Origin of the sequence: Streptomyces sp. CA-106110 (assembly GCF_050936285.1) — a bacterium.
Classification (GTDB): Bacteria; Actinomycetota; Actinomycetes; order Streptomycetales; family Streptomycetaceae; genus Streptomyces.
In genome coordinates this window covers 11,247,256-11,360,606 of record NZ_JBNJNB010000001.1, presented here as the reverse complement: position 1 = coordinate 11,360,606, position 113,351 = coordinate 11,247,256, and the positions used below count along the sequence as shown (strand labels likewise).

At 68.0% G+C, this 113,351-nt stretch carries 97 protein-coding genes and 21 pseudogenes (2 of these 118 only partly in view); 64 read left to right on the top strand and 54 right to left on the bottom strand.

All coding sequences use genetic code 11. The features are described from left to right. A protein-coding gene (locus ACQEXA_RS52410) for an IS630 family transposase (RefSeq protein ID WP_432920584.1) crosses the window boundary here: on the top strand, positions 1–365 show its end. 673 nt of this gene lie to the left of the window's left edge; the window shows 365 of its 1,038 coding nt (coding positions 674–1,038); its start codon lies beyond the left edge, outside the window; it ends in the stop codon at positions 363–365. A 97-nt stretch (positions 366–462) separates the two neighbouring features. Here ACQEXA_RS52410 and ltrA (ACQEXA_RS52405) read toward each other — a convergent pair whose 3' ends face one another. Beyond that, positions 463–1,719, bottom strand: a complete 1,257-nt coding sequence (ltrA, locus tag ACQEXA_RS52405) for a group II intron reverse transcriptase/maturase (protein ID WP_433133584.1) — start codon at positions 1,717–1,719, stop codon at positions 463–465. Positions 1,720–2,602: 883 nt separating this feature from the next. Here ltrA (ACQEXA_RS52405) and ACQEXA_RS52400 point away from each other — a divergent pair. Both ACQEXA_RS52400 and ACQEXA_RS52395 read left to right on the top strand, forming a co-directional pair. Then, positions 2,603–3,058 carry a transposase domain-containing protein gene (locus ACQEXA_RS52400; RefSeq protein WP_432938804.1) on the top strand — a complete coding sequence of 152 codons (456 nt, stop codon included), beginning with the start codon at positions 2,603–2,605 and terminating at the stop codon, positions 3,056–3,058. After that, on the top strand, positions 2,949–4,130 hold the full coding sequence (locus ACQEXA_RS52395; RefSeq protein ID WP_433133582.1) for a transposase: 1,182 nt from the start codon (positions 2,949–2,951) through the stop codon (positions 4,128–4,130). The genes ACQEXA_RS52400 and ACQEXA_RS52395 overlap by 110 nt, the downstream gene beginning before the upstream one ends. A 471-nt stretch (positions 4,131–4,601) precedes the next feature. Here the strand turns inward: ACQEXA_RS52395 and ACQEXA_RS52390 are convergent, their stop codons facing one another. Continuing rightward, positions 4,602–6,806, bottom strand: a complete 2,205-nt coding sequence (locus ACQEXA_RS52390; RefSeq protein ID WP_433133580.1) for a glycoside hydrolase family 3 C-terminal domain-containing protein — start codon at positions 6,804–6,806, stop codon at positions 4,602–4,604. 890 nt (positions 6,807–7,696) lie between these two features. Here ACQEXA_RS52390 and ACQEXA_RS52385 point away from each other — a divergent pair. Then, positions 7,697–9,796 carry a glycoside hydrolase family 3 protein gene (locus ACQEXA_RS52385; RefSeq protein ID WP_433133578.1) on the top strand — a complete coding sequence of 700 codons (2,100 nt, stop codon included), beginning with the start codon at positions 7,697–7,699 and terminating at the stop codon, positions 9,794–9,796. Positions 9,797–9,914: 118 nt separating this feature from the next. On the opposite strand, the gene ACQEXA_RS52380 is transcribed toward ACQEXA_RS52385, so the two are convergent. Together ACQEXA_RS52380 and ACQEXA_RS52375 are read right to left on the bottom strand one after the other, a co-directional pair. Continuing rightward, positions 9,915–10,457 (bottom strand): TetR/AcrR family transcriptional regulator, encoded by a 543-nt coding sequence (locus tag ACQEXA_RS52380; protein ID WP_432922211.1) that lies wholly within the window; start codon positions 10,455–10,457, stop codon positions 9,915–9,917. A gap of 12 nt (positions 10,458–10,469) precedes the next feature. Continuing rightward, positions 10,470–11,051 (bottom strand): sugar O-acetyltransferase, encoded by a 582-nt coding sequence (locus ACQEXA_RS52375; protein ID WP_432922214.1) that lies wholly within the window; start codon positions 11,049–11,051, stop codon positions 10,470–10,472. A gap of 70 nt (positions 11,052–11,121) precedes the next feature. Between ACQEXA_RS52375 and ACQEXA_RS52370 the strand changes: the two are divergent. The 5 genes and pseudogenes from ACQEXA_RS52370 to ACQEXA_RS52350 form a co-directional block, all read left to right on the top strand. Then, a pseudogene (locus tag ACQEXA_RS52370) lies at positions 11,122–11,526 on the top strand (CoA-transferase); the annotation flags it as partial. A 555-nt stretch (positions 11,527–12,081) separates the two neighbouring features. Continuing rightward, positions 12,082–12,498, top strand: coding sequence for an IS5 family transposase (locus tag ACQEXA_RS52365; protein ID WP_432922217.1), 417 nt, complete (start codon positions 12,082–12,084; stop codon positions 12,496–12,498). Between the two features lie 86 nt (positions 12,499–12,584). Continuing rightward, positions 12,585–12,821, top strand: a pseudogene (locus ACQEXA_RS52360) (transposase); the annotation flags it as partial. Between the two features lie 77 nt (positions 12,822–12,898). Further along, the gene (locus ACQEXA_RS52355) at positions 12,899–13,933 is read left to right on the top strand and encodes an IS110 family transposase (protein WP_432920626.1); all 1,035 of its coding nucleotides are present in this window, start codon (positions 12,899–12,901) and stop codon (positions 13,931–13,933) included. 649 nt (positions 13,934–14,582) lie between these two features. Continuing rightward, positions 14,583–15,818 (top strand): IS701 family transposase, encoded by a 1,236-nt coding sequence (locus tag ACQEXA_RS52350; RefSeq protein WP_432937488.1) that lies wholly within the window; start codon positions 14,583–14,585, stop codon positions 15,816–15,818. A 304-nt stretch (positions 15,819–16,122) separates the two neighbouring features. Here ACQEXA_RS52350 and ACQEXA_RS52345 read toward each other — a convergent pair whose 3' ends face one another. Beyond that, complete coding sequence (locus ACQEXA_RS52345; protein WP_433133576.1) at positions 16,123–17,526, bottom strand: VCBS repeat-containing protein; 1,404 nt, start codon at positions 17,524–17,526, stop codon at positions 16,123–16,125. Between the two features lie 395 nt (positions 17,527–17,921). Further along, positions 17,922–18,120 (bottom strand): annotated as a pseudogene (locus tag ACQEXA_RS52340) (replication initiator); the annotation flags it as partial. A 481-nt stretch (positions 18,121–18,601) separates the two neighbouring features. On the opposite strand from ACQEXA_RS52340, the gene ACQEXA_RS52335 reads away from it, so the two are divergent. Continuing rightward, complete coding sequence (locus ACQEXA_RS52335; RefSeq protein ID WP_433133574.1) at positions 18,602–20,011, top strand: IS4 family transposase; 1,410 nt, start codon at positions 18,602–18,604, stop codon at positions 20,009–20,011. A gap of 73 nt (positions 20,012–20,084) precedes the next feature. On the opposite strand, the gene ACQEXA_RS52330 is transcribed toward ACQEXA_RS52335, so the two are convergent. Further along, a complete protein-coding gene (locus tag ACQEXA_RS52330; protein ID WP_432922260.1) occupies positions 20,085–20,579 on the bottom strand; it encodes a hypothetical protein in 495 nt (164 codons plus the stop codon). Between the two features lie 308 nt (positions 20,580–20,887). After that, entirely contained in the window at positions 20,888–21,100 is a 213-nt protein-coding gene (locus ACQEXA_RS52325) for a DUF4287 domain-containing protein (RefSeq protein WP_359401446.1), read from the bottom strand. Positions 21,101–22,000: 900 nt separating this feature from the next. On the opposite strand from ACQEXA_RS52325, the pseudogene ACQEXA_RS52320 reads away from it, so the two are divergent. Continuing rightward, positions 22,001–23,119 (top strand): annotated as a pseudogene (locus ACQEXA_RS52320) (IS630 family transposase). A 31-nt stretch (positions 23,120–23,150) separates the two neighbouring features. On the opposite strand, the gene ACQEXA_RS52315 reads toward ACQEXA_RS52320, so the two are convergent. Then, positions 23,151–23,951, bottom strand: coding sequence for an inositol monophosphatase family protein (locus ACQEXA_RS52315; RefSeq protein WP_432922250.1), 801 nt, complete (start codon positions 23,949–23,951; stop codon positions 23,151–23,153). Between the two features lie 274 nt (positions 23,952–24,225). On the opposite strand from ACQEXA_RS52315, the gene ACQEXA_RS52310 reads away from it, so the two are divergent. Then, positions 24,226–24,654, top strand: coding sequence for a VOC family protein (locus tag ACQEXA_RS52310; RefSeq protein WP_361006217.1), 429 nt, complete (start codon positions 24,226–24,228; stop codon positions 24,652–24,654). Between the two features lie 33 nt (positions 24,655–24,687). Here the strand turns inward: ACQEXA_RS52310 and ACQEXA_RS52305 are convergent, their stop codons facing one another. Beyond that, on the bottom strand, positions 24,688–25,461 hold the full coding sequence (locus ACQEXA_RS52305) for a hypothetical protein (protein ID WP_433133572.1): 774 nt from the start codon (positions 25,459–25,461) through the stop codon (positions 24,688–24,690). After that, entirely contained in the window at positions 25,442–26,053 is a 612-nt protein-coding gene (locus ACQEXA_RS52300; protein WP_432922241.1) for an RNA polymerase sigma factor, read from the bottom strand. The genes ACQEXA_RS52305 and ACQEXA_RS52300 overlap by 20 nt, the downstream gene beginning before the upstream one ends. 136 nt (positions 26,054–26,189) lie before the next feature. Between ACQEXA_RS52300 and ACQEXA_RS52295 the strand changes: the two genes are divergently transcribed. Further along, positions 26,190–26,720: a COG4315 family predicted lipoprotein gene (locus ACQEXA_RS52295; RefSeq protein WP_432922239.1), complete on the top strand. Its 531-nt coding sequence runs from the start codon at positions 26,190–26,192 to the stop codon at positions 26,718–26,720. Between the two features lie 106 nt (positions 26,721–26,826). On the opposite strand, the gene ACQEXA_RS52290 is transcribed toward ACQEXA_RS52295, so the two are convergent. Together ACQEXA_RS52290 and ACQEXA_RS52285 are read right to left on the bottom strand one after the other, a co-directional pair. Continuing rightward, positions 26,827–27,012: a hypothetical protein gene (locus ACQEXA_RS52290; protein WP_432922236.1), complete on the bottom strand. Its 186-nt coding sequence runs from the start codon at positions 27,010–27,012 to the stop codon at positions 26,827–26,829. A 566-nt stretch (positions 27,013–27,578) separates the two neighbouring features. After that, positions 27,579–27,728 (bottom strand): annotated as a pseudogene (locus ACQEXA_RS52285) (HU family DNA-binding protein); the annotation flags it as partial. A 294-nt stretch (positions 27,729–28,022) separates the two neighbouring features. On the opposite strand from ACQEXA_RS52285, the gene ACQEXA_RS52280 reads away from it, so the two are divergent. The 3 genes and pseudogenes from ACQEXA_RS52280 to ACQEXA_RS52270 all read left to right on the top strand — a co-directional run bounded on the left by ACQEXA_RS52280 (position 28,023) and on the right by ACQEXA_RS52270 (position 31,114). Further along, on the top strand, positions 28,023–28,544 hold the full coding sequence (locus ACQEXA_RS52280) for a hypothetical protein (RefSeq protein ID WP_433133570.1): 522 nt from the start codon (positions 28,023–28,025) through the stop codon (positions 28,542–28,544). Beyond that, positions 28,541–29,978 (top strand): annotated as a pseudogene (locus ACQEXA_RS52275) (IS701 family transposase). The gene ACQEXA_RS52280 and the pseudogene ACQEXA_RS52275 overlap by 4 nt, the downstream one beginning before the upstream one ends. A gap of 53 nt (positions 29,979–30,031) precedes the next feature. Further along, positions 30,032–31,114: an IS630 family transposase gene (locus ACQEXA_RS52270; RefSeq protein ID WP_433134801.1), complete on the top strand. Its 1,083-nt coding sequence runs from the start codon at positions 30,032–30,034 to the stop codon at positions 31,112–31,114. 128 nt (positions 31,115–31,242) lie between these two features. On the opposite strand, the gene ACQEXA_RS52265 is transcribed toward ACQEXA_RS52270, so the two are convergent. From ACQEXA_RS52265 to ACQEXA_RS52245, 5 genes are all read right to left on the bottom strand, one after another. Further along, positions 31,243–32,058 carry a class I SAM-dependent methyltransferase gene (locus ACQEXA_RS52265; protein WP_432938806.1) on the bottom strand — a complete coding sequence of 272 codons (816 nt, stop codon included), beginning with the start codon at positions 32,056–32,058 and terminating at the stop codon, positions 31,243–31,245. Positions 32,059–32,285: 227 nt separating this feature from the next. Next, positions 32,286–32,783, bottom strand: a complete 498-nt coding sequence (locus ACQEXA_RS52260; protein WP_433133568.1) for a hypothetical protein — start codon at positions 32,781–32,783, stop codon at positions 32,286–32,288. Between the two features lie 129 nt (positions 32,784–32,912). Continuing rightward, positions 32,913–34,352 carry an NF041680 family putative transposase gene (locus ACQEXA_RS52255; protein WP_432920289.1) on the bottom strand — a complete coding sequence of 480 codons (1,440 nt, stop codon included), beginning with the start codon at positions 34,350–34,352 and terminating at the stop codon, positions 32,913–32,915. Between the two features lie 146 nt (positions 34,353–34,498). Then, the gene (locus ACQEXA_RS52250; protein ID WP_433133566.1) at positions 34,499–34,654 is read right to left on the bottom strand and encodes a hypothetical protein; all 156 of its coding nucleotides are present in this window, start codon (positions 34,652–34,654) and stop codon (positions 34,499–34,501) included. A gap of 3 nt (positions 34,655–34,657) precedes the next feature. Further along, a complete protein-coding gene (locus tag ACQEXA_RS52245; RefSeq protein WP_433133564.1) occupies positions 34,658–35,299 on the bottom strand; it encodes an IS5 family transposase in 642 nt (213 codons plus the stop codon). 747 nt (positions 35,300–36,046) lie between these two features. Between ACQEXA_RS52245 and ACQEXA_RS52240 the strand changes: the two genes are divergently transcribed. Both ACQEXA_RS52240 and ACQEXA_RS52235 read left to right on the top strand, forming a co-directional pair. Continuing rightward, a complete protein-coding gene (locus ACQEXA_RS52240; RefSeq protein WP_432922281.1) occupies positions 36,047–36,601 on the top strand; it encodes a DUF1266 domain-containing protein in 555 nt (184 codons plus the stop codon). Between the two features lie 48 nt (positions 36,602–36,649). Continuing rightward, positions 36,650–36,961 (top strand): hypothetical protein, encoded by a 312-nt coding sequence (locus tag ACQEXA_RS52235; RefSeq protein WP_432922284.1) that lies wholly within the window; start codon positions 36,650–36,652, stop codon positions 36,959–36,961. Here the strand turns inward: ACQEXA_RS52235 and ACQEXA_RS52230 are convergent. Then, the gene (locus ACQEXA_RS52230; protein WP_433133562.1) at positions 36,943–37,293 is read right to left on the bottom strand and encodes a hypothetical protein; all 351 of its coding nucleotides are present in this window, start codon (positions 37,291–37,293) and stop codon (positions 36,943–36,945) included. The genes ACQEXA_RS52235 and ACQEXA_RS52230 overlap by 19 nt on opposite strands. 8 nt (positions 37,294–37,301) lie before the next feature. Between ACQEXA_RS52230 and tnpC the strand changes: the two genes are divergently transcribed. Further along, positions 37,302–38,750, top strand: coding sequence for an IS66 family transposase (gene tnpC / locus ACQEXA_RS52225; RefSeq protein WP_433133560.1), 1,449 nt, complete (start codon positions 37,302–37,304; stop codon positions 38,748–38,750). A 15-nt stretch (positions 38,751–38,765) separates the two neighbouring features. Here the strand turns inward: tnpC and ACQEXA_RS52220 are convergent. After that, a pseudogene (locus ACQEXA_RS52220) lies at positions 38,766–38,954 on the bottom strand (hypothetical protein); the annotation flags it as partial. A 231-nt stretch (positions 38,955–39,185) separates the two neighbouring features. Then, a pseudogene (locus ACQEXA_RS52215) lies at positions 39,186–39,592 on the bottom strand (DUF6417 family protein). 384 nt (positions 39,593–39,976) lie between these two features. Between ACQEXA_RS52215 and ACQEXA_RS52210 the strand changes: the two are divergent. Beyond that, positions 39,977–40,120: pseudogene (locus ACQEXA_RS52210) on the top strand (RNA-guided endonuclease TnpB family protein); the annotation flags it as partial. An 85-nt stretch (positions 40,121–40,205) separates the two neighbouring features. Here ACQEXA_RS52210 and ACQEXA_RS52205 read toward each other — a convergent pair. Both ACQEXA_RS52205 and ltrA (ACQEXA_RS52200) read right to left on the bottom strand, forming a co-directional pair. Beyond that, a complete protein-coding gene (locus ACQEXA_RS52205; protein ID WP_433128390.1) occupies positions 40,206–40,496 on the bottom strand; it encodes a group II intron maturase-specific domain-containing protein in 291 nt (96 codons plus the stop codon). Beyond that, complete coding sequence (gene ltrA / locus ACQEXA_RS52200) at positions 40,460–41,467, bottom strand: group II intron reverse transcriptase/maturase (protein WP_433133558.1); 1,008 nt, start codon at positions 41,465–41,467, stop codon at positions 40,460–40,462. The genes ACQEXA_RS52205 and ltrA (ACQEXA_RS52200) overlap by 37 nt, the downstream gene beginning before the upstream one ends. A 625-nt stretch (positions 41,468–42,092) precedes the next feature. Between ltrA (ACQEXA_RS52200) and ACQEXA_RS52195 the strand changes: the two genes are divergently transcribed. Both ACQEXA_RS52195 and ACQEXA_RS52190 read left to right on the top strand, forming a co-directional pair. After that, the gene (locus tag ACQEXA_RS52195) at positions 42,093–43,133 is read left to right on the top strand and encodes an RNA-guided endonuclease InsQ/TnpB family protein (protein ID WP_433134800.1); all 1,041 of its coding nucleotides are present in this window, start codon (positions 42,093–42,095) and stop codon (positions 43,131–43,133) included. A gap of 365 nt (positions 43,134–43,498) precedes the next feature. After that, complete coding sequence (locus ACQEXA_RS52190; RefSeq protein WP_433134799.1) at positions 43,499–43,804, top strand: NucA/NucB deoxyribonuclease domain-containing protein; 306 nt, start codon at positions 43,499–43,501, stop codon at positions 43,802–43,804. On the opposite strand, the gene ACQEXA_RS52185 is transcribed toward ACQEXA_RS52190, so the two are convergent. Further along, positions 43,801–43,965: a hypothetical protein gene (locus ACQEXA_RS52185; protein WP_432922310.1), complete on the bottom strand. Its 165-nt coding sequence runs from the start codon at positions 43,963–43,965 to the stop codon at positions 43,801–43,803. The genes ACQEXA_RS52190 and ACQEXA_RS52185 overlap by 4 nt on opposite strands. Positions 43,966–44,398: 433 nt before the next feature. On the opposite strand from ACQEXA_RS52185, the gene ACQEXA_RS52180 reads away from it, so the two are divergent. Then, the gene (locus tag ACQEXA_RS52180) at positions 44,399–45,040 is read left to right on the top strand and encodes a hypothetical protein (RefSeq protein ID WP_432922313.1); all 642 of its coding nucleotides are present in this window, start codon (positions 44,399–44,401) and stop codon (positions 45,038–45,040) included. A gap of 288 nt (positions 45,041–45,328) precedes the next feature. Here the strand turns inward: ACQEXA_RS52180 and ACQEXA_RS52175 are convergent, their stop codons facing one another. Then, a complete protein-coding gene (locus tag ACQEXA_RS52175) occupies positions 45,329–46,096 on the bottom strand; it encodes a hypothetical protein (protein WP_433133556.1) in 768 nt (255 codons plus the stop codon). 761 nt (positions 46,097–46,857) lie between these two features. After that, the gene (locus tag ACQEXA_RS52170) at positions 46,858–47,169 is read right to left on the bottom strand and encodes a hypothetical protein (RefSeq protein WP_433133554.1); all 312 of its coding nucleotides are present in this window, start codon (positions 47,167–47,169) and stop codon (positions 46,858–46,860) included. 154 nt (positions 47,170–47,323) lie between these two features. Between ACQEXA_RS52170 and ACQEXA_RS52165 the strand changes: the two are divergent. Continuing rightward, positions 47,324–47,614 (top strand): annotated as a pseudogene (locus tag ACQEXA_RS52165) (transposase); the annotation flags it as partial. An 82-nt stretch (positions 47,615–47,696) separates the two neighbouring features. Continuing rightward, a pseudogene (locus ACQEXA_RS52160) lies at positions 47,697–48,650 on the top strand (ISAzo13 family transposase); the annotation flags it as partial. A 96-nt stretch (positions 48,651–48,746) separates the two neighbouring features. Here the strand turns inward: ACQEXA_RS52160 and ACQEXA_RS52155 are convergent. Then, complete coding sequence (locus ACQEXA_RS52155; protein WP_433133552.1) at positions 48,747–49,301, bottom strand: group II intron maturase-specific domain-containing protein; 555 nt, start codon at positions 49,299–49,301, stop codon at positions 48,747–48,749. Here ACQEXA_RS52155 and ACQEXA_RS52150 point away from each other — a divergent pair. After that, positions 49,276–50,571, top strand: a complete 1,296-nt coding sequence (locus ACQEXA_RS52150; protein WP_433128038.1) for an ISAs1 family transposase — start codon at positions 49,276–49,278, stop codon at positions 50,569–50,571. The genes ACQEXA_RS52155 and ACQEXA_RS52150 overlap by 26 nt on opposite strands. Here ACQEXA_RS52150 and ltrA (ACQEXA_RS52145) read toward each other — a convergent pair whose 3' ends face one another. Continuing rightward, the gene (ltrA, locus tag ACQEXA_RS52145; protein ID WP_433133550.1) at positions 50,572–51,534 is read right to left on the bottom strand and encodes a group II intron reverse transcriptase/maturase; all 963 of its coding nucleotides are present in this window, start codon (positions 51,532–51,534) and stop codon (positions 50,572–50,574) included. A gap of 1,261 nt (positions 51,535–52,795) precedes the next feature. On the opposite strand from ltrA (ACQEXA_RS52145), the gene ACQEXA_RS52140 reads away from it, so the two are divergent. Next, positions 52,796–53,374, top strand: a complete 579-nt coding sequence (locus ACQEXA_RS52140; protein ID WP_432926038.1) for a reverse transcriptase domain-containing protein — start codon at positions 52,796–52,798, stop codon at positions 53,372–53,374. Positions 53,375–53,383: 9 nt separating this feature from the next. On the opposite strand, the gene ACQEXA_RS52135 is transcribed toward ACQEXA_RS52140, so the two are convergent. The 4 genes and pseudogenes from ACQEXA_RS52135 to ACQEXA_RS52120 all read right to left on the bottom strand — a co-directional run bounded on the left by ACQEXA_RS52135 (position 53,384) and on the right by ACQEXA_RS52120 (position 56,426). After that, a complete protein-coding gene (locus ACQEXA_RS52135) occupies positions 53,384–55,603 on the bottom strand; it encodes a recombinase family protein (protein ID WP_432920226.1) in 2,220 nt (739 codons plus the stop codon). Beyond that, positions 55,596–55,733 carry a hypothetical protein gene (locus ACQEXA_RS52130; RefSeq protein WP_433134827.1) on the bottom strand — a complete coding sequence of 46 codons (138 nt, stop codon included), beginning with the start codon at positions 55,731–55,733 and terminating at the stop codon, positions 55,596–55,598. Before ACQEXA_RS52130 ends, ACQEXA_RS52135 begins: the two co-directional genes overlap by 8 nt. Positions 55,734–55,896: 163 nt before the next feature. Then, positions 55,897–56,037, bottom strand: a pseudogene (locus tag ACQEXA_RS52125) (DUF5372 family protein); the annotation flags it as partial. An 11-nt stretch (positions 56,038–56,048) separates the two neighbouring features. Beyond that, complete coding sequence (locus tag ACQEXA_RS52120; protein ID WP_359412606.1) at positions 56,049–56,426, bottom strand: hypothetical protein; 378 nt, start codon at positions 56,424–56,426, stop codon at positions 56,049–56,051. 71 nt (positions 56,427–56,497) lie between these two features. Here ACQEXA_RS52120 and ACQEXA_RS52115 point away from each other — a divergent pair, with 71 nt between their 5' ends. The 3 genes and pseudogenes from ACQEXA_RS52115 to ACQEXA_RS52105 all read left to right on the top strand — a co-directional run. Beyond that, positions 56,498–57,352, top strand: a complete 855-nt coding sequence (locus ACQEXA_RS52115) for a group II intron maturase-specific domain-containing protein (RefSeq protein ID WP_433128467.1) — start codon at positions 56,498–56,500, stop codon at positions 57,350–57,352. A 121-nt stretch (positions 57,353–57,473) separates the two neighbouring features. Beyond that, positions 57,474–58,211, top strand: a pseudogene (locus tag ACQEXA_RS52110) (ISAzo13-like element transposase-related protein); the annotation flags it as partial. 7 nt (positions 58,212–58,218) lie between these two features. Then, positions 58,219–59,121 (top strand): annotated as a pseudogene (locus ACQEXA_RS52105) (IS3 family transposase); the annotation flags it as partial. A 706-nt stretch (positions 59,122–59,827) separates the two neighbouring features. Here the strand turns inward: ACQEXA_RS52105 and ACQEXA_RS52100 are convergent. Continuing rightward, complete coding sequence (locus ACQEXA_RS52100) at positions 59,828–60,862, bottom strand: IS630 family transposase (RefSeq protein ID WP_433129173.1); 1,035 nt, start codon at positions 60,860–60,862, stop codon at positions 59,828–59,830. A gap of 217 nt (positions 60,863–61,079) precedes the next feature. Between ACQEXA_RS52100 and ACQEXA_RS52095 the strand changes: the two genes are divergently transcribed. The 3 genes and pseudogenes from ACQEXA_RS52095 to ACQEXA_RS52085 all read left to right on the top strand — a co-directional run. Beyond that, positions 61,080–61,877, top strand: coding sequence for a DUF2716 domain-containing protein (locus ACQEXA_RS52095; protein ID WP_433133548.1), 798 nt, complete (start codon positions 61,080–61,082; stop codon positions 61,875–61,877). Between the two features lie 430 nt (positions 61,878–62,307). Next, positions 62,308–63,252, top strand: coding sequence for an aldo/keto reductase (locus ACQEXA_RS52090; RefSeq protein WP_433133546.1), 945 nt, complete (start codon positions 62,308–62,310; stop codon positions 63,250–63,252). A 34-nt stretch (positions 63,253–63,286) separates the two neighbouring features. Then, positions 63,287–63,535, top strand: a pseudogene (locus ACQEXA_RS52085) (MerR family transcriptional regulator); the annotation flags it as partial. Between the two features lie 145 nt (positions 63,536–63,680). Here ACQEXA_RS52085 and ACQEXA_RS52080 read toward each other — a convergent pair. Further along, positions 63,681–64,124, bottom strand: a complete 444-nt coding sequence (locus ACQEXA_RS52080) for a PaaI family thioesterase (protein WP_433133544.1) — start codon at positions 64,122–64,124, stop codon at positions 63,681–63,683. 76 nt (positions 64,125–64,200) lie between these two features. Here ACQEXA_RS52080 and ACQEXA_RS52075 point away from each other — a divergent pair, with 76 nt between their 5' ends. Beyond that, complete coding sequence (locus tag ACQEXA_RS52075; protein ID WP_361005157.1) at positions 64,201–64,341, top strand: hypothetical protein; 141 nt, start codon at positions 64,201–64,203, stop codon at positions 64,339–64,341. 313 nt (positions 64,342–64,654) lie between these two features. Here ACQEXA_RS52075 and ACQEXA_RS52070 read toward each other — a convergent pair whose 3' ends face one another. Then, positions 64,655–65,230 (bottom strand): TerD family protein, encoded by a 576-nt coding sequence (locus ACQEXA_RS52070; protein WP_361005133.1) that lies wholly within the window; start codon positions 65,228–65,230, stop codon positions 64,655–64,657. 155 nt (positions 65,231–65,385) lie between these two features. Between ACQEXA_RS52070 and ACQEXA_RS52065 the strand changes: the two genes are divergently transcribed. Beyond that, positions 65,386–65,817, top strand: coding sequence for a sec-independent translocase (locus tag ACQEXA_RS52065; RefSeq protein WP_432922346.1), 432 nt, complete (start codon positions 65,386–65,388; stop codon positions 65,815–65,817). A gap of 223 nt (positions 65,818–66,040) precedes the next feature. Here the strand turns inward: ACQEXA_RS52065 and tatA are convergent, their stop codons facing one another. Continuing rightward, positions 66,041–66,325 (bottom strand): Sec-independent protein translocase subunit TatA, encoded by a 285-nt coding sequence (gene tatA, locus ACQEXA_RS52060; protein ID WP_433134798.1) that lies wholly within the window; start codon positions 66,323–66,325, stop codon positions 66,041–66,043. 234 nt (positions 66,326–66,559) lie between these two features. Here tatA and ACQEXA_RS52055 point away from each other — a divergent pair, with 234 nt between their 5' ends. From ACQEXA_RS52055 to ACQEXA_RS52040, 4 genes and pseudogenes are all read left to right on the top strand, one after another. Then, entirely contained in the window at positions 66,560–66,946 is a 387-nt protein-coding gene (locus ACQEXA_RS52055; RefSeq protein ID WP_432922349.1) for a hypothetical protein, read from the top strand. Between the two features lie 309 nt (positions 66,947–67,255). Beyond that, positions 67,256–67,660: pseudogene (locus ACQEXA_RS52050) on the top strand (helix-turn-helix domain-containing protein); the annotation flags it as partial. Continuing rightward, on the top strand, positions 67,558–68,331 hold the full coding sequence (locus ACQEXA_RS52045; protein WP_432921848.1) for an IS630 family transposase: 774 nt from the start codon (positions 67,558–67,560) through the stop codon (positions 68,329–68,331). The pseudogene ACQEXA_RS52050 and the gene ACQEXA_RS52045, both read left to right, overlap by 103 nt. A 244-nt stretch (positions 68,332–68,575) precedes the next feature. Then, positions 68,576–70,276, top strand: a complete 1,701-nt coding sequence (locus ACQEXA_RS52040) for an LCP family protein (RefSeq protein WP_432922352.1) — start codon at positions 68,576–68,578, stop codon at positions 70,274–70,276. Between the two features lie 234 nt (positions 70,277–70,510). On the opposite strand, the gene ACQEXA_RS52035 is transcribed toward ACQEXA_RS52040, so the two are convergent. From ACQEXA_RS52035 to ACQEXA_RS52020, 4 genes are all read right to left on the bottom strand, one after another. After that, entirely contained in the window at positions 70,511–71,431 is a 921-nt protein-coding gene (locus tag ACQEXA_RS52035) for an undecaprenyl-diphosphate phosphatase (protein ID WP_432922355.1), read from the bottom strand. A gap of 99 nt (positions 71,432–71,530) precedes the next feature. Beyond that, positions 71,531–74,200, bottom strand: coding sequence for a magnesium-translocating P-type ATPase (mgtA, locus tag ACQEXA_RS52030; RefSeq protein ID WP_433133542.1), 2,670 nt, complete (start codon positions 74,198–74,200; stop codon positions 71,531–71,533). After that, positions 74,193–74,594: an ArsR/SmtB family transcription factor gene (locus ACQEXA_RS52025; RefSeq protein ID WP_432922361.1), complete on the bottom strand. Its 402-nt coding sequence runs from the start codon at positions 74,592–74,594 to the stop codon at positions 74,193–74,195. The genes mgtA and ACQEXA_RS52025 overlap by 8 nt, the downstream gene beginning before the upstream one ends. Positions 74,595–74,689: 95 nt before the next feature. Continuing rightward, the gene (locus tag ACQEXA_RS52020; protein WP_433133540.1) at positions 74,690–74,836 is read right to left on the bottom strand and encodes a hypothetical protein; all 147 of its coding nucleotides are present in this window, start codon (positions 74,834–74,836) and stop codon (positions 74,690–74,692) included. An 85-nt stretch (positions 74,837–74,921) separates the two neighbouring features. On the opposite strand from ACQEXA_RS52020, the gene ACQEXA_RS52015 reads away from it, so the two are divergent. The 5 genes and pseudogenes from ACQEXA_RS52015 (at position 74,922) to ftsW (ending at position 80,173) form a co-directional block, all read left to right on the top strand. Next, on the top strand, positions 74,922–75,188 hold the full coding sequence (locus ACQEXA_RS52015) for a GlsB/YeaQ/YmgE family stress response membrane protein (protein WP_432922367.1): 267 nt from the start codon (positions 74,922–74,924) through the stop codon (positions 75,186–75,188). Positions 75,189–75,578: 390 nt separating this feature from the next. Then, entirely contained in the window at positions 75,579–77,192 is a 1,614-nt protein-coding gene (locus ACQEXA_RS52010) for an LCP family protein (RefSeq protein ID WP_433133538.1), read from the top strand. Positions 77,193–77,354: 162 nt separating this feature from the next. Continuing rightward, positions 77,355–77,621, top strand: a complete 267-nt coding sequence (locus ACQEXA_RS52005; protein ID WP_432922375.1) for a hypothetical protein — start codon at positions 77,355–77,357, stop codon at positions 77,619–77,621. Between the two features lie 300 nt (positions 77,622–77,921). Further along, positions 77,922–78,730, top strand: a pseudogene (locus ACQEXA_RS52000) (FtsW/RodA/SpoVE family cell cycle protein); the annotation flags it as partial. A 234-nt stretch (positions 78,731–78,964) separates the two neighbouring features. Then, complete coding sequence (gene ftsW / locus ACQEXA_RS51995; RefSeq protein WP_433134797.1) at positions 78,965–80,173, top strand: putative lipid II flippase FtsW; 1,209 nt, start codon at positions 78,965–78,967, stop codon at positions 80,171–80,173. 149 nt (positions 80,174–80,322) lie between these two features. Here ftsW and rodA read toward each other — a convergent pair whose 3' ends face one another. Next, the gene (rodA, locus tag ACQEXA_RS51990) at positions 80,323–81,516 is read right to left on the bottom strand and encodes a rod shape-determining protein RodA (RefSeq protein ID WP_432922378.1); all 1,194 of its coding nucleotides are present in this window, start codon (positions 81,514–81,516) and stop codon (positions 80,323–80,325) included. 312 nt (positions 81,517–81,828) lie between these two features. On the opposite strand from rodA, the pseudogene ACQEXA_RS51985 reads away from it, so the two are divergent. After that, positions 81,829–82,057 (top strand): annotated as a pseudogene (locus tag ACQEXA_RS51985) (hypothetical protein); the annotation flags it as partial. A 237-nt stretch (positions 82,058–82,294) separates the two neighbouring features. On the opposite strand, the gene ACQEXA_RS51980 reads toward ACQEXA_RS51985, so the two are convergent. From ACQEXA_RS51980 to ACQEXA_RS51965, 4 genes are all read right to left on the bottom strand, one after another. Next, complete coding sequence (locus ACQEXA_RS51980; protein ID WP_433133536.1) at positions 82,295–82,924, bottom strand: hypothetical protein; 630 nt, start codon at positions 82,922–82,924, stop codon at positions 82,295–82,297. Between the two features lie 339 nt (positions 82,925–83,263). Continuing rightward, entirely contained in the window at positions 83,264–83,485 is a 222-nt protein-coding gene (locus tag ACQEXA_RS51975) for a hypothetical protein (RefSeq protein WP_432922384.1), read from the bottom strand. A 671-nt stretch (positions 83,486–84,156) separates the two neighbouring features. Beyond that, the gene (locus ACQEXA_RS51970; RefSeq protein WP_432920252.1) at positions 84,157–84,999 is read right to left on the bottom strand and encodes an IS5 family transposase; all 843 of its coding nucleotides are present in this window, start codon (positions 84,997–84,999) and stop codon (positions 84,157–84,159) included. Positions 85,000–85,545: 546 nt separating this feature from the next. Beyond that, positions 85,546–85,632, bottom strand: a complete 87-nt coding sequence (locus tag ACQEXA_RS51965) for a phosphotransferase (RefSeq protein ID WP_433134796.1) — start codon at positions 85,630–85,632, stop codon at positions 85,546–85,548. A gap of 99 nt (positions 85,633–85,731) precedes the next feature. Between ACQEXA_RS51965 and ACQEXA_RS51960 the strand changes: the two genes are divergently transcribed. After that, on the top strand, positions 85,732–85,920 hold the full coding sequence (locus tag ACQEXA_RS51960; protein WP_432940038.1) for a hypothetical protein: 189 nt from the start codon (positions 85,732–85,734) through the stop codon (positions 85,918–85,920). Positions 85,921–86,453: 533 nt separating this feature from the next. Next, positions 86,454–87,488, top strand: a complete 1,035-nt coding sequence (locus ACQEXA_RS51955; RefSeq protein ID WP_432923211.1) for an IS630 family transposase — start codon at positions 86,454–86,456, stop codon at positions 87,486–87,488. Between the two features lie 17 nt (positions 87,489–87,505). On the opposite strand, the gene ACQEXA_RS51950 is transcribed toward ACQEXA_RS51955, so the two are convergent. Beyond that, entirely contained in the window at positions 87,506–88,408 is a 903-nt protein-coding gene (locus tag ACQEXA_RS51950; RefSeq protein ID WP_433133534.1) for a LysR family transcriptional regulator, read from the bottom strand. A gap of 76 nt (positions 88,409–88,484) precedes the next feature. Between ACQEXA_RS51950 and ACQEXA_RS51945 the strand changes: the two genes are divergently transcribed. Beyond that, positions 88,485–89,561, top strand: coding sequence for a 1-aminocyclopropane-1-carboxylate deaminase/D-cysteine desulfhydrase (locus ACQEXA_RS51945; RefSeq protein WP_433133532.1), 1,077 nt, complete (start codon positions 88,485–88,487; stop codon positions 89,559–89,561). A gap of 323 nt (positions 89,562–89,884) precedes the next feature. Here ACQEXA_RS51945 and ACQEXA_RS51940 read toward each other — a convergent pair whose 3' ends face one another. Beyond that, positions 89,885–91,165, bottom strand: a complete 1,281-nt coding sequence (locus tag ACQEXA_RS51940; protein WP_432938879.1) for an IS256 family transposase — start codon at positions 91,163–91,165, stop codon at positions 89,885–89,887. 91 nt (positions 91,166–91,256) lie between these two features. On the opposite strand from ACQEXA_RS51940, the pseudogene ACQEXA_RS51935 reads away from it, so the two are divergent. After that, positions 91,257–91,415, top strand: a pseudogene (locus ACQEXA_RS51935) (transposase); the annotation flags it as partial. 93 nt (positions 91,416–91,508) lie between these two features. On the opposite strand, the gene ACQEXA_RS51930 reads toward ACQEXA_RS51935, so the two are convergent. Both ACQEXA_RS51930 and ACQEXA_RS51925 read right to left on the bottom strand, forming a co-directional pair. Next, positions 91,509–93,029: an ISKra4 family transposase gene (locus ACQEXA_RS51930; protein ID WP_433133530.1), complete on the bottom strand. Its 1,521-nt coding sequence runs from the start codon at positions 93,027–93,029 to the stop codon at positions 91,509–91,511. An 81-nt stretch (positions 93,030–93,110) separates the two neighbouring features. Then, the gene (locus ACQEXA_RS51925; protein WP_432930635.1) at positions 93,111–93,599 is read right to left on the bottom strand and encodes a hypothetical protein; all 489 of its coding nucleotides are present in this window, start codon (positions 93,597–93,599) and stop codon (positions 93,111–93,113) included. Between the two features lie 214 nt (positions 93,600–93,813). On the opposite strand from ACQEXA_RS51925, the gene ACQEXA_RS51920 reads away from it, so the two are divergent. The 3 genes from ACQEXA_RS51920 to ACQEXA_RS51910 all read left to right on the top strand — a co-directional run bounded on the left by ACQEXA_RS51920 (position 93,814) and on the right by ACQEXA_RS51910 (position 95,816). Beyond that, positions 93,814–94,230, top strand: coding sequence for a helix-turn-helix domain-containing protein (locus ACQEXA_RS51920; RefSeq protein WP_433134795.1), 417 nt, complete (start codon positions 93,814–93,816; stop codon positions 94,228–94,230). Next, positions 94,176–94,538 carry a transposase gene (locus ACQEXA_RS51915; RefSeq protein WP_433134839.1) on the top strand — a complete coding sequence of 121 codons (363 nt, stop codon included), beginning with the start codon at positions 94,176–94,178 and terminating at the stop codon, positions 94,536–94,538. Before ACQEXA_RS51920 ends, ACQEXA_RS51915 begins: the two co-directional genes overlap by 55 nt. Before the next feature lie 627 nt (positions 94,539–95,165). Further along, complete coding sequence (locus ACQEXA_RS51910; RefSeq protein ID WP_433133528.1) at positions 95,166–95,816, top strand: reverse transcriptase N-terminal domain-containing protein; 651 nt, start codon at positions 95,166–95,168, stop codon at positions 95,814–95,816. Positions 95,817–95,825: 9 nt separating this feature from the next. Here the strand turns inward: ACQEXA_RS51910 and ACQEXA_RS51905 are convergent, their stop codons facing one another. The 4 genes and pseudogenes from ACQEXA_RS51905 to ACQEXA_RS51890 form a co-directional block, all read right to left on the bottom strand. Next, positions 95,826–98,045, bottom strand: a complete 2,220-nt coding sequence (locus tag ACQEXA_RS51905; RefSeq protein WP_432920226.1) for a recombinase family protein — start codon at positions 98,043–98,045, stop codon at positions 95,826–95,828. After that, entirely contained in the window at positions 98,038–98,175 is a 138-nt protein-coding gene (locus tag ACQEXA_RS51900) for a hypothetical protein (RefSeq protein WP_433134827.1), read from the bottom strand. The genes ACQEXA_RS51905 and ACQEXA_RS51900 overlap by 8 nt, the downstream gene beginning before the upstream one ends. Positions 98,176–98,338: 163 nt before the next feature. After that, positions 98,339–98,479, bottom strand: a pseudogene (locus ACQEXA_RS51895) (DUF5372 family protein); the annotation flags it as partial. A gap of 11 nt (positions 98,480–98,490) precedes the next feature. After that, positions 98,491–98,868, bottom strand: a complete 378-nt coding sequence (locus ACQEXA_RS51890; RefSeq protein WP_359412606.1) for a hypothetical protein — start codon at positions 98,866–98,868, stop codon at positions 98,491–98,493. A 71-nt stretch (positions 98,869–98,939) separates the two neighbouring features. On the opposite strand from ACQEXA_RS51890, the gene ACQEXA_RS51885 reads away from it, so the two are divergent. Both ACQEXA_RS51885 and ACQEXA_RS51880 read left to right on the top strand, forming a co-directional pair. After that, on the top strand, positions 98,940–100,097 hold the full coding sequence (locus ACQEXA_RS51885; RefSeq protein ID WP_433133526.1) for a reverse transcriptase domain-containing protein: 1,158 nt from the start codon (positions 98,940–98,942) through the stop codon (positions 100,095–100,097). Between the two features lie 73 nt (positions 100,098–100,170). Beyond that, positions 100,171–100,626, top strand: a pseudogene (locus ACQEXA_RS51880) (IS30 family transposase); the annotation flags it as partial. Between the two features lie 126 nt (positions 100,627–100,752). On the opposite strand, the gene ACQEXA_RS51875 reads toward ACQEXA_RS51880, so the two are convergent. Continuing rightward, positions 100,753–101,586, bottom strand: coding sequence for a PIG-L family deacetylase (locus ACQEXA_RS51875; RefSeq protein WP_432922410.1), 834 nt, complete (start codon positions 101,584–101,586; stop codon positions 100,753–100,755). A gap of 621 nt (positions 101,587–102,207) precedes the next feature. On the opposite strand from ACQEXA_RS51875, the gene ACQEXA_RS51870 reads away from it, so the two are divergent. The 10 genes from ACQEXA_RS51870 to ACQEXA_RS51825 all read left to right on the top strand — a co-directional run. Further along, positions 102,208–103,119 (top strand): ABC transporter ATP-binding protein, encoded by a 912-nt coding sequence (locus ACQEXA_RS51870; RefSeq protein WP_433133524.1) that lies wholly within the window; start codon positions 102,208–102,210, stop codon positions 103,117–103,119. Beyond that, positions 103,116–103,880 carry an ABC transporter permease gene (locus tag ACQEXA_RS51865; RefSeq protein WP_433133522.1) on the top strand — a complete coding sequence of 255 codons (765 nt, stop codon included), beginning with the start codon at positions 103,116–103,118 and terminating at the stop codon, positions 103,878–103,880. The genes ACQEXA_RS51870 and ACQEXA_RS51865 overlap by 4 nt, the downstream gene beginning before the upstream one ends. 29 nt (positions 103,881–103,909) lie before the next feature. Beyond that, on the top strand, positions 103,910–105,214 hold the full coding sequence (locus tag ACQEXA_RS51860; protein WP_433133520.1) for a sensor histidine kinase: 1,305 nt from the start codon (positions 103,910–103,912) through the stop codon (positions 105,212–105,214). After that, the gene (locus ACQEXA_RS51855; protein ID WP_432922422.1) at positions 105,204–105,839 is read left to right on the top strand and encodes a response regulator; all 636 of its coding nucleotides are present in this window, start codon (positions 105,204–105,206) and stop codon (positions 105,837–105,839) included. The genes ACQEXA_RS51860 and ACQEXA_RS51855 overlap by 11 nt, the downstream gene beginning before the upstream one ends. A gap of 538 nt (positions 105,840–106,377) precedes the next feature. Next, positions 106,378–107,670, top strand: a complete 1,293-nt coding sequence (locus ACQEXA_RS51850; protein WP_433133518.1) for an ABC transporter substrate-binding protein — start codon at positions 106,378–106,380, stop codon at positions 107,668–107,670. Continuing rightward, a complete protein-coding gene (locus ACQEXA_RS51845; RefSeq protein WP_433133516.1) occupies positions 107,667–108,635 on the top strand; it encodes a carbohydrate ABC transporter permease in 969 nt (322 codons plus the stop codon). Before ACQEXA_RS51850 ends, ACQEXA_RS51845 begins: the two co-directional genes overlap by 4 nt. Beyond that, a complete protein-coding gene (locus ACQEXA_RS51840; RefSeq protein ID WP_432922431.1) occupies positions 108,632–109,453 on the top strand; it encodes a carbohydrate ABC transporter permease in 822 nt (273 codons plus the stop codon). The genes ACQEXA_RS51845 and ACQEXA_RS51840 overlap by 4 nt, the downstream gene beginning before the upstream one ends. An 11-nt stretch (positions 109,454–109,464) precedes the next feature. Further along, complete coding sequence (yicI, locus tag ACQEXA_RS51835) at positions 109,465–111,723, top strand: alpha-xylosidase (protein ID WP_433133514.1); 2,259 nt, start codon at positions 109,465–109,467, stop codon at positions 111,721–111,723. A gap of 31 nt (positions 111,724–111,754) precedes the next feature. Next, positions 111,755–112,765: a LacI family DNA-binding transcriptional regulator gene (locus ACQEXA_RS51830; RefSeq protein WP_432922436.1), complete on the top strand. Its 1,011-nt coding sequence runs from the start codon at positions 111,755–111,757 to the stop codon at positions 112,763–112,765. A 40-nt stretch (positions 112,766–112,805) separates the two neighbouring features. Next, positions 112,806–113,351: the start of a glycoside hydrolase family 3 C-terminal domain-containing protein gene (locus ACQEXA_RS51825; protein WP_433133512.1), read on the top strand. It continues 2,358 nt past the right edge of the window; the window shows 546 of its 2,904 coding nt (coding positions 1–546); the start codon lies at positions 112,806–112,808; its stop codon lies beyond the right edge, outside the window.

Sequence of the window (113,351 nt, the reverse complement as noted above, 5' to 3'; positions counted from 1 at the left end):
CCACCTTCGTCGCCTTCCTCCAACTGCTGCTGGCCGCCTACCCCGACACCCCGGCCGTCGCGGTGCTCTGCGACAACGACAGCATCCACCACGCGAAGGCGGTGACCGCCTACCTGGCCGACCAGCCCCGCCTGCGCCTGCTGTTCGGCGCCCGCTACAGCCCGCACGACAACCCGGTCGAGCGCATCTGGGCCGCGCTGAAGGCGTTCCTCGCCAACACCGCCGTCACCTGGCCGAGCCGCCTGCGCCAGGTCCACGCCTTCTTCCGACAACGCTCACCCACCCAGATGCTGACCACCGCCGCACCCTGGTCCTCACCCTGGCTGCCGAGGGATTACGCGCAGAACTTCAGGTCATCCGCTTAGCGCAGCATGAGGTCGAGTAGCCGGGGGGAATTTCACCCCCCGGCCCTCACAGATCCCGGCGTGACAGTCTCCCGTCACCGGGCTCTTGTCATCCTGATCACCAGAACGTGGGAACCCATGCCCAATGGGCGAAGAGCCTGGGGTACTGACGGGTGATACGCCGCCAGCACGCATGGGCCTTCTTGAAGGTCCGCAGCCGCTTGAACTTCTTGCGGATCCAGCGCATCAAGTAGGCGTTGATGCGCTCCAGGAGGGGAAGCAGCGCCGTCCGGTAGAACGCACCGAAGTACTGCATCCAGCCCCGAACGATCGGATTGATCGCCCGTGCGAGCTCGGCGAAGGTCCGGCCGATCTGTCGGTGAAGCCGCCATTGCCGCACTTCACCACTGATCTTCTTCGAGGATTCCTTGCTGATCGCCGGCAGGAACGAGGTGAACCTCTCCCCATTCCTGTCGATGGCCTTGCGAGCCCGGAAAGTGAACCCCAGGAAGGTGAACTCCGTCTGCCCGTACGGACGTCGGCGCTTATTACCATCCCGGCAGTACACGATCTTGGTCTTGTCGGGATGCAGCCGCAACCCAACTTCCCGCATCCTGTTCGCGATTGCCTCCCGTAGTTTCCGGGCCTGACCCTCGCTGACACAGTGCACAACACCGTCGTCTGCGTACCGTTCGAACGGTACGCCCGGATACTCCCGGGCCATCCACATGTCGAACGCATAATGCATGAACAGGTTAGCCAAAACAGGCGAAATCGCAGAACCCTGCGGGGTTCCGCGATCGCGCTGCTGCAAGGTCCCGTCAGGCAGTTGCAACGGCGCCTCAAGCCACCGCCGCACATACAGAACTACCCAGGGGAGATCCGTGTGGGCCCGAACCGCTTTGACGACAAGGTCCCAGGGCACGCTGTCAAAGAATTTCTGGATGTCCAGATCGATCACCCAGTCATACTTCCAACAGCGTTTCCGGCACGCCGCGACCGCATCCAACGCGGACCGCCCAGGACGGTAGCCGTAGGAGTCCTGATGGAAGATCGGTTCGACCTTCTCTTCAAGACGCCGGGCTACTACCGTTTGAGCGATTCGGTCAGCCACGGTGGGCACACCGAGCAAACGAACCCCACCACCATGCGACTTCGGGATCTCCACACCCTTCACCGGAGGCGGAAAGTAACTCCCCGAAGACAGACGATTCCAGATTCGATAGAGATTACCCTTCAGATCCTTCTCGAAGTCCTCGATGGAGCGCCCGTCCACCCCTGCCGCACCCTTGTTCGTCTTGACCTTCTCGTACGCCTCCTGAACCTCCCACTTCGAGATCTCAAACGGCTTGTCCGATGATTTCAACTGGTCCACCCAGCTCCTCCCGGAGAACTTCCGGTTGACCGAACGAACAATCAGTCACGGATGACCCGGCCCCTTCGCTCCCCCTTCATTACAAAGGGTTCCTCACTACTACGAGCCGGTCCGCCAGCACACCCCGCGTCGGTACTCAAACCCTCACGGTTCTTCCGCTTGGGCCGCTCCCTCTCGCCACCCGCATGACTCAAGCGGCACTATCAGGGCATGCCTTCTCACGTTCCATGCGAGAGCCGCAGATCAGGCTCACGTCGCCTCCGTGCCGGACACCGCCTGGCCAGTAGACGGGACTCCCGCCAGACTTATCCCGGAGCAACCACAAATCTCCGGTTCTGATGTCACCTGTTTTCTAACGACACTTCAGCAGCGATTCACTTGCGTTCGTCTTCCTGATCCCCACCTGACGGCTCTACCGCCGCCTTTTCCACATCGCTCACCACGACGGTCGTCAACCAACGCAGCATGTGGCGGTTTGGCACCATCCCCCGCAGGACGGAACCGAGGGGCCAAGTCCCTCATCTCTCGCACAGCACCGCATCGCGAAGCTCTCCTACCTGAACTCCCCTCTGCGTTCGTGACACACGTGGTTTAAATCCTCCCCCCGCAGGGCGAATTTGAAGGGCCAAACCTTCATCCTTCGTACAGCATCGCTACAAGAAGAGTTCCTACATGCTTCTTCCTTTCGCGTTCAGGACACAACAAGGCCGGGTAGTTAGCGTTGCCGCAGGTCACGTGAGGGGTGTTGACGGGTTTCTGATGTAGAGCAACGGAGCTCGTTGGTACAGGCAGTCGTCCAAGACAGCTTGTCCCGCAAGGAACTCCGTTGCCCTTTCATGGTGTCCTGCCGTCCGCGCTGACGACCATCACCCGTACGGTCACTGTGGCCGCGGGCAGGTTCACGCCCGGCCATCTGGGGGAGCTGACGGCGATCGTGCCGTTCGGGCTCGTCGACGCGCTCTTGTCGGAGACGAGGACCGTGCAGCGGCGGATGCGTGATCTGCCATCCCGGGTCGGGGCCTCCTCCCTACTCGCGACGTGCCTGTTCCCCAGGGTCGGCTACCGACTGGTCTGGGACAAGCTGGCCGCAGGTCTGTCCGGGCTGCCTGCCGGTCGTCTGTCCGAACAGGGCAGTCGTTGCGTGACCTGCGCCGGAGACTCGGTAGAGCGCCGATGCGGGCGTTGTTCGAAGCGCTGGCCGGACCGCTTGCCCACCCAGGGACGCCGGGATGCGGTTCGGCCCGTACCGAACGGTGTCGTTCGCCGACTGCAGTTCGCAGAAGATCCCCGACTCCGAGCGGAACCGTTCCTGGCTGGGGAGGACCGCCCACCATGGTGATCCGACGCTGGAGTTGATGACACTGGTCGAGACCGGCACCCGGGCCCTGATCGGCGCGGTGTTCGGCCCTACCGCCGAGGCGGAGACGAGCTATGTCGGCCGTCTGCTGCATCTGCTGAGGCCGGACATGCTCGTGCTGTGGGACAAGGGGTTCGACGGCAACGACTTCCTCGCCTCGGTGACCGCCACCCGTGCCCAGGTCCTGGGCCGGCTCCGCAACAACCGGCGCACCCCGGTCCTGTCCCGTCTCCTGGACGGCTCGTACCTGCCGGTGATCGGCACGGTGAGGGTACGGGTCATCGACGCGCAGATCACGGTGACCTGCGCGGACGGCACCGTCTTCACCAGGTCCTACCGGCTGGTCACGACCTTGACCGATGCCCGCCGCTACCCAGCGACCGCCCTGATCGACCTCTATCATCAGCGGTGGGAGCACGAATCGGCGTACTACGCTCTCCGTCACACGATCATGAACGGACGCCTGCTGCGCTCGGGCGACCCGGTCGGCACCGAGCAGGAGATGTGGGCGCTGCTGGGGCTCTACCAAGCACTACGGACGGTCATGGTCGACGCTGCCGAATCCGCCCCGGGCACCGATTCCGAACGCTGCGGGTTCACCATCGCCCTCCAGACCGCCCGTGACCAGGTCGTCCAGGCCGCCGACGTCATCCTCACGACCACCGAGCCGGTCGGCCTCATCAAACGCCGGGTGCTGGCCGCCCTGCTCCCGCCCCGGCGGATCCGGGTCATCACCCGCAAGGTCAAATCACCGGTCTCCCGCTACAGCGAGCGCCTCGACGACGGCAGGCCCGACACCAGCCGCACCGTCATCGACCTCGACGTCACCGTCCTCGGACTCGGACCCGAAGAACGTTCCCTGCCCGACGTCTCACGAGAGGACCGGCACACTCACCGCTCCCCACACAGCCGTCGGGAACGGGTCCTGGAACTCCCCCGGGCCGGCCCCGAACGCCGCTGGCCTGCCCGCGAACTCGCCCAGCACCTCGGCGACATCACCCTCGGCACCATGTACAGACAACTCTCCCGCTGGACCAAGGACGGCCACCCTTGAAACCACGGCCCCGGCATCTACACAGCCGCTACGCAAGAGCCGATCAGCTCCCTTGCGTGACCTGCGGGAACGCTGACTACCCGGCCTTGGGGGAGGTCCCCATCGCGGTGACGTCGGGGTGGTGCTGTCGCTGGAACCGATATGCATCCGCGGGTGGGGCCATCCGGTGATGTGCGGCCAGGTGTGGCGGCCCGAGCGGCGGCTTCCAGGGGGACCCGTTCTGCACCAATGACGGTGCCGGAGTCCCAGGGCCCCGACGTCTTGCGGTATCCGCGTCCGCAGGCGTACCGGATCGGCGGAGTCCGCGCCCTCCGATGCGTCCTGCATCGTCCGCCACATGGTGTGGCAGATCGGCGGCTGGCGTCCCCGCCTCGGCCTTGGACACACCAGTGTCGCTGGACCCGGCCCCCGAAGCGTCGAGCGCTCTGTGGCGGTCGGGTCCAGCGACGAAGGCGGTCCCTTGTGGGGGCACTATCCCTGGTGGCCCCTGGGTGTACGGATCGTGACCGTCTCGGTGAGCGGCAGGTGCGACGAGGAGTTGCCCACCTGGATGCGGTAGGTGCCGTCGGCGGTCTTCCACCGGCCGGCCGCGGTGTCCCACACGGAGAGCGGATGGTTCGACGCCACGGGGTCGATGGTCAGCTCGACCTGCTGCTTCTCCCCCGGCTCGAGCCGGACCTTCTGGAACGCCACGAGGCGCCGAGGCGGCTCTCCTGTGGCAGACGGCAGGCCGAGGTACACCTGGGCGACCTCGACGCCGGCCACCTTCCCGGTGTTCTCCACGACAAACCGGACCTTGACCGGCTTGGTTCCATCGGACGTCTTCGGGGTGACCACCAGCTTCGACATCGTGAAGTCGGTGTAGGAGAGCCCGAACCCGAACGGGAACGCCGGCTTGGCGTTGTTCGCGTCGTACCAGCGGTAGCCCATGTCCAGACGTTCGCTGTAGGTCGCCGTGAGATGGCCACTGCCGTCCGGGTCGGTCCCGGGCCACTGCTCCACGGTGGCGTTGGCGCCCTCCCGTTGCTGGGCGGGGAAGGTCATCGGCAGCTTGCCCGACGGGTTGGTGATCCCAAACAATAGATCGGCGACGATGTTGCCGTCCTCCTGCGCCGGGTACCACGCCTCCAGCAGCGCGGGCACCTTGTCCAGCCACGGCAGCAAGACCGGTCCGCCGTTCTTGAGCACAACGACCGTGCGGGGGTTGGCTGCGGCCACGGCGGAGACGAGCGCGTCCTGGTCGACCCCGTCGCTGGCCGGCAGGGAGAGGGTGGACCGGTCCACTCCCTCGCGGGAGATGTCACCCACCATGACCACGGCGACGTCCGACTTGGCGGCCAGGGCGGCGGCCGAGGCCGGGTCGGTCCCGTCGTTGTAGGTCACGGTCGCGTCCGAGCCCAGCTTGCCCAGGGCGTTCTCCAGTCCTTGCTTCGGCGTGACCGTGTACGGAGCGGTGACGACGATATTGTCCGAAGGTCCTTGTGAGTTGAACTTTGCACGCCCAGCGAAGGTCTGACTACCAATCAGGGCCACCGAATGCAGTGAATGCGCGTCCAGCGGCAGCGTCTTCCGCTCGTTCTTCAGCAGCACGCTGCCCTGCTCGCCCAGTTCACGGATCCGTCGCCCGTTGCTGGCGAAGTCGATGGGCTTCAGCGAGTTGACGGGGTGGTCGAACTGACCAAGCTTGAACATCACCTTGTAGCGGCGTTCGAGCATCCGGTCGATGTCGGCCGTCACGATGTCGCCCGTGTCCAGAGCTGCGTGGATCAGTTGGGGAGTGAACCAGCGCGGACTGGCGAACTCTAGATCCAGTCCGGCCTTGATGGCCGGGGCGGTGCTGTGCGTGGCGCCGCGGTCGGACATCACATAGCCGTCGAAGCCAAGGTCACCGCGGAGCCAGTCGCTCAGCAGCTGCTTGTCCTCGCATGCGTACACGCCGTTGAGGTGCGGGTAGGAGCACATGACCGACGCCAGGCCGGCGTCCCGGCTGGTCATCTCGAACGGCAGCAGGTACAGCTCGTGCATGGTGCGGTCGTCGACGACCGTGTCCATCTGAGTCCGCTGCGTCTCCTGCTCGTTCGCAGCGTAGTGCTTGGCGACCGACTGAACGCCGTGCGCCTGCACCGCGTTGACCTGGGCTACCGCCATCCGTCCGGCGAGGTACGGGTCCTCGCCGAAGTACTCGAAGTTGCGGCCCGCGTTGGCGATGCGTCCAAGATTGATACCGGGTGTCAGGAGCACGTTCTGGGCACTCGCCCGAGTCTCCTCACCAAGGATGTCGCCCCATTCGGCCGCGGCACCCGTGTCCCAGGACGAGGCCACGGACAGCGCGCTCGTCATGCCGGTCGAGGTCGGCGCCACCAGGCAGTCCCCGCCCCCGAACGGGCCGTTGGTCATCCGCAGCGTCGGGATCCTCAGCTCGGGAATCCCCTCGACATGGCGGCCGGACGGAGAGAAGTCGCAGCCGGGGATACCGGTGTTGGCAACCGGATTCATGGCGATCTGCTGGATCTTCTGATCAAGCGTCATCCGGTGGACAAGGAGGTCGGCACGTACCTCTGGCGCGAGCGCGGTGTTCATCCAGGGCAGCTCCGCGGCCGCAGACGTCGGCGACGCCAGACCGGCGACGACTGCGACACTGAGACCGACGCACAGCAGCCGCACTCTGCGCAACATGCGCGGTCCGAGGGATCCGGGGGGTCTTGGCACTCTGGTCCTCCAATGCTCTTGACGGTCTCACGCGCGAAGGGTGCAGGAGGGACACGGACTCGCGCCATGAGCTGTGCGCGCCATGCCGTCATGCGCGACGCGAGTAGGACGCCGGGTTGCGGACGATGGTGACTGCGACCGGGACACCGCGGCAACCGCTTGCCATTTGTTGCCGCCGGACAGAGGCACGCCGCTTACGGCAGCAGACTCCCTGTCAGATGTGTTCAGTGGCAGCTGGGTTCGCCGTTCGGTGGGCGGGCGGGAGAAGAAGCCGTCCAAGTGGCGGGCACCTCGGCACCCACCAGAGCAGCGTTCCGCTGCGGACCTCGCTGGTTCCGGCCTCGACCGTGCGGGCCCGGCTGGGCGAGTGCCGCCGCCGATGTCGAACAGCACCGCGGCCGGCTCTCCGGGGGGCGATGTCGTCCGGCGCACGGCACGCCGCCTCAACGCCTCTGGTCGAGATCTCCACACTCCCGAGGCCGACCACGTCGGCCCGGACGCGGTTCCCCCGGCCCATCAGTACGCCCGGGGTGGCGGCGCCAGCGAGGGCTTCCTTGGCGGACATGAAACAAGATTCATCGCCCCGCGCCTTGCCAGGGCCCTGCGAACGATTTCAGAATCGGCCACACGACGAGACAGCCGCCCCACCCCGCACCGACCCGTGGTGGCTCAGCTGGCTCAGACCCCGCGTCGGCGCCCTCCGCCGCAGCCCTAGATCCGCTGTGCCGAACCTGGGCTCTGCATCTCCCAGAAGCGGTCCGCCCTGCCCGGGGCCGCCGCATGCCGGGCCTCGGCCTCCGACGCTCCCCCGGTACCGACGACGGCTCCGTAAAGACGACGGCCAGAAGGAGATACCCATGCGCTCGTTTGGACCGTACGCAAGAAAGGTCACATTGTCCCTGCTCGTGTTCGCCCTGCCGTTGTCGGTGGGTCTCGGCACGAACGCCACGGCGATCGCGCCCTCACAAGTCCCCGGCGGCGACGGCCACGACCCGCAGATCGGGGCACGGACGAAGAACGTGCTGACCGTCCATGGGAAGCGGTTCAAGGACTCCAACGGCAACGGCCGACTGGATCGCTACGAGGACTGGCGGCTCCCGGCCGAGCAACGCGCGGCCGACCTGGTCGCCCGGATGACGTTGCAGGAGAAGGCCGGTCTGATGCTCACCGACTCGCTGTACATGGGGTCGAGCCGGTCCTGCCCGGCGGGTCCGGACAACGGACTGCTGTGCGAGACCGGCAACGGCAAGTCAGGGGCGGAGGCGACGTTCGGGACCACCAAGCGCATCCAGGACCTGGGCGAGCGCTACTTCATTATCCGCGACAACCCGACCGCGAAGGATCTGGCCACCTGGATCAACCGCATACAGAGGGTGGCGGAGAGTAGCCGGCTGGGCATCCCCGCGATGATGGTCTCCAACCCGCGCAATCACGTGAACCCCGACCAGGCCTTCGGCATCAGCGAGGCGACCGGCCAGTTCTCGACCTGGCCCGGCACGCTCGGCCTGGCCGCGACGGCGGACCCCGCGCTGGTGAAGGAGTTCGCGCAGATCGCCGCGAAGGAATGGGTCGCCTCCGGCATCCACAAGGGCTACATGTACCAGGCGGACGTCGCCACCGAACCACGCTGGACCCGCGTCAGCGGCACCTTCGGTGAGAGCCCACAACTGGTCGCGGAGATCACGAAGTCGCTGGTCGAAGGCTTCCAGGGTAAGACACTCGGCCCGGACAGCGTCTCGATGACCGTGAAGCACTTCCCCGGTGACGGCGCGGTGGACAAGGGCCTCGATCCGCACTTTGCATCGGGCCGGTTCGCGGCCTACCCCACCCCCGGAAGCCTGACCAAGTACCAGCTCCCCTCCTTCGAGGCTGCGATCAAGGCGGGTACGACCTCGATCATGAGCTACTACAACGCCCCCAGCAACGCGCTCAGCGTTCCGCAACTGAAGGGCGGTGCGCCGTTCGAGGAGGTGGGCGGCGCCTACAACAAGGCGATCATCGCCGACCTGCTGCGCAAACAGCTGGGATTCAAGGGCTACGTCAACACCGACAGCGGCATCATGACCACCACCCCGTGGGGCGTGGAGAACCTGACGGTCCCGCAGCGGTACGCCAAGGCCCTCAACGCCGGCAGCAACCTTTTCTCGGTGACCGGCGACCCGGCCCTGCTCGTCCAGGCGGTGACCTCCGGGCTGGCACCGGAGAGCAAGCTCACCGACTCGGCGCGGATGCTGCTGACCGAGCTCTTCCGGGTGGGCGCCTTCGAGGACCCCTACGTCGACCCCGACCGAGCCCAGGCCATCGCCACAGACCCGGCCTCCCAGACCAAGGCCGACGATGCGAACCGCAAGTCCGTCGTGCTGCTGCGCAACGACCGCGGCCTGCTGCCGCTGACCGATGGTAAGACGAGGAGCGGCAAGCTGTTCGTGGAGGTCGACACCAAGACGGGCGGCGCCGCCCAGACCGAGGCGCTGAAGGCGCTGATCCGCAGGACGGACCCGTCTGTGGTCCTCACCGACAACCTGAGCGAGGCGACGGACGCCCTGGTCTGGGCGAGGCCGAACACCTTCACCGTCTCCGACACGGAAGGCCAGTCCCTGGAGCTCAATGCCGACACCGGCATCGACGTGGCCCGGATCAAGGCCATCGAGGCCGCGGTGCCGACCGTCCTGGCGGTCAACCTCACCAACCCGTGGATCATCAAGGACATCGAGCCCGGAGCCGCGGCGGTGCTGGGCACCTTCGACGTGAAGTCCGAGGCACTGCTGGACGTCATCCGCGGCCGCTTCGCCCCCACCGGCAAACTGCCCATCACCCTGCCGGCCGACAAGCACGCGATCGCCATCAGCAAGCCCGACGTCCCTGGATACGACGAGGGCCCCGGATACGTCTACCGCGACCACAACGGCACGGCCTACGGCCTCGGCTACAGCGCGTCGTACCGCACGGTCCGCTGAGCCGACCACCGCACCGACGCCGCCCGCCCCGTCCGGCCCACAGATGAAGAGAGGGATACGTGAGGGCCCGTGGGGTGCGGTGTCAGGCCCGCTCCCCACGGGCTGTCGGGAGTGCCGGCTATGCGGCGGTGATGCGGGCGACGGCCCGTCGCGTCAGTTCACGGTCGTGAGGTGAGCCGTCCAGGGCGCGGTGCAGGGTCAGTCCCTCGATCAATGCGTCCAGTTGACGGGTGGTGTCTGCGTCGAAATGCTGTTCGAGCAGGTGACGACTGCGGCGCATCCACTGTTGGGTCAGCGCCCGGTATTCCGGGTGGCGAGCGGCGAGGGTGTAGAGCTCCTGGGCGAGGATGAGATCGCGGCGAGGCCCTTCAGAAAGGGTGTGAATCAAGTCGGTGACGGCTTCACAGGCCTGCTCGCGGCTGCCTGCCCGGCTGAGGTGTTGCTCGAAGACGGCCACGATGTGGTCGGCGAAGCGTGTGAAGGCTTGGCGTAGCAGGTCGCCGATGCCGGTGAAGTGGTAGGTCATCGACCCGAGGGGCACCTCGGCGCGGGTGGCGATCTTGCGGTGGGAGACGCCGGCGACTCCCTCGTCGGCGATCAGATCGAGTGTGGCGGCGAGGATCCGTTCGCGCCGCTGCGGGTCGATATGTCCGGTGGCCATTGCAGTTCCGGGCTAGAGGTTGCGCACAGAACGGGCGGGGTTGCCGACGGCGACGATGTTGGCGGGCACGTCCTTGGTGACCACTGCGCCGGCGCCGATGACGGCGTTGTCGCCGATAGTCACTCCGGGGCACACGATGACCCCGCCGCCAAGCCAGACGTTGTCCCCGATGGTGATGGGCCGCGCGGCTTCGAGCTTGTCGCGTCGGGGCCCTGGCTCTACGGGGTGGGTCGGAGTGAGGAGTTGAACGTTCGGGCCGATCTGGCAGTCCTCGCCGATGTTGATCTGAGCGACGTCCAGCGCCGTGAGGTTGTAATTGATGAAGGTACGGGCCCCGATGGTGATGTTGCTGCCGTAGTCGACGTAGAGCGGCGGCCGTACGTCGACGCCCTCGCCCACCGAGGCCAGGAGGTCGGACAGGATCGGCCTGGCCCCGTCGGCGTCCTCCATGTAGGCAGCCTGGTAGCGGGCGGCCAGTTGGATGGCGCGCTGCTGTCGCCTGGCGATCTCCGGGTCGTCGGCGATGTAGAGGTCGCCCGCGAGCATGCGCTCCACGTTGGTGCGCGGGTCGTCAGCGAAGTAGTCGGGCAGCATGTGTACGATCGTACACTCTCGAATGTGCGAACGTACACCCTTCCTGATCGCGACGTTCGAGCTTCTTCGATCCGCGACGCCCTTCGGGATGATCCGCGGCGGCAAGATCGACGCGGCCGTCCTCGGCGCGATGCAGGTCTCCGCCACAGGAGACATCGCCAATTGGATGATCCCCGGGAAGATGGTCAAGGGAATGGGCGGGGCGATGGACCTGGTGCACGGCGCGAACAAGGTCGTCGTCCTGATGGAACACGTGGCCCGGGACGGCAGCTACAAGGTCGTCGAGGAGTGTTCCCTGCCCCTCACCGGCAAGGGGGTCGTCCAGCGGATCATCACCGACCTGTGCGTCCTGGACGTCACCACCCAGGGCCTGCGCCTGGTCGAGCTCGCCCCGGACGTCACCGTCGAGCAAGTCAGGACCAAGACCGAACCCATGGTGCTCGAGGCGGGCGCCGGCGAGCTGAGCATCGTATGAGCCGTCGTACCAGGGGTCGGGACAGCGGTACGGGTGACTGCCATAGGAGGGATCCGGCGCGAAGAAGCACCGCCGGGTGACGGCGATGCCGGCGAGCGTCGACCCGCGACGACGGCCGACCCGGTCGTGCTCGCGCTGCTCTTGCCTCAAAAGGCCAGCTCTTAGCGGTGCCCCGACACCGTCGCCGACACGGTCGGTCCTTGCCGTGAACTCGCAGGTCAGGCCACCTCCACAGCCAGGGTGCCCGCTCGACCCGGTGCAGATCCAGAATAGGGTCGACCGATCCACCCAGGCTACGAACCCGCAGGTCAGATGCCTTTAAAGGCTGGTTCGAGGATTGCCACGCACTCCACGTGCGAAGTCATCGGGAACAGGTGGACGGGAAGGGGCTCCGACCAGACACTCGCGCTGACGTCGCGATCTCCGGAAATCGCTTCTTCGCCGGATGCGCCGGCGATCCAGAGTGTCCGTCATGACCTAGAGCGTGTGCCGAGTTGAGATCACGGTTTTGGCTGTTTCGCCGTCCCGGCCGGGCCGGGACGGTAGACAGGCGAGATGACCCGGGGTGATCTCACAGACGACGAGTGGACTGTGCTCGAACCCTTGCTACCGCTGGGCGAACGCGGCCCCATTCCCGACCTGCGCAGGCTCGTCAACGGCGTGATGTGGCGGTTCCGTACGGGCAGTCCGTGGCGGGACATGCCCGAGCGGTACGGACCCTGGTCCACCGTCTACGGGCGGTTCCACCTCTGGGCCAGGTCCGAGGTCTTCCAGACGCTGATGGAAGCGGTGATAGCCGAGGCCGCCGCGCGCGGTCAGGCAGACCTCGACCTGGTGAGCGTGGACTCCACCGTGGCCCGGGCCCACCACCACGCCGCCGGGATGGCCGTCGATGCGGAGTTGCTCGAAACCCTGGAGAAAGCGGTCGCGGAGGAAAAGGGGCTTCGCCAAAGGGACAGAACGCCCCGGTAGCCGAGCCGGACGAGCAGGCGGATGCCGCCCGCGAGGAGCGACGGCGCCTGCGCCGACGCCGCAAAGCCCGGCTCCGCGCCGCAGAACTGGGGCGCTCACGCGGCGGGTTGACCAGCAAGGTGCACCTGTCGGCGGACCGCCGCTGCCGCCCGCTGTCCTTCGTACTCACCCCCGGCCAGGCCGCCGACAGCCCCCGCTTCACCGCCGTCCTGAAGCGCATCAAGGTACGGGGCCCGGTCGGCCGGCCCCGTACCCGTCCTGCCGCCGTGGCTGCGGACAAGGCGTATTCCTCCCGCGCCAACCGCGCCTACCTGACGCTATGAGGGCCGGGCCCCCTTCCGCGCCAGCCCGGTGGATGCTGTTTCCGGGGGTCCATACGAGCTCGGGAAGGAGGCCCGGGATGTCTGTCTACGTCGGAATCGACGTGCATCGCAAGAGGTCGCAGATCGCCATCGCCGACCAAGGCGGTGGGATCAACGTGAACAGGAACGTGCCCAACGGGCGGGTGCCGGTGCTGGGGGTGATCGGGGATCTCCCCACGGGCACACCGGTGGCGTTCGAGGCCGCCTTCGGCTGGGGCTGGCTGGTCGAGCTGCTCCAGGAGCACGGCTTCGAGCCGCACCTGGTGCATCCGCTGCAGTGCAAAGCCATCGCCTCGGCCCGGTTGAAGAACGACAAGGTCGATGCGGCCACCCTGGCCCAGCTGCTGCGCGCCGATCTGTTGCCAGAGGCCTGGATCGGCCCGCCGTCGGTCCGGCAGCAGCGGGCCGTGCTCCGACATCGGGCCCAACTGGTCCGGTTGCGGACCCTGTTGCGTAACCGGATCCATGCCGTGTTGGCCGATCACGGCTGTGACCGGGGAACCAGCCGCAGCTGCTGGAGCGGTCCCGGCCGCCGCTGGCTGGAGCAGCTCCCGCTGCCCGCGTCCTCCCGCACAGTGATCACCGACCTGCTGGAGCTGATCGATGCCGTCCAGGTTCCCATCGACCGGCTTGACGCTCGGCTGACGGCCGAAGCCAAGAATGACCCGCGGGTGAAGGTCCTGACCACTCTGCCGGGAGTAGGACCACTCACCGCTCTGGTCCTGCTGGCTGAGATCGGCGACATCCGCCGCTTCCCCTCGGCCCGCAAGCTCGCTTCCTGGGCTGGGCTCACTCCCACCGTCCGCGGCTCGGACCGCACCGTCCGCTACGGCCACATCTCCAAACAGGGCGACCCCTGGGTGCGCTGGATCCTGAGCGAAGCGGCCCAGACCGCCAAACGATCCCCGCAGTTCGCCGCCTGCTACGAGCAGATCGCCCATCGCCGCGGCAAGAAGATCGCCACGATCGCGATCGCCCGCAAACTCCTCACCCGCACCTGGCACCTGCTCGTCGAGTACGAAGCCGACCAGCACGCCACCCGTCCCGTCGGGGAGGCAGCGCTGAGCCAATGACAGTCACACTTCCCCTTCCGAGAGGTTGCCGACCCCGGGTGCGCTCGCGTCAGCGCATGAGCCGGCCCCGCCGTGCTCGACTACCTGAATGAGCAGCCCGGCCCCCGGACTAGGGTCATGGCGCCGGCCCGGCGACGGTGCACGGAGCCGAATGGGTGCGTGTGAGACTCCTCCGCCCGACCTACCCCCGGGGATCATCGACAGCCCTCGACCGAGGAGACACGGGCTCCTCCACCCACCTCCGGCACCAGCCCCGAGCATGCCGGGCCAGGTTCCAGTCTGCTCTTGACAAGCCCGGCCCTCATGGGTGCGCTGACGCGGCCACGCGCACACCATCCCGGAGAAGACCGATCAGCAGCGGCACCGGCGCAACCGTGCTCGGCGTGGCGGGCGGCCGCCAGGGTTCGACCGGGAGAGCTACCGCCGCCGCAACATCGTCGAACGCTGCATCAACAAGATCAAGGAGTGGCGTGGGCTCGCCACCCGCTACGACTGTGAGCCCAGTCAGCTACCTCGCCGGACTCCACTTACGCGGCGCGGTCATCTGGCTCCGCAGCCTCACATGAAGATCTCAACTCGGCACAGGCCCTAGTAGGGCTTGGTTATCTTGGGGGAAGGAGGGCGTGTTGGCCTCGCGGAGGTGAGGGCCATGACTCCGCAGGAGCTCGTGGAGGCCCAGGACCGGTTGGCGGCGTTCGCGGCCGAGGTGTTCGCCCCGTTGGGACGGTCCGACCAGCGGCGGTGGGGCGAGCGGTATGTGCGCGGGCTGCTCGGTGCGGGCCGCCGCAAGTCGATGGAGCCGATGGCGGCCCGGCTGGGGGTGGACCGGCAGGGCCTGCAGCAGTTCCTGGCCGACGCCCCGTGGTCCCATCAGATGGTGCTGGCCGAGCTGGCCTGGCGCATGGAGCCGGTCATCCGCCCGGCCGCCTGGGTGATCGACGATGTGTCCTTTCCCAAGGACGGCCACGCCTCGCCCGGCGTGGCCGCGCAGTACTGCGGGGCGCTGGGCAAGACCGCCAACTGCCAGGTCGCCCCGAGCGTGCACCTGGTCACCGACGCGGCCTCCTGTCCGGTGAACTGGCGGCTGTTCCTGCCCGAGCAGTGGGACGTGACCGCCGCGCCCGCCGAGGACGCCGACCAGGTGGCCAAGCGCCGCCGCCGGGCCCACATCCCCGACGAGGTCTGGCATGTCGCCAAGTGGCAGCTGGCCGTCGACATGGTCGACGAGCTGCGGTGCTGGGGGCTGGACCCGCCGCTGATCGTGGCCGACGAGGGCTACGGTCAAGACGGTGCCTTCCGGCTGGCGTTGGAAGAGCGCGGCATCGACTACGTGGTCGGGGTGCGTTCGGACACCGCGGTGCTGCCCGAGACCGCCACGCGTACCGCTCCGGCCTGGTCGGGCACCGGCCGGCCCCCGGTGCCCCGCTACCGGCAGGCACCCACCTCGGTGCGCACGCTGGTGCAGGACGCCGGGCACGGCGCCCTGCACCGGGTGACCTGGCGGCAGGGCTCCAAGGGCCCGTTGCGCTCGCGGTTCGCCGCACTGCGGGTGCGCCCCGCCGGAGTGCGGCTGCGCCGGGCGCACCCCGGCGAGGACCTGCCGGTGTGCTGGCTGCTGGCCGAGTGGCCCGCCGGCGAGAAGGAGCCGACCAAGTACTGGCTCTCCACGCTGCCCGCGGACACCCCCCTGCGGCACCTGGTGCGCTCGGCGAAGCTCCGCTGGCGGGTCGAGCACGACTACCGCGAGCTGAAGACCGCCTTGGGGCTGGGTCACTTCGAGGGCCGCACCTGGAACGGCTTCCACCGGCACCTCACCCTGGCCTCGGTCGCCCAGGCGTTTTGCACCCTGGAGCGACTGTCCCCGAAAGCGGCGGCCACGGCCTGACGACCTACCAGGTCGTGGCCGGACTGCAGGTCCTGCTGGCCTGCTGGGCCGGGCGCTGCCCGCTGTGCCGGACGCCGCTGCCCCCACCCAGACACACCAAGCCCATCCCAACCTAACCAAGCCCTACTAGGACCCGAGGCTGGCCGGGCTGGACACCGGCCGCCCACCGCTGCGCCCGGTCGCGAGAGAGTCCGTCCCCTCCCTGGCGGCATCCGGGCCGTCGAAGGCCGGGCGCCGGAGCCGTACCCATGCGGCAGAGCACTGCCGCCCCGCCCCGTGAAGGGGACGGGGCGGGGCGAGAGCGTCACACCGGCTGGAAGCCACCGATCTGGGGGGACTCCCCACCCACTCCCAGCTTCGCGGCGGTCAGTTCGACGCTGCCCTTTCCGGTGGGGTGGGTGGAGGTGCCGGGCAGGACCCAGACCGCGCCACGGTAGTGGTCCTCGCCCGGGGCGCCGACGACGACATCCGGGTGGCCGTCCCTGTTGAGGTCGCCGACCGCGAGGGTGGTGCCGAACCCGTCGCCCTGTGCCGAGGTCCCGGGCACCGACACCGTCTCCTGGGAGAGCTGGTACGAGCCGACACCGGGCGTGCCCGTCTTCTTGCCCGGGATGACGACGACGACCCCGGCATTGGCCTGGTTGTTCTGTGTCTGGCCAGGGACGCCGACGACGATGTCGGCGAGGCCGTCCTTGTTCAGGTCGGCGACGGCGACGGCGGTTCCGAACCCGTAGTGCGTGTGCGACGTGCCGGAGACGTCGGGCGTGTCCTGGCTGATGTGCACCGGCTTGGCCGCGAGGCCCTGTGGGCCGCCGCACCAGAGCGTGAGCTCTCCACCCCTGTGGCCGCTCGTGCCGGTCCTCGGCTCGTCGGGGTCGCCGACGACGAGGTCGTTGTAGCCGTCGCCGTTCACATCGCCGACAGCGGTGGTCGTGCCATCGGTGGAGAGGGGGACGTGGCTCCCGTCGCGGGGGTCGATGTACACCAGGCCACCGCTGTACCCACCGGCGCGGATCGAGGTGACGATCCTCTCGGCCCGTCCGTCGTGGTTGAAGTCGCCGTGGTCGACGACCGCCGCCGACCCGGTCTGGGGGTACAGCGCTGCGACCCTGGCCGAGCCGGCGCGTGTGAAGGTGCCGCTGAACTCGATCGACCCTGCGTACCCGGCTACCAGCACGCGCGCGCCGCCGCTGTCGCGTACCGCGGCGACGTCCAGACCGTACCGGCCGTACGAGCCGCGGGGCACCGGCAGTGTGCTCGCCGCGGACAGGCCGCTCTTGCCGCCCCACAGAACGGTGACCCTGCCGGCGTCTTTGGCGCCGCCCAGATCCTCGTCGGGCGCACCGACGATCAGGTCGCTGTAGCCGTCCTTGTCCAGGTCGACGAAGGCCGTCGAGGCACCGAACCCGTCACCTGTCTCGGCGCTGTCCGGCACCTTCGCGGTGTTTTGTGTGATGACGACCTTGCGCGAGGCGGACACCCCGCTCTTGGAGCCATAGAGGATGACCACCGCGCCCGCGCCGTCCTTGCCTCCGACCTTGGCCGTGGGCGCCGGAACGACCAGGTCCCGGTAACCGTCCCCGTTGAAGTCCGCCGGCGCGGCGATCGGCTTCGCCACAGCATCGACGGGCATCAGGAGCGCGCCCGCCACGCCGGCCGCAGCCACCCCGACTGCGACCCCGAGCCTGGCGCTTCGCGTCTTCCCCATCTTCCCCACCCTGATTTTCCTTCGGTCGCACAGTCAGACGGCAGGAGTGTAGAGAGTCGGGGTGAAGCACGGGACACCACGCTGGGCCCTGGCTCGGGTCGCACGTTTTGCGGGCGGACCCACCGACGCACGTAGAGCGGTGAGGACGAACACCTACGCAAGGTCGTCGACAGCAGCCTGAGCAGCGAGACAACAACACGAATCAAACCTCAGTAATTACTCAGTCCTGGGGGAACTTCAGGCAGGGCGTGTCACACCTTCAGGTTGTGCCTTGTCAATTAGTGAGGCAGGAGGTGACGCGAGGAGTGCGTCATCCGCCAACGTCAAGAAATTGAGGACATACCCATGAACCCGAACGGCGAGTTCGCCAACGCCGAGATCATGGCCACCCTCACCCCGAGCTCCGACCTGCGAGCCCCATCGCAGCGTGCGCGCGGGGAAGTCGCCGGCCGTGGACACCGGCACGGAGACCCGAGCGGCAGCAGCGCGGATCGCGTCGTCGAGGAGCGCGACCGTGGCCCAGGCCGGTGGGGACGTGTCGGGACCGTCCGGACCATCCAGGCGCACTACGGCGTGGAAGTGCACGACCCCGCGAGCCCGTGAACCGGGCACACCCGGTACCGGTCAACCGACCGGAGCACCTACGAGCCCGCCCCGAGCGATATCGACGAGGCACCGTCATCCCTGCACCACCGGACCTCATCCAAGGTCCGACAAGACCCCGGAGGCGCGCGCCGGACCTGTCCTGCCCTGACTGAATCGGCCGCGCCTCCGGTCCCCTGGCTGCCCATACGGGCGGGCGCTGAACACAGGCTTTGAGGTGTGGCCTCATGCGTATCAGGTCGATCACAGGAGTCTGCCAACATCGACCAATCGCCCCCGTGCCTCGGCCGATCGTTCACTGGGGTCCGGCGTCGACCGCTGCTGTTCATGCTTGCTGGTGTCAGCCGCTGGTGTCAGCCGCAACACCGCTGCGTTTAGCCGTGAACGGCCTGGTCAAGGGGGTTGAACGAGGCAACGGGACGCTTGAGGATCAACGATCGGCGAAGAAAGTCGATCAAGCTTAGGAGTCCCGTTGCAGGAGAAGTCTGTCATCACCCGGACCGTCACGGCAGCCGGAGGTGTGTACGCCCCGGGGCACTTGGGCGAGTTGACCCGGATCGTGGACTTCGACCTGGTGGACGCGGTCCTGGAGGAGACCGGAACCCGCGAGAAGCGGCTGCGGCTGCTGCCGTCGCGGGTGGTGGTCTACTTCGTGCTCGCGTTGGCGTTGTTCGAGTCCTGCTCCTACCGGGACACCTGGGGCAAGCTGGTGGCCGGACTGCGGGGACTGCCCCTGGTGCGGCCGTGCACGTCCTCGCTGTCGAGGGCCCGGCGCCGGGTCGGGTCCGGGCCGCTGAAGCTGCTGTTCGAGACCCTGGCCGGGCCGGTCGCCCTCCCGAGGCAGGCCGGCGCGTTCTACCGGGCACTACGGACCGTGGCCGTCGACGGCACCCACCTGCACGCCCCCGACGACGAGCAGATCACTTGGCGCTATGCGAAGCGGGCCGGGGGCACCCTGGAGTTCGGCTACCCGCTACTGCGTCTGGTGGTTTTGGTGGAGTGCGGCACCCGGGCCTTGCTCGCCGCCGCCTTTGGACCCGAGAGCGAAGGCGAACGCGCCTATGCGCAGCGGATGTTGACTGCGGTGAACTCCTCGATGCTCCTGCTGGCCGATGCCGGTTTCGACGCGGTGGTCTTCCTCCACGCGATCCGTGAGCGCGGCGCGCAATTCCTCATCCGTTCCTCCTCCAGCCGCATCCCTACCCCGGTCGGGCACCTGGGCGACGGCTCCTACCTGGCCCGTCTCGGCTACGGCGTGCTGCCCGCCCTGATACGCGTCCGCGTCATCGAGGCCGAAATCACCGTCACGCTGTCCGACGGCACCGTCCGCACCGAGCAGTGGCGCCTGCTCACCAGCCTCCTCGATCCCGACCGGTATCCCGCTGCCGAACTCGTCCGGATCTACCACGAAAGGTGGCAGGCGGAGACGACCTATTTCTCGATCAAGGCGACCCTGCTCGACGGCCGTGTCCTGCGCTCACACAGCCTCGACGGCATCGACCAGGAGGTCTATGCCCTCCTCACCGCCTACCAGGCCCTCGTCCGCGCCGCTGCGGACACCGTCTTCACCCGCCCGGGCCTGGACATGGACCGGATCAGCTTCACCGTCCTGCTGACCACCGCTGGCGACCTCGTCACCACCGCCACCGGCATCCTCCCCGACCCCGGGCCCGCCGATCTGGCCGGGCAGCTCGGCACCGCCGTCCTTCACGCCCTGCTGCCCGCCTGGCGCAAGTCCCGCGTCAAGGCCCGCACCCGCAAAAACCCCACCAGCAAGTACGGACCGAACGCCGGACAACACCCCCAGAACGCCCAGACCTACACCGTCCACGCCGAGATCACGTTCTTCGAAAACGGCCTTGCGTCCCGCTCACGACGCTAAACGCAGCAGTGTTGGTGTCAGCCGCCGCACGCGATCTTGACAAGGGCTGTCTCATTCGGCAGAGTCCCGCGGCTCACTTCGGAAGCGTGGAGGCCTCGCCGACGGCGGCGAGCAGTTCGAAGGGGAGCTCTCGATCGACTTGGCCGATGGTGAGCCCGAGCCAGCGACCAGTAGACGGCACCTGCCACATCTGCATGCTCCCAGCAAGCATGCACAGGGAGCCCAGGGGCTCGGGCGCCTCCTCGATGTCTGGGTAGTCCGGGTTGTCGAGCCCGAGATAGGGCCACAGATCGACCACGGTCGGACTGCCCCAACGCCCAGCCAGCATCCTGACCAGCACGGTGAGGTCTGCCTCCAACTCTTCCTCGGCCGCCGTAAACGTCTCCGGACCAGGAGCGTCCCAGAAGTCCCGGCTCCACCGGAGAACAGCGATGTGGTACCCGGGCCCGCCCCATCCGTGTTGCGTCTTCGACTGGCCTTCCTGTTCGGGGAACGGCAGAGCGATCAAGGCATCGATGATCGACAGTTGCTCCTCAGCGGAGCTTGCGGACCGGGGCTGGATCGGCATGGCCGGAGTGTAGGGCTGGTGACAGCTGTCGTGCCCAGTCGCACCCCACTAGCAAGATCGCGATCTACAGCCGAAGAAGTGAAGGGCCGGGTATCTGACCTGCGGCTACGCAATCGATCAACGCTGCGACCTGTGGCTCCGCCGTCGTTGGTTGTCAGCGTTGGTCGTTGTTGAGCACCCTTCGACGACCCGGAGACGGCCCCGGGAATCCATACCCGGGGCCGTAGCTAGTTTGGAAGACGCCGTATGCGGGTCACGACCGTGCTGGGCCATGACGATGTTCCCTCAGGGCACAGAGAGGGGACGGTTCACTTCCCGCTGTCCTCGGCGAGGGTGTGGGCGACAAGGGCGTTGGCGTGGCCGTGGCCGAGTCCGTGTTCGGACTTGAGCCAGGAGACGAGTTCCATGTGCTTCGTCAGGGCCGACGAACGTATGAGGTCCTTCCACTCCGCTATGGGGCGGCCGTACTTCTTTTCAATCGAAGGGAAGTAGCTGGCAGGACCCTTCACGGTTTCAGTCATGTCGTCAGTGTCCCATCGCCGCGTGTTGAGTGGATGTCCGCTCGATATGACCGGAGAGGAAGGATGAAATAATCGGTTCGATGCAAGTGACCTGAGTCACGCCCCTGCTAGGTCGGCGTAGCGGCTTTGGGCTGGAGTTTCAATGACCCAGTCAAGCGCCCGCGGGTGACCGGGCCGCCGACGCCGGAGTGCGTGCCGCAGCCAGAACCGCACGGGCGTGTATGGAGTCGAGGCCCAGTGTGCCGACGCCGTGAACGCCTGCAGGGCGCCTGGGCAGTACTCGCACAGGTGGGAGCGGAGCCGATTTGGAATGCCCGCACCTCGCGCATACGGAGCCAGGCGTTCGCTGCCGACGTGGGTATCCCAGGCGCGAAGCTGGCACCGGCAGCACAGGGTGCTCTTGCAGTGCGCGTCGTGCTCAGCCGTGCCGGCGCGGCCCTGGTTCGGTTGCTGCATCCTGGTCACCACCTATCCACGTCTTCACGCCGCAGGTGGCTACCGAGTGCGTGCCACTTGGCAGGTCCCGGACGGGCCAATGGGTAGGCAATACGGGAAGCTTCGACTCCTGGCCCGTGAGCTGGATGAGCTCCACCTGCTCTGTGGTGAACGGGCCGACGGCTGCCTGGGTCTCGCCGAGTGCCCAACCCGCATCAATGCTCAGGTGCCAGCGGGTCTTGTCGGCCACCCAATCGGTCACATACCCGCAGCGGTAGCCCCCAGCCGACGGCAGCCAGGTGCCGGGATCTTGGTCGGCCCTGGAGCAGTTTGAGGCGGCGGACATCGCGCTCAACGCCTGTCGTCCCCGAGGTCAGTGGCGTAGGCCTGACCGGGAAGGTTCGCCGGGCCGGTCGTCCGTGCGGTTGCATGCACGGTGACGTCCGCTCCGACTGCTGGGGTGTGGTGGCTGAGCTTGCCCGTGTGCGCAGATTGACCGACCAGGAGGGGCAGAAGCTGCAGCAGATCGTGCGCCGGGGCAGCACCAGTTCGGTGCGCTACCAGCGCGCGATGATGATGCTGGCTTCGGCCGGCGGCAACCGGGTGCCGGTGATTGCGCAGTTGTGCAGGCCAACGAGGACACCGTCCGGGATGTGATCCACCGGTTCAACGAGACCGGCCTGGCCTGCCTGGACCCTCGGGGGGCGGGAGGCCGTCCCCGCCTGCTCAGCCCTGACGACGAGGATTTCGTCGTGCAGACGGCCACCACCCGCCCCACCGAACTCGGCCAACCGTTCACCCGCTGGTCGATCGCAAACTCACCACCCACCTGCAGAAAGTGCACGGCCGTGTCATCCGGATCGGCCGCGAGGCGTTACGGTGCCTGCTCGCCCGCCGCGGCGTCACCTTCCAGCGGACCAAGACATGGAAGGAGTCACCCGACCCGGAGCGCGACGCCAAGCTGGACCACATCGAGGAGGTGCTGGAGCGTTTCCCGGACCGGTATTCGCGTTCGACGAATTCGGGCCGCTCGGCATCCGGCCCACCGCCGGGTCATGCTGGGCCGAGCAAGGCCGGCCCGAACGGCATCCCGCGAACTACCACCGCACCCACGGGGTGCGCTACTTCCACGCCTGCTACTCGATCGGCGACGACACCCTCTGGGGCGTCAACCACCGCAAGAAGGGCGCCGCGAACACGCTGGCCGCGCTGAAGTCGATCCGGACCGCCCGCCCGGACGGCGCCCCGATCTACGCGATCCTCGACAACCTGTCCGCCCACAAAGGCGCCGACATCCGGCGCTGGGCGAAGACGAACAAGGTCAACCTGTGCCTCACCCCGACCTGTGCGTCCTCGGCCAACCCGATCGAAACCCACTTCGGACCACTGCGACAGTTCACCGTCGCCAACTCCCGCCACCGCAACCACACTGCCCAGACGCAGGCCCTCCACGCCCACCTGCGCTGGCGCAACGCCAACACCCGCCACCCAGATGTCCTCGCAGCTCAACGCCGTGAACGTGCCCCGATCCGCAGCGAGAAGGGCATCCGCTGGGGCGGCAGGCCCCTCCACGTCGCAGCCTGACCCACCCAGGCGAAGCCCATGCGTGACAGCATCAGCTTCGGCTGCGCATCATCGACATCAGCAGCCCGTGGGTCTCGTCGTCGGCGGCGACCACAAGCCCACGACCCGCCTCGCCAATCGGGGCACCGTCGATCCCGGTGACAACGCAGCCAGCAGCCCGGCACAAAGCGATGCCGGCCGCGAAGTGCACGCTCCTGGAGAGGTCGCCGCCATCGGTGACATACGCGGCGCGCTTGCCGGCAGCGACCCAGGCCAGCGCCAGCGTCGTGGATACGACGCGCGGCCGGAAACGTTCGACAAATTCAGGGTGGGCCAGCAGATCCACGGCCCGGAATCCGGGCGCACTCGGGAACGGCGGATCCAGGTTGACGTCCACCAATCGGGTAGCGGGCGTGGGCGTCAGTAGTGCGTCGTCGGCCCCGTCATGCCGCACCCAGGCGGTCTTTCCATCGGTGAAGAAAAACTCGCCGCTGAACGGATCGGCCACCGCCGCGGCCCCATCGCGCAGCGCCACGTTGACGGCCACCAGCATGTTGCCGACGGCGTAGTTCAGCGTGCCGCACAGGGGATCCACCAACCATTGGCGCACAGCGTCGGCGGCGCCCTGCTGCCCGCCTTCCTCGCCGAGCACCGCGTCATCGGGCCGTGCGGCACGGATGACGCCGAGGATCGCTTTCTCGGCCTCCACATCGGCGGCGGTGGCAAAGTCCCCGGCACCCTTGTCGATGCGGTTGAGACGCTGGCCGTACATGTTGCGGACCACGTCCGCGCCGGCCCGCGCCCCGGCTATCGCGACTGCAGCATCGTCGGAGCTCGCGTATGAGTTGATCACGCCGTGCAGACTATCGAGGCGAAGCCATCGCCCCGGCGAACCTTCCCGGTCACAGCACGAGCTGAGGGTTGTACCGCAACTGATCTTGGCATGAGGGGGACTGGTCAGCACCGGATCCTGGGGACCACTGGGGCCCTCCGCTACCACGGTCGCGTCGTTCTCGTGGACTGTCCGGTTTGATCACTCGGTGTGCAAGGTGGCCCAGGGTGCGGCGGGTGGAGGGTGGATCCGCCTGGGGATATGAGCGGCGGAATCCCCTTGCTATGGTGCGCCGATGTCAGCGATCAAGAAGTTTCAAGTCACCTTTGACTGCGCAGAACCTGAGCGCCTCGCTCGCTTCTGGTGCGAGGTGTTGGGGTACGTCGTACCGCCGCCACCGGAGGGGTTTGCCACTTGGGACGATTTCAATCGTTCGCAGCCACCTGAGCAGCGGGATTCATGGTTCGCCTGCATAGATCCCTCAGGCGTGGGCCCGCGACTGTACTTCCAGCGTGTCCCCGAAGGGAAGGCCGTCAAGAACCGGGTGCATCTTGATGTGCGGGTCGGCACCGGTCTCGTGGGTGAAGCGCGTCTCGCCGCACTTGAGGCCGAATGTGCGCGACTGGTCCCGCTCGGCGCGGTACACGTGCGAACGCTGTATGACGGCAATGATGCGTGCATCCCGATGCTGGACATCGAGGGCAACGAGTTCTGTATCGACTGACCATTCTCCGAGCCGGAGAGGTGGGGAGCCGCCTCAGCCGTTGAGGTCGGCCGACGACCAGACTTGGCCGTCGTCCGTCACCAGCTCGACACGGTCGATCTTGTCGGCGGCCCCATAGGCGATCCAGGTGACCTGCCCGGAGGCCGGCATCCACCAGGCGCCGGCGTCACGGGTGGAGCCGTCCTTCAGCAGGAGCCGGCAAGTGTAGTGCGTGCCGGGGCGACCGGCCGTGATCTGCATGACCACGACGCGGTCGTCGCCGGCCCGGCTCGGTTCCACCGTGCCCACCGATGCTCCCGAGGCGGTGACCAGGGATGCTCCGCGATGGCTCGGGACCACGTGGACCGCAGCCGCGTCGCGGCCGAGCACGGCCACGCCGACGCCTCCCAGGCAGATCCCGACGGCCGCGGCCGCGGCGATCAGCAGCGGTGTCCGGTAGGAGCGGCGACGGGCGGAGAAGCCGCGGAGCGGTGCCTGCTCCGGGCCGGGCGGGGTGTACCGCCGGTCCTCCGGCGCCGGATAGGTACCGCGCGCGGCGGAGGACCGACGCGGCAGCATCCGATACCGCCGGCGCGGACCGGTGGGTCGGCCGAGCTCCAGGCGGTTGAGAACCCGTGCCTCGAATCCGGCCGGAGCGTCGAGCGAAGGGGCGGCCGGCAGTACCGCATCCACGGTCGCCGAGACGTCGCCGTAGGCCGAGTGGCAGCCAGGGCAGTCGGCGAGGTGACGCAGCAGTTCGGCCAGTTGGCCGGGGAGGGTGCCGAGCGCCAGGGCGATCAGTTCGTCCTCATCGAGGTGGCGTGCCATCGCGGCGTTCCTCCTTCAGCGAGTCGCGCAGCCTTCGCAGGCCGGTGCGGATGCGGGTCTTGGCAGTGCCGAGGGGGATGTTCTCGTGCCGGCCGACCTCGGCGGCGGTGCAGCCGCCGATCACGGCGAGTGCCACGGCGCGGGCCTGCTCGACCGGCAGGGCGCGCAGCCGGCGCAGGGCACGTTCGCTCTCCAGGGCAGTCAGGGCAAGGCGCTCGGGATCGTCGGACCCGGCGTCAAAGCGGAGGGTCACGTCGATGAGCCGTTCCAGGGTCTCGGCCGGAGCGGGCATGGCCCGGCGGGCCCGGATGGCGTCGATGGCGGCGTTCCGGGTGATCGTCAGGAGCCAGGTGAGCACCGAGGCGCGCCGGGGATCGTAGCTGCCCGCCGCACGCCAGGCCCGTACGAACACCTCCTGGCTCACATCCTCGGCGAGGGCCGGCTCCCGGGTCACCGACAACGCCAGGCCGTACACAGCGTCCTGGAAACGTCTGACGAAGGCGACGGAAGCCTGCTCGTCGCCCAGCGCGAAGCCAGCGACGAGCGTGCCGTCGTCGACCCGGTTCGCGCGTGAGAACAGCACCACGCCCATGTGTACGTACGAACCGGGCGAAGGGATTGAACAAGCCGAGAGGTTTCCGGCAGCGCTGCGCAATCCCTCGGACGGGCTCGCTCGTACAACCTCCGTGACTGGCCCGTACGACCTTGCGAGAAGGGACGAGGAGAGCATGAATCGAGGAAGGATCACCGTGACCGGGTTCGCGCTCGCGGCAGCCCTGGCGCTGGCCGGCTGCGGCGCAGGGGGCGGTGACAGCGGCAGCGGGGCGCGAAACGAGGCGCCGGCGGCGGCCATGGACACCTCCACCGTCAGGACGAGCGACTCGCCCCTGGGCACCGTGCTCGTGGACGGCGACGGACGGACGCTGTACCTGTTCACCGAGGACGGGAAGAACACCAACTCCATGGACTGTGACGCGGCCTGCCTCAAGCTCTGGCCGCCCATGAAGGGCAAGCCGAAGGCAGGCGACGGCGTCGACGCCGCCCTGATAAGCACGACGCGCGGCAGCAGCCGGATGCAGGTGACGTACGCCGGCCACCCGCTGTACTACTACGCCGGCGACCGGGCTGCCGGCGACGTCAAGGGGCAGGGCATCGACGGCATTTGGTACGCCCTGGACGCACAAGGTGCCGCGATCAAGAAGGCGGCCCCGGCGGCCCCGTCCACGCAGGAAAACGGCAACGGCGGTTACGGCTACTGATCCGGCCGGGTAGCCGCAGGGCAGCTGGCTCGGTGATTCGGCCAGGGCCGGCCTGGTCGGCCAATCCTCGACAGAGCCTTGTCCGGGTGCGCGGTGTGCACGTACTTCACGCGATGGCGGGGCGGATACCGAAGAGGCGGTCCGGCATGCGCTGAGCCAGTTCGGGCACGGTCGCGAACCGCACCGCCTCCCGGCCCGGGCTCAGCGTTGAGGCCCCAGTCCCGGACTTCGGCAGGTGCAGCTCACGGTCGATCAACGCCCGCCCCCGCAACGACACGTAAGCCAAGACCACGCCGGGCCAGCTTTTGCGACGATCCGCGGAAACTCATCGAACGCGGCCTGCGCACCATCACCTTCTTCTGACCACCGCCCAAAGCCGGCAAGGAGCCTTCCTACAGGCGCTGCGTCATTGCGCAGGCGGTGCGCAGAGGACTCGTCGCCCGGTGGCACGCGCGCGGTCTGCGGCCTCGGGGTGGCTTGTCGCCGGTTCATGGTCGGGCCGACCATGCGTGCGCCCGCGCGACAGATGGATACGCAATCGTGTCTGCGCAATCAAGGCGGCACCCGCTACGCAGGCGGCTGCGCAACCGCCTCCAGGTCCTGCGCAGTCGGCTGTGCAGCCTGCTGCGCGCATCGGGAGGCGGCCGCCAGCCTTGGGGCTGCGCACTGGGCAGGGCGTGCGCAACCGGTCTGCGGCGGCTGGCTCCTGGAGGCGGCGGGCGCACGATCCGTCGGTGGCCTCTCCATCTGTACTGGCCGCGGATCGCTCCGGCCGGCTCCCCGTCCCCGCCGTCTTCACGGCGGTGGTGGTCGGCTCAGGCGACCGCGGACCTGTCCGGGCCTCTGGTCGGGCTCATGGTCGAACGAACCGAAGCCGGTGACGGACACCCGGTCCCCTCCAACGACCGCACGCACGATCGCGTCCAGGACCGCATCCGCGGCATCAGCGGCCTGCTGGCGTCCGCCCATCTTGTCGGCAATCGCCTCAACAAGTTGCGCCTTGTTCATACCGAAAAATCACCGCTATTTGGATTGCCGCACAGTGCCCGCCCCGCCCTGCCCTCTATGGGCCGGAGGTGGCGGCAACGTCAATGGCTGTGCGGCACAGGCGAGTTAGACGCCTCACGGGCTCAAGCCGTCAAGAGGGGTGCTGGAGGCTTGTGTAGCTTTGGCGGCTATTCGACTACGGAGGCAAGGGCTCAAAGGCCGCTGCAGAGCGCGTCGCCCCCGGAGTAAGGCCGGGTTCTGGCGGAGTGCTCTTGGAGACGAGCCTCCGTCCCCCGTGACTCAGCCCGTATCGGAGTGAGTGAGGATCTGTTGGTGACCTCTCTGCTTGATGACGTGCACACGAGCGCGCAATGGATTGCGCGCTCTCTCGACAGTGCTGCCTATCGGACTGATTTCTCGCCTGCCAGTTTGCGTGACATTGAGCAGTTCATGAGCGACCACAGCGACGTGGGGACCGCGGTGGAGGGCGGGCCTCTCGCCACCGACCTCGGGGCCCGGCTGTTCGCGCTTGGCTGCTATGTGGGCGAGACGGCTCGGCATGCCCTCGGCGGAAGTTGGGAGGCTGACGACGATGATCCGCAAGGCGAGATCAACGTCAGGCTCCAGCTGCCCGACGGGTCCGTTGTGTGGCCGGTGCAACGCTTGATGCAGCGTTTCCGAAATGGCCCCGAGGACAGCATCGTCGGGTATGGGGCGGCCCTCGGGCTGGACATGTCGCTGCAGCCGCGGACTAGCGGTGATTTGTTGACCTGGGGCGGAACGTGCGGTAGGCCGGTAGGCGGGGGCGATGTTGTTCGGAGGTGGTCGCGATGGTGACCGCGAGGCGTCCGTGCCCGCCGGCGCCGGGGCCGCTGGAGGGCTACGCGGCCCGGTTCGACGACCTGTTCTCGTCGCTGGCGCAGCGGCGCGGGTTTAGGGAGTACCTGACCGGGCTGCTGGCCCCGCGGGACCGGAACAAGACGCTGACCTGCCTGGCCGGGGCGGAGCCGGTCGTGGGGGCCCAGCACCCGGCGGTGCAGCGGCTGCAGTTCTTCCTGTCCGAGTCGACCTGGGACCCTGAGCGGGTCAACGCCCGGCGGCTGGAGCTGCTGCTGCAGGGCGAGGCGACCGCCCCGCACGCCGGCGGGGTGCTGGTCATCGACGACTCCGGGGACCGCAAGGACGGCACTGCCACCGCGCACGTGGGCCGGCAGTGGCTGGGCCGGTACGGCAAGACCGACAACGCCGTGGTCACGGTGACCACGCTGTGGGCCGACGAGCGCCTCTACTACCCGCTGCACGCCGTGCCCTACACCCCGGCCCACCACTTCCCGCGGGGGAAGAGCGACCCGGCCTTCCGTACCAAGTGGAAGATTGCCGCCCAACTTGCCTGTCAGGCCAGGTCCTTGGGGATCGCGTTCCGGGCGGCGGTGGCCGACGGCGCCTACGGGGACCTGGACGACTTCCGGTGCGAGCTGCACGCCGCCAAGGTGCCGTTCGTGATGGCCGTCAAGCGCCGCCGCGGGGTGTGGGCCTACGGCGACCAGGCCCGCACCCCGGTGGACGCCGCCCGCGAACTGGCCTGGCACGGCCCCGAGGAGCCCGGCGCCTGGACGCCGGTGGTGCGCACCTTCCGCGACGGGCACACCGCCACCTGGTGGGCCGCCGACGCCACCTTGGGCTTTTGGGGTCCGGACGGCCTGACGCGGCTGGTGGTGGCCACCGCCGATCCGTCCACCCTGCCGGAGAAGGCCACCTGGTACCTGGCCACCGACCTGCCCCGCCCCGGCTCGCCCCGCGCGGCCGAGTCCCCTATCCGCCCGCGGACCTGGCCGAGGTCGTGCGGATCCACGGGATTCGAAACTGGATCGAGCAGGGCTACAAGCAGGTCAAGGACGAGCTGGGGTGGGCCGACTTCCAGGTGCGCTCCAATGTCGCGATCCGCCGCCACCAGACCCTGGTCAATTGCGCGTTCGCCTTCTGCTGGGAAGCAGGACGCACCAGCGCGGGACCTGAGAGTACGTCAACACTGGTGCCGGAAGCCGACGCTGGAGAGAGGGGCCCGGCACTGCCGGCCCCGCCCCCACCACCGTGCTGGCCGAAGGCGATTCGCGCCGTCCGCGGCTGGCTGACCCCGTCGATCGTGCTGCAACGCTGGTGGCGGGCCTGGTCCAACGCGCCCCCTCCACCCGAACTCCAAGCCCTGATCGACGCGGTCACCACCGGACAGACCCTGAACCTCTACCCCCCGAACTAACAAACCACCGCTAGTGTCCTGCGTCTGAAGTTCGATGTATATGTGTAGTGTTGGCTGCGTGGCACGTATGGGACGGCCTATGGCCGAGGTGACGTTGACCGACGAGGAGCGCGAGACGCTGCTGCGCTGGTCGAGGCGGGCGACGTCCGCGCAGGCCCTGGCCCAGCGGTGCCGGATCGTGCTGGGCTGCGCGGAGGGGAAGTCGAACCAGCAGGTGGCTGCCGAGCTCGGGATCTGGCCGCAGACAGTGGGTAAGTGGCGTCGCCGCTTCCTGGAGTTGCGCCTGGACGGCCTGGGCGACGAGCCGCGGCCCGGGGCTCCCCGGAAGATCTCCGATGAGCAGGTGGAGGCGGTTGTCGTCGCTACCTTGGAGCGCACCCCGAAGGACGCTACGCACTGGTCACGGGCGTCCATGGCGGCCGAGAGCGGGCTGTCGAAGTCCACCGTGGGGCGGATCTGGCGGACCTTCGGTCTCAAGCCGCACCAGGTGGACACCTTCAAGCTGTCCAACGATCCGCAGTTCATCGACAAGGTCCGCGACGTCGTGGGCCTCTATCTGGACCCGCCGGAGAAAGCCCTGGTCCTGTGCGTCGACGAAAAAAGTCAAATCCAGGCGCTGGACCGCTCGGCGCCGGTGCTGCCGATGATGCCGGGGATGCCCGAGCGCCGCACCCACGACTACGTCCGCCACGGCATCACCACCTTGTTCGCCGCCCTCGACGTGGCGACCGGCGAGGTGATCGGCTCCATCCACCGCCGCCACCGGGCCGTGGAGTTCAAGAAGTTCCTCGCCAAGCTGGACAAGGAGGTCCCAGCCGGCCTCGATGTCCACCTGATCTGCGACAATTACGGCACCCACAAGGCGCCGACGGTCCGCAAATGGCTGGAGACGCATCCCCGTTTCCACATGCACTTCACGCCCACCTACTCGTCCTGGCTCAATCAAGTCGAACGGTGGTTCGCACTCCTGACGGACAAACAGATACGGCGCGGAGTCCACAAGAACCTCCAGGCCCTGGAACGGGACATCCGCGCCTGGATCGCCCGGTGGAACGAGGACCCCAAGCCCTTCGTCTGGACAAAGGACGCCGACGAGATCCTGGAGCGTCTCGCCGCATATCTTGATCGAATTCCCGGCGCGGGACACTAGATGATCGACTCCAAGGGGTTGAGCGGTCGTAGGCGGTCGGTGCGCGCATGACCGGATGGCCGCGCATGAACCTGGCTCCACTCATCAGGCCCCCTTGGAATCGATCATCCAGGGAACCGGGAGGCGCTCTACCGGCGGAACGCCGAGATCAGTCCGCCGGGCCGCTCCATGCGCTGTGGCGGGGTGCTGATCGGGCGGCCGTAGGCGGCAGCGCACTCGCGCAGGGTGTGGCTGTCGGCCTCCCAGCCATGCCCGGCCAGCCAGCCCACCGGGTCGTCGGGCATCTCCGAGACCCACATGGACGCCGCCGATCCCGGCACGGCGTCCGCGCCAAAGCGCTCGATCACGCCACGCGAGCCCAACGTCAGCCCCATCCGACTGCCTGCCACCGACTGAGCGCTGATCCGAGCCAGCAGCAGCTCCACCGCGTCCTCGGGCAGATAGATCAGCAGTCCTTCGGCGATCCACACGGTCGGCAATGCCGGGTCGTGCCCTGCAGCGGCCAGCGCGCCTGGCCAATCCTCACGCAGATCCACCGCGACGGTGATCCGCTCGCAGCGTGCGACGGCCCGCTCCTGGCGCAGCACCGAAGCCTTGAAGTCCAGTGGCGCGGCGGTGTCGACCTCGAACAGCCGGGTGCCCTCGGGCCAGTCCATCCGGAAGGCCCGGCTGTCCATACCGGCACCGAGCAGCACGACCTGCCGGACCCCGGACGCGGAGGCCTGCTGCAACAGGTCGTCGAGGAACTTCGTCCTGATGACGATGGAGAACGCCACGCCCAGCCGGCGGCGCCGCGCGGCCTCGTCACCCGGCAGCGGCGGCGAGGAGGGCCCCCGGCCGCCGGCGGTGGCGAAGGCCTGTGCCAGTGGGTCGCGGAACAGCGCGTTCTCCCGCTCGGTCTCCAGCGCCCGCACCCTGGCCACCCCCACCGCCGTGGCCCACACTCCCGACGGCTGCACCCGCTCCTGCTCATCAGTCACCGCGCCAGCCTAGATGATCGATTCCAAGGGGGCCTGATGAGTGGAGCCAGGTTCATCGCGGCCAGCCGGTCATGCGCGCACTGACCGCCTACGACGACTGAAACCCCTTGGAATCGATCATCTAGGGGCGGAGGCGCACTCAGCCCTGGAGCGCCAGGCGCTCATGGCCCGAATGTTGTAGTCGTGTTGCCTCAGCGGCATGTCGGACGGCCCTTGGCGACCTTCCAGATCAGATTTACGTGTTCCGTGGCGATGGTGTTCGCGCGGCTGACGGTCACCGTGACCCGTCCACCGGTCTGAGCAGGAAGGTCGAAGGCGTAAAGCGGGCGTCTGCCGTGAAGCACGGAGGCGAGCCATCGGAGTGCGAGGGGTGTGCCGTTGCACGTCACCGACAGGACGGTTTCGCGATCTGCGCCGATCACGTGGTGCTGGCGGATCATCGCGATGCTGACGAGGCGAATGACCGTGGGATGGGAGGAGAAGGCGGTGTCGCCGGGAGCCGCGGTGCAGGTCGTCGTGATGGCCCCGCCGTTCGCCATGGCTGAGCCGTCGCAGAAACGCCCGTCGACGGTCTCCCAGAGGAACAGTGCGGCCTGCCGGTCGGTGGCGGCGGTGGACATACCGGCCGGGCCGGGAAGGTCCCTGGTGGACAACTGTGCCAGCAGGTGGGACTTTGCCGCGGCAATCACCTCGTTCTGGGTGGCTGTCGTGGCTGTCGTGGCTTGTGGGGAGGCAGCGCGGGTCGCGGCCGTCGGGGGCAGTGCATGCGATGGGGATGACTGGCCACCACTGGTGCACGCTGCCGCTGAGCTTGATCTTTAACCTGCGCGGTTCTTGTGTTCCGCGATGCTGAGATCGCGTTTCACGGTTTTACCGACGTCGTGGTTGGGTGCCCGGCGGCGGTTCTTCGAGCCGGTCGGGCGTCCGGGGCCGGGCCGGGAAGGTTTGGGTGCGGCCGCCGGACGGGCCGTCTTCGCTCGGAGGTTCCGAAACCCCCGCCGCACCCGCGCGGGCGTGAGCCGCCCCGGCTCGGCGGGCTTCTCCCAGGGGCGGCGAAGATCCTCGGCGAGTGGGCGGGCGAGCCGGAGCTGCGTGTGGGCGATGATGACCAGCCAGGTCCAGCGGTCCGCCGTATCGGGCTCACGGACCTTCGGACGGGTCCAGCCGAGCGTCTGCTTGATCATCCTGAAGGTGTGTTCAAGATCGAACCTTCGCAGGAAGGCCTGCCAGAACACATCGACCAGTCCAGCGCTCGCACCGGTGACCGACGACCACAGCCAGACCGGCTTGGGGTCACGGTCACCGGGCAGGTACTCGACCCTGAGGCGGATCAACGTGCCATGCAGAACGGGGAGTTCGCCCTCGTGGTCCAGCCAGGGCCCGCGGTGGGTGAGCCGGGGATGCATCCGGTCCCATGCCATCGCCTCGGCTTTCCCATAGCGGGTGGTGTCGGTGACGGTCGCCACCTCCGGCTCGTGCCAGGTGTCGGACTTGGCCAGGGTGAAGGTTCCGCCGTGCTTGCGGGGCCGGCCCCCCTTGGGGCTGTAACGGTGCGGTGGTGCGGGTCGAAGCAGCACCCGGTCGGAGCGGAGACGGCCCACCAGCTCGACCGGCAGGTCCGTGAGGACGAAAGCGAGGCGGGTGACGTCGTAGCCGGCGTCCATCACAATCAGGATGTCCGGGTCACCGTCGCTCCAGTGCCCTGCAGCGATGATCCGGTCGACAACTTCGCGGAGCTGGGCGGCGGTCACCGCAGTGGCGTCGTCGGCCGGGCCCAGCCGCACCGCGTCCAGCAGCGCGGTCCAGGATGTGCGTCCGGTCTCCAAGGCAGCGACGAAAGAGTAGGGCCAGCCCGGGATGAACTGCGAGTTGCTCTTGGCCCGCCCGTAGACATGACAGAACAGCCGCTCCGCGCTGGTCGGCGCATCGGGCCGCAGCCACGGCGAGACATCGACCGCCAGCACGATCCTCCCATCGGCCGCCCTGGGTAGCGGCAGGGACGCCAACGACCGGCGCAGACGTTCCACCTGGAGGCGCCCGCAGTTCAGCGCGTCGTACATCGCGCCGTGTCCCCGCTGGTGCTCCGCCACCAGCGTCAGGTCGACCAGCGAGGTGACCGGGCCGTCGGCACACAGAACCGCATCCGTCAGCTCGAACAGTGCATCCGCCCGCCGGGACAGGCAGGCATGGAAGTCCTCACGGAAGCAGGACAACACGGACAGCGACTCGACGCGGGCGGCGTCATCCAGAACACTCATCACAGCGGCCGTTTCTTGGTGCTTCGTTGCTCGACACTCCGAAGCCTCAAGGACGGCCGCGCCCTCTGTCCGGCGAATCAAGAACCCCGACAAGAAACGATCTTGCCGAGGTTAAAGATCAAGCTGAGTGCCTGTCCGTGAACTGATCATTTCCGGGCTGTGCGCGCGTTGACGCGGGCGAGTCTGCGCCGCATGAGGATGGTCATGGACCACAGGACCATGGCCTCGTGGTGCTCGGGTAAGCGCTCGTAGTCGCGTACGCAGCGGCGGTGTTGGGAGATCCACGACAGGGTGCGCTCCACGACCTACCGGCGGGGAAGCACGACGAAGCCCTTGACGTCGTCGCTGCGTTTGACGATCTCCAGCGTGAGCTGGAGATTCTCCCGGGCCCAGTCGACGAGCTTGCCGGCGTAGCCGCCGTCGGCCCACACCAGGGTGATCCTTTCGTACCACTCACGCAGGAACGTCAGGGCAGGTCGGGCGCCGTCGCGGTCCTGCACGTTGGCGGCTGTGACCAGCACGACCAGGACCAAGCCGATGGTGTCGCAGATGACGTGGCGCTTGCGGCCCCCGACCTTCTTGCCCGCGTCCCAACCCCGGCTGTCGACGCCGACGGTCTCCGCCGCGCGCACCGACTGCGAGTCGATGACCCCGGCGCTCGGCTCTGCCTCACGTCCCTCGGCTTTCCGCACCTGTTCGCGCAGGTCGTTGTGGAAGGCGAGGGTGAAGCCCTCGCGGTTCCAGCGGGTGAAGATCGAGTGCAGCGTCTTCCAGGGGATGCCGTAGTCGGCGGGCAGGTTGCGCCACTTGTTGCCGTTGTCGGCGACGTAGCAGATCGCGTCGACGACCAGGCGGCGGCAGTACTCCTCCGGATGCCCGCCATAGCCGTCCAGCCATGCCGGCCAGGGCAGCAGCGACTCGATGGCCCGCCACTCCGGGTCCGTCATGTCTGTGGTGTACCGGCGGGGACGTACGGGGCGCTCGGCGCCGTGGCCGAACCGGCAGGCCACACATGAGCAGCGAGTTTCCTCATCCGGAGTGACAGCGGCGGGCGCGGGCGCGTACAACGGCATGACAGGACCTCTTGATGCGGCTGGGCATAGACACCTCCGCTGCTATCAAGAGGTCCTGCTCATGCGGGTCACTTCGCGCGTTCCTGCCCCACCGCCCAAACGATCAGTTCACGGACAGGCACTGAGAGAAGCGCAACTGCTGTCAACGCGAACGCAAGAAGCCTGTTCATGTTCCCCCCGGATGTCAGGCAACCCGCAGCCTATCGCCGCCGGACCCGTCCGTGGCCCCCGGCTGCGGCTGGCGGTCGGCGTGAGAATGACATGGTCTTTCATCACTCAGGTCAGCAACGTGTCAGCATCCCCCGTCAGCGCCAACGACCAGGCCGCCTCGCCTGCGCCACTGACGCTCAGATGACGAAGTTCAACTGACACTCCCCCGCAGACCATCAGAGTGGCACGTGGAGCCGGAGGCCGTGCGCCTCGCGACTCCGGCGGAGCGCCTGAGCGCAGCGACGGCGTACGCCAACGCGCGCAGCCGGGGCGCGGTTCCTTGAAGCAGTGGATCCGGGGACCCTGCAGCGGTGCGTGTGGCATGACGTAGTGTGCGGGCCCATGGCCTTGTGGAACTTGACGAGATGGAGAAGGCCGCGGGCAGAGCGCCGGTACCCCGACCCGCTCACGATGCACCAGCTGTGGATGGTGTCGCTGAGCGCGCCGGTCAACTGGGACCGGGACGCCTCGCGGACCACCCTGTACCCGTTCACCCGGATCGACGACGACGCGGCCAGGCAGTGGCTGGCCGGCCAGTGGGAGATCACCTCGCGTGAGAAGCTGATCGTCCGGCTCGACGGGCTGGCGCGCACCGGCTACCGGGCGCGGGTCCACCGGCTCCTCGGCGTCGCGCCGCTGGCCTGGGACGCGGCCCTGTACGTCGACATCACCCGCCGCGGCTTCGGCAGCGGGATGATCAGCGAGGCCGAGGCCTGGACCGCGCTGAAGAGCATCGTGCCGACGGTCGTGAGGACGTACGCCTCCTGGCACGAGTACGCCGACCACTACCTGCTCGGGCGCAAGGTCTGGCGGGACGGGCTGCAGGGCCGGTCGGAGGCGGACCTTCCCGCCCCGCATGCCGTTGCCGAGGCACATCTGCGCGCGCTGCTCGACCCGGCGAACCGGGCCAGCCCCTGGAACCTGGCACCGTGGGACGCCATCAGCAACCCCGACCACGCGCGCTGACCGCGTCTCGAGTCGCTCTCCTTCGGCAACTTCGGTCCCGAAGAAGCTGTGATCGAGTGGGAGTGCCTGCTTGCCGGCGGCAGCTTCGAGGAACTCGTCGAAGCTGGTGAGCATCGTCTCGTCGGCGGCCGGGACGATGACGGGTGTGTCGTCTTCGCGATCTCGCCTCGCTTGTCCGTCGCACTCGCCGAGGCCCAGCGGTCCGAGTTGAAGGATGCCGCTGTCGCGTGGTCCATGCAGCGGGCGAAGGATGGCGAGGTCCTCGACACGGAGATCGCCGAAGTGATCCTGAGTGATCTGGCCGCTCTCGTCAGCAGCGCCCGACGCCAAGGCCAAGACGTTTACTGTTGGGTCGCATAGGAGTTCACGCTCGGAGCCAGATCGCGACGGACGCCGCGTAGTGCCGTGGCCTGGCGGGTGCCGATGCCGTGGAGGGCTTCCACGGGCAGCGGTCCCAGCCACTCGGTGACGTAAGCGGGGCCGATGGCAAGGACGCCCCCGGCCGGACCGATCTGGTCGGAGGCCGTGGCCGCCACGGCGATCGATGGACCGATGCCGACGCGCACATCTACGCCGAGGCGGGAGAGTGTGCGCACCCGCAGCACCTTCACCAGCCTGCGGGTATCGGCCCCGTAACTGGTTTGGTGGTCCTGGCGCGCTGAGTTGATCTTGGCGTCCAACTCGTTGATCATTGGATCTCGTGTCCGACACCCCGCCGCTGCCGAGCTACGCGGAACTGATTGCACTCGTTGGCGAGTTGAGGGCCGAGCTGACGGCCGCCCGGGCCGAGATCGCTGAGCTGCGCGCGGAGAACGGTGAGCTGAAGCGGCGTCTGGGGATGAACTCGAAGAGCTCCTCCAAGCCGCCGTCCAGCGACGGGCTGGCGAGGCCGACGTCGCTACGTAAGCCCTCGGGCCGAGGCCCGGGCAAGCCCCGCGGCGGCGCCGGGGGCGCGCTGATGCAGGTCGACGAGCCCGACGCGATCGAGGTCCATTCCCCGACCGCCTGCCTGGGCTGCGCGGGTGACCTGACCGGGGCCGAGGTAGTCTCCATCGAGCGGCGGCAGGTCTTCGACCTGCCCGAGATCCGCCTGCGGGTGACCGAGCACCGCATCGAACACCGCCGCTGCGCCTGCGGGCAGGTCAACGCTGCCGCCACCCCTTCCGACGCCCCCGCCGCCCCGGCCCAGTACGGGCCGCGGCTGAAGAGCCTGGCGGTCTACCTGCTCACTCGCCAGCACCTGCCCTATGAGCGGTGCGCCGAACTGCTGGCCGACTGCCTGGACGCGGATGTGGCCACCGCGACTCTGCTCGGGTGGGCCGGGCAGGCCGCCGAGGCAGTCGCCCCGCACACCGAGGCCGTGCGGCAGCAACTCATCGAGTGCGAGGTGGTCGGCTTCGACGAGACCGGCACCCGGATCGCGGGGCGCACCTGCTGGGTACACACCGCCTGCACCCGCTCGCTGACGCTCTACCAGGTCCACACGAAGCGCGGCGTGAAGGCGTTCGAAGCCATGGGCGTCCTACCGCACTTCACCGGCATCGCGGTCCACGACGGCTGGAAGCCCTACAAGACGTACACCGACGCGGTCCACGCCCTATGCAATGCCCACCACCTGCGCGAACTGGCCTCCGTCGTGGACAACGCGCCTGCCGGCCACCCCGAGGACTGGGCCGAAGAGCTGGCCGCGCTGCTGGTGGACACCTGGGACGAGATCAAGAACATCCAGACCGCGCACCCTCACGCCACCGGCTTCACCGTCGACGCCCTCGAACGCCTCACCGCCCGCTACGAGGAGATCATCGCCGCCGGACGGACCCTGCACCCGCCCCGCGCCCCCGGCGAACCACGCCGCAAACGGGACAAGGCCGCGAACCTGCTCGACCGCCTCGACACCGAAAGCCACCAGGTGCTCCGGTTCGCCTTCGACTGGCGGGTGCCCTTCGACAACAACACCAGCGAGCAGGCCATCCGGATGGCCAAGATCCAGCAGAAGATCTCCGGCGGCTGGCGCACGGCACCCGGAGCCGAGCGCTTCTTCGCCGTGCGCGGCTACCTATCTACCGCCGCCAAGCAGGGCCGCAACCTGCTCGACACCATCACCCGACTCTTCGACGGCCGAGGCGCCTGGATCCCCACCCCAGCCTGACCACCAAACCAGTCACTCGGCCCCGTGATACCGCAGGGCACCCTTCAACTCCACCAGAGCCGCAGACGGAGGCAGGGCCTGGACGACCGGGGAGAGCTTCGCGAGCTGCTCCAGGACCTGCCAGCAGGCCTCTTCCGGCAGACGATCGGGGCATCGCATACGCATCACCGTCGACACATCGTGTGCCGTCGCGTCCCAGGGCATGCGGCCACCTCCCGCACTCCATCTCATCGAACAGGAATTCGAACGCGCGAGACCGCAGTAGAAGGATCTGTCGCCCGACCTGGCGTGCCCAACGCTTTGCGCGTCGGGCACGCCCTGTGGCTGGCACGCATCGACCGCAAGCTCGTCGCCCTCCCGCAACGGGCAGGCCGAAGCAGGAAGCGGCCGCACGAACCGGCCCCCGGCCACAGCGGATCGCTGCATCCCGCAGGGTCAGGGGGCGGGCCTCGCCGTCTGGCGGGTTGCCCCGTTGACGGCTCTCACCCTCGCCCGTGTGAGCATTCTGCGCATCACGAGGGCCTTATTCCTTCCTGAAGGCGCCGGGGTAAGGGTTGAAGCATCGGAACGCGTAACGGCCGCACCCGGATCCCGGGTGGGTGCGGCCCTATACGTGCGGTCCGTCTGGGTGATGCGGTCAGTTCTCCAAGGGGATGCGGGCGGCGACCTCCCGCGCCGCCGGTCCGCCTCGGCGGACATCGACCCGCCGTCCTGGGCAACCGTCACCAGCAGGCGCAGCAGCTCATGCGCCTCCTCAGGGAGAGCAGGGCCAGGCGCTCGGTCGTGTACCCGACGGGAGCGAAGTCGATCTCATCGAGGTCGACGTGGACATCATCGTCCACCCTGGGCAACACGGCCGGCTTCCCGCCGGTCACGCGCCAGCCGCGACGAGAACAGCCCCGGCCGGCGAGGGCACCGGTCGGGGCTGACGAGCAAAGTGTGGTCGTGAAGGGCGGTCGCCTACGCGGCGAAAGGCTCCATGAGGCTTCAGCCGAACGATCGTCCTCATGGGCAATAGGTGAGTCCCGGGGACACTGTCCCCTTCACCGGGTTCCTCCGAGGATGCCCCGGCCTTCAGGCCGGGGAGGAATGGGACTCCTGCGGAGCCGGGCGGGGAAAGGGCAATCGCCGCCAGGGCGATTGGCCGTCGACCACGGGGCGGGGTGAGCAGGCCCGCTTTGATCAAGAGCTCTCAACTGTCGGTCCTCCCGGATAGATTCGGGTTCATGGCGACGGACGCGACGATGGATGGGGATGCCGGGCATGCCCGGTACACGTATCGTCTTCGTGTGTCCGCCGGCGCGCGGGCTGCGCTCGAAGCGGAGTGGGACCGGTGCCGTTGGATTTGGAACGAGTGCGTGGCCAGGTCGCCGAGTAGCCGAGGGGATTCTCACCCCTCGGCCCTCACAGATCCGTACGTGACGATCTCTCGTCATACGGCTCTTGTCGCTCTGGTCACCAGACGCGGGGAGCATGGGTGGTCCAGGCCCAGTGGGCGAAGAACCGAGGTCGTCGTGAGACGGCCTGGTTCCACGCCATTTGGGCTTTCTTCCTGCCCCGCAGCCGTTTGAACTTCTTGCGCATCCACCGCATCACGTAGGCATTGACGCGTTCCAGGAGGGGATACAGGGCCGACTGGTAGAAGGCCCCGTAGTACGCCATCCATCCCCGAATGATCGGGTTGATGAACCGTGCGAGGTCTGCTTCGGTCAGGCTGGTGCGGTGGTGCAGCCGCCAGGACCGCACCTCGGAACTGATACGGCGCAGGGCCTCCCCGCTGACGGCGGGGAGGAACGACCGGAACATCCGGCCGTCCTTGCGCACCGCGGAGCGTGTGCGGAAGGTGAACCCAGGAAGGTGAACTCGGTCTGCTCGTACGAGGCACGCCGGTTGGCATCCTGGCAGTACACGATCCGGGTTTTCTCCGGGTGCAGTTCAAGCCCCACCTCGGTCATCCGCTTCTCGATCGCCTTGAGCACGAAGCGTGCCTGGCGTTCGCTGACGCAGTGGACCACCGCGTCGTCCACGTAGCGTTCGAACCCGATGGCGGGGAAGTTCCGCGCCATCCAGGAATCGAAGGCGTAGTGGAGGAAGAGGTTGGCGAGGACAGGCGAAACCGAAGAGCCCTGGGGCGTCCCCCGGTCCCGCTCGCGCCGTGTCCCGTCGGGCAGTTGCAGCGGTGCGGCCAGCCAGCGCCGCACGTACAACAGGACCCAGGACTGGGACGGATCAGTGTGGGCAGCGACCGCCTTGAGGACCAGATCCCACGGAACGCTGTCGAAGAACGCGCGGATGTCCAGGTCGATGACCCAGTCCGCCTTCCAGCAGCGCTCCCGGCACCGGCCCACAGCGTCGATCGCCGACCGCCCGGGACGATAGCCGTATGAGTCCGGGTGGAAGACCGGTTCGGCCTTCGCCTCCAGCACCCCGGCAACCACCGTCTGAGCGATACGATCCCCGATCGTGGGCACGCCCAGAATCCGGACGCCCCCTTTCTTCGGGATCTCCACCGCACGCACCGGGGGTGGGAAATAGGTGCCGGAGGAGAGACGGTTCCAGATCCGGTACAGATTGTTCTTCAGATCCTTCTCGAACTCTTCCATCGACACCGCATCCACACCCGCAGCGCCCTTGTTCGACCTGACTTTCTCGTACGCCTCCCAGACGGACTGCTTCGAAATATCAAATGGCTTGCCTGATGCTTTCAACTCGTTCACGCGACTCCTCCCGGGAAACACCCGGTTGATCGAATAAACATAGTCACGAACGACCCGGCCCCTTCGCTCCGCCCCCATTACAGGGGCTTCATCACTACTACGAGCCGGTCCGCCGGCGTGCCTGGCATCGGTACTCAGTCCCTCACGGCTTCGGACCGTCCAGGACGCTCCCTTTCTCCCCGCTCACCAGCGGAGACGTATCCAGGCCCGCCTTCTCCTGTTCCGCACGAAGGCCGCAGACCGGGCTCGCGCCGCCTGCATGCCGGACACCGCCTGGCCAATAAACGGGCACCCGCCAGACTCCTCCCGGGACTGCCTTGACACCCCGGTTCTGATGTCAACTCTACTTTTCGACACGTCAGCAGCGATTCACTTGCGTTCGCCTTCCCGATCCCCACCTGACACCGTTTTCCGGCGCCTTTTCCTCATCGTTCACCACGGCAGTCTTCAGCTAGCGCAGCATGAGGTGGTTTAAATCCCCCCCCGCAGGGCGAATTTGAAGGGCCAAACCTTCATCCTTCGTACAGCATCGCTACAAGAAGAGTTCCTACATGCTTCTTCCTTTCGCGTTCAGGACACAACAAGGCCGTGTACCTGCACAACAAGGTGCGTTCCGAAGGACAAGCTGACGTGTGGTCCAGCGCAGCTCGACAAGATGCTGACCCAGGCGCGCCGGGTGACGCCGTGGCTCGCGCAGGGCGCGAGCGTGCCGCAGCAGCAGGTCATACGCGACTTCGCGACATCGCGGGCGAAGGCGCTGGGGGACATCAAGGCCCGGCTGCCGATGCGGCAGCGTGCGGGGATGCCCCGCTGGAAGAAGAAGCGGGAGGCCGACTTGTCGTTGAACTACACCCGGCGTGGGTTCCGTTTCAAGGACGGGCGCCTGCACCTGGCGGGCGGGATCGTGCTGACGGTGGTGTGGTCGCGCCGGCTGCCCAAGGCGCCGTCCTCGGTGCGCGTGTACCGCGACAGTATCGGGCATTGGTATGCGTCCTTCGTGACCGCCACCACCACTGAGCACCTGCCGAAGACCGGCCGCATGATCGGGATCGACTGGGGCGTCAAGGAGAGTGCGACCACCACGAGCGACGATTACGACCTTCCCCACGCCCAGCACGGGAAGAAGGCCCAGGCCAAGCTCTCGCGCTATGACCGGATGATGGCCCGACGCCGACCGGCCACGGGGCAGGCCGCCTCGAAGGGCTACCGCGAGGCGAAGAAGCTGCGCGCGAAGGCGTACGCCAAGGTCGCCGGGCAGCGTCAGGACACCGGCCGCAAGTGGGCCAAGTCCGTGGTCTGCGACCATGACCGGATCGCAGTGGAAGACTTCCGCCCGAAGTTCCTCGCCAAGACCACCATGGCCAAGAAGGCGGCCGACGCCGCTATCTCGCAAACCAAGCGCGCCCTGATCGAGATGGGCCGCAAGCATGGGCGGGATGTGCGCCTGGTGCATCCCGCGCACACCACGATGGAGTGCGCAGACTGCGGAGCGAGAACCAAGCACGCGCTGCCTCTCTGGGAACGAACGTATACCTGCACGCGATGCGGAGCCGTGCGCCCTCGGGACAAGAATTCCGCGTTCGTGATGCTGGTCCGGGCGGGTTGGTGCCCGGCAGGTGCTGAGGGCGTAAGACCTTCCGGGCCGCCGGCCCGGAAGGCTGCCTGAGCCTGGAATCCCCACACACGCCCCAAGGCGCCCCGCACGGGGCGTCCGACCGCAAGGCCGGACGGGAACCCCCCCGCCTTCAGACGGGGGAGCCTTCAACACCACGCTCCCTGTAACCACTGGGGCCCGGCAAATGTTCCCCTTCCACTGCAGGTCCGTCGGCACAGTGGGCGTGTGGACGGACCTTCGCCCCAGCTCGGGGATTACGGAGCGGAAGCCGCGTCTGCCTTCCGCGCTCTCAGGGTCCTGCCGCATGGCTTCCTTACAACCCCTCTCCCCTGCTGTGGGCGAAGCCGTCAGTGAGCGGCAGGAGTCCGGCAGTGACCTGGATGCCTGTGCAGACCGCGAACCTCGACTTGATGTAGATCGCCGCGACCGGAGCCAAGGAGCCGCTGCACCGCCTCATCAACAAGGACAAGCAGGACAAGAACCGCTCCAAATCCATCAGCGAGTGCAAGAAGGTCTGGGGCGACTACTCCGGCAGCGGCCTGGAATGCGACGAATACCCCTTCGCCTCCATGAAGGAAGGCTCCGCCAAGGGTGACAACCGCTTCTCCGTCCGGCTCATCGACGGCAAGGACAACCGCAAGGGCGACCTGCGCCTCGATGAGATGTACACCCTCAACCGGGTCCTGGACGGCGACCCCTTCTGCGTGAAGATCACCCACTAGCAGGAAGACCCCACCCGCCCATGGCCCTTCTCGCCGAGCACAACGTCACCGCCACCCCCGGCCGCCGCGTCGTGGAGGTCTACGTCGCCGACGCCTACCTCGGCGACGAAGCCGTCCTGGACGCCGCAGAGCAACAGGTGGTAGCCGGAAACGGCTACCACCTGTACCTCCTCAGCCTGCAACCCGACATCCCCGTCCAAATGACCCGCCGACACCGAAGGCCACACCCGCGTCAGCATCGAATCCGTCATCGGCCAACTCGACCGCCCACCCGCTGCCGAGATCACCCTGCCCCGCCCCGGCGTCTACGAAGGCCACGCCTGGTGGACCAACCGCCAAGCAGCCGCCGCCAACTCACTCTCCAGGACACCCCAGACATCACCACGTGCGCCGCCCCTAAAGTTCACCTCGAACAAAAGACATCACTCAAGAGATACAACAGGCTTAACTCTTACGTACTATCTCTATGCCGGGCTATTTGCAGCAGTGACCGCCGCTGCCTTCAGACACCAGCTCGCGCCCACACGCGTGGCGCTCTGCGCCTGCACCAAAGATCTGGCACACCCAGCCAGGAACACTGAGAAAGGCAACACCATGTCGGAGAGCACAACGGCAACCACCGGGCTGACGTCGCAGTACGCCGCCCAGGTGACCAGCGACCTCGAACGCAATGCCAAGGAGCAGGAACGCATCAGCGCGGACATCGCTGCACTGCAGGAGCATCTGGCCGCCCTGCAGCAGGATCACACCGTGCTGGTCAACGTGCAGCAGGTACTTGGTGTATCGCCCACGCCGGTGCAGCCTGCGGCCGCACCAGACAGTTCCACCGTGCCCGCTCCCCGCAACAAGAAGACTGCTGGTGAGCCCGGCGCCGCTAAGCGGACGCTGGCGAAGAAGGCTACCGACACTGGCACGGCAGCCAAGAAGTCGGCTGCGAAGAAGCCCGCGAGCAAGACCGGAGCTTCAAAGGGTGTCCTGCCCACGCTGGTCGAACTCGTCCGCAGCCACCTCACCGAACAGAGCGACCCGCGCTCCGCGGCGGACGTCGCCACCGCTCTCGACACGGCCCATCCCGAGCGTGGCATCAAAACCACCGTCGTACGCACCACCCTCGAGAACCTCGTAGCCAAGAACAAGGCCCAGCGCACCAAGCAGGGCAGCTCCGTCTACTACACCGCCCCCACCCCGGCGGAGCAGTCGGCCGCAGCGATCCCGGACGAGGCGCAGGCCGAGTAAGCCGAGGGGCAGCGTGCAGCCGCGTCAGGAAAGTGATCAGATGTGCCTCTGAACGATCTCTGCTCGCCGGCTGCTCGCCCCATCGGTTCCCGACCTGATCTGATCGGCTGGCTGCGGCATTGGATTTATAGTGTCGAGGAGGCTGCCGTCTCCGGCTGACCGCAAGGCACCGTGCAGGTTCGTCGGGGATTATTCCTGACATGTCCTGCTCGGCTGTAGCTGTCCGTCGACGACCGTGCCCAGTTTCTAGCTGGAGCATCGGTTCCACACGGACTGTGGTCGAGCGCTTCAGCCAGCCCGTCTGACGCTCCGTGCCGCCCTGGCGGCTTCGCGGAACTGCGGGAATCTCTGGGCCTTTGGGTCCAACACGTCGATCAAGGCGATGAGTTTCTCTTGGAGTTCGGCAAGTCGGGGCACGGCCGGTCCGGTGTTCCCTGCAAGACGGTCGACGTCTGCAAGTAGTGGGGCGAACCATCGGCGGTAGACCTCCTCGCAAGCGAGCTTCTCGCAGAATTCGGCGTAACCCAGGCATCTGCGTCGGCCGGGTTCTCCCTCCGGATGCACCATCAACTCGCCTATGGCTCGCTGTTCGGCGCGCCATAGGCGCAGTGTGTTGTCGTCGGTAGCTGAAGTGCGGTTCAGAACTGTGCCGATGGACGAGATCACCGTCACGGCACGCTGGTTGGCTCGTGACTGCCCGAGGTCAAGGAACTGGATGTCCCGCCGCAGGATCTCCACCCATCCCAGGTACTCCGCGAGCACGAACACGGTGCTGTGGCGGACGTACTCTCGCTCCTCCGGTGTGCCCTGCAGATGGAAGGAAGTCATGAATCCGCGAGATGGCCCTGGTGAGAGGTCGACCTCATGGCCGTACAGAACGTTGTACAACCTGGCTTGAAGGTCGTACGCAGCCCAGGCCAGCGAGGCGCCATAGGAATCCATCAGGTTTCGTAGCTCGATCAAACGTAGGCGGCGCTGCGTCCAGTAGCCGAGCACTGCAGTCGTCGCCGCGCCAGACAGTGCCACGAGCGCGGACACCACCGTCAGCGCATCCACCGTTCCGCCCCCTGAACTTCCCTGCCAGTCACCTGCTTGCGTCAGCCAACTCAAAGGGATGGCGAGAGCCGAGGGTATCCCGATTCCTCAGCGCCCGAGGTGTCCCTGAGCCCGTGCCCGGCTTCCATCCAGGTGTGTCGGGATGGGCGCGGCAACAACCGTGGACGGCCGACGGATGGCCCGGCGCGGAGGCTCACTCCTGGTCTCGGGCGACGCGGGCCGGACGACTGCGGAAGCACTCAAGTGGCTGGCTGAATGTGACTGAGCGCGCCAGTGTCGGCTGCGCCTGAATCGAGTTCAGGCACGGATTCCGTGAAGCCGATCAAGGGGCCGTTGCGGTCTGTGCTCGATGGCCGAAACTTGCTCGGATGGCTGTGCTGCGCAGACTCAGGTAGGACAGAATGCTCAGCATGACGACTTGAAGAGCACCGGCCAGGCGCTGGCCGAAGTGGCTCAAGGTCGGGAACGGCTGGTCCGTCCTCGAAGGTGAACGCTGGATCTGCGCCACATGCGCAACGCCGGTCCGCTCATACACCTACCGCTTTCATCCACCCGAGTCCTCCTCGTTCGAGCGCTGCATCGGGTTCGCCTGGTGCTCGACGTGCAGGATCTACTCCGGGAATATGGTTCACGTCCCGCGGAAGCGTGTTCTGGTCGACGCGCTCGCCTCCCTTCCCCGTGAGGAACGCGAGCGGCTTCTGCATTCGGAAACGGGAGTGATCGAGTTCCTGAAAAGCCAGGACCGAGGCAAAGGGTAGGTCTCACCGGGCAGGCACCCCGGGTAGCCGACAAGAGGTCTTCGTCTCGGTCAGTGGTCGGCGGCTGGCGGCGATCAGAAGGAACCGTTTGCGCAGAAGCGGCGGCTTCGCACGGCCGAACATGCTGCGCTTGAGCGCCTTGAGGTCGTTGACGCGGCCCTCGACCGGGCCAGACGACTGGTTGGTGCTCATGCCGTAGTCGACGGCGTCGAGGTCGGAGAGGAGTCCGGTGGCGAAGCCGGCGAGACCGCATTGTTCGTCCGCGCAGACGTTGGCGATCCAGTGCCCGAGTTGGTCTCCTTCGCGGTTGGTCATAAGGGTTGCGAAGGTTCGGCCGTGGCCAGCGGCGGCCGTGAGCTCAGGTGAGCGGGCCAAGAGGGTCTGAGTGCTTCAGTCGGCGGGCGGGCCTTGACCCCTGATCTTGGACACACGAGACACTAGATCTTGAGGATCTGAGAACGGACATCTCGTGGTCATGAAGCACTACCCGCCGGAGTTCAAGGCGGACGCGGTCGCGCTGTACCAGTCGCGCCCGGGAGCGACGATCAGGTCGGTTGCGGCTGATCTGGGGGTCAACCCGGAGACGTTGCGGAACTGGGTGCGGGCGGCTGGGGCAAGCCGGCCCCGGGGCCGCCGGGCGGAGATACCCGCCGAGCCGCCCACGCCGCTGGAAGCGGAGAACGCGGCCCTGCGCCGGAAGGTCCGCGAGTTGGAAGAGGAGCGCGAGATCCTGCACAAGGCGGCGAAGTATTTCGCCGGGGAGACGCGCTGGTGAGGACCCGTTAGGAAACTACTGCGAGTTTCGCGCCAACTCCGCGATCGGGCATGGTAGATGGGCTGCTGTGGTGATTCCGGATGAAGTCCTGGCGGTGCTCGATAGGAAGTTCGCGGTGGTGTTGCCGCATCTGGACGAGCGGCAGCGTCGTCTGTACCTGGCCTCCGAGGCCGTGGCTCTGGGGCACGGCGGGATCTCAGCCGTGGCCCGGCTGACCGAGGTGTCGGAGTCGACCATCGCCCGGGGATGCGACGAGCTCGCGGGTGGGGCTGAGGTGCTGGGGCGAGTGCGCCGGCCAGGCGGCGGGCGCAAGCCGGCGGCTGAGCGCGACCCGGGTCTGGTGACGGCTCTCGAGTCGCTGATCGAGCCCCGGGAAGTGGGCGACCCGGTCTCGCCGCTGCGTTGGACCACCGCCTCGCTTCGAGACCTCGCCCGGGAGCTCACCGACGCCGGCCATCCGGTCAGCGCCCCGGTGGTGGGCGACCTGCTGCGTGGACTGGGCTTCAGCCTCCAAGGCATGGCCAAGACCCGCGCGGGCAGCCACGTTCCCGACCGTGATGCCCAGTTCCGGCACATCAACACCGCTGTCGAAGGCTTCCTGGAGCAGGGACTGCCGGTGGTGAGCGTGGACGCGAAGAAGAAGGAGCCGATCGGCGACTTCGCCCGCCCCGGTCGCACCTACCGCCCCAAGGGCCAGCCCATCACCGCCCCGGACCACGACTTCGTGGACCCCGACACCCCGATCGCCATCCCTTACGGCGTCTACGACCTGGGACGCGACACCGGCTGGGTCAACGTGGGTACCGACCGCAACACCGCGGCCTTCGCGGTGGAGTCCCTGCGTCGCTGGTGGAGCGATCGGGGCCGCTTCGACTACCCCGGCGCCACCCGCCTGCTGATCACAGCCGACTCCGGAGGAGCGAACTCGGCCGACTCCCACTTGTTCAAGAAGGACCTGGCCGCCTTCTGCGACGAGTCCGGGCTGAGCGTCACCGTCATGCACTTTCCGCCGGGGACTTCGAATAGGGTCGGGGACTGGCGCGGTGACGCAGTACGTGCGTTCCGTTTCCAGCCCCCGCCACCTCGATTCCGTGCATGCGGTTCTCCCGCACACGGCTCACCGACGCCGTTCACCACCGGCATTCGGCTTCCCCCGCCAGTCCCGAAAGGGCCTGGGGGCGACGACGTTTCCAGAAAGGCTGACCAGGCCCAGGTGGTCCGGGGAGGCATACGACACCACGTACCGTCCAAAGCCACGGGAGCGTTTGTGGCGTTTGCTGATGAATAGCGCCATCCGCATCCGCACATACTCCCTGATCACACCGAAGCGGTGAGCCGAGTTACCGTACTTGAAGTACGCGGCCCAGCCGGTCAGGAACAAGTTGAGGTCCTGAACCACCACCTCGGTCGGCAGCAGCAGTCTGGAGCGGTCCGTGAGTTCCCGGATCCGTTCCCGTGCGTGCCGCACCGCCTTGTCTGCGGGCCAGCGAGCGAGGAAAGGGAACGGCCGCCGCCCCAGGGCCCCGGCGTTTGCCCGGCTCGTCCGACCTTGGGTCGGTTGACGTCGGCGGCGGGCCCCGGAAGCAGGCGAACACGGCCCCTGTGGATCATGGAGTTCTCTACGCTTCAAGATCCACGAAGGTGCCGTGTTCGTCCCACCATCATCCCCCATCCCTGCTCCTGTCTGCCCCGCACCCCGCCTGCAAGATCTGCGTGAGGGTGCCGCCCGGGATCAAGTCGGCAGCCTGGTCGCGGAGTTCGAGTCACTCACCGATCCGCGCGGAGCCAGCGGTGTGCGTTACCGGCTCTCCTCCCTGCTGGCCCTGGTGGTCTGCGCGATGACGCCCGCGGGCCACGACTCGATCACTGCGGCAGCGGAGTGGTGCCGGCGTGCGGCCCCCGAGGAACTGGCCGCCTTCGGCCTGCCCTACCACCCGCTCCTGGGCCGTTACCGGGTGCCGAGCGAGAAGACCCTGCGCAGCGTGCTGGGGCGCCTTGATCCGGCCGAACTCAGCGCGGCCGGGTTCGCCTACCTGACGTCCCTGCTCTCCGACGAGCGCGCGCATCCCGCGCTGCTGATGCCGGACGGCGGCCCGGAACGCGAACAGCGCCGGGCCCACCAGGCTGCCGCCCAGACCGATCCGGTGCGTCAAAGGCGCCGGGCGATCGCGGTGGACGGCAAATGCCTGCGCGGTGCACGACGCCCTGACGGCAGCCGGGTCTTCGTGCTCTCCGCGGTCCGCCACGGCGACGGCATCACCCTGGCCTCCCGCGAGATCGGCGCGAAGACGAACGAAATCCCCGAGTTCGCACCCCTGCTCGACCAGATCGACGACGTGGAACTCGCCGGCGCGGTCATCACCGCCGATGCTCTCCACGCCCAGCACGCCCACGCCGCCTACCTGCACGAACGCGGCGCCCACTACCTCCTCACGATCAAGAACAACCAGCGCGGTCAGGCCCGCCAACTCCACCGGCTGCCCTGGAAAGAGGTCCCCGTGATCCACCGTGACGACACCCGCGGCCACGGCCGCCACGAGCAGCGCCACGTACAGGTCGTCACCGTCGACGGCCTGCTCTTCCCCAACGCCCGTCAAGTCCTGCGCATTCAGCGCAGGCGCCGCCTCTACGGAGCGAAGAAGTGGTCCAGCGAGACCGTCTACGCCATCACCGATCTGCCCGCTGAGCAGGCATCTGCCGCCGAGATCGCCGCCTGGGCTCGCGGGCACTGGACCGTGGAGAACACCGTCCACTGGGTGCGTGATGTCGTCTTCAGTGAGGACAAGTCCCAGGTCAGGACCCGCAATACGCCAGCCGTGCTCGCCGCCGTCCGCGACCTGATCCGCAGTGCACTCAAACTCGCCGGGTACGTCAACACCGCCGCCGGACGCCGAGCCCACACCGAACGCCACCGCGTCCTCGCCCTCTACGGCATCACATGATCAACCAGACATCCGAGGCAAACGCCGGGGCCCTGGCCGCCGCCCGGGGCGGGCGGGCGCGTTCACCATCCGGTGATGGAAACCGAGGAAGTCCACTCCCTCGCCTCCCGCCCGAAGGCACACAATCCTGGTCTTGGCCTCCTTCGGCTCCAAGCCGAGTTCAGCCAGCAGTTCCCGAAGCCGCGCCAGCGCGGCCTCGGCCTGCCGCCGGGACCTGCACATCACCAGCGCATCGTCGGCGTAACGCACCAGCACCCCATGCTCCAGCTCGTCCCATGCCCGATCGATCCGGTGCAGGTAGACATTGCAGAGCAAAGCGGATGCAACCCCGCCTTGCGGGGTTCCGGTGACCGGCCGACGGACCTGCCCCTCCTCCATGACCCCCGCGCGCAGCATCACGCGCAGCAGCTTCAGGAACGGCTGGTCGCAAATACGTTCCTCGACCGCCTGTATCAACTTCTCGATCGGAATCGCCTCAAAGCAGTTGGCGATGTCCGTCTCCACCACCCAGTTGCGCCCCCGCCAGGACTCATCGATGAGAACCTGAAGCGCATCGTGGGCACCGCGCCGGGGACGGAACCCGAACGAACACGGAAGGAAATCCGCCTCGAACACCGGCTCCGCCACCAGCTTCCATGCGGCCTGGACGATCCGGTCGCGCACCGAAGGGATCGACAACGGTCTTTGCTCCAGCGTGCCGGGCTTGGGGATGAACACCCGACGCGCCGGGAGCGGACGATAGCTGCCGGTCTTCAGTTCCGCGGTCAGTTCGTCGAGGAGCCGGGTCACCCCGTACTCCTCGATCTCTTCCAACGTGGTCTGGTCGATACCCGGAGCGCCGTTGTTGCGGCGCACCGCGACCCACCCGCGCCATAGGACGTCCCTGCGCGAGACTTTGTCCATCAGCGCATGGAACCGCCGTCCGGGGTCGGCCTTGGCCGCCCGGTAGAGCGCATGCTGCAAGGCACGGACCGGATCCGAGGGAGGACGTCCCCCGTCGGCGGGACTAGCCACGTGGGCACTCACCGGGCCCCTCCTCCACATCTCTACGCATCGACGAAGTAGCGGCCCTTCCCTCACCGGCGGTTATGTTGTCCGCTCGGCTCAAGCAGTACTACGGCCGCCTCTGACGCCCTCCCGGCCGGCACCCACTTCCCGAGGTCGTCGGTTATAGGGCACCCAGCTTCCGGCAGCGTCTATGCGCAGGCCGCCGGGCCGGGGAGGGCCTCTCCAGTTCCCGCCGTCACTATCCGAACGTTCCGTGCCCCTTACGCCGGGGAGTTCTTCACGGCTGCGATTCCAGGGTCTTCACCGTTTCCATGGCCTTCGCCCTGACACTCCGGGCTCGGCTCTCCCTTGTCCCACCTCACGATGGGGATTTTCACGACGCGGCAGGCTTCGCTTGATGCTACGGACCGTACGGTTGCTCCCCCTTGAAGGGCTTTCGACGCTGGGCTCCGACATCGGGCGTTTCCCCCCGACACCGCCAGCCTGCTACCGGGCCTCCTGGCAGCTACCCGGACCGGACTTGCACCGGCAAGCGACGACGAGCTTACGACTAACGATCAACCGCCTAACACGATCAACCTCCAGCCTTCTGGACGCACAATGGAACAAAATCGAAGTGCGCCACGAGGCGCCGCTGTTACCGGGCAGGGGTGAAAGGCCCCTGCCGCCGGACTGTCGCAGCAGTCCGGTGAAGCTGAGGGCAGCCGATCCGTGGAGACGCGCGGGGAGGTAGGAGCAGCCCTGACAACGACGGAGCGCGTCGGTACTTCCAGACGGCGCGTGTCCGGCAAGCAAGACGAGACGCCGTACGAGAGGAACCAGTGCCTGACGTCCCGTAAGTGTTCCACCGGCTCCAATCTGGAGGATATGGGCTGGGTGCAGCGCACGTCGCCCGTCGGGTGACGACTTCGAAGCCGGTCTTTCGATGCTGGTGAGAAGGCCACGCTGAATGCCTGCGGCGTAGGCGTGGCGATGCTGTCGGGGTAGAGCTGGGCGGCTCGCTCGTCGACCGGAGAGTGGTGAACGTGGGAAGCGTGCTGGAATCGCCCTTCCCGGCTGGCACCCAGTCAGCCGGTGGGCAGGCCCGTCGTCGGCTGACGGCTCCAGTGCGTGGCGGAGGTCCCGTAGTAGTCCGAGCGCACGAGAGGTGCGTGCATGGCGAAGGGGGCCAGCAAGTCTGTGGCCGAAGTGCTGGAAGACCAGGAGGTTTTCGCCGGTGAATACCGACGAACTTGAGGCCGTCACGTATGTGGCGGAGCGACGGGTACTGGAGATCCAGACCAAGCTGCACCGTTGGGCCCGTGATGATCCTCATCGCAGGTTTGATGATCTGTTCAACCTTGTCGCCGATCCCGCGTTCCTGCTGGTCGCGTGGGATCGGGTGCGGGGTAACAAGGGTGCGAAGACCGCCGGGGTGGATGGCCGCACTGCGGCGTCCATCGTGGCGCGGACGGGAGTCGAGGAGTTCCTCGGCGGGCTGCGGGACAGCATCAAGGACCGCAGATTCCGTCCGCTGCCGGTGCGGGAGCGGATGATCCCCAAGCCAGGTGGCAAGTTGCGCCGGCTGGGGATCGCCACGATCGCGGACCGGGTGGTGCAGGCATCCTTGAAGCTGGTGCTGGAGCCGATCTTCGAGACGGAGTTCCTCCCGTGTTCCTACGGGTTCCGTCCGAACCGCCGGGCTCATGACGCGGTGGCCGAGGTGCGTTTCTTCACGTCCAAGTCGTATGAGTGGATCGTGGAGGGCGACATCAAAGCCTGCTTTGACGCATCGTCACACTGCTCCTTGTGCTGATTGTGGGGGTCAGAACAGGCTGTTCTGAGGGGTCGGGGGCTCGATACGCAGGCCTTTTCTGCGTCCGGTGCGGACGTGGACGGCCTTCAGTTCGCCGTGCTTGACACGCTGCAACAGGGTCTGGCGGGAGACGCCGTAGGCGAGGGTGGCCTCGAGCATGGCGAGCCAGCCGTCGGGGGCGTCCTCGACGAATAGGGCACGGAGTTCGTCGGTGAGGCGGATGCGCCAGGGGGCGCCGGGGGTGTCCTGCTCGCCGGCGATGAAGCCGTCGCCCAGCCAGCGATGCAGGGTGGAGGGCGCGAGACCGAGTCGGTCGGCGGCCTGGGCCACGGTGACCAGCTCTCCTTCCTGCGGCTTGTCGCTCTTGGTGTGGCAGGGGATGCCCCAGTGGTGCCGTAGTGATTGGACTCTACTGGCCGTGTATGACAATCCCCGGGCGGTGCGCCGACCTTGGCGGTTGAGGATCCCGGCGATCTGGGCGTCCGGGTAGTGCACCGCCAGGCGGCGGATGAGGTCGACGGTGTCCTCGTCGGTGCGGATCTTCGGCTGCGGTCGGCGGATCGGCACCACCAGTTTGCTGATCGCGCCGCCTTTCCAGCGCATGACTGCCTCGGCGCGCGGGTCGGAGTCGTCGCGGTGGACGGTGAGGGTGACGTCCTCGAGCAGGGTGTGCAGCAGCTGCTTGCGGTCCTTGTCGGTGGTGGTCTCGGCGGTCCAGACCGGGTGGAGGTCGTCGGCGAGGGCGAGCACCGTGGCGCGCTCGGCCGCGGTGAGGGCGGTGGGCTGGCGGCGATCGCGGCGGGCGAGCTCGGCCTCGGCGGCGGCCAGGGCCGTGAGCGTCTTCTCCCAGTCGGCCTCCAGGCCGCGGGCGACCAGGCGGTTGTCCGGGTCGACGGCTCGGTAGCGGCGCTCGGCGCGCAAGGCGTCGTAGCGGGCGCGCTCGACCTCGCGCCGGTATTGGGCAAGCGCCGTGTCGTGGTCGGCTTCGAGTTGGTCGGCAGCCTTGAGGCAGGCTTCCAGGGCGGCGGGGGTGAGCGCGGCCAGGAACGCGGCGGCCACCGCGGCGTCGATGGCCTGCCCGCCGACCTGCAGGTGGCGCGTGCCGCGGCCGTCGACCAGCTGTCCGGATCCGGTGCAGTAGTAGCCGGGGGTGGCCTTGGCAGGGCCCTGGTAGAAGACGGCGAGTTTGCGCCCGCAGATGCCGCAGACGGCCAGGCCCTGCAGCAGCGCGCACCCCTCACGGACCGCGCCGGTGCCGGGCTCGTGACGCCGCGGGCGGGTGTTTGCACTGATTTTCTCCTGGTTGGCCAGGTAGTCCTCCCAGGTGATGAAGCCCTCGTGGTGGTCCTCGATCAGGACCTGCCACTGGTCGCGGGGCAGGACGCGGCGGTGGGTGCGCACGGTGCCGTCGGTGTCGAGGCGGCGTTCGAAGCGGGTGCGGCCGTAGACGTAGGCACCGGCGTAGGCGGGGTGGGTGAGCGTGTTGTGCACCGCGTGGTAGGTCGGCTCGACCCAGACGATCTCGGTGCCGTTGACGTACCCGGTCGGCTGCAGCGGCCACTTCAGGCCCTGCTCGCGCAACCACAGCCACACCCCGCGCGCTGAGCCGCAGGCGGCGAAGTGTTCGAAGACCGCGCGGATCACGCCGACCACGGCCTCGTCGGGATGGAAGAGGATCTCGCCATCGGCTTCGCCCCAGACCAGACCGACGGGAAGGCCGCGTCGCAGTTCCCCGCGGGCGGCCTTGTTGCGCACCCCGCCGTCGAGGCGGGCCCGCAGAATGTGCAGCTCAGCTTCGGCCATGGTCCCCTTCATGCCCAGCACGAGGCGGTCGTCGAACCGGCGCGGGTGGTAGACGCCGTCCGCGTCGGCGACCAGCGTGTCGGTCATCGCCGCGAGGTCGAGCAGCCGGTACCAGTCCGCATTATTGCGGGCCAGCCGGCTCACCTCGAGCGCGAGGATGATCCCGACCTGGCCCAGGCCGACCCGGGCGGCCAGCCCGGCGAACCCGGACCGCCCCAGGGCACTGGCGCCGGAGATGCCCTGGTCCTCATCGACGACGCTGACCTGCGCACGGGACCACCCGAGCGCCACCGCACGCTGGCCCAGATCGTACTGGCGGGCCGTGGACTCCCTGTTGCGTTCCAACTGAAGCAGAGTGGACTGGCGCACGTAGACGATCGCCGCTCTTTGCCGATGGGACGCGGTGACTTTACTGTGCTCACTCATCGTCAGCCTCCGTTCGGCGTGCGGCGGTCATCTTGGCGATGAGATGGGCCAGCTGGGTGACGGCCTCTTGCAGCTGGTTCTGCGGCGGGGATACCTGCTCGGGGAGCAGACTGAGTTGGACAGGCTGCACGGTCGTCCTCCTTGCACGGTGACTGCCGTGCAGCCTGCTCCCGCCCAGCGATCGCCCGGGCGAGAAGCGAGGAAACCAGCCCGTGCGCCTCCAACAGCTTGACCGACGAGGCAAGTTGCCTGATGCGATCGTCTCCGGCGCCGGTGGCTTCTTCCCTGTCCTGAGGGAAGTCAGTCCAGGCGGCCGGGATGAGCGACTTGCTCCCGTCCGGCAGGACCAGCAGCAGCTCCAGCCGTCCCCGGCAGTGCATCTGGCCGAGTACCTGAAGGCTGCGGCCCTTGAGCGGGTGGTGGTCCCTGACCACCTGCACGGACCTCACCGCGCACCACCGTCTCGCAAGGGCAGAGCGACCTCCGCACAGCCGCCGGCGCGCAGCACGGCGCGGGCCACCAGTACCACGGTGGGTGCGTCCACGCTGGTCAACACGGTGCCCAGGTCAACGGGGACGCCCTCGACCAGGCTCGCGCACAGCCGCAGCACCTGGCCCTCGCCGGTGGAGCAGGCCAGCCGCCCGCGCTTCAGACAGGCTGCCACCCGCGACCAGTCGACGAACGCCATCGGCGTCCCGTCCGCAGCAGGGACGATCTCGACGAAGTCCGCGATGAAGTCGTCGCGGCGCAGCCACCGTTCCTGGCCAATCAGCAACTCGACGGCCGCCACCGCGCAGTACAACCCCGCGGCCCCAGCGCGCAACGCGGCCGCGAGGTCCTCGATGCGGGTAGTAAGTCCGGGCTTCGTTCGACGAGATCTCGCACTCCGCTCTGATGGATCGGGTGCGTAAGCGCGTCGGAGACAAACGCGTTCTGGCCTTGGTGAAGGCGTTCTTGAAGTCGGGCATCCTCGGCGAGGACCGTGTGCTTCGGGAGACCACCGCCGGGACCCCGCAGGGTTCGATTCTCTCGCCGTTGATGAGCAACGTGGCTCTGTCGGTCCTGGACGAGTACATCGCCCAGTCGCCGGGAGGCCCGGGGTCTACGCCCTGGGCGCGGGCCAAGCGGCGTCGTCAAGGTCACCCCAACTACCGGCTGTCCAGGTACGCGGATGACTGGTGCCTGATGGTCCACGGCACCAAGGACGACGCCGAAGCTCTGCGCGAAGAGATCGCGGAGGTGTTGTCCACGATGGGTTTGCGCCTGTCCGTGGAGAAGACCCTGATCACCCATATCGACGAGGGACTGGATTTCCTCGGGTGGCACATCCAGCGCCACCGCAAACGGGGGTCCAGCCGCTGCTACGTCTACACCTATCCCTCGCGCAAGGCCCTCAAGGCCGCGATGGACAAGGTCAAGGCGATCCGCCGCGGAACGGCCACCGGCCTGCCACTGGACGAACTGCTCATCCAGATCAACAAGATGCTGTTCGGCTGGTGCATGTACTTCCGCCCCGGAGTGTCCAGCGCGACCTTCCAGTACCTGAGCTCGTACACGTGGGGCCAGGTCATGAAGTGGCTGCGCCGCAAGCACCACCGGATCAACCGGAGGGACCTCCGCCGCCGCTACTGCGGCGGGGGGTGGTGGCCAGCAGGGGAGGAACGGACGCTGTTCGATCCCGGCAAGGTACGCACCACGCGTTACCGATACCGAGGATCAGCCATCCCTTCTCCCTGGCCATCCGGATGAGGGCAATCACCAACAACCTGACGGGACTTGTGGAGCGCCCGGTGCCGTGAGAACGGCACGCCGGGTGCGGGAAGCGGCCCAGAGAAACGGCTCGATCGAAAGACGAGACCGCGCTCTGGGCCGACTTCACCACCGAATGTTCTCGCGTATCACCCACAGCCTCCGCGGCAGGCCGCTGACCAGCTATGAGGTGTTGCTGCAGACCATCTCGGCCACCCGCACCAGCACCGGCTTGACTGTCAGCGCCGTTCTAGACGAGAACGACTACCCCACCGGGCGCACGCTCACCAAGGCCGAACGCGCGTCCGTCCTTCAACGCGTCGAGCGTGACGACTTCCGCGGGGAGTGGAACTACACCCTCGCCCCATACGACCCCGCGCAGGCACTGCCGGCCGAGCCGGAACAGCCGAAGGCACCACCGCTACCCGCTGAAGCCACCTTCTTCCTCACCCATCCGGCCCTGACCGGTATGTCCCGTGAGCGGTTCGACCGGCTCGTGGAGGAGCTGGAGCCCTGCCGCCGGATCCTGGCGGAGGCCGAGCGTGAGAAGAGGAAAGGCATCAACCGGCGCGGATACAACCCGGGTTTCGGCTTCCTTGACCACCGCCACCGTGTCCTGGCCGCCGTCCTGAGCCGCCGCAACACCGTCACCCTCACCCTGACAGCCCGACTGCTCGGCCGAGATCGCAACACCCTGAGCTACCACGCCCACCGGACCATGCCGCTATTGGCCTTCGCCGCCCCAGACATCGCCGCAGCGCTCGCTCAGCCCCGGCGGACCCACCCGCCCCGCACCATCAAGGCCCTCCAGAGTGCGATCGCTGACTACGAAAGCGACATCAAATCCGCCAATAATTAAATTACGGGTCCTGAACCGCTTCCAGTTCGTCGCAGACCACCAGCGCCGCTTCGGCGTGAAGCGGCTGTGCACCATCCTGGGCATCGCCCGCTCGAGCTTCTACTACTGGCGCAAGAGCGCAGCCGCGAGGGCGGCCCGCCAGGCGGCCGATGCCAGGCTCGCCGCCCAGATATGGAAAGTTCACCAGGACACGGACGGCACCTACGGCGTCCCCAGGATCACTGCCGAACTGCGTGAGACGGGCGAGCACGTCAACCACAAGAAGGTCGCCCGCGTCATGCGCCAGGTCGGCCTGGCCGGACTGCGGCTGCGCCGCAAGCACCGGACCACCATCGCGGATCCGGCCGCCACGAAGGCAGCCGACCTCATCGGCCGTGACTTCACCGCCGCGGCGGTGAACACGAAGTACGTCGGCGACATCACCTATCTCCCGCTGACCGGCGGCAAGTTCCTGTATCTGGCCACCGTCATCGACCTCGCCTCCCGGCGCCTGGCAGGCTGGGCGATCGCCGACCACATGCGCGCCGAACTGGTCACCGAGGCATTGGCCGCCGCCGAGCGGTGCCGCGGCAGCCTCGTCGGCGCCCTCATGCACACCGATCACGGGGCCCAGTACACGAGCCAGGCCTTCGCCGACGCCTGCCGCCGGGCAGGCGTGATCCAGAGCATGAGCGCCGTCGGCAGCTCGGCGGACAACGCGCTGGCCGAGTCCTTCAACGCCACGTGCAAACGGGAGACTCTCCAGGGCCGCAGCGCCTGGGCCGACGAGCGCGAAGCCCGCATCGACCTGTTCCGCTGGCTGCACCGCTACAACACCCGACGCCGCCACTCCAGCCTCGGACAACGCAGTCCCATCGCCTACGAAGCAGCACTCACCACAACATCAACTAACTTGGTCCAAGCCGCATAACCCGTGTCCAAGATTCCGGGTCAAGCCCCGGCTTCGTCAACTGTGGCGCTCAGCCCTGGGACGGGTGTCTTCAGTCGGCGATGTCGCCCCTCCGCAGAAATGAATGGCTTGCGCCGGTCACCATCCCGATAATCACCATGTTCGTGAACAGGGACAGGCACTGCTTGAGGACTCGATGGACGGAGTGGACGCGCTGCTGACGGCGTATGACGAGCATGTGCGGGGGCATGTTCCGGAGCGGGCGCCCATGGGGGCCGTGGTCGAGCAAGACGGGCCTGTCCTTCGGACCCATTACGGCACCCACGGGACGGTCCGTCACACTCCGCTGCCCGCCAAGACCACGCCGACGGAGGTAGCTGAGCTGGTCCGTCGGCTGCAGTCAGACTTCGCCGCCCGGTGTGAACCGGTCGAGTGGCGAGCGTACAACCATGACCCGGTCGCCATGGGCGAGCCGCTGCGCGCCGCTGGTTTCACAGCAATGGGTCCGGAGCGGACGCTGCTCCTTGCCAATCTCGATGACGTGACGGCTGGCGCGAGCACAGTGGCTCCGCCCAAGGGATTGCGTGTGCGCCGGCTGGGCTACGGCTACCACCGCGAGCGGGAGATGGATCGCTTCGTCAAGGGCGGGGGCCCCTACGCGCGCGGCCTCGCGGACGTTCGCGAGGATCACGGGAACCTGCTGAGCTGGGCCTTGAACGTCCAGCTCCTAAGCGGCTTGCCTGAAGTTCTGCGCGTAACTCTTCGGCAGCCAGGGCGAGGCCCAGGGTGCGGCGGTGGTCAGCATCTGGGTGGGTGAGCGCTGCCGGAAGAAGGCGTGGACCTGGCGCAGGCGGCCCGGCCAGGTGACGACGGTGTTGGCAATGTGGGCCTTCAGCGCGGCCCAGATGCGCTCGACCGGGTTGTCGTGCGGGCTGTAGCGGGCGCCGAACAGCAGGCGCAGGCGGGGCTGGTCGGCCAGGTAGGCGGTCACCGCCTTCGCGTGATGAATGCTGTCGTTGTCGCAGACCACCGCGACGACCGGGGCGGCGGGGTAGGCGGCCAGCAGTAGCTGGAGGAAGGCGACGAAGGCGGCGGCATTGCGGCGGCCCAGGGTGTAGACCCAGGCGCCGGTGGCCACTTCCAGGGCCCCGAAGACGGTGGCCTGCCGGTTCTTGCCTGGGGTGGCCACCTGCTGCCGCGTCCCGCGCAGGATCCAGCTCGCCCGCACGTGCGGCAGTAGGTGCAGGTGGGTCTCGTCCTCGGCCCAGACCACCGACCCGTGGGGCAGGGCGGCGAGTTGGCGGCGCAGGGCGGCGAGGGTGCGCCTGCGCTCGGGGTCACCCCTGGCCACCAGGCGGGGCCGCCGCCAGGCCGCCTGTTCGCGAGTGTGCCGGTACACGGTGCGCAGGCTCATCTTCGGCCGGCCCAGGCGGCGCCAGATCCGGCGGATGGTCCACGGCCCGGGGCGGGTCAGCAGGCGGCGGATGCGCTCGCCCAGCCTCGGCCCGCCGAGCCGGGGCCGCCCCGCGCGGGGGCGATCGGCCAGGCCCGCCAGGCCGGCGGTGTTGTAGCGATGGATCCAGCGGCGCACCGTGGCCGGGTGGTAGCCGAGCAGCTCGCCGATCTCTCCTGCGGTCATGCCGGCCGCGGACAGCAGCACGATCACCGCGCGGGAGGCCTCTCGCCACCGGTGATGCAGCAGGTGATACAGGTGCTGGTACGCCGGACCGGGGCGGTTGGCGAACACGGATGCCGGACGCATACTGGCCTTGACCTCGCCGGTTTTGTCGTAGTTTGGTCAACCTCGATACAACACCCGGCGAGGTCTTCTCGTCATCGAGGCCATCGCGCCAGGCCGCCGCTGCCGCTCCAGATTCCGCGCAGAACTTCAGGTCATCCGCTTAGAAGCGGAGACCCGGCTCGTCGGCGTGGGCTGGGCGGAGGCTGTCGGGTCGACGGAATTCGCGGCCGTGCGCGGGATGACCGGTCCGCATACCGAGTTCCTGCCGGACTGGGTTCAGTGGGCCCGCGACAGCCACGCTCTCCACCTGGGCAGCGGTCCGCCGCGAGAGGCACCGGACCGCCGCTACCTCGTGGCCGAGGCAGCCGACGGCCCGATCCATGACGCCCTCCTCGCGGTCGGCTTCAGGGCCGTGTCGACCGTCCGTAGCTATGGCTGGACCCCGGCTGGTCCGCCGCCGGCTGCCTCTCGCCCCGTTTCCATGCTGATCGGCGACCGGGATCACGACGCGTTGTGCGAGGAGTTCAAGGCCCGCTTCTCCTTCAAACCCAGCTACACCTACTACCCCGGCATCGAGGAGCCGTCCGACTCCGTTACCTGGCACGTCGGGGACGTCACGGACACACGCCACTCGTACGGACTCATGCGAAACCTTCCAGACGATCACCGTGTCGCGCGCCTTCAGAAGGCCGTCGAGCGTGACCTGCGTGCTTGTGTCCGCCCTGGTGAGCAGCTCTACTCGGTCAGCTGGTGGCACCAGGGCTACCGCTTCGATCCGGCCCGCGTTGGAGGCTCCGGCCAGCCGACGTGGCCGGGCGCCGCTTGTTGGGAGGGCGAGTACTACACGCTCCTCACCCGCGACCTGCGCATGGGCACCTTTTGGCACCCTTGGGAGGAGTCCTTGTGTGTCTTCGGTGCCGAACTCCTGGCCGAGGTCGAACACGACCTCACGGCCATCCTCGGTACGGTGATGCGTCGCGGCGGCCGCAACACCGGCAACGTCTGGACATTCGAATCGCGCAGTGACGCTGTCTGAAGGGCTGCAGGACCACACCGGCACACGCTCGATGGCCCGTACACAGCTCATCTGCCGCCAAGCTCGACGTTCAGCCCCTCCATCTCAACCGCTCCCTCCCCAATGTGCCAAAGTAGGATGATTGTCACCTACAGCCGTCGCGGACCTGCGGCTTCGGCATGGCGAAGCACGGCAGTTCTCACCAGGTCGGCGTGCTACTTGTCACCAGCAGCACGGAAAGCATTGCTGTTGTCACCGGCTCCGGCGCTCCGTCGGCCACCTGAGCTGCACGGCGTCCGTGTCCGGCTCCCCTGTGTGCCTTGTTCGGTAGGCCGCTTGTCAGGATCGCCGCCGACGGGGCGTCGCCACGCGCGGCACCGAGCCCCGGAGACCGGGTCCCGGACCGTCCGCCACCACGGCTCTTGACCTGAAGTGCGCTCCAGATCCGAGCATGAAGGGCATGAACACCAACCCCCAGATCGTCCTCGGGACGATGGACTTCGGCACCCGCGTCGACCCGGACCGGGCCTTCGCGATCCTCGACTCCTTCGTCGCCGACGGCGGCGTCTGGCTCGACACCGCGAACTGCTACTCGTTCTGGGCCGACCCCAGTGGCACCGGCGGCGCGAGCGAGCACCTCATCGGCGCGTGGCTGCGGGCCCGCCCGGGCATGCGCGACGCGGTGCGGATCGCGACCAAGGTCCGGCAGAACCCGCTGGTCCCGCACTCCTGGCCGGAAAGCGCCGAAGGGCTGTCCGCCCGCGCCGTCCGCATCGGCGTGGAGGAGGGCCTGGAGCGGCTCGGCGTCGATCACGTGGACCGGCTCTGGGCCCACGCCGAGGACCGCACCGTGCCGCTGGAGGAGACGGTCTGCGCCTTCGGCGAGCTGGTCACCAAGGGGGTGGCCCTGCAGGTCGGGGCGGCGAACCATGCCGCCTGGCGCGTCGAGCGTGCCCGGTCACTCGCGCGGGAGCAGGGCGTGGAGCCGTGGACGGCCCTGCAGTTGCGCCACTCGCTCGTCCAGCCACGCCCGCTCACCCCCGTCGCGGAGGCCGGCCACCGCATGCTCACCGCCGAGGACCTGGACCTCGCGCGGTCGGAGGAACTCTCCGTGTGGTCGTACAGTTCGCTGATGTGGGGTTCGTATGTGCGCGCGGACAAGCCGCTGCCGGAAACCTACGATCATCCCGGGACCGCCCGGGTGCTCGCGGTCCTGGAGGAGGTCGCCGACGAGCTCTCGGCCACGCCGAACCAGGTCGTCCTCGCATGGCTGATGCGGCAGGGCATCGACCCTATCGTCGGCGCGAGCCGGGTGGAGCAGATCGAGCAGGCAATCGCCGCACGCCGTGTGCGGCTCAGCGACGAGCATCTGGCGCGCTTCGCCGAAGCGCGGTAGCGGCGGTTACCAAGGAGCTCCATGACCGCCCCCCCCGGCAGCGGCCGCCAACCGCACCGGCGTCTCGATCGACACGCTGCGCTACTACGAACGCGAAGGGCTCATCGGCCCGATCCGGCGTACCGCCGGCGGGCGCAGGGAGTACACCGAGGACGACCTCTTCTGGATCGGCCTGGTCACGTGCTTCCGCGAGGCCGGCCTCGGCATCGCGGACCTGCGCGGATTCGTCGCCATCCTGCGCGCCGAACACCCTCCGCAGGACCGGGTCGCCTCACGCCGGGCTGCGGCCATCTCTGCGGCGGTCTCCTCAGCGTGGCCGACGAACCCGCCCTCGACCAGGGCCGGCCGACTGCCCTGCAGGAACAGTGTGTCGGCGCCCGGGAACAGGCGTTGCCGCCAGGCCACCCAGGCTGGCAGCGGTTGCAGGCTCACTGCTCAGGCCCCTTCACACGAATCAGCGTCTGCTGCCCGTTCGCGACGAGCTTGCGCCGGCCGTCATGGACGGCGAACACCTCCAGATGGCACACCGTCAAGGTGCGCCCCGACTTCAGGACGGTCCCCACTGCCTCGATGCAGTCACCGACCGCGGGCGCAAGGAGGTTGATCTTGTACTCGACGGTGAGCACCTCGGTGTTCTCAGGGAACAGCGTGAACGCGGCGTAACCACCGGCACTGTCCGCGACGGCGCTGGTGGCGCCAGCGTGGAAGTAGTTGTGCTGCTGAGTCACTTCGGGCCTGCCCGAGAGTTCGAAATGGACGCGGCCGGGCACGATGTGCGTGATCCGGGCACTGAGGTGCGCCATCAGACCCTGGCCCTCGAAACTCCTGCGGATGCGTGCCTCCACCTCGGGGCTCGCCTGTTCCCGCTGCACCTGGTCTTCTACGTGAGGAGGTCTACGAAAGGATCCGGCGACTCGCGCAGCCGAACGGGTGACCCCGGAGGAGTACTTGCGACAAGCGATCGTGCAGGCACTGGCCCATGACCGGTCATCGCGCCGGGCGCAGCTGGAGTGCTCGCTGAACGAATTGCTGCGCACGCACAGCCCCGAGGAGGTCGCCGGGGCGGCGGCACGGCGGATCGGAACGTGAGTTCCCCGCGTGCTCCCCCGGTGTCGGCACGTCGAGGGGGTGGCCCGGCGTCACGGTCGAGGGCCGTCTGGAGCCGGGCCAGCATGCTGTTGAGGATGGTGGCGAGGCCGGTGAGACAGACGCGAAGCGGGATGCGGTTCCGCTGCTTCGTCGATCAGGCGTTCCGAACATTCGGTCGAGTCGCCTCTGCCTGGCGCATAAACCTGTCCTGGCGGCGTCGTTGCCGGAGACGCTTCGAGCGATTGAGGCCCGCCGCCCGCTTCTGGGGATTGGGTAAAAGCCAGGCGGGCGGCGGGTGACTGAGGTCGGTGTCTCAGACGTTGACACCGAAGTCGGCGGCGATGCCGCGCAGGCCTGAGGCGTACCCCTGGCCGACTGCGCGGAATTTCCATTCGCCTCCGTGGCGGTACAGCTCGCCGAAGACCATGGCCGTCTCCGAGGAGGCGTCCTCGGACAGGTCGTAGCGAGCGATCTCCTGGTTGTTCGCCTGGTTCACCACGCGGATGAAGGCGTTGCGGACTTGGCCGAAGCTCTGGCCGCGTGTGTCCGCGTCATGGATGGACACCGGGAAGACGATCTTGCCGATCTCGGCGGGCACCGTGGCGAGGTTCACCTTGATCGATTCGTCGTCGCCCTCGCCCTCACCCGTCAGATTGTCTCCGGTGTGCTCGACCGAGCCGTCCGGGCTCCTGAGGTTGTTGTAGAAGACGAAGTGCTGGTCGGAGATGACCTTCCCCGACGCGTTCAGCAGCAATGCGGATGCGTCCAGGTCGTAGTCAGCGCCGGTGGTGGTGCGCACGTCCCAGCCAAGGCCGACCAGAACTGCGCTGAGGCCCGGCGCCTCCTTGCTCAGCGACACGTTGCCGCCCTTGGCCAGGGAAACCCCCACGGCTCATCCTCCCGACTGTGGGCTGTCTGCACGGTCACCGACTTCAACGCAGACTGTAGCGCAATGGTTCCTACGATTGCGCAACATCTAAAGTATTGCCGCCGGATGCACCCGCAGCGGGCGGGCCCAGCGGCAACGAAGGCGAGGGGTCTGACGTGTTCACTGATGTAGGCCCACTGGAACTCATCACACTGGTGGTCCTTGCTGTCCTGCTTTTCGGGCCCGACAAGTTGCCCGAATTCATCCAGAACGTGACCAGGGTCCTGCGTAAGGTGCGTGAGTTCTCCGAGGACACCAAGCAGGAGATCCGCTCCGAACTGGGGCCGGAGTTCAAGGACTTCGAGTTCGAGGACCTCCACCCGAAGACGTTCGTGCGTAAACACGTCCTCGAGCGCGACGACCTCGGTCTCGGCGAGATCCGCGGCGCCCTCGACCCGAGGAGCGAGCTCGCGGAGATCGCAGAAGCAGTTCACGAAGCAGCGAACGGCAGTCGCAACGATGCGCCGACGACGGGGTGCGTAACCTTGGCGAAGGAGGCTCCGATCGAACTGGCCGCGCATGCGGCGTTCGACCCCGACGCCACCTAGCGCCGACTGTGCAGCCGACGGCGAGCGGAGACCGCACGGCTCAACGGCGGGCCTGCGGAGGGTTTGCGTATGAGCCGGTCCGAGCGGCCGCGAGTGTCCCTGCCCATCGCACACCTCGTCGAGTGGCACACAGATCGCGGGGGTGCGCATGTGCCGCCGGGACTTCTGCGTGAAGAACGAGCCCCTGTAGTGGCCGGCTCAGGGTGTGCCTGCCACGGGAGACTCAGCGTGCCGAACGGCTCTCGGCTGCCGGTCGCGCTGTGGCGCTCTCACCGGGCGCGGACTTGATGAGGCGTGGCGCGGGTTCGTTGGAGCTGGCGTCCTCGGCCTGCGCCGCGGTGGATTGCGCGGTGCCGTCGTCCTTCATGGCCTTGGCCTCGCTCTTGAGGATACGCATCGACTTGCCCAGCGCGCGGGCGGTGTCGGGCAGCTTCTTCGAGCCGAACAGCACGATGATGACGATCGCCACGACCAGCAGATGCCAAGGTTCCAGTCCATTGCGGAGCATCTGGCCCATCCCATTTCTTCGCCGGACAGTGGCACGGACCGGGGCGGCGCACCATCTGTCATCATTGCTTCATTGCGCAACTGTACAGTGATAGAGGGGAGTCGTCCCCTCCGTATGAGTCGAACATACGAGGGCGCACCGATGACGATCAGGGGCCATGACTCGCCCTCCTGTGACAGTCGTACAGCGCGGCGCCGTCAGCACAGCCCGTGGCGAACGGCACTCCTCATCGCGATGGCCGTGTTTGTACTGGGCGTGGCCGGCCTGGGCTGGATCTACCTGAAACTGAAGGGCGACATCAACATCTTCGATGTCGACGGCCTGTCCAAGAATCGGCCCGCCTCGGACTCCTCCAAGGGCGAGAACGTCCCGATCATCGGCTCGGACGCACGTACTGACGGCAACAGCACGCTCGGCAGCAGCAAAAACGACATCGGCCGCTCACACACCGCGTTCCTGCTGCACATCCACGCCGACCACAAGCGCGCTCTAGCGGTCTCCATTCCCCGCGACACCTTGGTGACCATCCCGCCCTGCAAGCTGCCGGACGGCAGATGGACGAACGCAGCTCCGTCGCGGACGACGCACGTTCGGCTGACGACGACCTGTGCTCCGGCCTGACGTACGGATCGGGCAGTTGACGTGGGCGAGGGGCGTGACCCGACTCGTTCGCATGGTTCGTGAAGTACATTTCCACACAACTTCACGCCGTTTGCCGTGTGCCGCGTGGCACTCGGGCTCGCCCTGCTGACCCTGGCCGCCTTGGGGGTCCTTGCCACCCGGCGTCGGCCAGCTCGGCTGACCCCGCAACGTAGGGACGCAGCCTCGCTGACGGCGCGGCGACGCTGCGGTTACTGATTTCGGCGTTTTGAGGTCAGGCTGGGGCTGGTCCTGTTGGCGTCCTCCGGATGCGGCGGTAGACCGGGAGGTATGAGGTACGCAGACGGTGGCGGGATGAACGCCAAAGAGCGTGCACGGCGTGAGGCAGTACGCCTGCGGGCGTCCGAGCTGTTCGCGGCCGGGGCCGGCGTCCCGGAGGTGGCCCGGCAGCTGCGGGTGTCGCCGAAGTCGGTCTACCAGTGGCGGCGGAACTGGGCCGCCAGCGGCCCGGCGGCCCTGGCCTCCACCGGGCCGGGCGGGCAGCGGTGCAAACTCGGCCCGGCCCTGCGCGGGAAGCTGGCCGCCATGCTGGAGCAGGGCCCGGCCGCGCACGGCTGGGATGAGGACCAGGTGTGGACCGGTGCCCGGGTGGCGACCCTGATCGGCCGGAAGTTCCACGTCTCTTACAGCGTCTCGGGGGCGACCCGGCTGATGCGCCGACTCGGCTTCACCCCGCAGAAGCCCGCCCGGCGGGCTGCCGAGCGCGACGAGGCAGCGGTGACCGCCTGGAAGGAAGGCGCCTGGCCGGAGGTAAAAGGACACAGGCGGCCACCGGCGGCTGGATCTGCTTCGAGGACGAGGCCGGTCAGCGTCAGCGGCCGCCCACCGGGCGCACCTGGGGCCGGCGGGGCCGCACCCCGGTGGTGACGGTGTCCGGCCGCCGGTCGGGCCGCATCTCCATCGCGGGCCTGATCGCACTGCGGCCCGGTTCCCGGACCCGACTGTGCTACCGGATCCGCGTCCATCACGGCCGCAGGGGCGAGCGGCGCAGCCTGTCGGAGACCGACTACATGCGGCTGGTCGATGGCGCCCACCAACTGCTGCGGGCGCCGATCGTGCTGGTCTGGGACCGGCTCAGCACCCATGTCTCGAAGGCGATGCAGCAACTGGTGGCCGCCCGCCCGTGGCTGACCGTCTTCTTCCTGCCCACGTACGCACCGGAGTTGAACCCGGTAGAGGGTGTGTGGTCGCAGTGCAAGCGCAGTCTGGCCAACCTCGCCGCCGGTACGGTCGACCGGCTGGAATCCCTGGTCCGCAATCGGCTCAAGAGCCTGCAGTACCGCCCCGCAACACTCAACGGCTTCATGACCGAGACCGGACTCCAACTCGACTCACCACCGCCCTGACCTCAAAACGCCGAAGTCAGTAAGGGCGTGGCCGCCACGGAGGCGAGGTGGACGAGGTAGCGGGGGGTCTATGGGATCCGTCACCTTGTGAATCCGGGGGGGCCTGTGCTGAACAGGCCATTCGTTTGTTAGATTGCGCAACTACGCAATCGAGTGACGTCCCACTTCGCCCGATGGATGCGGCCGTACACGCCTGGCCGCACAACCGACGGCCTGATGGGCCCGACCGTTCGTGGAGTGGGAGATGAGTGACCTGCGGGACGGCTCCGATCGCCGGGCCACGCGCCACCGCACCGGCCAGGTGCCCGGCCCGCGTAGCGGCGTGCCCGCTGATGAGCGGCGGCCAGGCGGCCGGGCAGCGACACGAGCGGCCTCGCGCGCCGGGGGCCGCTCCCGCCCGCAGCGCCGCGCCCAGCCGGCGCGGCGCGGGCGACGGGCGCTGCGGATCGCCGCGATGTGCCTGTCCGTTCTGGTCGTCGTCACCGCCGGCGCCGGCTGGTGGTTCTACCAGCACCTGAATGACAACATCCACAGCGTCGCGCTCGGCGGGAGCGGCGGCAGCGAGAAGGCGGACGTCTTCGGCCGCACCCCGATCAACATCCTTGTGATGGGATCGGACGGCCGTACCAGCGCGGCCGACTGCAAACTCGGCGGCGGCTGCGCGCAGTCCGGCGTGCAGACCGGCGGGGGGAACGCGGATGTGGAGATGGTGGTACACATAGCCGCCGACCGGTCCAACGCCACGGTGATGAGCATCCCCCGCGACACCATGACCAATGTGCCGGCCTGCAAGAACACCGAGGACGGGACCTTCACGTCCGGGTACTACGGCATGATCAACAGTGCCCTGTCGTACGGGCCGGCGTGCCAGGTGGCCACGGTTCACCAGCTCACCGGTATCCCGATAGATCACTTCGTGAAGGTCGACTTCTCGGGTGTGGTCAGCATGTCCGACGCGGTCGGCGGGGTATCGGTCTGCGTCAGCTCCAACGTGTACGACACGTACTCGCACCTGAAGCTGTCCAAGGGCAGCCACACCCTCAAGGGGGTCGCGGCGCTGGAGTTCGTCCGCTCCCGGCACGGCTTCGGCGACGGCAGTGACCTGGGCCGCACCTACGCGCAGCACATGTTCCTCAGCTCGATGATCCGCAAGTTCAAGAGCGCGGGCACTCTGACCGACCCTTCCGCCGTCTACGGTCTCGCCGATGCGGCCACGAAGGCCCTCACTGTCGATGACGGCCTCGGCAGCGTCAGCAAGCTGGTGGGTCTGGCGTCCGACCTGAACAAGGTTCCCTCCAAGCAGATCACCTTCACCACCATGCAGACCGCCCCCGACCCCAACAACAACGAGCGGTTGGTGGTCGGCGCCGGCGCCAAAGCCCTGTTCTCCACCATCGCCAACGACCAGTCCTTGACCGGAACCTCCGGCAAGAAGTCCGCCACGGCCTCCGCCACTGCCCAAGCCGTCAACGCCTCCCAGGTCGCCGTGAAGATCGAGAACGGTACCGGCATCAGCGGGCGCGCCTCCGTCCTCGCCACCGCCCTGACCGACAAGGGCTTCAGCTCGGGCACGACCACGGCCAATGCCCCGAGCACGGCGGCCACCACGACCCTCACGTACGAGATCGGGCAGAAGCCCCAGGCTCAGACCGTGGCCAAAGCACTCGGCGTGCCCGCCTCGCACCTCCAGCAGAGCAGCGGTACTGGCCTCACCCTGGTGATCGGCAGTGACTGGCCCAGCGGCACCACCTACCCCGGCGGTAGCTCCTCCCCGGCACCCGCCGACACCCACGCCGCCGTGTCCAACGCTCACGCGCAGACCGCCGACCAGTCCAAGACCTGTGCTCAGGTCAGCCCGTACAGAACAGTCTCGCTCAATGGCGTCAGCATGACCCCGGCCCAGGCGTACGCAAGCGCCCGCAACCAAGCCGACTCCGACGCCTGAGACCGCTGGCCCCTCTTTGGGCCGTCTTGTTCCGGCGGTCTTCCCCGGATGCCACCGTGCGGTGTTCGATCCGGACCAGCCCAGTTGGACAGCGCCGAGGTGGCCCGCACCCGGCACTGCCGCGCGCTGTGCGAGGGCGCGCCCCATACGCCCGGGCCTGACGGGCGGGGTTGCGCCCCTCGAGACATGCCGGATCGGGCACCCGTCAGGCGGCTGATGGAGTGCGCCGGCCGGTCACGCGATGGCGAAGTAGGCCAGGCTGCCGAGCCCCGCGAGCGTGCAGTAGATGGCGAAGGGAATGAGGGTCCGCTTCTCGAAGTACCGGACGAGGTAGCGGGTCGCGAGGTAGGCGGCGACGAAGGCGGCCACGCTGCCCGCCAGGAGCGGGCCGCGCAGTCCGTTTCCCTCGGGCCCGAGCAGCGGGGGCAACTTGAGCAGGGCCGCGCCGCCGATCACCGGGGTGGCAAGCAGGAACGCGAAACGTGCGGAGTCTTCGTGGTTGAGGCCGCGGAAAATGCCGGCGCTGATGGTCGAACCGGAGCGACTGATCCCGGGGAGCAGGGCGAGGATCTGGGCCGCGCCGATCGCCATGGCGTGGCGCATGGTCATCCGTGTGATCCGCAGGTCCGACTGCTCCTCCGGCGTCAGCTGCTCGGATCCCTCCACGCCGGAGGCCCCTGCCCGCCTGCGACCCGTGCCACCGCGCCGCAGTTGTTCGGTGACGAAGAGGACGATCCCGTTGAGGGCGAGGAAGATCGCGGTCGGCACGGGCCGACCGAGCGTCGTGCGGAACAACTTGTCGAGTGCGAGGCCGGCGACTCCCACCGGGATGGAGGCCGTGATGATCAGCCAGGCGAGCCGCTGGTCGACGGTCTGAATGCGGCGTTGCGTGATCGACGTGGACACGCCGCGGATCACTCGGAGCCAGTCGCGCCAGAAGTAGACCACCAGCGCGAGCGCCGTGGCCAGATGGAGACCGATCAGCTCGTTGAGGTACATGGACCCATCGGCAGACACGTCCAGGTCGTGCTTCCAGCGCCCGCCCAGAAGGGCGGGTATGAGGATGCTGTGCCCGAGACTGGATACGGGGAACAGCTCTGTGACGCCTTGCAGCAGGCCGACGCCCACGGCTTCGGGGTAGGTCAGAACGGACATGGCCCGGAACCTACTACACGAGTGTAAAAATTAGGTTGACGGCGGTACCGAGTTAGGCGAGGACACCAAACGCGCCGACGCTGCAAGAGCTCGCCGTTCTCACGCGTCTGCCGGGCGGCCGGAGAGATGACGCTCGTAACGTGCACGGGCCAGTACGAGGCCGGTGGCGTAAAGCGCCAGGACGGCCGTAAGGAGCAGGTAGTACTCGAGGGGCAGTGTCGTCAGGCCGAGCGCCGGGCCGAGCGGGGAGGGTGGCAGCAAGAGGCCGACGACGGCCAGGGCAGCCGCGGACCAGCCGATCGGGCCGATCGTACGGCCTTCGAAGAGTCGGCGTCCGGCGCGCAGGAGCACCATGACCAGGGCCTGGGTGAGCAGGTTCTCGGTGAACCAGCCGGAGTGAAAGATCGCCTCGTCGTCGCCGGTGCCCGGACCGTGCAGGGCGAGAGCGAGAACGGCGAAGGTAGCCAGGTCGGCGACGGCGTTGAGGACCCCGAATCCAGTGATGAAGCGTAGGACGTCACGCGGACTCAGCACCGTGGGGCGGCGCAGCACCGATGGGTGGGGACGGTCGTAGGCGAAGGCGAGTTGGACGGTGTCGAAGCACAGGTTCTGCACGAGGACCTGGGCCGGGAGCATGGGCAGGAACGGCAGGAGCAGGCCCGCGGCGAGCATCGCGATGACGTTGCCGACGTTCGACGACAGGGTGATCCGCAGATAGGTGGCGACATTGCCGCTGCTGTGGCGACCGGCGCCGATGGCGTGGTCGACCGCGGTCAGGTCCTTCTCGGCGAGCACGACGTCGGCGCTCTCCCGGGCCACGTCCGCGGCGTCGCGCGGAGCGATGCCGACATCGGCGGCCCGCAGGGCGGGCAGATCGTTGACGCCGTCCCCGAGGAAACCGACGGTATGCCCGCCGGTGCGCAGCGCGGCACTGATCCGAGCTTTGTCCTCGGGGGTGCAGCGGGCGAAGACGGGCGTGCGGCGGGCGAGCTCGGTGAGTTCGGTGTCGGTGAGGGCGTCGAGGCGGTCGGCGGTGAGGACACCGTCGGGGCCGAGGGGGATGCCCAGGTCGCGGCAGGCGCGGGCGGCGGTACCGGGGTGGTCGCCGGTGAGGATCTTGATCGTGACGCCTCGTTCGGCCAGGGCGGCGAGGGCTGCGGCGGCTGTGGGTGCGAGGGCGTCGTGGAAGGTGACGAAGCCGATGAAGGTCAGGCCGCGTTCGTCGGCCAGGGTGTAGTCGCGGGTACGGGCCGGGCGTTCAGCGGTGCCCACCGCCAGGACCCGTAGCCCGTCCTCGGCCGCGCCGGCCGCAAGGGCCGACAGGCGCCGACGCTCATCCTCCTCTAGAACGCAGCGTTCCAGGACGGCTTCGACGGCTCCCTTGACGACGAGTGTGTGCCTGCCGAGTAGGCCGGGGATGCGGACGACAGCGGTGGACAGGCGGCGCACCGGGTCGAAGGGCAGGGCCGCCACTCCGTCGTGCCCCACGAGGGCGTCCTCGTCAGCCGTGTCCAGGATCGCCTCATCGAGGGAGTCCGGTTCAGGCAGGTCGGCGAGTTGCAGGGTCCACCAGGAGTTGACCGCTGCCCATGCCAGGACGCCGGGGTCGTCCTGGCCGTCGGCGTCCAGGCCCTGCGCGACAACTGGCCGGTCCTGGGTGAGGGTGCCGGTCTTGTCCAGGCACAGCACGTCGACGGCACCCAGATCGTGCAGCGCTGGCAGTCGTTTGACGATCACGCCGTGGATGCGGGCGAGCCGGGAGGCGCCCCGGGCCAGGCAGTTGGTGACGACGACCGGCAGCATCTCCGGGGTCAATCCCACCGCCACGGCGACGGCGAACGGCAGGGTCTCCAGGCCGCGGTCGCGCAGCGCGGCATTCGCCATCAGCACCAGGGGCGGGGTGAGGAGCATGAAGCGGATGAGGATCCAGGAGATGCCGTGCACCGACCGGTCGAAGGCACTCGCCTCACGCTGCCGGGCAGTAGTCCCCTGTGCGGCCGCGAGTCGGGTACGCGCTCCGGTCTCGACGACGACGGCGATGGCGCTGCCGGAAGCGACACCGCTGCCTTGGAAGCACCACTGCGGCTGCCCGAATACGGCGCTGCCGTCCGGGGACGGGATGTCTCCGGCACTCTTCGCGACGGGAGCCGACTCGCCCGTCAGGGCAGCCTGGTGGACGGTCAGCCCGCTCGCACGCAGGAGCCGTACGTCCGCGGGGACCAGGTCTCCAGCACCCAGTTTGATGATGTCACCGGGGACGAGCTCCGCCACGGGGATCTCCCGAGCCGTCGGCGGCACCTCCTTGTCGGCGCGCCGCACCACGGTGGAGGTGGTGGCGACCAGCTCGCGCAGCCCGGCCATGGACCGGTCGGCCTGGTACTCACCGGAGGCCCGCAGCACGCAGCTGACCGCGACCAGCAGCAGTATCACGCAGGCGGTGGACCAGGCGAAGACGGCAGCGGAGACCAGACCGAGGCACAGCAGTACGGCGGTGAACGGGTCGTGCAGGCTACGCAGGAGGAGCTGCGGCCAGGAGGCGGCCTGCCGGGCCGGGAGGATGTTTTCCCCGGAGTCGGCCAGACGATCCGCGGCCTGCGCTTCCGTCAGCCCGCGCGGTCCACTGTCCAGCTGCCGCAGGATCTGAAGTGCCGTTCCTGCGCCGGATCCAGAACCGGACGTCCCGACGACGTGTTCCGCCGGTGGCGTCGGCGTGGCCCCGGCGAGTGGCGCTTCAGCGCCCTGGTCCGAGGCCGAGGCGATCCTAGACACCGGTCCCACGCAGTCGGCGCACCGCTACGGTGGGCTCCTCGGTGCGAGCGGTCAGCTGGCGGACCATCAGCCGGACGACGGTGACGACATCGGGGTCGTCCACGTAGTAGACCTGCCGTCGCCCCTCCCGTCGTGCCCGCACGAGGCCGGCGAGCTTCAGCTTCGACAGGTGCTGGCTGACGGCGGGCAGTGCCCCGCCCACCCGGTCGGCGAGGTGGGTGACGTCGCTCTCGCCCTCGGACAGGGCCCACATGATGTGCAGACGCGCTGTCGAGGCCAGCAGTCCGAAGGCTGCGGATGCCTCCGCCAGTACCTCGGCGGGAGGATCCTGGTAGCCACCAGCGATCTGCACCACAGTCCTCTCCCATCCGCCCGCATCACGGCCAATGCACATGCGCCCACCCAGTGTAGGCGCCGATGCTGCAGCGTCATGCCGCAAAGGGCACCCCGGCCACCCCTGTGGACGGACGAGCGCTCGCGAGGACTCACTCACTCCTCGTAGAAGTTGTCGACGACAACGTCCAGCTCGTCGTCGAAGGCCTCATTGAGCAGCGCCCCGCCGATCAGGCCGGCCGCACCCGCGCCGATCAGTGCGCCCGTACCAAATCGCCGCCCGCCGACCTCCTCTGAGTGCATGTAAGTTGCGCAACTGAGCAATACACCATCGCGGGCTGGGCGGGAATGTTTCCGCTTACGGCCCGACGCACTGGAGGAAAACGACGTGGGCATCATCAGCTGGATCATCCTGGGGCTGCTCGCAGGAGCCATCGCCAAGATCCTGCTGCCCGGACGAGACCCGGGCGGCCTGATTGGCACGACCCTCATCGGCATCGCCGGCGCCTTCGTGGGCGGCTGGATCTCCGCCCACTTCCTCCACCGCCCCGTGCAGAAGCAGTTCTTCGACCTCTACACCTGGGGCGCGGCCATCGGCGGCTCGCTTGTGCTGCTCATCGGCTATCGCATCCTGTTCGGTAACTCCCGCGACTGAGTCCGGTATTGCGACCGCTCCGGGCTCAGATGAGACGGCCGGCGGGCAGTAGGTCCTGGAACGTCCTGCCCGCCGCGGGCTCGCCCAGATCCACGGCCAGGTGATGAACCCTCCAATGCCAGCTGACGCAACATCGGAAGCGGCCTGAGGGCCGAGGATTGGTAGGAACATAGGTCGTTCAACACGGTGGGCGGGGATTGCCGGGTTCCCCTCGCGGGGCGGCATCAAGAAGAAGAGCGCTCAGGGGACGGCCGCACAGAGGTTCCGAGCCGAACGAGCTGCTCGCACTGCTCGTTGCCGGAGCGACGCTGAAGCAGAAGCCGTCACACCGCGTCGAATGATTGCTACATTGCGCAACTGTAGAAGTCTGTGTGCAGGTGAGGGGTGCATATGCCGATCAGCCATCAGGAGCCGCGACGCGGCCGGAGCCTTCGTCTCGCGGCGCCCGCGCATTCGCGCCCCGGGACGTCCCGCCGGGCCATGGGCGGGCGACGCCGCCGGATGCGACTCCTGATGGTCTCAGGCATTTCCTTGCTGGTCCTGGGCACGGCAGGCTTCGGTCGCACTCTTCTGATGTCGGCCGGCGAAATCGATACGTTCGACGCGGACGGCATCTCCGGCAACCGGCCCGGGTCAGGGGGGAAAGGGGAAAACGTCTTGGTCATCGGATCTGACGGCCGAGTCGACGGAAACAGCGAGCTGAGTGGCGGCGACAAGGCAGACGTAGGGCGCGCCGATACCGCGTTCCTGCTGCATGTCTACAGCGATCACCGGCACGCCGTAGTGGTGTCCATCCCGCGGGACACGCTGGTGACGATTCCGCCGTGCAGGTTGCCGGACGGAACGTGGAGCGCGGCACGGACCAACACGATGTTCAACGCGGCCTATTCAGTCGGTCAGACCGTGGGCGGCAACCCGGCGTGCGCTCAGAACACCGTCGAAAGACTGACCGGGTTGCGCGTGGACCACACAGTCGTCGTCGACTTCAAGGGCTTCGCGAAGCTGACCGAGGCTGTCGGCGGAGTTCGGGTGTGCCTGCCACAGGACATTTACCAGAAGGACCTCAGCCCTCACCGTGCCGCCCGTGGCCGGCTTCTCTTTCACAAGGGTCCGCAGACCGTCTCCGGACTTGAGGCGCTGGATTACGTCCGCATCCGGCACGGCATGGGTGACGGCTCTGACATCGGGCGCATCAAGCGGCAACATGCGTTCATGGCCAGCTTGATCAAGAAGGTGAAGGGTGACGGACTCACTCCGGCCAGACTCCTGCCACTTGCCGAGGCCGCTACCACGGCGATGACCGTCGACCCCGGTCTGGGCACGGCGAACAAACTGGTCTCCTTCGCAATGACGCTCAAGGAGGTCGACCTGCACAACATCAAGTTCGTCACGGTTCCCTGGCGCTATCAGGGATCGCGCGTCGCCGTCGTCCACCCTGACGCCGACAAGCTCTGGGCGGCTCTCAAGACCGATCGCGCCATCGGCGGTGCGGACGCGGGCCGAGTGATGGAGTCCCAACGGGCGGATGCTGTCGCGGCCTCCCCGTCACCAAGCGTCGAAATGACAGTCTCCGGACGCCCAGCCGCCGTAGCGGTCTACAACGGCACGAGGATCAACGGGCTGACCTCAAGGGCGGCTCAAGCCCTGATGCGTCACGGTTTCACGGTTTCCAGGACCGGTAATGCCAGCAGCCGCGGCCATGCCATCACACTCGTTCAGTACAGCGCGGTCCTCAAGTCCGAGGCCGAGAAGATCGCCAAACTCTTCCCCGGCGCCCAACTCCAGCCCATTGCCGGACCGGGAGTCACCGTAATTCTGGGCCAGCACGTGGCGCCGTCAACGGTTCCGGCTTCGCGAGCACCTACATCCGCGGCCACCAGCGCCCGCTCGGCCGATGACGACCTCTGTTCCGATCTCTCATACGGTAGGGACAGCGCGGCGGGCCGTGCCAGCGCAGGCCGCGCCGGCACGGCCCGCCGTACGACATTGGAGGAACGGTACTGATTCTGGCCACCGACGGTGCATCCGCCCACCAAGTGACCCCGAGCGGCGTCGCATCCACGCCTCCCCTGTCGTCCGGGTGCGCATACATCGACACCAAGGCGAATACATCAATAGTTGCGCAATAATGGAATAGTGGTAGAGCCGAGCGGGAAGGCCAGAACCGTGCGTGATACAGCCACCGCGGAGCGCGTACTCGACGACCTGGTGAAGGGCTACTCGCTCCCGCCAGAGGACGAGATCCGGCCCGCTTACCAGCCCGTAGAGGTACATGACCGCGCAGGCTGCCCATGGCCAGGCGTCATCGTCGGATGGTGGGCCAACCCTGGTGGCGTCACATGGTGCCAACTGCGGCTGTCGGGCGCACCGACTCCACGATGGGCGGTCTTCGATCCCGACCGGATCATTCTGTTGGTCCAGAGCGGCACCTGACGCAGAGCTGCTTGCGGCGAGCCCCTGGCCGTGTTTACCGCTCTGGCGACAAGCGTCGGCGGTCGTCGGCTGGCTGCCCAGCGCGGCCGTCGTCCTCGCGGTGCTCGCGGCCCGAACCTGGTGGCTCCAACGGCGGCACGGTTCGTGCTCCTGCGCCTCGGCATCGGCCGGACGCGGGGGGTGCGGCTGCCGCAGCAACGTGTAACGTCCGGCCCCCGCGGCGGTCCAGTCCGGCGGTGGGATCAGCCGAGGGACGGCGCGGAGGTAGACGAGCGCCGAGGGTCTGGGTGGACTTCAGCGGACGCCCTGGCGCTCGCCGGACGGCGGTTCATGGGCCTGTACCTGCCGCGCGGGCGGCAGCTCGGTCCGGTCGCGGCTGTATGGATCCGCAGCCTGCTCGTCCTGGTCTTCGAACGGGGCCTGGGCACGTCGCTGATCTTCTTCGGCCTGTTCGTGATCATGCTGTACGCGGCGACCGAACGGACCAGTTGGGTGGTATTCGGCGTCGCCATGTTCGCCGTCGGGGCGTTCGTCGTCGGCTCCTTCGAACCGCACGTGCACGGCCGGGTGGTCGCCTGGCTGCATCCTAAGGACATCTTCCCGCCGCCCGAGCAGCGTCCTGCGGGTCTCGTGTCCGATCAGGCCGCCCAGGCCCTTTACAGTTTCGGTTCCGGCGGCATGCTCGGCTCTGGCCTTGGTTAGGGGCGCCCGGAGCTCATCGGCATCGCCGGGCGCAGCGACTTCATCCTCACCACGGTCGGTGAGGAACTCGGCCTGACCGGCGTGACGGTCGTCATCCTGCTCTACGCGCTGCTCGCCGAGCGCGGCCTGCGCACCGCCCTGACCGTCACTGACCCGTTCGACAAGCTGCTAGCCGCCGGCCTGGCCACCGCGGTTGTGCTTCAGGTGTTCGTCGTCGTCGGCCGGGTCACCAGCCTCATCCCCCTCACCGGCAAGGCCCTGCCCTTCCTCGCCCAGGGGGCTCCTCCATGGTCGCCAACTGGCTGCTCGTCGCCCCCCTGATCAAGGTCAGCGACACCGCCCGCCGCCCCGCACCCCAGCCACCCATAGATCTGAGCGCCGCCGACACACACATCGTCCGACCGTGACCCGTGCCAGTGCGCGCCCACTACTGCTCGCGCGCCAAAATGGTTTCGCAGCTGCGCAACTCTTAAAGTCTCGCCGTGGAAAGAAGAGCGCCAAGCACTCGGAGCGGCACAGCAACGCGCGCGATCCGGCGGACCCGGACCGGGGGTGAGGGAAGAAGTCCGGGCGGCGGGCGCGTGGCCAGCGGTACAACCAGTCGGCGGCGTGGTGTGCCGCCGCGCACCGCGGTGGTGCGGATGCGGCGGGCCTGGGACCGCCCGCTGACTGCCTTTTACGTGGTGGCCGGCGGCGCGGCACTTCTCGGCGCTCTGGGGCTGGTGATGGTGTTCTCCGCCTCCCAGATCCAGGCCCTGCGCTACGGGCTGGCACCGACGTTCTACCTGCGCCGCCAGGTCCTGGCGGCGGTGATCGGCGTGGCGCTGTTGCTGCTGGCCGCCAGGATGCCGGTGCGCGGGCACCGGTGGCTGGCCTATCCGCTGCTGGCCGCCGTCATAGTGCTGCTGGGTCTGGTGCAGGTGCCGGGACTGGGACGGACAGTCAACGGCAGCACCAACTGGCTCGCCCTGGGCGGGCCGTTCGTGCTCCAGCCCAGCGAGTTCGCCAAGGCCGCGTTCGTCGTGTGGGGTGCGGACCTGCTCGCCCGGAAGCAGCAGCACCAGCTGCTGGGCCAGTGGAAACACCTGCTCGTCCCGCTGGCGCCGGGCGCGATGCTGCTGACCGGACTGGTGCTGCTGGGCGGCGACATGGGCACCGCAGTGATCCTGTGCACAGTGCTGTTCGGCCTGTTGTGGCTGGCCGGTGCGCCGCTGCGGCTATTCGCGGCCGCCCTGGCCGCGGCCGGACTGATCGCCGCCGTGCTCATCACCACCAGCGCACACCGCCTGTCCCGGTTCGCCTGCCTCGGAGCGAGCGACCCCGGCCCCGGCGACCAGTGCTGGCAGGTGGTGCACGGACTGTACGCGCTGTCCACGGGCGGCCTGTTCGGCGACGGCATCGGCGCCAGCGTGGAAAAGTGGGGCCAATTACCCGAGCCCCACACCGACTTCATCTTCGCCGTCACCGGCGAAGAACTAGGCCTGGTCGGCACCCTGACCGTGCTCGGCCTGCTTGCCGCGCTTTGCGCCAGTGGCCTGCGGATCGCCGCCCGAGCCCAGGAGCCCTTCGTCCGGTACGCCGCCGGAGGCATCGTGACCTGGCTCGCCGTGCAGGCGTCGATCAACATCGGCGGCGTTCTGGGGCTGCTGCCGATCGCCGGCGTGCCCCTGCCGCTGTTCGCCTACGGTGGCAGCGCACTCGTCTCGGCCCTGTACGCGGTGGGACTCCTGCTCACCCTGGCCCGCAGCGAGCCCGCAGTCCGCGCTGCACTCACCACCCGCAAGCGCACCGGAGCCCTGCCGCTCCTGCGACGTCTGCCACTCCGTCGGCGACCGCCACGCGGCCGATGAGCGCCATGTCGGCATCGACCCGGGGCGAGGCCTGCCGGAGCGACGGATGGTCGGGGCCGGCCGACGTCACGTCCTATGTGACAGGGTGCACGGTAGGCGCGGGGCGCGGACCCGGCCCCGAAGCGAGCGGGGACGCACACCCGGCGGGGTCAGGCGGTCAGCGGGCGCTTGAGGCGGATGCTCTGCAGGATGCCGACGGCGATCCAGCCGGCGAACATCGAGGAGCCGCCGTAGCTGACGAACGGCAAGGGCAGGCCGGTGACCGGCATGATGCCCAGGTTCATGCCGATGTTCTCGAACGCCTGGAACGCCAGCCAGGCCACGATCCCGGCCGCGACCACCGTCCCGTACAGGTCCGGGCATGCCCGTGCGATACGCAACGCCCGCCACAGCACCACCCCGAGCAGCAGGATCAGCGCCCCGGCGCCCACGAAGCCGAGTTCCTCCCCGGCGACGCTGAAGACGAAATCGGTCTGCTGCTCCGGCACGAACTGCCCGGTGGTCTGCGTTCCGTGGAACAGTCCCTGCCCCAAAAGGCCACCGGAGCCGATGGCGATCCGGGCCTGGCTGGTGTTGTAACCCACCCCGGACGGGTCCAGGGCAGGGTCGGCGAACGCGGCGAACCGGTTGACCTGGTACTGGTCCAGCAGATGCAACTGCCACACCGCCACCGCCCCCAGAACCCCGACCGCCAGCAAACCAGCCACCCACCGGGCGGACGTTCCAGAGGCGAGCAGCACCCCGAGCACGATCACGCCGATGCCCATGAATTGCCCCAGATCCGGGGTGAGCAGGACGAGGAGTGCGGGCACGCCGGCCAGCGCCAGCGCCTCCAGGACGCTGCGGGTATCCGGGCGCTGCCGGTCGCCCGCGTCCACCTTGGTGGTCAGCAGCAGGGCCATGGCCAGCACGATGGTGACCTTGACGAACTCGGCGGGCTGGATCGACATGCCGGCGATGAGGATCCACCGCCGCGAGCCGTTGATGGTGGCACCTGCGGGGGTCAGCACCAACAGCACCAACAGCAGTGTGATGCCGTACAGCACGGGCACCAGGTCCCGCAGTCGGCGCGGACCCAGCCACATGGCACCGGCCGCCAGGGCGATCCCGATGACGATGTTGATGACGTGGCGGACCAGGAAGGCGTACGGATCGCCGCCGGTCAGCTGGGTCCGTCCCCGGGTGGCGGAATACACCAGCGTCGCACCCAGCACGGACAGCAGCAGCGCCGCACCCAGCAGCGGCCAGTCCAGCCGCCGCACGATCGAGCCGGGTGCCAGCCAGGCCCGCCACCTGGTCGGCTCCGAACGCCACTGTCCCGCGAGCCCACTTCCGGCGCTCATCGCGGATCCCCCGGCCGGGAGGCCGCGACGGGGCCGAAGTCCCGCGTGCGATGTGCCGGTTGCACAAGATCGTTCTGGCCGATCATGGCACGGGCGCTCCGGTCGCCGGACACGCTGATTCTCTCCGGGGCGAGGTGCAGGCGCACGGTCTTCCTCCCCCGCTGTGTTCGTACGGCCACGGGCCGCCACAGGCCCGCACGCTGTGGAACGCTATCATTCAATAGTTGCGCAACTAGTGAAATCTGGCCGTGCCGCCGAGTCGGCGTGTTCCCGGTTCCCAGCCGCCGACAGGCCGGTCCTGGACCGGTGAGAGCGGAGCGTAAGCGAGACCTGACGGGGGAGGCTTCGTAGTGTTGGGCCGGGAGTATTACCAAGGCCACGCATGATCAGTGGGCGCTTGCGCGGCGTGCCCAACTCGCGCACGTCCAAAGCCTTCAGGCGGGCGTGCGGGCGATCGCACACCGCCTGTCCCTGCCGGTCGGCGAGAAGGGAAACAAGCGTGCGCCAGGCGGCTACTGCAGTGCACAAGAGTGGTTCGCCAACAGGTACCAGATGCCTGCGCAAGCATGCGCCGGGGACCAAGCCGGAAGACGTCACCGCGGATCGGAAACAGGCGCAGCTTCCCGGGGCGGCCACCAGCGCTCTACGACACGGCGGGTCTTGGGTGTAGGGCAGACAGTCGTGGGCTGCCTTACCCGGCAGCCCACTGACCAGCTCAACAACCAAGATCAGCCGCCCGGGGGGACGCTCCCGGCTGCGGCGCGTTGGGGCAGGACTCTCAGTACCGCTGCGCCTTAGCGATCTCGCCTGTCAGCCGTGGCTCGGGAGGTTTCCGGCTGACGGCGAGTGTCTGGATCTTCTCTCCAGGCTTGAGTTGCTGAGCGCCTACGAAACGGGTCTCGACAACTTTGCCGTCGGGGTCACGGAAGTCGACCTGGACCGCGTAAGAGGCGGTCTTGTCCGTGCGGTTGGTGATGTTGACGACGACCGCGAGCAAGCCGCCCGTCTCGGATCTTGGCTTTCCCGTGAGCGATACGTCGGACCTCGCGTTACCCCCGCCCTTGACGTTCTTGAGCTGTTTCTCGGCAGCGGCGTTGGCACGGGCGGTTTCGGCCGAGACCGAGGCTTCGAATGCCGAGGCGGCAGCGGAGGCGGAGGAGGCTGCAGCCGAGGCCGAGGCGAGGGCGGAAGCCTTGGCGGACTCGCCGAGCGACGCCAGGGCGGAGGGCAGTGTGCCCGAGAACGAGGCGGTGTTCGGTGGTGTAGGTGTCGCGCCGGTCTTGCTGTTGTTGTTCGTGCATGAAACCAGTGACGCCGCACCGAATGCCACGACGACGAGCCCTGTCAGTGCCGCGGTGGTCCGTTGTCGCTGTGGTTGCCTCTTCGCTTCTGACACGCCGTCGGCCATGGCATGCGGTCCTTTCCCTGTCGGCGGCGGGCCCGGCCACTGGCTGGCTGATCAGTGCCGGGCGTCCCATGAGTAGGTCGGCGCATCGCGCGGCAGGTCGCAAGGCCGCAACGCAATGGGCCACTGGATGATGCGGGTTGGTGCTGCAGCGCGGCTGCGAGAGACGTGCGGCCCGCCGACGTGCGCCCACCGTGCGTCCCAGCCGCCAGCCGCTGTGCCCGCGAGTTGCTCGGCGAGCTCCTTCTCGGCTTCGTCCGAAAGCGACGCCCTCAGCCACGATGCCGCCGTATGGCTCCATGGCCGCGGTGAACTTGTCCTCGATGATCTTCAGGGCTATTACTACGACGGCCGCCGCACCAGGCTTGAGGAGAGCTTGGACCTGCGGCGGAACTCGTCAGTGATGCCCGACGTGGCGAGCTTGCCGAGCAGACCAACGCCGGGTGCGAGGGAAGGCAGGCCGAAGACCAGGCCCCCCAGGGCTCCGGACGCGGCCGCGACGCCGACGGTCGTGTTCGGGGTGTCGACCCGGGCCCTGTCCCCCCTCTTGTCGGCTTTGACCACGGCGAGTCCGCCGCTTTGCTGTGCCTGATGGCGGGATACGAAGGGTCGGCGGCGTCATCCACGGCACCAGCCACGGTCATCGCTCCGGTGTGGGGATCCACGTGGGCCCCGATGAAGGCCCGCCCCATGTCCTTGTTATCCACAGCGACCTCCGTCCTGCGTGCACGGATCGCGACGCTAGCAGCCGGTCTGGTAGCTGCTGCGCCGGGCGGCCGGGGCGTCATCGCGGGTTCAGCAGTGTGGCGGTAGGTCCCTCGGCCAACTGCCGCAGGCATGGACCTCACCCGAGGGCTGTTCGGCCGCCGGCCAGACGACCCCCGCACCGGTCCACAGCGACACCTGCGGCAAAGTCACGGCAACCAACGTCACCAGCACCATGACGGCTACTGGCAGACCTACACCTACGACGTACTGGGCAACCGCAAACGTCTGATCGAACACGACCCGTCATCTGGAAGCGCGCGGCCCTCCGTATGGCCAGCTGCCCGGGATGGGCGAGTGCGCGCCGCGCAAGCTGAAGCAGATCCGTGACGAGGACAGTGCGGACGTGGCCGCACCCTGAGCTCCAGCCCGAGCTCCGCTACGAGAGCCGCGTTGCCGAAGGACTGCCCAGGGACGTTCTGACTCACGATCAGGCCGCCCAAATAAGAGCGTGCGCGGATAGGCGGTGTTCAGGGGCGTTTCCGGGGGCGTGTGTCCCAGCGGTAGAGGGTCCACGCGCGGCGGATGAGGCGACGCAGAGTGATGATGGCGTGGGCCAACGACAGGTACGCATCGATGACTTCGGTGCGGCGTTCGGTGCAGCGAGCGATCTTGAAGAATTGATTGCCCCAGGCGTTCGTGCGCTCCACCGGCCATCGTTTGGTGTTCTGGATCGGTGCGGCCACGCCCTTGACCGCGACCTGTGCCCGCAGGCCGTACTCTGCTGCCGTTCTGGTTCCCTTGCCGGTGCCGTAGGCGGCGTCGAGGTGGACCGTGACGTTTTCCGGGAGCGGCCCGATACGTTCCAGTCTCTCCAGGGTGGGACCCAGCAGCGGGGAGTCGTGCCGGTTGCCGGGAGCGGTGACAGCGCCGAGCGGGATGCCGCCGGCGTCTGTTGCGGTGGAGCGTTTCATACCGCCCTTTCGCCGGTCCACGGGCGAAGGGCCTGCAACTTCACCACCGCAGGGGGCCTTTGAGTGACAGCCGTCGACTGGCACATCCGACAGCTGTAGGCCGATGAAACGGTCGTAGGCTTCCAGAACGAGCAGCTCCAGGCGTTCGAAGACCCCAGCTTCGATCCACTCCTGACGGCGGGTACGGATGGTCGTCGCCGAGCACGCATTGTCGGCGACCTTGCGGTAGCCGCAGCCGAACACCAGTACCTGCACGAGCCGGTCGAAGACAGTGCGGTCACCGATGCGTCGGCGATGACAGCCCAGCGGGTGGTCGGAAGCGAACTCACCGCGCTCTGGTAGCAGTTCCCGGAACTGCTGCCAGAGCGGATCGACAAGCCATAATGGGAGCGCAGGCACGGAGCCTCCACGGTCACGGAGCGTAGCAACTCACATGATCGCGCAGGCCCGTGCCTGCACCTGCATCCAGCCCTTACACCCGCCTATCCGCGCACGCTCTAAGTGATTGCTCCGACCAGGGAGTCTCAGATTTCGTGGCCGTTCGGCCATCGCTTGGCCATCGTTCGTGAGATTCGGCCACAGAATTTGAGACCCTGCAAATGGTGTAGCATCTCGCAATTCGCGTCATACCGCGGTCCCGTGACCTGCGGCTTCACCGGTTGTCTCACGGCTTGGCCAGACAGCTGTGTCTCAGCTCCGTGTCATTTCCTTGACGAGACGTCAGCTCACGTGTCGTTCGGCGAGGTCCAGCCAGTGCTCCACGTCGATCGCGGTGAAGTGCCTGATGGCCCAGTCGACCATGCGAAGGCTCATGTGAGCCCATGCTGGTCGCAGGTTCTCCTCAGGGAGCGAATCGAGGACGGCGTCGAGACGCTCTGTCACCCCCGGGTCGCTTTCCTCGGCGTGGATGCCGAAGCGCAGGGTGACCAGGTCGAATCGACGATCTCAGCGGGCGGCGCCGTCCCAGTCGACGACCCCGGTGATCTCCCCGCCGGTCGCCAGCATGTTGCCTGTATGGAAATCCAGGTGCACTGCGTCAGCCCCGGCCAACCGAGGCGGGCTGTCGGCGCCGACAGCCGTGACCCAACGTTCCAGTGCGCCACTGCGGCGGTTGTGCCGACGCAGCGGCTCGTGCAGGCAGTAGCCAACGCCGTCGTCGGCCTGGAGAACGAGCCAGCCGGACACCTCGCCGAACTCGCCTCCGCCTCGCACGCCGCGTACGTCCAGGTCGCCGCTGGACTGCCGGACAACAGCGCGCTGGAGGTCGTGGGCGGGAGACTGAAGCTGGCCAGGCTCACCAGTTGGATTAGCGAACCGTAGTGAACCTGTGGCAGAGTGCTACGCGCACGCCCGGCGCCCAGGCGACGTCGGGCACCCTCCTCGGTCGGGTCTCGCGGCCCGGTCGACCAGCGTCCGGAGGGACGTGCCACGCGGGCTGGCGGCTCCTGTCGTTCAGTACCAGGGCACGAAGGCGATTGGCTCCCAAGACTGAGCAACGCTCAGGCTCGCTAAGCCAATCAGAGACGCTGAGGAGCCCAAGTTCATGCCGCTGTTCAGGCAGCTGGTCAACGGCATGCTGCCAAAGTTCGTTGACCCGAGGCCGGCTGGATCGTCACCGCACCAACAGAGGCGGCGGTCCAGGCGGGCCAATCGTGGACGCGCGCCTCGCGAGACGAAGGAGGGTGCCTATCACATTGCTCTGTCTTGGATCTAAGCGGATGACCTGAAGTTCTGCGCGGAATCTGGAGCGGCAGCGGCGGCCTGGCGCGATGGCCTCGATGACGAGAAGACCTCGCCGGGTGTTGTATCGAGGTTGACCAAACTACGACAAAACCGGCGAGGTCAAGGCCAGTATGCGTCCGGCATCCGTGTTCGCCAACCGCCCCGGTCCGGCGTACCAGCACCTGTATCACCTGCTGCATCACCGGTGGCGAGAGGCCTCCCGCGCGGTGATCGTGCTGCTGTCCGCGGCCGGCATGACCGCAGGAGAGATCGGCGAGCTGCTCGGCTACCACCCGGCCACGGTGCGCCGCTGGATCCATCGCTACAACACCGCCGGCCTGGCGGGCCTGGCCGATCGCCCCCGCGCGGGGCGGCCCCGGCTCGGCGGGCCGAGGCTGGGCGAGCGCATCCGCCGCCTGCTGACCCGCCCCGGGCCGTGGACCATCCGCCGGATCTGGCGCCGCCTGGGCCGGCCGAAGATGAGCCTGCGCACCGTGTACCGGCACACTCGCGAACAGGCGGCCTGGCGGCGGCCCCGCCTGGTGGCCAGGGGTGACCCCGAGCGCAGGCGCACCCTCGCCGCCCTGCGCCGCCAACTCGCCGCCCTGCCCCACGGGTCGGTGGTCTGGGCCGAGGACGAGACCCACCTGCACCTACTGCCGCACGTGCGGGCGAGCTGGATCCTGCGCGGGACGCGGCAGCAGGTGGCCACCCCAGGCAAGAACCGGCAGGCCACCGTCTTCGGGGCCCTGGAAGTGGCCACCGGCGCCTGGGTCTACACCCTGGGCCGCCGCAATGCCGCCGCCTTCGTCGCCTTCCTCCAGCTACTGCTGGCCGCCTACCCCGCCGCCCCGGTCGTCGCGGTGGTCTGCGACAACGACAGCATTCATCACGCGAAGGCGGTGACCGCCTACCTGGCCGACCAGCCCCGCCTGCGCCTGCTGTTCGGCGCCCGCTACAGCCCGCACGACAACCCGGTCGAGCGCATCTGGGCCGCGCTGAAGGCCCACATTGCCAACACCGCCGTCACCTGGCCGGGCCGCCTGCGCCAGGTCCACGCCTTCTTCCGGCAGCGCTCACCCACCCAGATGCTGACCACCGCCGCACCCTGGGCCTCGCCCTGGCTGCCGAAGAGTTACGCGCAGAACTTCAGGCAAGCCGCTTAGAGGATCGGTGCGGCATTTCAGAGTTCCGCCACGGCCTCCCGGAGGTACATCTCCAGCCGCCTGATCGATGCGGTGACGCCTCTCGTATCGAGCCGACAGGTGTAGAGACGACGGACGAGTGTGGGCTGCCGCATGGGCAGAACCACGACGTTCGGCGGAGCGTCCAACAGCAACAACCGCGGCAGCAGCGCGACGCCGAGACCCGCCGCGACGAGATTGAGCGCAGTGCGGAAGTCCATGCCATCGAAGTCCAGACGATGTCCGCTTCCCCGGACGCCGTCGACGGGTGACGCTGCCAAGTCGCGGACGTCGACCGCGGTGTTGATCCATGCGTCCGACGGCAGGTCGGCTGGGGTGAGGCTGTCAGCTCCGGCCAGGGGATGACCGACGGGAAGGACGACCATGATCGGATCGTCCATGAGGTGCTCTTGCATGAGCCCGGCGGGCACTGGCCCGGGAGCGTGTTCGTAGTCGAAGGTGATGGCCAGGTCGATCTCTCCCCGGAACAGCAGCGCATGCGTTTCGCGCTGCTCAAGTTCACGGAGTGTGATGTGAACTGCCGGATGGGTCGCACGCAGGCGTGCGAGCGCGGGAGGGACGATGGAGGCTGCCGCCGAGATGAACGCGCCGAGCCGCACCTCGCCGCCGGTTCCGTCCGCGAGCGCCGCGAGCTCGGTGGCAGCGCGACTCATCGACGCGCTGATCGCGGCCTCGGTGTCGAGAAGGACCTGCCCGGCCTCGGTCGCACGGACGGGCCGCCGGACCACGACTCGCGCACCGACCCGTCGTTCCAGTTCCGCAACCTGCTGCGAGACCGCGGACTGGGTGTAGCCCAGCTCTTCTGCGGCAGCGGCGAACGAGCCGAGCCGCACGACAGCCGCAAGGGTCACCAGATGCCGCGGATCGAACAACCAAGACATGAAGTTAAGGATAGCTTATCAACCGAGAAGAGATCATTGCTTGTGCTAATCCAGAGGCGTGGTCGACGCTAGACGCATGGACTTCACGCAATTCGACACCGCGATCAACAAACTCCCCCGATGCCGGGTCGGGTTCTACCCCACTCCGTTCCACGCCTTGTCCAACCTGTCGGCGGCGTACGGAATCAACCTCTTCATGAAGCGCGAGGACCTGGCAGGACCTAGTGCGATCAGCGGGAGCAAGATGCGTCTGGCCGAGTTCATCCTGGGGCGGGCCCTCGAGAACGGAGTGACACACGTCATCACCCAGGGCGAATACCTGACCAACTCGGGTCTGCAGTTCGCCGCCGCCTGCCTGAGCGCAGGAATCACGCCGATCCTGGTTCTGACGCGGAACGTCCCCCGGCATGGTGAGCTCTGCGAGTTCCGCGGCAACTATCTGCTCAACAAGACGATGGGTGTCGAAACCCACGTCATCAACGTCAGCGGCAACGTCTGGCATTCTCCGGACGAGGCCGCGCGGATCACCGACGCCATCGCGGTGCGCAAGGCCGAACTTGAAGCGCAGGGGCACAAGGTCCTCGTTGTCGGGACCGGTGGTGCGCACCCCGACGGCTTCATCGCGCACGCCCTGACGTTCCGGGAGATGCTTGAACAGTCCGATGCCGCAGGGGTCGAGCTCGACTACGTCTACCACACGATCGGCACCGGGACCGCGCTGCCGGGGATGCTGGCAGCCAAGCTGAGTCTGGGACACCCGGTGAAGTTCCGGTCGATCTCCATCCAGAGGTTCAGCGACGGAGACCGGATGAACCCCGGCGTGATTGTCGAACGGACCAAGGCGGTGCTGGCCACCTTGGGCGCGCCCATACCCGACGACGCGACGATCCGCGCCGAGATCGACATCGACCAGCGCTTCATCGGCGAGGACTACGCCGTCGCGTCCGCCGAAAGCACAGCAGCCATCCGCGAGCTGGCCCGAGCAGAGGGCGTCTTCGTCGGCCCCGTCTACACCGGCAAGGGACTCGCAGGATTGCTCGACCACGCCCGCAGCGGGCGGATCCCCGTCGACAGCAACGTCGCGTTCCTGCACACCGGAGACACCGGCAACCTGTTCGAAATTCCCCAAGTCGTCGGCCACATCGCCGACTGAGCCCGCAGCCGATCAGCCACGATCACCCTTGACCCGCAACGAAAACCCAACCTGGCAACGACCTCGATCACCACCGCAAACGCCCTCAATCGTACGTGGCCCGCGCTCACAAGCCGTCCCGTGCAGCACACCACCACCTCCATCCACGGGGGTGAAGCTTCCCCTTGATCATGGACACCTGGACACTGGGATCTTGAGGTTCCAGAGGAAGTAGCACCAGGTGGGAAACAAGTACACGAAGCGGTACACCGAGGAGTTCAAGCGGGATGCGATCGCGCGTCGAGGGTGTGTCAATTTAACGGCTGATCTTGGTTGTTGAGCGGTCAGTTGTTGCTCGGGGTCAGGCGGCCCTCGAAGGCGATCTGGAAGGCGTTGAGTGGGGCCTTCCAGCGCATGGTCCACCGCTTGCGGCCCTTCCCGGTCGGGTCCAGGCTCATCAGCGCCATGTAGATGCACTTGAGGGCGGCGGCCTCGTTGGGGAAGTGTCCGCGGGCGCGAACGGCCTTGCGTATGCGGGCGTTGACGCTCTCGATCGCGTTCGTGCTGCAGATGACCTTGCGTATCTCGACGTCGAAGGAGAGGAAGGGCACGAACTCGGCCCAGGCGTCCGACCACAGCTTCACGATCGCTGGATACTTCTGGCCCCAGGACTCCTGGAACTCCAGGAACCGCTCCGTCGCCGCGTCCTCGCTGGGAGCGGTGTAGACGGGCTTGAGGGCCTTGGCAACCTTGTCCCAGTCCTGGCGGGCGGCGTAACGGAACGAATTCCGCAGCAGGTGAACCACACACGTTTGGACAATCGTGCGAGGCCAGACGGTCTCCACGGCCTCGGGGAGGCCCTTGAGTCCGTCGCAGACCAGCATCAGCACGTCGTCCAGGCCGCGGTTCTTCAACTCGGTGAACACGTGCAGCCAGTACTTCGCGCCCTCGCCGCCGTCACCGGCCCAGATGCCGAGGATGTCGCGGGTGCCGTCCACGGTCACGGCCATCACGACGTAGATGGGGCGGTTCGCGACCTGACCGTCGCGGATTTTGACATTGATAGCGTCCACGAACAGGACCGGATAGACGCGGTCGAGCGGCCGGTTCTGCCATTCGGCCATGCCGTCCATCACCTTGTCAGTGATGGTGGAGATGGTCTGCTTGGACACCTCGGCGCCGTACACCTCGGCGAGATGAGCCGATATCTCCCCGTGGGTGAGACCCTTCGCGGACAGGGACAGCACCATCTCGTCGACACCGGTCAGGCGGCGCTGCCGCTTCTTGACGATCTGCGGCTCGAAGCTGCCGGCGGTGTCGCGGGGCACCTTCACCTCCACCGGACCGATGTCGGTCAGTACGGTCTTCGCCCGGGTGCCGTTGCGGCTGTTGCCGTTGTTCTTCCCGGCCGGATCGTGCTTCTCGTAGCCGAGGTGATCGGTGATCTCGCCTTCCAGGGCGGACTCCAGCACCCGCTTGGTCAGCATCTGCAACAGCCCGCCCTCGCCAGTCAGTTGCAGTCCCTCACTACGTGCCCGGTCAACGAGCATCGCGACGAGCTGTTCGTCCGACGCGGCCGATGGCGTCGCATTGCCTGCCGACTCCTCCACGGACCCTTGCTCCATCGTCATCTCGCTCACGTGGCGTCTCTCCCTTGATCAGCAGATCCGCCGTTGATTAGACACTCCCCTCGTCGATTTCTCGGGCAGGACGGTCACCGCCTTCGCCCGGGAACTCGGCATCAGCTCCGAGTCCCTACGCGGCTGGTACCGCCAGGTGAAGGCGGACCGGGGCGAGCGCGGGTCCGGCGAGCTGACCAGCTCCGAGCGCGAAGTGCGCAAGCGACCGGGCATCAGCTCGCGCGTCGCCCTGTGAGCAGGTCCTGGTACGACTTGGACTGGAGCTGCAGGGGTGGAGTCAGGTCGCCAAAGGACTTGGGTGCGGATCCTTCTGAGGGAAGGTTGTTGATCAAGTGCTGGGTTGGTTGTGGTGCTGGTCGGGGTAGGTGCGCTGATGCTCGCGGGTGTGGTGGTAGGCGAGGTAGGTGTCGAGGTCGCCGTTGGCGTGGACAGCGCGGAGTTTGAGGACGGCTTCGGCGCTGGCGAGGCCCCAGCGGGCTCCGGTGATGTCGAGGCGGTCGCCCACGAGGTGCCGGCACGCGCCTTCGACCGATCCGGTTGCGATGGGCCAGCCCTTGTCCAGTGCGGTGTCGTAGCGGAGCTGGTCGAGGTGGCCGGACAGGTAGCGCACGCAGGTGTCGACGCTGTCCCGTTTCGCCCCGGTGAGCTGTTCCTTCTCGGCGCGGGCGGTCATCTCGTCGGCGACGCGGGCGGCGTGTCCGTGCAGGATCGCGGTGAGTGTCTCGGCGGCGAAAGTCTCGGCCTCCAGGCTGCCGACAGGATGGAAGGCGTGCGCGGCCGTCCACGCGTACTCGGCGACATGGACGAAGTCGATCAAGATGTGGATCTTGGCGTTGCGGCGCTGTGCTTCGGCTTCGACGAGGTCGAGTTGGTGGCGGGCGCCGTCGACGAGGATGAGCCAGGGCCGGTGATGGCCCGGGTCACGGTCGGTGGCCTGGGTGAATGCCTCGGCGATCACGTCGTCGGGGTCGTGGATCAGGGAGGCGGTGCACCACCGGTTGACCGCTTTCGGGCCGGGCCGCACCGTCCGCAGGCGGGTACGGCCGCCGGGTGGGTGGACGATGTCGTGCGGACGGCGCTGGGCGGGGTGGGTGTCGTGGACGCAGGCGATGGTCGCCATGCGTTTCCGGTTCGGTTTCTCGCCCGGTGCGAGCCGCGCCTGCCTGCCCTGCCGCTTCTTTGCCTCGGCCGCGCGGCGGGTGGCCTCGCGCAACGCTTCGGGCCGCATCACCACCCCCTTCTGGTCGACCTGGATGACCAGCGGCATGTCGGCCGTGCACGGGGAGGCGATCTTGTGGTGGTAGAAGGCGTCGATGTCGGCGGCGGCCTCGACGGTCAGGCTCTCGGCCCGGCGTTTGCCCAGTACCGGCCCGCACCGGTCGGTGATCGCCGCGACGGCCTGCGCGTAGGAACCACGGACCGCCTCGCGCACGGCGAGGCGTTTGACGCCGTGGCTGTGCCGGCCGCGTGGCAGCGACAACTGGGCGTCGGCCGGGTGCACGTTCGACAGGCCCCGGCTCCGCCAGGCGCACCGCGTCACACTCACCGTGCCGAACAAGCAGGTCAGCTGCCGGGCATGCCCCCTCTCGCGGTACGGCCGCACCTCGCGGTCCGGACCGAAGACCGCCCGAGGCGGCGGCGCCTGCTCTTCACGGGCCGCCCGCAGGTCGAGGTGGTCCTGGAAGAACCGGCGCAGGATCTCCCGGCCATCGGTCTCGATCAGCTGTTCCACCGCGGCATGGTCCAACTCGGCGGTCTCGGGTGCCGACAGCCGTGCTGCCAGCGACTCCACCGCTTCCATCGAGCAGGCAAACGGGTCAGGGACATCGTGGGTGTCGTAGCGTTCCATCCGGGCTCTTCTTCCGGCCGTCGTTCCTGGTTGGCACCTACGACGGTAGGAAGAAGAGCCCCTTGACCACCGGGAGTTGGCTCACCGCACCGAACCGGTCGCCGTCCTTCCGGCCGACGCGGTGAACAGTGCGGGTGTCTGTTCGTCCAGCCAGCCCCGCTCGACCAGCCGCTTCAGTTTCGACCGCGTCCCCTCGATCTTCGACGTCTGCGCGGGCAGGCCGATCCTCGGCACGACCTGCTTCGCCTGCACCGGCTCGGGCCCGTCGTCGATCACGTCCACGATGTCGCGGTAGACCGCAGGGAGATCCGCGCTGCTCATCCCCTCCCGCCACACGGTCACCGTCTGCGCTCCCACCACCCGGCCCCCGCCCACCGGCTCGACCGCGTCCACGGCCACTCCCTCAGCCGCGAGTTCCTCCAGCGTCTCCCGCGTCACGGTCAACCGTTCCAGCCGGTCCCGCTCAGCCTCCAACCGCACGGTCAACACGGCGATCTCCCGCTCGAGTTCCTCCACCCGGGACCGCACCGCCGCCTGCCGAGCCTCCAGTTCCCCGATCAACGAGCCCATCCGGCACCGCCTCCTCTACCCGCACGGTAGAGACGACAACACCCCACCCACACCCAGATCAGCAAAACCCCAGTTCAACCGTCCCCCGAGAGGATCCGCACCCAAAGGACTTGCCGAAGGCTTGCGGCGACCGCGCCAGTTCCATCAGCACCTGGTCCGCTGCGTCGTCGTCGGCAAGGTCGGGCGCCAGGGCCGCGCAGGCCCGAACGCCTGCATGCGGGTCAGCCAGCCAGGGCAGTCCTTCAGCTTGATGGGGCGCGCGCTCGGGGCTCCGATGCACCACGTCCGCCGGTTTCTGTACCAGAGCGGCGGCGTCCGCCAGGCCCCGCAGCAGCGGTCAACGCGCCATCTGACCGGCGGCGAGCGCGAGGAGATATCCCGCGGTATGGCAGCCGGTGAGTCCGCTCGGCAACTGGCGCGGCGGTTGGGCAGATCGCCGTCGACCGTCTCCCGTGAGATCACCCGTAACGGCGGTCGGGAACGCTACCGCGCCGCGTCGGCGGACGCAGCTGCCTACACGCGTGGGCGTCGGCCCAAGCAGGCAAGCTCGCCCAACGGCCCGCTCTGCAAGCGCTGGTGGAGGCCAAACTGGCACTGTGCTGGTCGCCAGAGCAGATCGGGGGCTGGCTGAGACTCCAGTTCCCTGGCGACGTCTCCATGCAGGTCTCGCACGAGGCGATCTACCTCTCGCTTTACGACCCGCGACGTCGGCAGGCGATCGATCGCAGCCTCACCCAGCGGCTGCGGTCCGCGCGGCCGATGCGCCGGCCGAAGGCCGCCCGTCGGCCCACCGGCCGGGGCTTCATCCGCGGCATGGTGTCCATCAGCACCCGCCCTGCCGAAGTCGAGGACCGCAAGGTGCCCGGCCACTGGGAGGGCGACCGTGCGACACGAAGCCGCACGAATACGAGTGGACTGACCGGAAGGAGAAACGGCTGATGATGAGGCCGTAGGTGCAGTCACGGGTCCGTGTCCGTATGACCCGTCCCCGCCTCTGACGTGCGATGCCGGTAACGGTGTGGTCCGAAGCTCAGGGGAAAGCCCAAGGGCTCCCGTTCCATCCGGGAGTTACCGGCAAGGGGAAGACCGGACGGGTGAACGCAAGTGAACTCCCGATGATGCCTCGTGATCCCAAGCCCCGCCGATGGAAGGTTCCAGTGGGGTGCATGGCTGGCCGCTGAGAAGCGGTAGGCGCTGGCCGGCAGAGGTCACTCCGGCCAGGTGGACACCGCCGCCTCGGGGTCAAGGGAGCACCCACCCCGGTCGTATCTCATTCGTGTGGAACGTGGAAACCCCGTTGGGGTCCGGGCCTTCGCGGCCCGGTCGGCCGACCGCGAGGAAGGCTCAACTCCCCAGCGGGAACAGGATGGCCCAAGAAGCCAATGCCGGAAGACGAAAGGAAACGGGAACCCGGGGCAGCATGACCGGCCTTTCCGCCGGTCGCCCCGCATAACCGTCCGGATACGGGTGCGCTGCCCGGACCCGAAAGGGTGCTGACGTGGGCCAGGTGAGCCTGTGCGGACTCACTGGACAAAGACGACGGAACCGAGGGACAAGTTGGACGCCATGACGGATGCGGACGGAGCGGTCTCGACCGTCCGGAACGCTGCCGCGACGGTGAACGGACCCGAGGACGAAGACCTGGACTGGGCGTCGATCGACTGGCGCCTGGTCGAGGAGGACGTACGGCGTCTGCGGCAGAGGATCTTCACGGCATCGCAGGCAGGGGACCTGAAGAAGGTCCGCAACTTGCAGAAGCTGATGCTCCGTTCCCGGTCGAACACGCTCCTGAGCGTGCGGCGGGTTACGGAGATCAACGCGGGACGCGCGACGGCGGGAGTCGACGGGAAGGTGGTGCTGATGTCCCAGTCCAAGGCCGCCCTGGCCGACTGGGTTCAGCTCCGCGCCCGACCGTGGATCCCCAAGCCCGTCAAGCGGGTGTTCATCCCCAAACCGGGGACCACGAAGAAGCGCGGCCTCGGGATTCCCGTGATCGTTGACCGGTGTCTGCAAGCCGTGGCACTGGGCGCACTGGAGCCCGAGTGGGAGGCGCGGTTCGAGCCGAAGTCGTACGGCTTTCGGCCCGGCCGCGGCTGTCACGACGCGATCGGGGCCATCTACTCCACGCTCAACGGGAAGAACCCGCAGCGTGTGTGGGTGCTCGACGCGGACCTGACGGCGGCGTTTGACGCATCGTCACACTGCTCCTTGTGCTGATTGTGGGGGTCAGAACAGGCTGTTCTGAGGGGTCGGGGGCTCGATACGCAGGCCTTTTCTGCGTCCGGTGCGGACGTGGACGGCCTTCAGTTCGCCGTGCTTGACACGCTGCAACAGGGTCTGGCGGGAGACGCCGTAGGCGAGGGTGGCCTCGAGCATGGCGAGCCAGCCGTCGGGGGCGTCCTCGACGAATAGGGCACGGAGTTCGTCGGTGAGGCGGATGCGCCAGGGGGCGCCGGGGGTGTCCTGCTCGCCGGCGATGAAGCCGTCGCCCAGCCAGCGATGCAGGGTGGAGGGCGCGAGACCGAGTCGGTCGGCGGCCTGGGCCACGGTGACCAGCTCTCCTTCCTGCGGCTTGTCGCTCTTGGTGTGGCAGGGGATGCCCCAGTGGTGCCGTAGTGATTGGACTCTACTGGCCGTGTATGACAATCCCCGGGCGGTGCGCCGACCTTGGCGGTTGAGGATCCCGGCGATCTGGGCGTCCGGGTAGTGCACCGCCAGGCGGCGGATGAGGTCGACGGTGTCCTCGTCGGTGCGGATCTTCGGCTGCGGTCGGCGGATCGGCACCACCAGTTTGCTGATCGCGCCGCCTTTCCAGCGCATGACTGCCTCGGCGCGCGGGTCGGAGTCGTCGCGGTGGACGGTGAGGGTGACGTCCTCGAGCAGGGTGTGCAGCAGCTGCTTGCGGTCCTTGTCGGTGGTGGTCTCGGCGGTCCAGACCGGGTGGAGGTCGTCGGCGAGGGCGAGCACCGTGGCGCGCTCGGCCGCGGTGAGGGCGGTGGGCTGGCGGCGATCGCGGCGGGCGAGCTCGGCCTCGGCGGCGGCCAGGGCCGTGAGCGTCTTCTCCCAGTCGGCCTCCAGGCCGCGGGCGACCAGGCGGTTGTCCGGGTCGACGGCTCGGTAGCGGCGCTCGGCGCGCAAGGCGTCGTAGCGGGCGCGCTCGACCTCGCGCCGGTATTGGGCAAGCGCCGTGTCGTGGTCGGCTTCGAGTTGGTCGGCAGCCTTGAGGCAGGCTTCCAGGGCGGCGGGGGTGAGCGCGGCCAGGAACGCGGCGGCCACCGCGGCGTCGATGGCCTGCCCGCCGACCTGCAGGTGGCGCGTGCCGCGGCCGTCGACCAGCTGTCCGGATCCGGTGCAGTAGTAGCCGGGGGTGGCCTTGGCAGGGCCCTGGTAGAAGACGGCGAGTTTGCGCCCGCAGATGCCGCAGACGGCCAGGCCCTGCAGCAGCGCGCACCCCTCACGGACCGCGCCGGTGCCGGGCTCGTGACGCCGCGGGCGGGTGTTTGCACTGATTTTCTCCTGGTTGGCCAGGTAGTCCTCCCAGGTGATGAAGCCCTCGTGGTGGTCCTCGATCAGGACCTGCCACTGGTCGCGGGGCAGGACGCGGCGGTGGGTGCGCACGGTGCCGTCGGTGTCGAGGCGGCGTTCGAAGCGGGTGCGGCCGTAGACGTAGGCACCGGCGTAGGCGGGGTGGGTGAGCGTGTTGTGCACCGCGTGGTAGGTCGGCTCGACCCAGACGATCTCGGTGCCGTTGACGTACCCGGTCGGCTGCAGCGGCCACTTCAGGCCCTGCTCGCGCAACCACAGCCACACCCCGCGCGCTGAGCCGCAGGCGGCGAAGTGTTCGAAGACCGCGCGGATCACGCCGACCACGGCCTCGTCGGGATGGAAGAGGATCTCGCCATCGGCTTCGCCCCAGACCAGACCGACGGGAAGGCCGCGTCGCAGTTCCCCGCGGGCGGCCTTGTTGCGCACCCCGCCGTCGAGGCGGGCCCGCAGAATGTGCAGCTCAGCTTCGGCCATGGTCCCCTTCATGCCCAGCACGAGGCGGTCGTCGAACCGGCGCGGGTGGTAGACGCCGTCCGCGTCGGCGACCAGCGTGTCGGTCATCGCCGCGAGGTCGAGCAGCCGGTACCAGTCCGCATTATTGCGGGCCAGCCGGCTCACCTCGAGCGCGAGGATGATCCCGACCTGGCCCAGGCCGACCCGGGCGGCCAGCCCGGCGAACCCGGACCGCCCCAGGGCACTGGCGCCGGAGATGCCCTGGTCCTCATCGACGACGCTGACCTGCGCACGGGACCACCCGAGCGCCACCGCACGCTGGCCCAGATCGTACTGGCGGGCCGTGGACTCCCTGTTGCGTTCCAACTGAAGCAGAGTGGACTGGCGCACGTAGACGATCGCCGCTCTTTGCCGATGGGACGCGGTGACTTTACTGTGCTCACTCATCGTCAGCCTCCGTTCGGCGTGCGGCGGTCATCTTGGCGATGAGATGGGCCAGCTGGGTGACGGCCTCTTGCAGCTGGTTCTGCGGCGGGGATACCTGCTCGGGGAGCAGACTGAGTTGGACAGGCTGCACGGTCGTCCTCCTTGCACGGTGACTGCCGTGCAGCCTGCTCCCGCCCAGCGATCGCCCGGGCGAGAAGCGAGGAAACCAGCCCGTGCGCCTCCAACAGCTTGACCGACGAGGCAAGTTGCCTGATGCGATCGTCTCCGGCGCCGGTGGCTTCTTCCCTGTCCTGAGGGAAGTCAGTCCAGGCGGCCGGGATGAGCGACTTGCTCCCGTCCGGCAGGACCAGCAGCAGCTCCAGCCGTCCCCGGCAGTGCATCTGGCCGAGTACCTGAAGGCTGCGGCCCTTGAGCGGGTGGTGGTCCCTGACCACCTGCACGGACCTCACCGCGCACCACCGTCTCGCAAGGGCAGAGCGACCTCCGCACAGCCGCCGGCGCGCAGCACGGCGCGGGCCACCAGTACCACGGTGGGTGCGTCCACGCTGGTCAACACGGTGCCCAGGTCAACGGGGACGCCCTCGACCAGGCTCGCGCACAGCCGCAGCACCTGGCCCTCGCCGGTGGAGCAGGCCAGCCGCCCGCGCTTCAGACAGGCTGCCACCCGCGACCAGTCGACGAACGCCATCGGCGTCCCGTCCGCAGCAGGGACGATCTCGACGAAGTCCGCGATGAAGTCGTCGCGGCGCAGCCACCGTTCCTGGCCAATCAGCAACTCGACGGCCGCCACCGCGCAGTACAACCCCGCGGCCCCAGCGCGCAACGCGGCCGCGAGGTCCTCGATGCGGGTAGTAAGTCCGGGCTTCGTTCGACCGTATCGACCACGACCGGCTCATGGCCGCGCTCGGCACTTTCCCCGCTCGGGGACTGGTCCGGCAGTGGCTCAAGGCCGGGGCCGTGGACCGAGGCCGGTTCGCCCCGACCGAGGCGGGGACTCCTCAAGGCGGAGTGATCAGCCCACTGCTCTTCAACGTGGCTCTGCACGGAATGGAGGAAGCCGCAGGCGTCCGCTACTACACAACCGGCCGAGACGCTGGAAGTGCGCAGAGCGGGAGCCCGGTGCTGGTGAGATACGCCGACGATTTTGTCGCGATGTGCACCAGTCGTGAGCAGGCCGAGCAGGTCAAGGAACGGCTGGCCGCATGGCTGACGCCCAGGGGGCTCGCCTTCCACGAGGACAAGACACACATCGTCCACGCGGAGAGCGGGTTCGACTTCCTGGGGTTCAACGTCCGCCGCTATCACGGCAAGCTGCTGATCAAGCCGAGCACAGCGGCCCAACGACGGATCCGGGAACGGTTGAGTGCCGAGATGCTGGCCCTGCGAGGGGCCAATGCGGGTGCGGTGCTCAAGAAGATCAACCCGATCGTTCGGGGTTGGTCGGCCTACTACCGGACGGTGGTGTCCAGCGAGGTGTTCACCGCGCTGGACAATCACATGTGGAAGCTCGCTTACAAGTGGGCCAAACACAGCCACCCGAACAAGCCGAAGCACTGGATATCCGACAGGTACTTCGGCCGGTTCAACAAGGCCAGGAGGGACCGGTGGGTATTCGGCGACCGCATCAGCGGGGCCTACCTGCTCAAGTTCTCCTGGACGAAGATCGTCCGGCACCAGTTGGTCAAGGGCAGGGCGTCCCCGGACGACCCGGCACTGGAGTCGTACTGGGCCGAGCGGCGTCGCAAAGGGCCACCCCCGCCGGTCGACGGCATGACCGTGCGCCTGCTCCAGGCACAACAGGGTCGCTGCCCGATCTGTGGAGGGCTCCTGCTGCACGCCGATCACCCGCCCCGAAACCCGCAGGAATGGGAAGCGTGGCGGGCCGTCCTCAGGAAGGCGATCTCCAAGCAGTACGTCGCCTTCCGAGGAGGGGCCTCACCGGGCGATCAACGAATCCGTCTCCTCCACACCCACTGTCAACGGCGGAATGGAGCCGCCGATCCGACAAGCCCCGCACCTTCTCCTGACCGCGAGCCCTTGGGGCTTGCTTGAGCCGTGTGCGGTGAACAGCTGCTTGCACGGTTCTGAGGGGGCGGGGGCGCAGCAATGCGTCCCCGCTACCCGACTCGTGATGGGCACACGACCCTCGGCGGTCGCCACGCTCGTCGAGCGCACCACCCGCTACACCACCATCGTCGCGCTGCCGGACGGCATCAAGGCAGATCAGGTCGCGCCGCACCTCACCCGGAGCCTCCTCGGCATCCCGCCCCAGGTGCAGCGGACGCTCACCTGGGACCGGGGCCGCAAGATGGCCGAACACCAGGCCATCACGGCCGAGACCGGCATGCCATTCTACCTCTGCAAACCACGCAGCCCTTGGCAGCGAGGCACCAACGAGAACACCAACCGCCTGCTACGGCAGTACCTGCCCAAGGGCGCGGATCTCCGCACGTTCAGCCAGGCCGACCTCAACGCCATCGCCCACGAGCTCAACCACCGTCCCCGTAAAGTCCGTGGCTACCGCACTCCGGCGGAGGTCTACGCTGACCTCCTGAACAGCGGTGACGCGTTGACCACTTGAGCTCGCCATCGTTTACCGACAGGCACCAGGCGCATCTGATGAACCCGGACATTCCAGGACATCAGGGCGCCGCCGATCCAATCAGATCCGGTGGTGATTGATTTCCCGGCCGGTCGGACAGGCGGATCAGCGCAGTCCGGCGAAGAGATCGTTCTCGGGTATGGCCGCGCCGGTGGCGTCCTGGACACGTACGAAAGTCTCCATGCCCATCAACTCGCCGAACCTCTCCTTGCCCATCTTGAGGAAGAAAATGTTCTCGCCCTGGCTGGCGTGCGCGGCCAACGCGTCGAACTTCTGACCGCTGAACGCGGTGGTGTCCACCCACGTGGTGATCTCATCGTCGGGGAGGCCGATCTCGGCCATCGCGGCGGCCTCGGCAGGATCCGGCTGCGGCATGTCCTCATGAAACTCACGCATGATCTCGCCGAACCGCTGCATCATCGAGCGGGGCATCGTGGTCCAGTACACCTTCGGTGCCAGCGCGGTCATCTCCAGCGCCGCCATCGTGATGCGGTGGGCCTGGATATGGTCGGGGTGGCCGTAGAAGCCGTTCTCGTCGTAGGTGACGACCACATCAGGTCGGTAGTGTCGCATGAGTGTCGCGAGTCGGGCCGCGCCTTCCTGCACGGGGGTCTGCCAGAAGGATCCGGGGGCGTCGTTGCTCGGCCAGCCCGTCATCCCGGAGTCGGCATAATCCAGCATCTCCAGATCGCTGACCTTCAGGACGTCACAGCTCGCCTCAAGTTCTTGACGGCGCATCAGGGCGACCGCCGAGGGATCGTGCCCGGGATCGCCCGGCTTGACACCCCCCGGTCCGTCACCGCAACCGCCGTCGGTACACGTCACGAGAACGGTACGGATGCCTTCCGCCGCGTACCGCGCGAGGACCCCTCCGGTGCCGGTGGCCTCGTCGTCGGGGTGGGCGTGTACTGCCATGAGCGTCAAGGGCCGGTCAGTCATGAAACAGTCCTCCTGCAGAAATACGTCTTGGTACGAGTGTGCGGCGGGCGTACCGCGACCTTGGGGCCCGGATCCTGGTGGTGCGGACGACCTTGTGATCCGTGTTCCCCGCCCGTGCGGCGCCGGTCCCTCGATCGATGCAACCATGCCGGCCGGACCGGCTGTTCCCGGCGCGGCCGCGTGGCCTTCCAGGCGTCGGCGTCCAACGCGAACGAGGTACAGATCCCGGTCGGCCACCGGCCCGTCCACGAGCCACTTGAGGACCAGCGGGATCACCAGGCCGACGCACGAGGCGACGAACGCGACGAACGCGACGGTGAACAGCCTCAGGCGCACCGGTCGCACATACGGCCACAGGCGCAGCAGGGTGCACACGGCGGAGCGGTCCTTGGAGGGTTACACGTTGTGCGGGCATCAGCAGGAGCCTACGTACCGGCACCGACAGTGCCCACCGCGTTTTGACCGGACCCGGATCCGTCTGCGGTCCTACGACCTGCGTGTACGAGGAGTCGCCCGGTCCGTCGGCCGCCGGGTCGTACCCCCGCATCAACCGATCGGCTGATGCACCTTCGAGCGAGGCGGCCGATGTGCCGGACGGGCTCCGGCCGGGACCCTCGAGGCATGACCACGCATCCCGTCATCGAAGTCAGCGGACTGCGCAAGTCCTACGGGGGAAGGGCTGTCGTCGACGGCGTCACCTTCGCCGTGGAGGAGGGCGAGATCTTCGGAATCCTCGGCCCGAACGGCGCGGGCAAGACCACCACCGTCGATTGCGTCGAGGGCCTCAGGACCCCCGACGAGGGACGGGTCCGGGTCGCCGGGCTCGATCCCGTCGCCGACCACGAGCAGGTCTCGCGGGCCCTCGGCGCCCAGCTCCAGCAGAGCGAACTGCAGGCCAAGCTCTCTGTGCGCGAGGCGCTGGAGCTGTACGCGTCCTTCTATCCGCACCCCGCCGACTGGCGCCCGCTCGCCGAGCGCCTCGACATCACCGGACAGCTCACCACCCGGTTCGGCAAACTCAGCGGCGGCCAGAAACAGCGCCTGTTCATCGCGCTCGCCCTCATCGGCAACCCGAGGGTGGTCGTCCTCGACGAGCTCACCACCGGACTCGACCCGCGAGCCCGCCGCGACACCTGGCGGCTCATCGAGGACGTACAGGGCAACGGCGTCACCGTCCTGCTCGTCACGCACTTCATGGAGGAGGCGCAGCGGCTCTGCGACCGTATCGCGGTCATCGACAAGGGGCGGATCGCCGCCCTGGACACCCCCGCTGGACTGATCCGCCGCGCGTCCGGTTCCACGGTCATCAGCTTCACCCCGTCGGCGCCGCTGGACGAGGACGAACTGCAGGCGCTGCCTGCGCTCGCGTCCGTCGCCCACAAGGACGGCCGGATCACGCTCGCCGGCACCGACGAGACCGTCAACGCGGTCATCTCCCTGCTCGCCCGGCAGCACATCACCGCCCATCAACTCCGCGTCACCGACGCCACGCTGGACGACGCGTTCCTGGACCTGACGGAGGCCTCGGCATGAGCACCTCGACCCTCTCCACTGCGCGTCCGCGGGCGGCCGTCCTGCGCACGGAGGTACGGCTCTTCCGCCGCGAACCCGGCGGCATCTTCTGGATCCTGATGTTCCCCACGCTGCTGCTGGTGATCCTCGGCTCCATCCCGGCCTTCCGGGAGAGCGACAAGTCCCTCGGCGGCCTCAGGCTCGTGGATCTGTACGTCCCCGTGGTGGTCCTGGTCGCCATGATCACCGCCGGGGTGCAGTCCATGCCGCAGGCCCTCACCGGCTACCGCGAGCGCGGCATCCTGCGCCGGATGTCCACCACGCCCGTGCGGCCCTCGTCCCTGCTGTCCGCGCAGATGCTGGTGCACGGACTGGCCGTCCTCGTCTCCGCACTGCTCGCGCTCGCCGTGGGCCGGCTCGCCTTCGATGTACGTCTGCCGCAGCAACTCGCCGGATACGTCCTCGCCTTGGTCCTGGCCATCCTCGCCGCCCTCGCGCTGGGTTCGGTGGTCTCGGCCGTCTCCCGTACGACGAAGATCGCGGGTGCGATCGGGTCCGCCGTGTACTTCCCGATGATGTTCTGCGCGGGGGTGTGGCTGCCGGTGCAGTCCATGCCGCACACACTGGCCCGGGTCGTGGAGCTGACCCCGTTCGGGGCGGCCGCCCGTGCGCTCGGCCAGGCGGCCTCCGGCGACTGGCCCGGCTGGGGCAACCTCGGCGTGCTCGCCACGTGGACGGTGCTCCTGTCGGCCCTGGCCGCACGATGGTTCCGCTGGGAGTGAGGCCGGTTCCCGCTGTGCAGACTGGTCGTATGACAGCCGAGACGCAACAGGTGCCGGGCATCGCCGTCGGTGCCTGGTCGGCCCCCGGGTCGGCCGCGGTGGAGCAGCGCTGGGCGGCCTGGCACCGGTGGGGACCGTACGGTCTCCTCGCCGGCGGGACCCTGACCGCGATCGTCTCCGCGGACGCGGTCGGCATGACCACCGGAGCCAGGTACGCGACCGGTGCGATGGTGGCGGCGGCCCTCGTTCTGCAGTGGGTGTGGGGGAGGGTGTCCCGTGGGCGCACGGGACCTTCCCGGGCCGGCGTCGCCTACTACACCGTCCGCTGGGTGCTCGGCTTCGCCCTCAGCTGGCTCAACCCGTTCTTCGCACTCTTCGCCGTCACGGGCTACTTCGGCGTCAACCGGCTGCTGCCGCAGCGCCTGGTGAAATACGGCCTTGTCGCCACCGCCGTCACGATGTCCGGTTCGCAGGCCGGGGGCATGCCGCCGCAGGGCGGGGTCGGCTGGCTCGGCTTCGGCGTGCTGCTCGGCGTCAACCTCTGTCTGCTCACCGTCTTCGCCCGCATCGCGGCGCACGAGGACGAACGCGCCCGTGTGCAGAGCGACACCATCGCCGAACTCGAGCGCACCAATGCGGCCCTCCAGCAGGCCCTCGACGAGAACGCGGCCCTTCACGCCCAACTCCTCGTCCAGGCCAGGGAAGCCGGGGTCGCCGACGAGCGCCGGCGCCTCGCCGCCGAGATCCACGACACCATCGCTCAGGGCCTGACCGGGATCATCGCCCAGCTCCAGGTGGTCGCGGGCGCCTCCGACCTCACGGTGGCCCGCACCCATCTCGACCGGGCCGCCGCGCTCGCCCGGCACAGCCTCGGCGAGGCCCGCCGCTCCGTCCACAACCTCGCCCCCGTCGACCTGGAGCACGCCGGGCTGCCCGAGGCGCTGGAGAAGACGGTCGCCCAGTGGGGCGAACGGACCGGTGTGGGCGCCCGGTTCACGGTCACGGGCACCGCGGTGTCACTCCACGACGAGGTGTCCGCCACGCTGCTGCGTATCGCGCAGGAGGCACTCTCCAACACCTCCCGTCACGCCTGCGCCACCCGCGTCGGAGTGACGCTCAGCTTCATGGGTGACGAAGTGAGTCTCGACATCCGCGACGACGGCCGCGGTTTCGATCCGCACCGGCTCCCGGAACGCACCGGCACCAGAGGCTTCGGACTCGACGGCATGCGGGCCCGTGCCGAGCGCATAGCCGGATCCCTCGTCCTCGAGTCGGAGCCGGGACAGGGCACGGCGGTCTCGGCTCGCGTACCGTTGGTGGGCGATGACCGATGACACGACCGTCTCCCTGCTGATCGTCGACGACCATCCCGTCGTTCGGGACGGGCTGCGCGGCATGTTCGAGAACGCCCCCGGTTTCCGCGTCCTGGGCGAGGCGTCGGGCGGTGTGGAGGCGGTGGCCCTGGCCGCCGGACTCGACCCGGACGTCATCCTGATGGATCTGCGGATGCCGGGCGGCAGCGGGGTGGAGGCCATAGCCACGCTCACCCGCTCGGGCGCCCGCGCGAAGATCCTGGTCCTGACGACGTACGACACCGACTCGGACACACTGCCCGCCATCGAGGCGGGTGCGACGGGCTATCTGCTCAAGGACGCGCCGCGCGACGAACTCTTCACCGCGGTACGGGCCGCGGCCGAGGGCCGCACGGTGCTGTCCCCGGCGGTGGCCTCCCGGCTGGTCTCGGCGGTGCGCGCCCCCGGGAACGAGCCGCTCTCCGTCCGCGAACGCGAAGTGCTGGCGCTCGTGGCCAAGGGCACGTCCAACCGCGAGATAGCCCGTGTGCTGTTCATCAGCGAGGCCACGGTGAAGACCCATCTGACGCATCTCTACGCCAAACTGGGCGTCAAGGACCGGGCGGCGGCGGTGGCGGTGGCCTACGACCGCGGAATTCTGGGCTAAGAGCCATCACGTAATGCTGTGATGTCCGCCCGATGTCTGTGCGGGGCTGACATGCCTGGGTGGCGTGCCAGCTCCGTGCAGCCGGCTGTTCCGACGTGGGCCTTGTGCCGCTCGTTGGCGGGTCGGGTCTCATTCGGGGTAAGTCCGGTACCGGGTGGTGGTGTTTTGTCGAGCAGAGGCCCCCGGCCGGAAGCATCCGGCTTGTGGGCTGCCGCGTGGGTGCGGCCCCGGCTGAGGCGTGCACCGCGCTGCGGCTGACTCGACAGGGCTTTCACCGACCGTCGGCTTCACCGGGCCAACGACCGCCGCGGCCCTGGCCCCTGCTGAGCGCGACCGGCCACGCCGTCCACGCCCGTCGTCGGCGATGCTCGGGTTGGGCGCGCCACGAATCTCCGCTGGTTTTCGCGCACCCCATTGACGCGCTCACAGCCCCCACCTACCTTCCACCGTCGAAGCGCTTCGACGTCACGCATCGAAACGATTCGATGAACGCTGCGTGACACCTCAGTTACCCATCCGACTCCCTTGGAGGCAGTGGATGTTGACGGCACGAAGGCGTGTGGTGGCGACGGCGGCGGTCCTCACCGGCTCCCTGCTCCTGGCCTCCTGCGGTGGCTCGGACAGCGGTTCCTCCGACGGCAAGACACTCAAGCTGTGGCACTACGAAGCCCCGAACAGCGCGATGGGTGTCGCCTGGAACGAGGCCATCAAGGAGTTCGAGGCGAAACACCCGGGCGTGAAGGTGAAGTTCGAGGAGAAGGGCTTCGAGCAGATCCAGAAGACCGCGCCGATGGTCCTCAACTCCTCGGACGCGCCCGACATCATGGAGTACAACAAGGGCAACGCAACGGCTGGACTGCTGTCCAAGCAGGGGCTCCTCACCGACCTGACCGCCGAGGTCACCAAGCGCGGCTGGGACAAGAAGCTCAGCGCGGGGGTGAAGACCACTAGTCAGTACGACGCCAACGGGGTCATGGGCTCCGGAAAGTGGTACGGAGTGCCCAATTACGCCGAATACACCATGGTCTTCTACAACAAGGACCTCTTCAAGAAGTACGGCATCGCCGAGCCGAAGACGTTCGACGACCTCACCGCGGCCATGGACAAGTTCGTCGCCAAGGGCATCACCCCGCTCGCCAACGCCGGCGCCGAGTACGTGGCCCAGCAGTACCTGTACCAGCTGGCGCTGTCGAAGGCCGACCGCTCCTGGGTCGACTCGTACGAGCTCTACAAGGGTAAGACCGACTTCCACGATGCGGCCTGGACCTACGGCGCGACCACCTTCGCCGACTGGGTGAAGAAGGGCTCCATCAGCAAGACGTCCAGCGGCTCCAAGGCCGAGGACGCGGGGGTCGCCTTCATCCAAGGCAAGAACCCGATCCTGTTCAGCGGCAGCTGGTGGTACGGCCGCTTCAAGGCGGAGAACAAGTTCGACTGGGGCACCATGCTGTGGCCGGGTTCCAACCTGACCCTCGGCTCGGGCGGCAACCTCTGGGTCGTCCCCAAGGGCGCCAAGAACAAGGACCTGGCCTACGACTTCATCGACATCACCATGTCGAGGAAGATCCAGAACCTGCTCGGCAACAAGGGCGGCGTGCCCGTGGCGGCCGACGCGGCCGCCGTCACCGACCCGCAGGCAAAGAATCTCATCGCCGACTTCAACACGCTCTCCGGACGTGACGGCTTGGCCTTCTATCCGGACTGGCCGGTCGCCGGCTTCTACGACGTCCTCGTCTCTGAGACGCAGAAGCTGATCACGGGCAGCGAGAAGCCGGACGCCTATCTGAGCAACGTGCAGAAGGCGTACGACAAGGGCGTGCCGAAGCAATGACGATCATCGTCGAACGGGGTGCGCGGGCCGTCGGCAAGCACCAGCACGTCGGCCCGCGCCGCCCCCGCCCGCGCACGTCGTACGCCCTCTTCCTGCTCCCCGGCATCCTCGCCTTCCTCGCCGTGATCGTCATCCCATTCCTGATGAACACGGGCGTGAGCTTCACGGACTGGAGCGGGGTCGGCTCGCCGAAGTGGACCGGGCTCGCCAACTACCGTGAACTGGTGGACGACTCGGAGTTCTGCGCGTCGTTCCGGCACAGCCTGTTCATGGTCGTCGCCATGGCCGTCGTACCGACGATGCTCGGACTCGTCCTCGCCGCCGCCCTGTTCGACTACATAGGCAAGCACTTCGGCAGCAGGACGGCGGCCGTCCTGCGCGCCTGCTTCTACCTCCCGCAGGTGCTGCCCATCGCGGTCGCCGGCATCGTCTGGAGCTGGATCCTCGCCCCCGGCAACGGCGCCCTGAACGCGCTGCTGAAGGCGGTCGGTCTCGGCTCCCTGCAACAGGACTGGCTCGGCGACCCGGACATCGCCCTCTACACCGTCATGGGTGTGATGGTGTGGGTGCAGATCGGCTTCCCCCTCGTTGTCTTCATGGCGGGGCTCCAGCGCGTCGACCCGCAGCTGTACGAGGCGGCGGAGCTGGACGGCGCCGGCTGGTGGCGCCGCTTCTGGCACATCACGCTGCCGCAGATCAGACCCGAGATCTACGTCGTGCTGCTGTGGTGCACGATCGCCGCGCTGAAGGTCTTCGGGGCCGTCTACGTCCTGACCAAGGGTGGGCCGGGCGGCGCCACCGACGTCCCCTCCTACTTCTCCTTCACCACGTTCTTCGAGAAGACCCAAGTCGGGTACGGCGCCGCCGTCTCCACTGTCCTCACCGTGATCATCCTCGTCCTGGCCCTGGTCGGACTGAAGCTCCAGGCCCGCGCCGAGGACGCCGAGGAGGGGGTCCGCACATGATTACCGTACGCCGTTACCCGGTCCTCATCGCGCTCTGCATCGGCGCGGCCTTCATGGTCCTGCCGTTCCTCATCGTCGCGGTCAACGCCGTGAAGTCCCCCACCGAGTACTCCCAGCACGGCCCCCTCAGCCTCCCCAAGGGCCTCTACCTGGATGGTCTGAAGGACTTCTGGTCGCGCGTCGACTACGGCCAAAAGCTCTTCAACTCCGTCCTGATCAGCGGCTCGGTGGCGGTCCTGGCCGCGGTCCTGTCCGTGCTCAACGCCTACGCGATCGGCATCGGCCGCATCAAGGGCCGCACCTGGGTGCTCGCCTTCTTCGTGCTCGCCAACATGCTGCCGCAGGAGGCGCTCGTCTATCCGATCTACTACCTGTGCAAGCAGGTGGGCCTGTACGACACCCGGCTCAGCGTCGTGATCGTCTTCACCGTCGTCCAGGCCGCCTTCGGCACGTATCTGCTCTCCTCCGTCCTCGGACAGTTCCCGCGCGAGATCATCGAGGCGGCCCGGATCGACGGGGCGAACAAGTGGCAGGTGCTGTGGCGGATCGTGGTCCCGGTCAGCCGCCCGACCATCGGCGTGCTGCTCGTCTTCTTCTTCATCTGGACGTGGAACGAGTTCCTGCTCCCCCTGGTCATGCTGATCTCCAACGACAACCAGACGGTGTCGGTGGCGCTCGGCGTCCTGCAGGGTCAGCGCCTGATGGACGCCACGATGACCAACGCGGCGGCCCTGCTCGGCGTCCTGCCGGCCATCGTCTTCTTCCTCGTCTTCCAGCGGACTCTCACCCGCGGCATCGCCGTGGGTGCCGTCAAGTAGGGGGCACGCGCTTGAAGTTCACCGACGGCTACTGGCTGCTGCGCGAAGGCGTCACCGCGGCCCACCCGGTCGAGGTCCTGGACGTCACCGCCTCTCCGGGGGCCCTGGAGATCCACGCGCCGACCCAGCCCATCCGCCACCGCGGCGACCTGCTGAAGGGACCGGTCGTGACGATCAGCGCACACGCGCCGACGCCGGACGTCATCGGCGTCACCTTCACGCACTTCGAGGGTGAGCAGCCCCGGGGGCCGCGGTTCGAAGTGCGGCGGGAGGACGACTTCACGCCGCAGGTGGAGTACGACGACGAGCAGGCCACAGTCACCGCGGGCGCCCTGTCCGTGCGCGTCGCCCGCTCCGGACCCTGGCACGTCGACTTCCTCGCCCACGGCCGCACTCTCACCACCAGCGGTCGCAAGGGCATGGGCATCATGCGCGACGCGACCGGTGCCCACTACCTGCGCGAGCAACTGGATCTTCGCGTCGGTACCTCGGTGTACGGCCTCGGCGAGCGATTCGGGCCGCTTGTCAAGAACGGTCAGGTCGTCGACATGTGGAACGCCGACGGCGGCACGGCGACCGAACAGGCCTACAAGAACGTCCCCTTCTTCCTGACTGACGCGGGCTACGGCGTCTTCGTCGATCACCCGGGCAAGGTGTCGTTCGAGGTCGGCTCGGAGGCGGTGTCCCGGGTCCAGTTCAGCGTGGAGAGCCAGCAGTTGACGTACTACGTCATCTACGGCCCCACCCCGAAGGACATCCTGCGCAAGTACACGGCCCTCACCGGCCGCCCGGCGCTCCCGCCCGCCTGGTCCTTCGGTCTGTGGCTGTCGACGTCCTTTACCACCTCGTACGACGAGGCCACCGTCACCTCCTTCATCGACGGCATGAAGGAGCGCGAACTTCCGCTCTCGGTCTTCCACTTCGACTGCTTCTGGATGCGGGAGTTCAACTGGTGCGACTTCCAGTGGGATCCGCGGGTCTTTCCCGATCCGGAGGGCATGCTGGCCCGGCTGAAGGACAAGGGCCTGCACATCTGCGTCTGGATCAATCCGTACATCGCGCAGCGCTCGCCGCTCTTCGCCGAGGGCAAGGCCCTGGGCCATCTGCTCAAAAAGCCCGACGGGAGTGTGTGGCAGTGGGACCTGTGGCAGCCCGGCATGGCGCTCGTCGACTTCACCAGCCCGGCCGCCCGCGACTGGTACGCCTCCAAGCTGGAGGCACTGCTCGCGCAGGGCGTCGACTGCTTCAAGACCGACTTCGGCGAGCGGATCCCGGTCGACGTGGCGTACGCGGACGGCTCGGACCCCGAGCGGATGCACAACTACTACACGTACCTCTACAACCGCACCGTCTTCGAGGTACTGCGCAAGCACCGCGGCGAGCAAGAGGCTGTCGTGTTCGCGCGCTCGGCCACGGCCGGGAGCCAGGGCTTCCCGGTGCACTGGGGCGGTGACTGCGAGGCCACGTACGAGTCGATGGCCGAGTCGCTGCGCGGCGGCCTCAGCCTCGGTATGTCTGGTTTCGGGTTCTGGAGCCATGACATCGGGGGCTTCGAGGGCACCCCGTCCGCGGCGTTGTTCAAGCGGTGGCTCGCCTTCGGGTTGCTCTCCTCGCACAGCAGACTGCACGGCTCGTCGTCGTACCGGGTGCCGTGGCTGTTCGACGAGGAGGCCGTGGACGTCCTGAGGCTCTTCACCCGGCTGAAGCTGCGGCTCATGCCGTACCTGTACGAGGTTGCCCGCACCGCTCACGCGGAGGGTGTGCCGATGATGCGGGCGATGGTACTGGAGTTCCCGGACGACCCCGGCTGCGCGCATCTGGAGCGGCAGTACATGCTCGGTCCCGATCTGCTGGTCGCGCCGGTCTTCAGCGACGACGGGGACATCTCGTACTACGTGCCCGAGGGCACCTGGACCCACTACCTGAGCGGGCAGAGGGTGACCGGGCCGCGCTGGGTGCGCGAGCAACACGGGTTCTCCAGCGTTCCGCTGCTGGTCAGACCGGGTGCGGTGATCCCGGTGGGCGCGGTGGACGACCGGCCCGACTATCCGTACGCCGACGGGGTCACCCTGTGCGCCTACGGCCTCGAGCGCGGGGCGCGGGTGACGGTGCCGGTGGGGGACGTGACCTTCACCGTCGTCCGGGAGGGGGACACACTGCGGGCCTCCAGCAGTGATCCGGCGACTCCCTGGGCTCTGGCCGCCGGGGAGCGGATCGCGCGGGCGGCTGCGGGCACCGGATTCCTGTCGCTGGAGTTGGAGTCGGAGTGATGTTTCCTCCCCCACTGGAGCTGGACTGACCATGGTGAAGATCACGGACGTGGCGCGGCACGCGGGTGTCTCCCCCAGCACCGTCTCGTACGCCCTGAGCGGCAAACGCCCGATCTCCGAGGAGACCCGGCAGCGCATCGAGGTGTCCATCCGCGAGCTGGGCTACCGCCCGCACGCCGGCGCCCGGGCGCTGGCCAGCAGCAGGTCGAACGTACTGGCGCTGGTGATCCCGCTGCGGTCCGGGATCCACGTCCCGGTGGTGATGCAGTTCGCGGTGTCGGTGGTGACCACGGCACGGACGCACGACCACGACGTGCTGCTGCTCACCCAGGAGGAGGGCGAGGAAGGGCTGCGCAGGGTCGCGGACACCGCGCTCGTGGACGCGTTGATCGTCATGGACGTACAACTCCACGACCCTCGGCTGCCGCTGCTGCGCACCCTGGACCGGCCCTCCGTGATGATCGGGTTCCCCCAGGACCCGGCGGGCCTGACCTGTATCGACCTCGACTTCAAGGCGGCCGGCGAGCGGTGCGTGGATCGGCTGGCCGGACTCGGGCACCGGGTCGTCGCGCTGGTCGGGTCGCCGCCCGAGGTCTATGTGCGGGAGACGGCGTTCGCCCAGCAGGTGGTGCAGGGATTCACGGCCGCCGCCGACCGCAACGGGCTCACCTCGTCCATCCACCCGTGCGAGGCCTCGCCTGCCGCCGCCCGCCGGGTCGCCGAGCAACTACTTTACCAACAACCGGAGTTGACCGGGGTCGTCGTGCACAACGAGGCGGTTCTGGAGCCGCTGATCGACGCCTTCGAGCAGCTCGGTCTGCGGGTCCCCGGCGACCTGTCCATCACCGCCATCTGCCCCGACGAACTCGCCGAGTCCCTCCGCGTCCCCGTCACCTCGGTCGCCCTGCCGTCCGCCGAGCTGGGCGCGCGGGCCGTGGAGCTGCTGATGAAGAAGCTGGACGGCACGGCCGTACCCGAGGCGACGCTCCTGCCGCCCCGGCTGACGGAACGCGCGAGCACGGCGCCGCGCAAAGCGCCCTGAAGTTCCTCATGTGCAAGGCACTCACCGAAGGAGCCGTGACATGCAGAAAGGCAAGAGAAGAAGGAGAACCACGCTCGCCGTCGCGCTCGCCCTCGTAGCCGGCCTCTCGGCCGCCGTCCCGGCCGGTGCGGACGGCCCCACGTACCCCTTCCGCAACCCGAACCTCCCCGTCGACAAGCGCGTCGACGACCTGCTCTCCCGTCTGACACTCGACGAGAAGATCTCCCTCCTCCATCAGTACGAGCCGGCGATCCCGCGCCTCGGCATCCAGTCGTTCCGCACCGGCACCGAGGCCCTGCACGGCGTGGCCTGGCTCGGCAAAGCCACCGTGTTCCCGCAGGCGATCGGGCTCGCCTCCACCTGGGACCCGGCCCTGATCCGGCAGGTCGGCTCGGCGGTCGGCGACGAGGCGCGCGGCTTCCAGCAGCAACGCCCGGCCGGCTGGGGCCTCAACCTGTGGGCGCCCGTGGTGAACCTGCTGCGCGACCCGCGCTGGGGCCGCAACGAGGAGGGGTACTCCGAGGACCCCTACCTCACCGGCTCGATCTCCACGGCATACGGCACCGGCCTGGCCGGCGGCGACCCG

What these genes read in the sequence shown, in the direction of transcription:
- ACQEXA_RS52375 (WP_432922214.1), bottom strand. Translation starts at nt 11,051, where the DNA reads ATGCTGCCCGACTACTTCGCTGACGACCCGCGCACCAACGTGGAGCGC.
- ACQEXA_RS51865 (WP_433133522.1), top strand. Translation starts at nt 103,116, where the DNA reads ATGAGCACCTCGACCCTCTCCACTGCGCGTCCGCGGGCGGCCGTCCTG.
- ACQEXA_RS52055 (WP_432922349.1), top strand. Translation starts at nt 66,560, where the DNA reads ATGGCCGTGTTTGTACTGGGCGTGGCCGGCCTGGGCTGGATCTACCTG.
- ACQEXA_RS52095 (WP_433133548.1), top strand. Translation starts at nt 61,080, where the DNA reads ATGACCGGTCCGCATACCGAGTTCCTGCCGGACTGGGTTCAGTGGGCC.
- ACQEXA_RS51860 (WP_433133520.1), top strand. Translation starts at nt 103,910, where the DNA reads ATGACAGCCGAGACGCAACAGGTGCCGGGCATCGCCGTCGGTGCCTGG.
- ACQEXA_RS52035 (WP_432922355.1), bottom strand. Translation starts at nt 71,431, where the DNA reads ATGTCCGTTCTGACCTACCCCGAAGCCGTGGGCGTCGGCCTGCTGCAA.
- ACQEXA_RS52270 (WP_433134801.1), top strand. Translation starts at nt 30,032, where the DNA reads ATGGGACGGCCTATGGCCGAGGTGACGTTGACCGACGAGGAGCGCGAG.
- ACQEXA_RS51925 (WP_432930635.1), bottom strand. Translation starts at nt 93,599, where the DNA reads ATGGGCTCGTTGATCGGGGAACTGGAGGCTCGGCAGGCGGCGGTGCGG.
- ACQEXA_RS51920 (WP_433134795.1), top strand. Translation starts at nt 93,814, where the DNA reads ATGCGGGTCAGCCAGCCAGGGCAGTCCTTCAGCTTGATGGGGCGCGCG.
- ACQEXA_RS52135 (WP_432920226.1), bottom strand. Translation starts at nt 55,603, where the DNA reads ATGAGTGAGCACAGTAAAGTCACCGCGTCCCATCGGCAAAGAGCGGCG.
- ACQEXA_RS52395 (WP_433133582.1), top strand. Translation starts at nt 2,949, where the DNA reads ATGCGGTTCGGCCCGTACCGAACGGTGTCGTTCGCCGACTGCAGTTCG.
- ACQEXA_RS52255 (WP_432920289.1), bottom strand. Translation starts at nt 34,352, where the DNA reads ATGAGTGTTCTGGATGACGCCGCCCGCGTCGAGTCGCTGTCCGTGTTG.
- ACQEXA_RS52350 (WP_432937488.1), top strand. Translation starts at nt 14,583, where the DNA reads ATGACTCCGCAGGAGCTCGTGGAGGCCCAGGACCGGTTGGCGGCGTTC.
- ACQEXA_RS51885 (WP_433133526.1), top strand. Translation starts at nt 98,940, where the DNA reads ATGGCCGCGCTCGGCACTTTCCCCGCTCGGGGACTGGTCCGGCAGTGG.
- ACQEXA_RS51850 (WP_433133518.1), top strand. Translation starts at nt 106,378, where the DNA reads ATGTTGACGGCACGAAGGCGTGTGGTGGCGACGGCGGCGGTCCTCACC.
- ACQEXA_RS52155 (WP_433133552.1), bottom strand. Translation starts at nt 49,301, where the DNA reads ATGGGGGATGATGGTGGGACGAACACGGCACCTTCGTGGATCTTGAAG.
- ACQEXA_RS52020 (WP_433133540.1), bottom strand. Translation starts at nt 74,836, where the DNA reads ATGCACTCAGAGGAGGTCGGCGGGCGGCGATTTGGTACGGGCGCACTG.
- ACQEXA_RS52240 (WP_432922281.1), top strand. Translation starts at nt 36,047, where the DNA reads ATGCACCAGCTGTGGATGGTGTCGCTGAGCGCGCCGGTCAACTGGGAC.
- ACQEXA_RS52245 (WP_433133564.1), bottom strand. Translation starts at nt 35,299, where the DNA reads ATGACGGACCCGGAGTGGCGGGCCATCGAGTCGCTGCTGCCCTGGCCG.
- ACQEXA_RS51830 (WP_432922436.1), top strand. Translation starts at nt 111,755, where the DNA reads ATGGTGAAGATCACGGACGTGGCGCGGCACGCGGGTGTCTCCCCCAGC.
- ACQEXA_RS52100 (WP_433129173.1), bottom strand. Translation starts at nt 60,862, where the DNA reads ATGCGTCCGGCATCCGTGTTCGCCAACCGCCCCGGTCCGGCGTACCAG.
- ACQEXA_RS52385 (WP_433133578.1), top strand. Translation starts at nt 7,697, where the DNA reads ATGCGCTCGTTTGGACCGTACGCAAGAAAGGTCACATTGTCCCTGCTC.
- ACQEXA_RS52390 (WP_433133580.1), bottom strand. Translation starts at nt 6,806, where the DNA reads ATGTTGCGCAGAGTGCGGCTGCTGTGCGTCGGTCTCAGTGTCGCAGTC.
- ACQEXA_RS51875 (WP_432922410.1), bottom strand. Translation starts at nt 101,586, where the DNA reads ATGACTGACCGGCCCTTGACGCTCATGGCAGTACACGCCCACCCCGAC.
- ACQEXA_RS51945 (WP_433133532.1), top strand. Translation starts at nt 88,485, where the DNA reads ATGGACTTCACGCAATTCGACACCGCGATCAACAAACTCCCCCGATGC.
- ACQEXA_RS52300 (WP_432922241.1), bottom strand. Translation starts at nt 26,053, where the DNA reads ATGGGCGTGGTGCTGTTCTCACGCGCGAACCGGGTCGACGACGGCACG.
- ACQEXA_RS51910 (WP_433133528.1), top strand. Translation starts at nt 95,166, where the DNA reads ATGACGGATGCGGACGGAGCGGTCTCGACCGTCCGGAACGCTGCCGCG.
- ACQEXA_RS51905 (WP_432920226.1), bottom strand. Translation starts at nt 98,045, where the DNA reads ATGAGTGAGCACAGTAAAGTCACCGCGTCCCATCGGCAAAGAGCGGCG.
- ACQEXA_RS52025 (WP_432922361.1), bottom strand. Translation starts at nt 74,594, where the DNA reads ATGTGCATTGGCCGTGATGCGGGCGGATGGGAGAGGACTGTGGTGCAG.
- ACQEXA_RS51840 (WP_432922431.1), top strand. Translation starts at nt 108,632, where the DNA reads ATGATTACCGTACGCCGTTACCCGGTCCTCATCGCGCTCTGCATCGGC.
- ACQEXA_RS52010 (WP_433133538.1), top strand. Translation starts at nt 75,579, where the DNA reads ATGCCGATCAGCCATCAGGAGCCGCGACGCGGCCGGAGCCTTCGTCTC.
- ACQEXA_RS52230 (WP_433133562.1), bottom strand. Translation starts at nt 37,293, where the DNA reads ATGATCAACGAGTTGGACGCCAAGATCAACTCAGCGCGCCAGGACCAC.
- ACQEXA_RS51855 (WP_432922422.1), top strand. Translation starts at nt 105,204, where the DNA reads ATGACCGATGACACGACCGTCTCCCTGCTGATCGTCGACGACCATCCC.
- ACQEXA_RS51940 (WP_432938879.1), bottom strand. Translation starts at nt 91,165, where the DNA reads ATGGAGCAAGGGTCCGTGGAGGAGTCGGCAGGCAATGCGACGCCATCG.
- ACQEXA_RS52295 (WP_432922239.1), top strand. Translation starts at nt 26,190, where the DNA reads ATGAATCGAGGAAGGATCACCGTGACCGGGTTCGCGCTCGCGGCAGCC.
- ACQEXA_RS52090 (WP_433133546.1), top strand. Translation starts at nt 62,308, where the DNA reads ATGAAGGGCATGAACACCAACCCCCAGATCGTCCTCGGGACGATGGAC.
- ACQEXA_RS52310 (WP_361006217.1), top strand. Translation starts at nt 24,226, where the DNA reads ATGTCAGCGATCAAGAAGTTTCAAGTCACCTTTGACTGCGCAGAACCT.
- ACQEXA_RS52345 (WP_433133576.1), bottom strand. Translation starts at nt 17,526, where the DNA reads ATGGGGAAGACGCGAAGCGCCAGGCTCGGGGTCGCAGTCGGGGTGGCT.
- ACQEXA_RS52365 (WP_432922217.1), top strand. Translation starts at nt 12,082, where the DNA reads ATGACCCGGGGTGATCTCACAGACGACGAGTGGACTGTGCTCGAACCC.
- ACQEXA_RS52115 (WP_433128467.1), top strand. Translation starts at nt 56,498, where the DNA reads ATGGATCGGGTGCGTAAGCGCGTCGGAGACAAACGCGTTCTGGCCTTG.
- ACQEXA_RS52380 (WP_432922211.1), bottom strand. Translation starts at nt 10,457, where the DNA reads ATGGCCACCGGACATATCGACCCGCAGCGGCGCGAACGGATCCTCGCC.
- ACQEXA_RS52305 (WP_433133572.1), bottom strand. Translation starts at nt 25,461, where the DNA reads ATGGCACGCCACCTCGATGAGGACGAACTGATCGCCCTGGCGCTCGGC.
- rodA (WP_432922378.1), bottom strand. Translation starts at nt 81,516, where the DNA reads ATGAGCGCCGGAAGTGGGCTCGCGGGACAGTGGCGTTCGGAGCCGACC.
- ACQEXA_RS51870 (WP_433133524.1), top strand. Translation starts at nt 102,208, where the DNA reads ATGACCACGCATCCCGTCATCGAAGTCAGCGGACTGCGCAAGTCCTAC.
- ACQEXA_RS52355 (WP_432920626.1), top strand. Translation starts at nt 12,899, where the DNA reads ATGTCTGTCTACGTCGGAATCGACGTGCATCGCAAGAGGTCGCAGATC.
- ACQEXA_RS51930 (WP_433133530.1), bottom strand. Translation starts at nt 93,029, where the DNA reads ATGGAACGCTACGACACCCACGATGTCCCTGACCCGTTTGCCTGCTCG.
- ACQEXA_RS51955 (WP_432923211.1), top strand. Translation starts at nt 86,454, where the DNA reads ATGCGTCCGGCATCCGTGTTCGCCAACCGCCCCGGTCCGGCGTACCAG.
- ftsW (WP_433134797.1), top strand. Translation starts at nt 78,965, where the DNA reads ATGCGGCGGGCCTGGGACCGCCCGCTGACTGCCTTTTACGTGGTGGCC.
- ACQEXA_RS52170 (WP_433133554.1), bottom strand. Translation starts at nt 47,169, where the DNA reads ATGACCAACCGCGAAGGAGACCAACTCGGGCACTGGATCGCCAACGTC.
- ACQEXA_RS52330 (WP_432922260.1), bottom strand. Translation starts at nt 20,579, where the DNA reads ATGCCGATCCAGCCCCGGTCCGCAAGCTCCGCTGAGGAGCAACTGTCG.
- ACQEXA_RS51980 (WP_433133536.1), bottom strand. Translation starts at nt 82,924, where the DNA reads ATGGCCGACGGCGTGTCAGAAGCGAAGAGGCAACCACAGCGACAACGG.
- ACQEXA_RS52325 (WP_359401446.1), bottom strand. Translation starts at nt 21,100, where the DNA reads ATGACTGAAACCGTGAAGGGTCCTGCCAGCTACTTCCCTTCGATTGAA.
- tatA (WP_433134798.1), bottom strand. Translation starts at nt 66,325, where the DNA reads ATGCTCCGCAATGGACTGGAACCTTGGCATCTGCTGGTCGTGGCGATC.
- ACQEXA_RS51950 (WP_433133534.1), bottom strand. Translation starts at nt 88,408, where the DNA reads ATGTCTTGGTTGTTCGATCCGCGGCATCTGGTGACCCTTGCGGCTGTC.
- ACQEXA_RS52040 (WP_432922352.1), top strand. Translation starts at nt 68,576, where the DNA reads ATGAGTGACCTGCGGGACGGCTCCGATCGCCGGGCCACGCGCCACCGC.
- ACQEXA_RS52180 (WP_432922313.1), top strand. Translation starts at nt 44,399, where the DNA reads ATGTCGGAGAGCACAACGGCAACCACCGGGCTGACGTCGCAGTACGCC.
- ACQEXA_RS51845 (WP_433133516.1), top strand. Translation starts at nt 107,667, where the DNA reads ATGACGATCATCGTCGAACGGGGTGCGCGGGCCGTCGGCAAGCACCAG.